The sequence below is a fragment of the Selenomonas sp. AB3002 genome (assembly GCF_000702545.1).
GTDB classification, from domain to species: Bacteria; Bacillota; Negativicutes; order Selenomonadales; family Selenomonadaceae; genus Selenomonas_B; species Selenomonas_B ruminantium_A.
Genome location: NZ_JNIO01000007.1, coordinates 1 through 115,343, shown reverse-complemented (window position 1 = coordinate 115,343; position 115,343 = coordinate 1). Strand labels below are relative to the sequence as shown.

The 115,343-nt window shown below is 53.5% G+C and carries 94 protein-coding genes, 2 tRNA genes and 1 pseudogene (1 of these 97 running past the window's edge); 61 read left to right on the top strand and 36 right to left on the bottom strand.

The features are described from left to right. The 3 genes in view from hydF to P159_RS0106305 are tightly spaced (each overlapping or abutting the next) and all read right to left on the bottom strand, a layout consistent with a single transcriptional unit that may run on beyond the window. Positions 1 to 756, bottom strand: partial view of a [FeFe] hydrogenase H-cluster maturation GTPase HydF gene (hydF, locus tag P159_RS0106315; protein ID WP_029542494.1) — the 5' portion only. 450 nt of this gene lie to the left of the window's left edge; the window shows 756 of its 1,206 coding nt (coding positions 1–756); its start codon is at positions 754 to 756; the stop codon falls past the left edge of the window. Further along, the gene (locus P159_RS0106310) at positions 740 to 1,057 is read right to left on the bottom strand and encodes a hypothetical protein (protein ID WP_029542493.1); all 318 of its coding nucleotides are present in this window, start codon (positions 1,055 to 1,057) and stop codon (positions 740 to 742) included. Before P159_RS0106310 ends, hydF begins: the two co-directional genes overlap by 17 nt. Beyond that, entirely contained in the window at positions 1,051 to 1,848 is a 798-nt protein-coding gene (locus P159_RS0106305; protein WP_029542490.1) for a GHKL domain-containing protein, read from the bottom strand. Before P159_RS0106305 ends, P159_RS0106310 begins: the two co-directional genes overlap by 7 nt. Positions 1,849 to 1,991: 143 nt before the next feature. On the opposite strand from P159_RS0106305, the gene P159_RS0106300 reads away from it, so the two are divergent. Together P159_RS0106300 and P159_RS0106290 are read left to right on the top strand one after the other, a co-directional pair. Beyond that, positions 1,992 to 2,720, top strand: coding sequence for a LytTR family DNA-binding domain-containing protein (locus P159_RS0106300; RefSeq protein ID WP_029542488.1), 729 nt, complete (start codon positions 1,992 to 1,994; stop codon positions 2,718 to 2,720). A gap of 162 nt (positions 2,721 to 2,882) precedes the next feature. Continuing rightward, positions 2,883 to 3,338 carry a hypothetical protein gene (locus P159_RS0106290; RefSeq protein WP_185753648.1) on the top strand — a complete coding sequence of 152 codons (456 nt, stop codon included), beginning with the start codon at positions 2,883 to 2,885 and terminating at the stop codon, positions 3,336 to 3,338. A 150-nt stretch (positions 3,339 to 3,488) separates the two neighbouring features. Here the strand turns inward: P159_RS0106290 and P159_RS0106285 are convergent, their stop codons facing one another. Then, positions 3,489 to 4,001, bottom strand: coding sequence for a hypothetical protein (locus P159_RS0106285; protein WP_029542485.1), 513 nt, complete (start codon positions 3,999 to 4,001; stop codon positions 3,489 to 3,491). 169 nt (positions 4,002 to 4,170) lie between these two features. On the opposite strand from P159_RS0106285, the gene P159_RS0106280 reads away from it, so the two are divergent. Further along, the gene (locus P159_RS0106280) at positions 4,171 to 5,262 is read left to right on the top strand and encodes a BMP family ABC transporter substrate-binding protein (protein WP_051650198.1); all 1,092 of its coding nucleotides are present in this window, start codon (positions 4,171 to 4,173) and stop codon (positions 5,260 to 5,262) included. A gap of 205 nt (positions 5,263 to 5,467) precedes the next feature. Here the strand turns inward: P159_RS0106280 and P159_RS0106275 are convergent, their stop codons facing one another. Beyond that, the gene (locus P159_RS0106275; RefSeq protein ID WP_029542481.1) at positions 5,468 to 5,893 is read right to left on the bottom strand and encodes a hypothetical protein; all 426 of its coding nucleotides are present in this window, start codon (positions 5,891 to 5,893) and stop codon (positions 5,468 to 5,470) included. Positions 5,894 to 6,417: 524 nt separating this feature from the next. Here P159_RS0106275 and P159_RS0106270 point away from each other — a divergent pair. Together P159_RS0106270 and P159_RS0106265 are read left to right on the top strand one after the other, a co-directional pair. After that, positions 6,418 to 6,494: transfer RNA gene (locus P159_RS0106270), tRNA-Val, on the top strand. A 3-nt stretch (positions 6,495 to 6,497) separates the two neighbouring features. After that, positions 6,498 to 6,574: transfer RNA gene (locus tag P159_RS0106265), tRNA-Val, on the top strand. Between the two features lie 42 nt (positions 6,575 to 6,616). Here P159_RS0106265 and P159_RS0106260 read toward each other — a convergent pair. Further along, positions 6,617 to 8,740 carry a PAS domain-containing hybrid sensor histidine kinase/response regulator gene (locus P159_RS0106260; RefSeq protein WP_051650197.1) on the bottom strand — a complete coding sequence of 708 codons (2,124 nt, stop codon included), beginning with the start codon at positions 8,738 to 8,740 and terminating at the stop codon, positions 6,617 to 6,619. A 301-nt stretch (positions 8,741 to 9,041) separates the two neighbouring features. On the opposite strand from P159_RS0106260, the gene P159_RS0106255 reads away from it, so the two are divergent. Together P159_RS0106255 and P159_RS0106250 are read left to right on the top strand one after the other, a co-directional pair. Then, positions 9,042 to 9,806, top strand: coding sequence for a response regulator (locus tag P159_RS0106255; RefSeq protein ID WP_029542477.1), 765 nt, complete (start codon positions 9,042 to 9,044; stop codon positions 9,804 to 9,806). Continuing rightward, a complete protein-coding gene (locus P159_RS0106250) occupies positions 9,803 to 11,071 on the top strand; it encodes a histidine-type phosphatase (protein ID WP_051650196.1) in 1,269 nt (422 codons plus the stop codon). The genes P159_RS0106255 and P159_RS0106250 overlap by 4 nt, the downstream gene beginning before the upstream one ends. A 59-nt stretch (positions 11,072 to 11,130) precedes the next feature. Here P159_RS0106250 and P159_RS0106245 read toward each other — a convergent pair whose 3' ends face one another. After that, positions 11,131 to 11,418 carry a hypothetical protein gene (locus P159_RS0106245; protein ID WP_029542473.1) on the bottom strand — a complete coding sequence of 96 codons (288 nt, stop codon included), beginning with the start codon at positions 11,416 to 11,418 and terminating at the stop codon, positions 11,131 to 11,133. Beyond that, positions 11,345 to 12,655, bottom strand: coding sequence for an RNA-binding domain-containing protein (locus tag P159_RS0106240; RefSeq protein ID WP_029542470.1), 1,311 nt, complete (start codon positions 12,653 to 12,655; stop codon positions 11,345 to 11,347). The genes P159_RS0106245 and P159_RS0106240 overlap by 74 nt, the downstream gene beginning before the upstream one ends. A gap of 592 nt (positions 12,656 to 13,247) precedes the next feature. Between P159_RS0106240 and P159_RS0106235 the strand changes: the two genes are divergently transcribed. Next, positions 13,248 to 13,943: a 4Fe-4S double cluster binding domain-containing protein gene (locus tag P159_RS0106235; protein ID WP_029542468.1), complete on the top strand. Its 696-nt coding sequence runs from the start codon at positions 13,248 to 13,250 to the stop codon at positions 13,941 to 13,943. A 103-nt stretch (positions 13,944 to 14,046) separates the two neighbouring features. On the opposite strand, the gene P159_RS0106230 is transcribed toward P159_RS0106235, so the two are convergent. Genes P159_RS0106230 through P159_RS0106210 form a run of 5 tightly spaced genes read right to left on the bottom strand, consistent with a single transcriptional unit; the run spans position 14,047 to position 21,301 of the window. Then, complete coding sequence (locus tag P159_RS0106230) at positions 14,047 to 16,632, bottom strand: GH3 auxin-responsive promoter family protein (RefSeq protein ID WP_029542467.1); 2,586 nt, start codon at positions 16,630 to 16,632, stop codon at positions 14,047 to 14,049. An 18-nt stretch (positions 16,633 to 16,650) separates the two neighbouring features. Further along, positions 16,651 to 17,943, bottom strand: coding sequence for a hypothetical protein (locus tag P159_RS18495; protein ID WP_185753647.1), 1,293 nt, complete (start codon positions 17,941 to 17,943; stop codon positions 16,651 to 16,653). An 8-nt stretch (positions 17,944 to 17,951) separates the two neighbouring features. Further along, on the bottom strand, positions 17,952 to 18,566 hold the full coding sequence (locus P159_RS0106220) for a hypothetical protein (protein WP_029542465.1): 615 nt from the start codon (positions 18,564 to 18,566) through the stop codon (positions 17,952 to 17,954). Positions 18,567 to 18,584: 18 nt separating this feature from the next. Then, positions 18,585 to 20,339, bottom strand: coding sequence for an MATE family efflux transporter (locus P159_RS0106215; protein ID WP_029542463.1), 1,755 nt, complete (start codon positions 20,337 to 20,339; stop codon positions 18,585 to 18,587). Beyond that, positions 20,336 to 21,301, bottom strand: coding sequence for a phosphotransferase (locus P159_RS0106210; protein ID WP_029542461.1), 966 nt, complete (start codon positions 21,299 to 21,301; stop codon positions 20,336 to 20,338). Before P159_RS0106210 ends, P159_RS0106215 begins: the two co-directional genes overlap by 4 nt. A gap of 15 nt (positions 21,302 to 21,316) precedes the next feature. Here P159_RS0106210 and P159_RS19275 point away from each other — a divergent pair, with 15 nt between their 5' ends. Beyond that, complete coding sequence (locus P159_RS19275) at positions 21,317 to 21,640, top strand: PD-(D/E)XK nuclease domain-containing protein (protein ID WP_051650195.1); 324 nt, start codon at positions 21,317 to 21,319, stop codon at positions 21,638 to 21,640. Positions 21,641 to 21,700: 60 nt separating this feature from the next. Here the strand turns inward: P159_RS19275 and P159_RS0106200 are convergent, their stop codons facing one another. The 3 genes from P159_RS0106200 to P159_RS0106190 are packed head-to-tail and all read right to left on the bottom strand — an operon-like array spanning position 21,701 to position 24,232. Further along, on the bottom strand, positions 21,701 to 22,525 hold the full coding sequence (locus tag P159_RS0106200) for a MetQ/NlpA family ABC transporter substrate-binding protein (RefSeq protein WP_029542457.1): 825 nt from the start codon (positions 22,523 to 22,525) through the stop codon (positions 21,701 to 21,703). A gap of 23 nt (positions 22,526 to 22,548) precedes the next feature. Then, the gene (locus P159_RS0106195) at positions 22,549 to 23,202 is read right to left on the bottom strand and encodes a methionine ABC transporter permease (RefSeq protein ID WP_029542839.1); all 654 of its coding nucleotides are present in this window, start codon (positions 23,200 to 23,202) and stop codon (positions 22,549 to 22,551) included. After that, complete coding sequence (locus P159_RS0106190; RefSeq protein ID WP_029542455.1) at positions 23,171 to 24,232, bottom strand: methionine ABC transporter ATP-binding protein; 1,062 nt, start codon at positions 24,230 to 24,232, stop codon at positions 23,171 to 23,173. The genes P159_RS0106195 and P159_RS0106190 overlap by 32 nt, the downstream gene beginning before the upstream one ends. Positions 24,233 to 24,484: 252 nt before the next feature. On the opposite strand from P159_RS0106190, the gene P159_RS0106185 reads away from it, so the two are divergent. From P159_RS0106185 to P159_RS0106170, 4 genes are all read left to right on the top strand, one after another. Continuing rightward, on the top strand, positions 24,485 to 25,411 hold the full coding sequence (locus P159_RS0106185; RefSeq protein WP_029542452.1) for an NAD-dependent epimerase/dehydratase family protein: 927 nt from the start codon (positions 24,485 to 24,487) through the stop codon (positions 25,409 to 25,411). An 8-nt stretch (positions 25,412 to 25,419) separates the two neighbouring features. Further along, a complete protein-coding gene (locus P159_RS0106180; protein WP_318253521.1) occupies positions 25,420 to 27,480 on the top strand; it encodes a SpoIVB peptidase S55 domain-containing protein in 2,061 nt (686 codons plus the stop codon). A 126-nt stretch (positions 27,481 to 27,606) separates the two neighbouring features. Continuing rightward, the gene (gene murA / locus P159_RS0106175) at positions 27,607 to 28,872 is read left to right on the top strand and encodes a UDP-N-acetylglucosamine 1-carboxyvinyltransferase (protein ID WP_029542448.1); all 1,266 of its coding nucleotides are present in this window, start codon (positions 27,607 to 27,609) and stop codon (positions 28,870 to 28,872) included. 190 nt (positions 28,873 to 29,062) lie between these two features. Then, complete coding sequence (locus P159_RS0106170; RefSeq protein WP_029542446.1) at positions 29,063 to 30,262, top strand: glycoside hydrolase family 3 protein; 1,200 nt, start codon at positions 29,063 to 29,065, stop codon at positions 30,260 to 30,262. Positions 30,263 to 30,293: 31 nt separating this feature from the next. Here the strand turns inward: P159_RS0106170 and fliB are convergent, their stop codons facing one another. Next, complete coding sequence (gene fliB / locus P159_RS0106165) at positions 30,294 to 31,328, bottom strand: flagellin lysine-N-methylase (RefSeq protein ID WP_029542444.1); 1,035 nt, start codon at positions 31,326 to 31,328, stop codon at positions 30,294 to 30,296. 178 nt (positions 31,329 to 31,506) lie between these two features. Here fliB and P159_RS0106160 point away from each other — a divergent pair, with 178 nt between their 5' ends. The 3 genes from P159_RS0106160 to P159_RS0106150 all read left to right on the top strand — a co-directional run bounded on the left by P159_RS0106160 (position 31,507) and on the right by P159_RS0106150 (position 36,628). Beyond that, complete coding sequence (locus P159_RS0106160; protein ID WP_051650194.1) at positions 31,507 to 32,700, top strand: AAA family ATPase; 1,194 nt, start codon at positions 31,507 to 31,509, stop codon at positions 32,698 to 32,700. Positions 32,701 to 32,710: 10 nt separating this feature from the next. After that, positions 32,711 to 33,361 carry a hypothetical protein gene (locus P159_RS0106155; RefSeq protein WP_029542440.1) on the top strand — a complete coding sequence of 217 codons (651 nt, stop codon included), beginning with the start codon at positions 32,711 to 32,713 and terminating at the stop codon, positions 33,359 to 33,361. 87 nt (positions 33,362 to 33,448) lie between these two features. Next, positions 33,449 to 36,628, top strand: a complete 3,180-nt coding sequence (locus tag P159_RS0106150; protein ID WP_185753646.1) for a calcium-binding protein — start codon at positions 33,449 to 33,451, stop codon at positions 36,626 to 36,628. A gap of 88 nt (positions 36,629 to 36,716) precedes the next feature. Here P159_RS0106150 and P159_RS0106145 read toward each other — a convergent pair whose 3' ends face one another. Continuing rightward, positions 36,717 to 37,634, bottom strand: a complete 918-nt coding sequence (locus P159_RS0106145) for a YhjD/YihY/BrkB family envelope integrity protein (RefSeq protein WP_029542435.1) — start codon at positions 37,632 to 37,634, stop codon at positions 36,717 to 36,719. A 114-nt stretch (positions 37,635 to 37,748) separates the two neighbouring features. Between P159_RS0106145 and P159_RS0106140 the strand changes: the two genes are divergently transcribed. The 3 genes from P159_RS0106140 to P159_RS0106130 all read left to right on the top strand — a co-directional run bounded on the left by P159_RS0106140 (position 37,749) and on the right by P159_RS0106130 (position 40,150). Continuing rightward, positions 37,749 to 38,465 carry a metallophosphoesterase gene (locus P159_RS0106140; RefSeq protein WP_029542433.1) on the top strand — a complete coding sequence of 239 codons (717 nt, stop codon included), beginning with the start codon at positions 37,749 to 37,751 and terminating at the stop codon, positions 38,463 to 38,465. Between the two features lie 128 nt (positions 38,466 to 38,593). After that, positions 38,594 to 39,649 carry a serine hydrolase gene (locus tag P159_RS19270; protein ID WP_185753645.1) on the top strand — a complete coding sequence of 352 codons (1,056 nt, stop codon included), beginning with the start codon at positions 38,594 to 38,596 and terminating at the stop codon, positions 39,647 to 39,649. Positions 39,650 to 39,709: 60 nt separating this feature from the next. Then, positions 39,710 to 40,150 (top strand): hypothetical protein, encoded by a 441-nt coding sequence (locus P159_RS0106130; RefSeq protein ID WP_029542429.1) that lies wholly within the window; start codon positions 39,710 to 39,712, stop codon positions 40,148 to 40,150. 98 nt (positions 40,151 to 40,248) lie between these two features. Here P159_RS0106130 and P159_RS20565 read toward each other — a convergent pair whose 3' ends face one another. Beyond that, a complete protein-coding gene (locus P159_RS20565; RefSeq protein ID WP_185753644.1) occupies positions 40,249 to 40,500 on the bottom strand; it encodes a hypothetical protein in 252 nt (83 codons plus the stop codon). A 2,707-nt stretch (positions 40,501 to 43,207) separates the two neighbouring features. Between P159_RS20565 and P159_RS0106105 the strand changes: the two genes are divergently transcribed. Next, positions 43,208 to 55,690 (top strand): hypothetical protein, encoded by a 12,483-nt coding sequence (locus P159_RS0106105; RefSeq protein ID WP_185753643.1) that lies wholly within the window; start codon positions 43,208 to 43,210, stop codon positions 55,688 to 55,690. A gap of 155 nt (positions 55,691 to 55,845) precedes the next feature. Here the strand turns inward: P159_RS0106105 and P159_RS0106100 are convergent, their stop codons facing one another. Further along, positions 55,846 to 56,208, bottom strand: coding sequence for a hypothetical protein (locus P159_RS0106100; RefSeq protein WP_029542418.1), 363 nt, complete (start codon positions 56,206 to 56,208; stop codon positions 55,846 to 55,848). 177 nt (positions 56,209 to 56,385) lie between these two features. Between P159_RS0106100 and P159_RS0106095 the strand changes: the two genes are divergently transcribed. Together P159_RS0106095 and P159_RS0106090 are read left to right on the top strand one after the other, a co-directional pair. Continuing rightward, on the top strand, positions 56,386 to 56,625 hold the full coding sequence (locus P159_RS0106095; protein ID WP_029542416.1) for a type II toxin-antitoxin system HicA family toxin: 240 nt from the start codon (positions 56,386 to 56,388) through the stop codon (positions 56,623 to 56,625). A 10-nt stretch (positions 56,626 to 56,635) separates the two neighbouring features. Continuing rightward, on the top strand, positions 56,636 to 57,004 hold the full coding sequence (locus P159_RS0106090) for a type II toxin-antitoxin system HicB family antitoxin (RefSeq protein ID WP_029542414.1): 369 nt from the start codon (positions 56,636 to 56,638) through the stop codon (positions 57,002 to 57,004). Positions 57,005 to 57,347: 343 nt separating this feature from the next. Here the strand turns inward: P159_RS0106090 and P159_RS0106080 are convergent, their stop codons facing one another. From P159_RS0106080 to P159_RS0106065, 5 genes and pseudogenes are all read right to left on the bottom strand, one after another. Beyond that, positions 57,348 to 58,685: an MATE family efflux transporter gene (locus P159_RS0106080; protein WP_037377000.1), complete on the bottom strand. Its 1,338-nt coding sequence runs from the start codon at positions 58,683 to 58,685 to the stop codon at positions 57,348 to 57,350. A 4-nt stretch (positions 58,686 to 58,689) separates the two neighbouring features. Continuing rightward, positions 58,690 to 59,892, bottom strand: a complete 1,203-nt coding sequence (locus P159_RS21200; protein ID WP_318253532.1) for a condensation domain-containing protein — start codon at positions 59,890 to 59,892, stop codon at positions 58,690 to 58,692. 87 nt (positions 59,893 to 59,979) lie between these two features. After that, positions 59,980 to 61,680, bottom strand: a pseudogene (locus P159_RS21195) (amino acid adenylation domain-containing protein); the annotation flags it as partial. A gap of 12 nt (positions 61,681 to 61,692) precedes the next feature. Then, entirely contained in the window at positions 61,693 to 61,815 is a 123-nt protein-coding gene (locus P159_RS21190) for a hypothetical protein (protein WP_318253520.1), read from the bottom strand. Positions 61,816 to 62,029: 214 nt separating this feature from the next. Further along, complete coding sequence (locus P159_RS0106065; protein WP_029542408.1) at positions 62,030 to 62,392, bottom strand: hypothetical protein; 363 nt, start codon at positions 62,390 to 62,392, stop codon at positions 62,030 to 62,032. Between the two features lie 191 nt (positions 62,393 to 62,583). On the opposite strand from P159_RS0106065, the gene P159_RS20980 reads away from it, so the two are divergent. Beyond that, a complete protein-coding gene (locus tag P159_RS20980; RefSeq protein WP_221174071.1) occupies positions 62,584 to 62,733 on the top strand; it encodes a hypothetical protein in 150 nt (49 codons plus the stop codon). Positions 62,734 to 62,895: 162 nt separating this feature from the next. Beyond that, on the top strand, positions 62,896 to 63,300 hold the full coding sequence (locus P159_RS0106055; protein ID WP_029542406.1) for a type II toxin-antitoxin system MqsA family antitoxin: 405 nt from the start codon (positions 62,896 to 62,898) through the stop codon (positions 63,298 to 63,300). A 97-nt stretch (positions 63,301 to 63,397) separates the two neighbouring features. Here the strand turns inward: P159_RS0106055 and P159_RS0106050 are convergent, their stop codons facing one another. Continuing rightward, positions 63,398 to 65,779, bottom strand: a complete 2,382-nt coding sequence (locus P159_RS0106050; RefSeq protein ID WP_029542403.1) for a homocysteine S-methyltransferase family protein — start codon at positions 65,777 to 65,779, stop codon at positions 63,398 to 63,400. 178 nt (positions 65,780 to 65,957) lie between these two features. Here P159_RS0106050 and P159_RS0106045 point away from each other — a divergent pair, with 178 nt between their 5' ends. Further along, a complete protein-coding gene (locus P159_RS0106045) occupies positions 65,958 to 66,563 on the top strand; it encodes a hypothetical protein (RefSeq protein WP_029542401.1) in 606 nt (201 codons plus the stop codon). Positions 66,564 to 66,742: 179 nt separating this feature from the next. On the opposite strand, the gene P159_RS0106040 is transcribed toward P159_RS0106045, so the two are convergent. Further along, on the bottom strand, positions 66,743 to 67,411 hold the full coding sequence (locus tag P159_RS0106040) for a vitamin B12 dependent-methionine synthase activation domain-containing protein (RefSeq protein ID WP_029542398.1): 669 nt from the start codon (positions 67,409 to 67,411) through the stop codon (positions 66,743 to 66,745). A gap of 365 nt (positions 67,412 to 67,776) precedes the next feature. Between P159_RS0106040 and P159_RS0106035 the strand changes: the two genes are divergently transcribed. Further along, positions 67,777 to 68,343 carry a hypothetical protein gene (locus P159_RS0106035; protein WP_029542396.1) on the top strand — a complete coding sequence of 189 codons (567 nt, stop codon included), beginning with the start codon at positions 67,777 to 67,779 and terminating at the stop codon, positions 68,341 to 68,343. A 48-nt stretch (positions 68,344 to 68,391) separates the two neighbouring features. On the opposite strand, the gene P159_RS0106030 is transcribed toward P159_RS0106035, so the two are convergent. Continuing rightward, positions 68,392 to 69,990, bottom strand: a complete 1,599-nt coding sequence (locus tag P159_RS0106030; protein ID WP_051650191.1) for a hypothetical protein — start codon at positions 69,988 to 69,990, stop codon at positions 68,392 to 68,394. A gap of 171 nt (positions 69,991 to 70,161) precedes the next feature. On the opposite strand from P159_RS0106030, the gene P159_RS21185 reads away from it, so the two are divergent. The 8 genes from P159_RS21185 to P159_RS0105980 all read left to right on the top strand — a co-directional run bounded on the left by P159_RS21185 (position 70,162) and on the right by P159_RS0105980 (position 79,314). Continuing rightward, positions 70,162 to 71,565 (top strand): M15 family metallopeptidase, encoded by a 1,404-nt coding sequence (locus P159_RS21185; protein WP_072004124.1) that lies wholly within the window; start codon positions 70,162 to 70,164, stop codon positions 71,563 to 71,565. 157 nt (positions 71,566 to 71,722) lie between these two features. Then, positions 71,723 to 72,106, top strand: a complete 384-nt coding sequence (locus P159_RS0106015) for a C-GCAxxG-C-C family protein (RefSeq protein ID WP_029542389.1) — start codon at positions 71,723 to 71,725, stop codon at positions 72,104 to 72,106. A gap of 181 nt (positions 72,107 to 72,287) precedes the next feature. Further along, positions 72,288 to 72,545: a toxin HicA gene (locus P159_RS0106010; RefSeq protein ID WP_029542387.1), complete on the top strand. Its 258-nt coding sequence runs from the start codon at positions 72,288 to 72,290 to the stop codon at positions 72,543 to 72,545. A 12-nt stretch (positions 72,546 to 72,557) separates the two neighbouring features. Continuing rightward, a complete protein-coding gene (locus P159_RS0106005) occupies positions 72,558 to 72,902 on the top strand; it encodes a type II toxin-antitoxin system HicB family antitoxin (RefSeq protein ID WP_051650190.1) in 345 nt (114 codons plus the stop codon). A gap of 937 nt (positions 72,903 to 73,839) precedes the next feature. Next, entirely contained in the window at positions 73,840 to 75,468 is a 1,629-nt protein-coding gene (locus P159_RS0105995; RefSeq protein WP_029542383.1) for a DUF4127 family protein, read from the top strand. Between the two features lie 288 nt (positions 75,469 to 75,756). Continuing rightward, a complete protein-coding gene (locus tag P159_RS0105990; RefSeq protein WP_029542382.1) occupies positions 75,757 to 76,197 on the top strand; it encodes a nicotinate-nucleotide--dimethylbenzimidazole phosphoribosyltransferase in 441 nt (146 codons plus the stop codon). 140 nt (positions 76,198 to 76,337) lie between these two features. Then, the gene (locus P159_RS0105985) at positions 76,338 to 77,510 is read left to right on the top strand and encodes a hypothetical protein (protein ID WP_185753641.1); all 1,173 of its coding nucleotides are present in this window, start codon (positions 76,338 to 76,340) and stop codon (positions 77,508 to 77,510) included. A 316-nt stretch (positions 77,511 to 77,826) separates the two neighbouring features. Beyond that, positions 77,827 to 79,314, top strand: a complete 1,488-nt coding sequence (locus P159_RS0105980; RefSeq protein WP_318253519.1) for an FAD-dependent oxidoreductase — start codon at positions 77,827 to 77,829, stop codon at positions 79,312 to 79,314. Positions 79,315 to 79,405: 91 nt separating this feature from the next. Here the strand turns inward: P159_RS0105980 and P159_RS21180 are convergent, their stop codons facing one another. Then, positions 79,406 to 79,534: a hypothetical protein gene (locus tag P159_RS21180; protein WP_318253518.1), complete on the bottom strand. Its 129-nt coding sequence runs from the start codon at positions 79,532 to 79,534 to the stop codon at positions 79,406 to 79,408. A gap of 343 nt (positions 79,535 to 79,877) precedes the next feature. Between P159_RS21180 and P159_RS0105970 the strand changes: the two genes are divergently transcribed. From P159_RS0105970 to P159_RS0105940, 6 genes are all read left to right on the top strand, one after another. Beyond that, positions 79,878 to 80,732 (top strand): alpha/beta hydrolase, encoded by an 855-nt coding sequence (locus P159_RS0105970; RefSeq protein ID WP_185753640.1) that lies wholly within the window; start codon positions 79,878 to 79,880, stop codon positions 80,730 to 80,732. Positions 80,733 to 80,926: 194 nt separating this feature from the next. Next, complete coding sequence (locus P159_RS0105965; protein ID WP_051650187.1) at positions 80,927 to 82,459, top strand: FAD-dependent oxidoreductase; 1,533 nt, start codon at positions 80,927 to 80,929, stop codon at positions 82,457 to 82,459. Between the two features lie 27 nt (positions 82,460 to 82,486). Further along, entirely contained in the window at positions 82,487 to 83,158 is a 672-nt protein-coding gene (locus tag P159_RS0105960) for a hypothetical protein (protein ID WP_029542372.1), read from the top strand. Between the two features lie 281 nt (positions 83,159 to 83,439). After that, positions 83,440 to 84,186, top strand: a complete 747-nt coding sequence (locus tag P159_RS0105950; RefSeq protein ID WP_051650186.1) for an alpha/beta fold hydrolase — start codon at positions 83,440 to 83,442, stop codon at positions 84,184 to 84,186. A gap of 80 nt (positions 84,187 to 84,266) precedes the next feature. Then, on the top strand, positions 84,267 to 85,118 hold the full coding sequence (locus tag P159_RS0105945) for a formate/nitrite transporter family protein (protein ID WP_029542368.1): 852 nt from the start codon (positions 84,267 to 84,269) through the stop codon (positions 85,116 to 85,118). Then, positions 85,090 to 85,386, top strand: a complete 297-nt coding sequence (locus P159_RS0105940; protein WP_185753663.1) for a hypothetical protein — start codon at positions 85,090 to 85,092, stop codon at positions 85,384 to 85,386. Before P159_RS0105945 ends, P159_RS0105940 begins: the two co-directional genes overlap by 29 nt. Positions 85,387 to 85,482: 96 nt before the next feature. On the opposite strand, the gene P159_RS0105935 is transcribed toward P159_RS0105940, so the two are convergent. Further along, complete coding sequence (locus P159_RS0105935) at positions 85,483 to 86,874, bottom strand: protein O-GlcNAcase (RefSeq protein WP_051650185.1); 1,392 nt, start codon at positions 86,872 to 86,874, stop codon at positions 85,483 to 85,485. A 55-nt stretch (positions 86,875 to 86,929) separates the two neighbouring features. Then, positions 86,930 to 87,391 (bottom strand): C-GCAxxG-C-C family protein, encoded by a 462-nt coding sequence (locus P159_RS0105930; protein WP_029542361.1) that lies wholly within the window; start codon positions 87,389 to 87,391, stop codon positions 86,930 to 86,932. A gap of 466 nt (positions 87,392 to 87,857) precedes the next feature. Here P159_RS0105930 and P159_RS0105925 point away from each other — a divergent pair, with 466 nt between their 5' ends. After that, the gene (locus tag P159_RS0105925; protein WP_051650184.1) at positions 87,858 to 88,781 is read left to right on the top strand and encodes an alpha/beta hydrolase; all 924 of its coding nucleotides are present in this window, start codon (positions 87,858 to 87,860) and stop codon (positions 88,779 to 88,781) included. 165 nt (positions 88,782 to 88,946) lie between these two features. Next, positions 88,947 to 89,525 carry a sugar O-acetyltransferase gene (locus tag P159_RS0105920; protein WP_217634598.1) on the top strand — a complete coding sequence of 193 codons (579 nt, stop codon included), beginning with the start codon at positions 88,947 to 88,949 and terminating at the stop codon, positions 89,523 to 89,525. Positions 89,526 to 89,885: 360 nt separating this feature from the next. Here P159_RS0105920 and crcB read toward each other — a convergent pair whose 3' ends face one another. Together crcB and P159_RS0105905 are read right to left on the bottom strand one after the other, a co-directional pair. Continuing rightward, positions 89,886 to 90,278, bottom strand: coding sequence for a fluoride efflux transporter CrcB (crcB, locus tag P159_RS0105910; RefSeq protein WP_037376999.1), 393 nt, complete (start codon positions 90,276 to 90,278; stop codon positions 89,886 to 89,888). A 560-nt stretch (positions 90,279 to 90,838) separates the two neighbouring features. Beyond that, positions 90,839 to 91,528, bottom strand: a complete 690-nt coding sequence (locus P159_RS0105905; protein WP_029542352.1) for a hypothetical protein — start codon at positions 91,526 to 91,528, stop codon at positions 90,839 to 90,841. Positions 91,529 to 91,728: 200 nt separating this feature from the next. Here P159_RS0105905 and P159_RS0105900 point away from each other — a divergent pair, with 200 nt between their 5' ends. Both P159_RS0105900 and P159_RS0105895 read left to right on the top strand, forming a co-directional pair. After that, the gene (locus tag P159_RS0105900; RefSeq protein WP_029542349.1) at positions 91,729 to 92,655 is read left to right on the top strand and encodes a hypothetical protein; all 927 of its coding nucleotides are present in this window, start codon (positions 91,729 to 91,731) and stop codon (positions 92,653 to 92,655) included. A gap of 39 nt (positions 92,656 to 92,694) precedes the next feature. Further along, positions 92,695 to 93,813 (top strand): HAD family hydrolase, encoded by a 1,119-nt coding sequence (locus P159_RS0105895; protein ID WP_051650183.1) that lies wholly within the window; start codon positions 92,695 to 92,697, stop codon positions 93,811 to 93,813. A 91-nt stretch (positions 93,814 to 93,904) separates the two neighbouring features. On the opposite strand, the gene P159_RS0105890 is transcribed toward P159_RS0105895, so the two are convergent. Then, positions 93,905 to 94,147, bottom strand: coding sequence for a hypothetical protein (locus P159_RS0105890; RefSeq protein ID WP_029542346.1), 243 nt, complete (start codon positions 94,145 to 94,147; stop codon positions 93,905 to 93,907). Positions 94,148 to 94,353: 206 nt separating this feature from the next. Here P159_RS0105890 and budA point away from each other — a divergent pair, with 206 nt between their 5' ends. From budA to P159_RS0105850, 8 genes are all read left to right on the top strand, one after another. Beyond that, on the top strand, positions 94,354 to 95,181 hold the full coding sequence (budA, locus tag P159_RS0105885) for an acetolactate decarboxylase (protein ID WP_029542344.1): 828 nt from the start codon (positions 94,354 to 94,356) through the stop codon (positions 95,179 to 95,181). Positions 95,182 to 95,331: 150 nt separating this feature from the next. After that, complete coding sequence (gene preA, locus P159_RS0105880; RefSeq protein ID WP_318253517.1) at positions 95,332 to 96,813, top strand: NAD-dependent dihydropyrimidine dehydrogenase subunit PreA; 1,482 nt, start codon at positions 95,332 to 95,334, stop codon at positions 96,811 to 96,813. Then, the gene (locus P159_RS0105875; protein ID WP_029542340.1) at positions 96,810 to 97,307 is read left to right on the top strand and encodes a hypothetical protein; all 498 of its coding nucleotides are present in this window, start codon (positions 96,810 to 96,812) and stop codon (positions 97,305 to 97,307) included. The genes preA and P159_RS0105875 overlap by 4 nt, the downstream gene beginning before the upstream one ends. A gap of 225 nt (positions 97,308 to 97,532) precedes the next feature. Then, entirely contained in the window at positions 97,533 to 97,832 is a 300-nt protein-coding gene (locus P159_RS0105870; protein ID WP_029542338.1) for a hypothetical protein, read from the top strand. Between the two features lie 131 nt (positions 97,833 to 97,963). After that, complete coding sequence (locus tag P159_RS0105865) at positions 97,964 to 98,734, top strand: ParA family protein (RefSeq protein ID WP_029542336.1); 771 nt, start codon at positions 97,964 to 97,966, stop codon at positions 98,732 to 98,734. After that, a complete protein-coding gene (locus tag P159_RS0105860; protein WP_318253516.1) occupies positions 98,715 to 99,704 on the top strand; it encodes a ParB/RepB/Spo0J family partition protein in 990 nt (329 codons plus the stop codon). Before P159_RS0105865 ends, P159_RS0105860 begins: the two co-directional genes overlap by 20 nt. A gap of 62 nt (positions 99,705 to 99,766) precedes the next feature. Then, positions 99,767 to 100,273, top strand: a complete 507-nt coding sequence (locus P159_RS0105855; RefSeq protein WP_029542332.1) for a DUF4446 family protein — start codon at positions 99,767 to 99,769, stop codon at positions 100,271 to 100,273. Between the two features lie 64 nt (positions 100,274 to 100,337). Further along, positions 100,338 to 101,267 carry a M23 family metallopeptidase gene (locus tag P159_RS0105850; protein ID WP_029542329.1) on the top strand — a complete coding sequence of 310 codons (930 nt, stop codon included), beginning with the start codon at positions 100,338 to 100,340 and terminating at the stop codon, positions 101,265 to 101,267. Positions 101,268 to 101,330: 63 nt separating this feature from the next. On the opposite strand, the gene P159_RS0105845 is transcribed toward P159_RS0105850, so the two are convergent. Then, positions 101,331 to 101,552 carry a hypothetical protein gene (locus tag P159_RS0105845; RefSeq protein ID WP_029542327.1) on the bottom strand — a complete coding sequence of 74 codons (222 nt, stop codon included), beginning with the start codon at positions 101,550 to 101,552 and terminating at the stop codon, positions 101,331 to 101,333. Positions 101,553 to 101,659: 107 nt separating this feature from the next. Here P159_RS0105845 and P159_RS0105840 point away from each other — a divergent pair, with 107 nt between their 5' ends. The 9 genes from P159_RS0105840 to P159_RS19255 all read left to right on the top strand — a co-directional run bounded on the left by P159_RS0105840 (position 101,660) and on the right by P159_RS19255 (position 114,222). Continuing rightward, positions 101,660 to 102,232: a sigma-70 family RNA polymerase sigma factor gene (locus P159_RS0105840; RefSeq protein WP_029542325.1), complete on the top strand. Its 573-nt coding sequence runs from the start codon at positions 101,660 to 101,662 to the stop codon at positions 102,230 to 102,232. A 46-nt stretch (positions 102,233 to 102,278) separates the two neighbouring features. After that, positions 102,279 to 102,665, top strand: coding sequence for a hypothetical protein (locus P159_RS20555; protein ID WP_185753639.1), 387 nt, complete (start codon positions 102,279 to 102,281; stop codon positions 102,663 to 102,665). Between the two features lie 340 nt (positions 102,666 to 103,005). After that, positions 103,006 to 105,177: a SpoIIE family protein phosphatase gene (locus tag P159_RS19265; protein ID WP_080705936.1), complete on the top strand. Its 2,172-nt coding sequence runs from the start codon at positions 103,006 to 103,008 to the stop codon at positions 105,175 to 105,177. A gap of 164 nt (positions 105,178 to 105,341) precedes the next feature. Beyond that, a complete protein-coding gene (locus tag P159_RS0105830) occupies positions 105,342 to 106,511 on the top strand; it encodes an efflux RND transporter periplasmic adaptor subunit (RefSeq protein ID WP_029542321.1) in 1,170 nt (389 codons plus the stop codon). Beyond that, entirely contained in the window at positions 106,511 to 107,512 is a 1,002-nt protein-coding gene (locus P159_RS0105825; RefSeq protein WP_029542319.1) for an HlyD family efflux transporter periplasmic adaptor subunit, read from the top strand. The genes P159_RS0105830 and P159_RS0105825 overlap by 1 nt, the downstream gene beginning before the upstream one ends. A gap of 4 nt (positions 107,513 to 107,516) precedes the next feature. After that, positions 107,517 to 109,751 (top strand): NHLP family bacteriocin export ABC transporter peptidase/permease/ATPase subunit, encoded by a 2,235-nt coding sequence (locus P159_RS0105820; protein WP_051650182.1) that lies wholly within the window; start codon positions 107,517 to 107,519, stop codon positions 109,749 to 109,751. A 3-nt stretch (positions 109,752 to 109,754) separates the two neighbouring features. Further along, the gene (locus tag P159_RS0105815) at positions 109,755 to 112,550 is read left to right on the top strand and encodes an NHLP bacteriocin export ABC transporter permease/ATPase subunit (RefSeq protein WP_051650181.1); all 2,796 of its coding nucleotides are present in this window, start codon (positions 109,755 to 109,757) and stop codon (positions 112,548 to 112,550) included. 284 nt (positions 112,551 to 112,834) lie between these two features. Then, complete coding sequence (locus tag P159_RS20550) at positions 112,835 to 113,086, top strand: hypothetical protein (RefSeq protein WP_185753638.1); 252 nt, start codon at positions 112,835 to 112,837, stop codon at positions 113,084 to 113,086. Positions 113,087 to 113,316: 230 nt separating this feature from the next. Then, on the top strand, positions 113,317 to 114,222 hold the full coding sequence (locus tag P159_RS19255) for a TolC family protein (protein ID WP_051650180.1): 906 nt from the start codon (positions 113,317 to 113,319) through the stop codon (positions 114,220 to 114,222). Between the two features lie 198 nt (positions 114,223 to 114,420). Here the strand turns inward: P159_RS19255 and P159_RS18480 are convergent. Continuing rightward, positions 114,421 to 115,343: AAA family ATPase (locus P159_RS18480; protein ID WP_185753637.1), on the bottom strand; the 923-nt coding region annotated here is incomplete at its 5' end.

Here is a 115,343-nt window from a genome sequence, read left to right as displayed (position 1 = left end):
CTGTGAATCTGTAATCACCAAATCCGGCGGTGCCTTCATGGAAGAGAGCATGGCCTTCATTTCCCCGGTCTTGCAGCAGTTCACCAGACACCCTTTGTCCAGCAGATGCCTGATGGTCTGCACCTGGGGCAGTATCAGCCTGCCCTTGGGGGCCTCTATATCCTGGGGCATGATGAGGAGTACCTTATCCCCGGCTTTGGCCAAGTTTCCCGTGATATCATCCAGGTCGTAGTTCTCCGGCCGCAGCTCATTGATTTGCTCAATCAGCTCCGAGAGACCGTTCTTTTCCTGGGCGCTGACCAAGACAGGCCTTAGGCCCGTGAGCCTCTGCCAGCTTTTGGCCTGCCAGGTGAGGGGGGCGTCAAGGTCGGTCTTGCTTAGTACCAGGATGACTGGGGTGCCACGCTTGCGGAAGATTTTCAGCCAGCGCATTTCCGGGGTGCCATCACCGGGCTTTTCCTCTGCGCTCACCACCAGCAGGGCCATATCTGCCTCCCGGGCGGCATCCTTGGTCTTGTCCAGCCTCAGGGAGCCCAGCTCTCCTTCATCTTCGAAGCCTGCGGTGTCGATGAGGAGGCAGGGGCCGATTCCTCTCAGCTCCACCGCCTTCTTCACCGGGTCCGTAGTAGTCCCCGGCACCTCCGAAACCACGGCCAGGTCCTGCCCTGTGAGGGCGTTTATCAAAGAAGACTTGCCGCTGTTCACCCGGCCGAAGATGCCGATGTGCAGGCGGCTGCCTTTAGGTGTTTCCAGCATTGCCTTTCATCCTTTCCAGTTCCTGGCGCTGCATATCAATATGCTCCAGCGCTTTATCCTTTTCCCCTTGACTAAGCAAAGTATACATCAGCAGGTAGTGATGGCGCAAATCGTGTCTGAGTATCTTGGTGGCCTGTATGCTCTCTTTGGTGTGCTCAGTCTCCCTTTTCAATGCTTCCAGCTGGAGCCGCAGCAGGTCATTGATGTGTTCCTGCTGGCTTTTCTTCCTGGCCTCTCTGGTGAAGATGAGCCAGGCGGCCAGAATCTGGCTCAGGGTCAGCAGGATGGCGAAAGTCAGCATGGCGTGTCCTCCCAGTACAGTGATACGCAGACCGTGCCCCTTTCCTGGGTGAAGTCGGCGTAGCCGTGGTATCTTTTCAGGAAATTGCGCAGGGACATCATGCCCAGGCCGTGGCCTTTCCTGGTGGTTTTGGGCAGGCCGTCCTTGTCCAGGCGCAGGACAGTGCAGCAGGGATTGGTTATCTCCAGTACGCACTGGTCATCAATATGCTGGAGGATGAAGGAAAGTTCCCCGCCCCTGCCTGTCTCTGCCGCCGCTTTCAGAGCGTTTTCCAGCAGGTTGGAGATGAGCACCGCCAGCTCGTCCTCGGAGGTATGTAGTTCCTTGGGCAGGTTCACCTTGGCGGCTACGGTGAGGCCCATGACCTCCGCCCGCCGTAGGTAAATGGAAATGGCGGCGTTGAGGATGGGGGAGTCGGTGTAGGGACGCACAGCAGAGGAGGCCAGGATTTTTTCCTGTTGGGAAATCAGGGCCAGGGCATCACTGATGCGGTCCCCTTCGATGTATTCTTGCAGCTTCTCATAGGTATGCAGGAGATTTTCCTGCTGCTGCTGTGCCTGCTGACGGCTGTCGGCCACCCGCTGCTGTTCCTCCTGCAGCCAGGCAATTTCCCGCTGCTGCAGCTCCGAGCGGCGGCGGATATTCTCATTATTGTACAGCAGGCGGCTGGTGCCCAGGATATAGTGATAGGAAAGGAAGAAAGCCACGGGCAGCAGCAGCCTGCCAATTCGCTCTTCCCAGGAATGCCAGAGGGCGGCATCGGCAATGAGGGTTACGAAGCCGGCCACCATCACCGTGGGCAGCAGGGCTGTATAAATTCTGAGGAGCTTGTTTTCAATTTGACTTGACTTATGTTATTTTGTTGATGTGAGAATAAGAGCAATAAACAGAAATTTTGGCTTAATTAAGAGACGATTAAGAGGAGGGGGCACAGATGCATATTGCCATTGCCGATGACAGAGTAGAGGATCTGCAGATGGCAGAGGATTACCTGCTGCGGTATCTTTCTTCCCGTCATCCTGAGGTCATGAACGACCTGTCTATTGCCACCTTCAAGAACGCAGAGGAACTTCTTTCGGTATTTGACCCGGGGCGCTTTGACCTGCTGCTGCTGGACATCTACATGGACAAGATGACCGGCATGGAAGCAGCGGAGGCTGTGCGGATGAAGGATGAGCGCGTACCCATTGTCTTTCTCACCACCAGCCAGGACCACCTGTTGGAGGGGTATCGGGTCTTTGCCTCGGGTTATCTCATGAAGCCTTTGGCAGAGAACAGTGGTGACTTCAACCACACCCTTGACCATGTGTTCCGGGGGATGATGACCAGCGAGCGCACCGTGACCATACCCGTTGAGGGCAGGGATATAGCCATTCCCCTGCGGAAAATCGTCTATGTGGAGGTAGGTGCTTCCCATACCCTTTCCTTCCATCTGGTGGATGAGACAGTGCAGGCGCGCCTGACCTATGCCCGTGTCCTGGACCTCCTGTCCGGGGACAGCAGGTTCATCGAGTGCCACCACCGCATCATCATCAATATGGAACAGGTGCGGCGCATGGATGATGATGAGTTCATCATGAAGGACGGCAGCCGCGTTCCCATCAGCGTAAGGCGCAAGAAAGAGACTAAGACCGCCTACGTTCATTATATGGCTCACAGATGAAAAAAGATGATGCATATAGACTGGAACATCTCTGACACGAGGGGCAATTTTGAGATGTGTCTATGCAAAGGAGTGCAATACTCCCAAATTTAACAATTCTACGCCACCGGGAAAGCCTCCTGCCGGAGGGACTGAATTTCCTTCGCCAGCACGGTGGCAAATGTGATTTTAGTCTCCACGCTCTCTTCCTTCAATATCTGTCCAAGAACCTCTGGGGTGGGGCGGAAGCTATATGCTCCTGTTACAGGGCTAAAAGATTTACGGTCCTACAGCGAGTGCAGGAGCATATCTCCAACAGGCGCCTCATCGGGAATGCCGCACGGGGAAAAAGCGGTCATTCATGGGGGGAAGGATGATGAAGGAAGGCTCCGGGCTTATTTCGAGCTGGCGGCAGACGAACCTTATGTATACCTCACACCCGGAGGGGAGGTTCGCCTGCCAGGCTCCATAGATAACCATTATTATTTCGTATTCTGGAGCAATTATGAGGATGTCAAGGCCCTCCTGGAGAGGGCAGTAATGAAAGAATTCACACACTTCGTAGACGGCACCTTATTGATGCCGGAGCGTACAGTTGATATTTTCCCGGACGAAAGGAATATCGTCTGGAAAATATAATAATTCCCTACCATTATGCACAAACCTTTTCTGGAGGGAGGCTGCAAAAAAGCCTTCCCCTCTGGGAAGGGGGACCATCGGAGTTGGAGAAGGATAGAAGCATAAAAATATGGGGACAGGCCGCAAAAGCCTGTCCCCTTTATTTTTTTATTAAAATACGCTCTCAGGCAGTACCTCTTTCTGCACATCAAGAGGGCTGCTGATGACCCGGGTGAGTCTCTCCTCATCGGTGTCGGCTTTCAGCTCCTCGAAGATCACGTCCATGCCCTTGAGGGTGGTGCCGTTGTTCTCACCGAAGAAAGTCCAGCTCTCATGCTTGTCTGCCAGGCTCTGACCGTCCTTGCTCCGCATGGTGAACAGGGAGAAGTATTCTGCCACATTGGTATTCTCCGCGCCGTTCTTGTTGATATTGATGCAGTTCAGAGTGATGAAATGGTCTAGTTTTGACTCGTTTACAGGCACGTTCTTGCACCAGAAGTAAATGCTCTGGATATCTCCGTCCTTGTAGAGAAAACGCACCGTTTCCTTGTCAAAGAACCTGTTGAACCGCGCCTGCTCCCCGTTGGTATTTTCCGGTGCAGGCCAGGGAATCCACTGGGCTGCCTGAGCAGGGGCTGCAGAGAGCAGCAACAGGAGCGCCAGGGACAAAAACATTCTTTTCATCAGACTATTCCTCCTCCGAACAATATGCGTAGATTGCAACGAGAAGATTATATCATCTGTGGACATGAGTGGCTATGAAAAATTTGGAGGAAAAGAAGGATTCTTCAGGGGGGAGGGGCGAATGTTATGGGTGTAGTCGGTTTACAGCTGGGCGGAAAAGGGATGCGCTATGAAAAAGTTATTTTTGATTGCACTCATCTTCTTATTGGTGGCCGTGGGAGGGATTCTGACCATTCAAAGGTCCCAGACGGATAAGGATGTGATGGCCAGGACTACCAAAATCGGCGTGTTTATCAGCGGGGAGTGCCAGGACAGGAGCTGGTGCCAATCCCATTATGAGGCCCTGGAGTCCCTGAAGGATGAACTGAACCTGGAAATGATCTACAAGGAGAATGCTCCTGGGGATTGCTATGATGACATCAAGGAGCTGATTGAAAAAGAGGGATGCCGGATCATCATCGGCTGCAGCTTTGACTATGGCAAGGCTATGAAAATGGCTGCTGATGAATACCCGCAAATTTATTTCCTGCACGCAGGGGGCACTTATCATCAGGACAATTATTCCTCGTTCTTTGGGCGCATGTATCAGGCAAGATATTTGTCAGGCATTGTGGCGGGGAAGCAGACCAAGACCGGGGAACTGGGCTATATTGCAGCTTTCCCTAATTCGCAGGTGATTCGCGGCATCAATGCCTTCACCCTGGGGGTCAGGCGGGTACGACCGGATGCTGTGGTGCACGTGAGCTATTGCAAGTCATGGACGGCTGATGCACCGGCCCTGGAGTCCTGCCGGAAACTGCTGGACGCTTTCCCCATTGATGTGGTGACAGTCCACACCAATTCCATGGCCCCCCATCAGGAGGCAGATGCCAGGGGTATATGGTCCATCGGCTATCACACGGACAATCGGGAACTGTTTCCCAATACATATCTGGTGGCCTGTGAATGGGACTGGCGCCATTATTACCGTGAGCAGATAATGGACTGCCTGCAGGGCAAGTTCCACGGCAGGCAGGTCTGGACTTACAAGGATGAAGGGATGGTCAAGCTGTCTCCCCTTTCTCCCCAGGTGTCTGCGGACACCGCTGCGCTGGTGCGGGACGTCACCGATAAATTCAGCAAACGTGGCTTTGATGTATTTTACGGGCCCATCAAGGACAATAAGGGCAGCCTTCGCATCACCGAAGGAGCCTCCATGTCGGATGATGAGATGCTGAATGCCTTCGACTGGTACGTGGAGGGCGTCAGCGTCTATGAGTGAGATTGTCTGACATAGGCGTGCATGGAGACACGAAAATAGCCTCCCGGTTAACGACTCCGGGAGGCTTCTTTATGCAATATCCTAATATCCTTTGCATATTTGGATTGTAATATTTATCTGTTAGAAAAATAATATAACCATGACGTGATATTATAAGCAAGTGTGTGAAACCTGAGGAACAGATGTCAGGTAGAAGTTGATATGCTCAAAAACGCAAGTTTATCTCTGTTTCATAATCTTCTAGCCACGCCTTCCTTTTCTTGGCCAGATATTTCGCCCTATGCGATTGCTCCTTCTGTTTCCTCCGTTCACTGCTCTCAGCCTTTACTCTGCGGTGCTTTTCCGCCCCTGTCCTGTCTGCTTCCGGAATCAGGTTTGCTGGCAGACGGTAGACCGTCACCAGACGTTGGTCTTTGGTGAAGATATGCATAGCTTGGGCATATATCACACACTCGTGCCTTGGGCCGTTTTGTAACTTCTTGGCACTGAGGAAGCCGGCCAGGTCTCCTTCTACATCTTCCTCACGGAGGCCATATTTCAAGACCCGTTGCAGATATTCTTTATCGCTGGGCATGCTGGTGGAGATGCGCCGTCTCAGGCGTCTGGCACCGTGCTTGGTAAGGTCGGCCATACTATCACCTCATCAGCCATGGAAATTCTTGATTGTCAGCGAAGTAATATTTTAGTACAATAGTTCTAAGCTACAAAAACGGTAGGCGGTTAGTCCTCTCATCAAAGCTGGCGTTCAAAGCGCGTGGTCGATCGGCAGATGGGAGGTGATGGTATGGACAACATGACGCTTCAGTTGTTACTGATTCTTCTGATTATCCTTGCCGTCAACAACAGAAAGAAATAACCGCCCGTAGTCTCGCAAACTCTGGCGGTTAATCTTTGGATTATACAAAAGAGTTGAGGGCTGACCGTTTACCAGTAGCCCGCCTCCTGTTCGCAGCAGGAGGCTTCTTTTGTTTACATTATAACACTTGTTGACATAAGTGGCAACGAGTCATATAATTAGGGCATAAAGTCTAGTAACGAGATGGTGTAGGCCGTGGGGAGTAGTTAACCCTGCGGCTTTTCGCTTTTTAGGAAAATGAAAATTTTTTCTTGACATTGCCATCGAAACCGTGTATTATATTTCTTGTGTTCAGCAATGGGGTTATAGCTCAGTTGGTTAGAGTGTCTCGTTGACATCGAGGAGGTCACAAGTTCGAATCTTGTTAACCCCACCATTTGCTCGCCTAGCTCAGTTGGCTAGAGCATCTCCGTCACATGGAGGGGGTCGGGGGTTCGAATCCCTCGGCGAGCACCATTTGTAAATACAGGAGGCCGCAAGGCCTCCTTTTTCGTATCCTTATTTATCTTCCCACGCCTCCACAATCTCTTCCAAAGGCTCCTGCAGGCTTCTGTACATTTCCAGCAGCCCGGGGGTCTTTTCTGCTATAAGGCTGTTGTTTGCTTCCTTGCCTGCCATTTCCAGTTGGAAGGCAAGGTCTGAGAGGGATTTGGCGCCTACGATGCGGGAGGTGCTTTTCAGGGAGTGGACCAGGATGGTGTAGTTCTTGAGGTCCTGCTCCTGCCAGGCTTTTTCGATTTTCTTGGACTTGGAGCCGATGGAGGCGGAGAAGATGGAGAGAGTTTCCATGTAGTCTTCCTCGCTGCCGCAGTATTCGATGCCGGACACGGGGTCGATGGCTTCCAGCTCGAAAAGGGCAGTGGGCAGGATATCCGAAGTTTCCTCTGGGGGCGGTGTTGCTGTCCCTTCCTCTGTCACCAGCTGCACCTTTTCCTTGGGCAGGTAGTGTATCATCATGCGCTCCATGTCCAGGATATTGACGGGCTTGGGCAGATAGTCGTCAAAGCCTGCTTTCAGCATACGCTCCCTGTCACCGGCGATGGCGCTGGCGGTGAGGCAGACGATGGGGGTGGCTTTGGCTTTTTCCGGGTAAAGCTCGTAGAGCTTTTTCAGGGTCTCGATGCCGTCCATTTCCGGCATGCGGTAGTCCAGGAAGATGATGTCGTAGTCCGTAGCGCCGAATTTCTCGATGCACTCCCGGCCGCTGGCAGCTGTCTCTGTGAGGAGCTGGGTCTTTTTCAGGAGCCCCACTATCACCTTCAGGTTCAGGGGGGTGTCGTCTACCAGCAGCACCCGGGCCGTGGGGGCCAGGAAGCTGAGATGCTTCTTGACTGTCTCGCCGATGATGGGAGTGCTGCCAAGGTCGAATTCGCCTATCTCTGTGCTGTCCACTATCTGCTGGCCCACGGTGAAGGAAAAGACGGAGCCCTGGCCGTAGGTGCTCTGCACCTGCAGGTCGGCCCCCATGAGCTTCAGCATGCGGGAGCTGATGGCCAGGCCCAGCCCGGTGCCCTCGATGCTGCGGGTGCGGATGACATCAAGCCGGTCAAAGGCTGAGAACAGCTTGCCCAGTTCCTCGTCTTTGATGCCGATGCCCGTATCTTTCACCGCCACCTCGATGGATACATCGTGGCCTTTTTTATGGGTCACCTGCATTTTCAGGGTCACGGTGCCCTTTTCTGTGTACTTGGCGGCATTGGTCAGCAGGTTGGTGATGACCTGCTTCAGGCGAAGCTCGTCACCGAAAAGCCGGGTGGGCAGGCTGGGGTCGATTTCCAGCCGGAAAATCAGGCCCTTTTCCTCCAGGCGGAATTTCACCAGATTGGCAAGGTCTGAAATGAAGGTGCGGGTGTCGTACTCTGCCTCGATGAGCTCCATGCGGCCCGCCTCGATCTTGGAGAAATCCAGGATGTCGTTGATGATGCTCAGGAGGCTGGTGCCCGCTGCGCCGATATTGTGGGTGTACTCCAGGATGTTCTTGTCGTGGCTCTCCCGGCGTATCAGCTCGTTCATGCCCAGGATGGCGGTGATGGGGGTGCGTATCTCGTGGCTCATGTTGGAGAGGAAATTCGTCTTGGCGCGGTTGGCTTCCTCTGCCGCCTTGAGGGCCTGGCGGGTGGCCTCGCTCTGCTCCAACAGCCTTTCCTGCAGGGCGATTTTTTCCTCCAGCTGCTGCTGTCTGATGCGGGCCTCGGCTTCCTCTTTGACGCGCTCTCTTTTTTCCGTGATGTCTGATATGAAGACGAAATAGACGCCGCCGTGGGTCTTTGTATTGGAAAAATGGCCGTAGTCGTCTACCAAGCGAACCTTGCCGTCCCGGCGGATAATGCGGTACTCCACATAGTCCATGCCCTCGCTGCTCTTTTCTATTTGCTCATCGATGGAGCTGGAGATTGCTTTATAGTCATCGGGGTGTACCATGCCCTTGAAGGTATAGCCCGTCAGTTCCTGGAATTCCGCAAGGTCCTGGCAGCCGAAGATTTCAAAGACTGTCTTGTTGGCATAGAGGATCTCTTCGGGTTGCTCAGCCTTGTAGATGAAGAAGCCCCCGGGCATGTGCCGCCCGATTTCCTCCACCACCTTGAAAGCCTCGCTGCCCAGCTCATAGTTGCCGTTGAACATGGGTAGTACCTCCCTCGTGTTTAGTTTGATTTATGTCGTTAATATAATTATAAGGCAATTGTTCCAGCTTTGTCGATAGACAAAGCTTCTTCTTGGCCTTTCAACGAGGCGGGAGATATGCAATCCAGCCTGTTATGATATTCGCCAACTCCACTTATACAGGTGGGGGACATCTTATTCCGAGTTATAAAGCCATTGTGCAAATTTTTCTACAGGCAAAATATTCAGCCAGGTGCAGGATTTGGGTGGGCTTTGGCGAAGTGTGCAAAGAGATAATCTGCCCTTCGGGAGGAGTGGGACTATGGAGAAAGTCATATACATAGAGAAGAAGCAGTACCTGGTGGACCGGGCAGTGGAAAACAATCTGCGGGAGGCTGGCTTCCAGGTGCTGAAGGTGGCCGAAGACCTGGAGGAAGTGAACCGCTGCCGCCATGAGGCGGAGATTTTCGTCTATAACCCGGCTGAGGACAGCAGCGAAGCCAGGAAGCTGGTGCCATACCTGGCCAGTCTCTGCCGGGACAGCAAGAAATCCCTGTGCCTTTTGGGCAGCAAGGATTTCCTGGAGGAAATGAAGGCCCTGCCCGAGGGGGCGGGCATCACCCGCACCTACATCGCGCCGGTGGATATGAAGAAGCTGGCGGCAGATGTGGTGATACTGGCCAAAAGGCAGCAGGAATACAGGCGGCGCAAGCAAGTGCTTATCGTAGATGATGATGAGGATTTCCTGGCCATCATGACCCGCTGGCTTAAGAACGCCTATGATGTAGAGGGACTGCAGTCCGGGGAGGAGGCCCTGGACTATCTGGCTGTTGAGCAGCCGGACCTGGTACTGCTGGACTATGAGATGCCGGAGATGGATGGCTATGAGGTGATGGAGCGCATCCAGAAAAATCCCGTCACCGCCAGGATTCCCATCATCTTTCTGACGGGCATCAACGACCGGGAAAGCGTCATGCGCATCATCAAGCAGCGCCCTGACGGCTACATACTGAAATCCACCAAGAAAGCAGAGCTGCTGGACACCCTGGCAAACTTCTTCTATGAGAGGAGCATGGGGAAAGGGTGAAACATGGCCGCAGGAAGGAGTATTTCATGAATTTCCGCAAGATATTTTTACTGCTCATAACTCTGCTCTGCTTCGCAGCCTTGCCCCTGGCGGAAGCGCGGGGGCTGCAGGAAAATTATGACCTGGTGCAGGTCCTGGTGCTGTCCCGGCACAATATCCGGGCGCCTTTGGTGGACAGCGGCACCCTCTCTGGGATAACGCCCCACCAGTGGCATGATTTCGGGGTGCCCAGCGGAGAGCTGACTGTGCATGGGGGGCAGCTGGAAGAGAGCATGGGAGCGTACGCCCGCAGCTGCCTGCAGCAGGAAGGCCTGCTGCCCGCAGGCTGCCAGCCGGGGGAGGGGGAAATCCTCTTTTATGCCAATGCTCTCCAGCGCACCCTGGGCACCGCCCGTCATTTTGCAGATGGGATGTTCCCCGGTGAGAAGATGCCTGTGAAATACGAAGGCCAAGTGGGGGAGCCTGACCCTTTGTTTTGGGGAGATCTTTCTGGGCACTCGGCTGCTTTTGACAGGGAGCTGAAGAAGGAGCTGGCTGCCCTGGGGGGGAGTGAGGCCCTGACCAGGAGAGTAGCCCCCGGTATTGAGGCGGCGGCGATAGCGCTGGATAACCCGGCGGTGGAAAATGACGAGTTGCAGGTGACAGTGAAGGAGGGACTGCATCTGGGCGGCTCTATCCGTCCCCTGATGACGGCCTGTGATGCCCTCTCCCTGCAGTATTATGAACTGGGAGACAGCAGGGCGAGTTTTGGCCATGAGCTGAGTTTCAGGCAGTGGCAGGACATCGCGGCCGTGAAGGAGGCGGGAATCCACGTCTACCGCCGGATGCCCACTTTTGCAAGAGCCCTGGCGCGGCCTTTGCTGGAAGTCTTCCTGCAGGAACTGAATGCCCCTGGAAGAAAGTTCACCTTCCTCTGCGGCCATGATACGAATGTGGCCACGGTGATGGGGGCTTTGGGGGTCAGGGAAAACAGCCTGCCGGAATCCATCGAGCAGGAAGTCCCCATCGGCGGCAAGCTGGTGGTGGAGAGATGGCAGGACAGGGCAGGAGAGAGCTTCCTGGCGTTGAAGCTGGTCTATCCTTCCGTCTATCAGCTGTGCAGCGAGCTGCCCATAGATATGAGGCACCCTCCCCAGTCCCTGCCTCTGCACTTGCAGGGCATGGAGCCCAATGAGGAAGACCTCATACCTCTGCAGGCTTTCCGCCAGAGGCTCACTGAGGCTATAGAGAGCGATGAAGAACTGATGGACGTAGATGGAAAATAATATGCAAAATGCAGGCTCGCCTTGAGGGCGGGCCTGCATCTTTTGCTGGCAATTTGTTTTCATTCGTACTTTTGCAGCCTCTTCCTGCTGTCTCCCGTTTGGTAGTTTATATCCACTCCCGGCTGGACGTTATGGCAGAAGACGTGGAAGTAGAGGCCGGCGCCGCCGTCCTCTACGGACAGGGCTTCCAGCTTTATGCCGTGGGCTATCAGCTCCCTGGGCAGGAAAACGGGGGTGGTGCGGTAGAGGACGTGATTGCCGGTATCTCTTGTATCAGTGTTGCGGGCCAGAAAACTGATATTTGGTATTTTTCCCTCTGCCTGTCCGCTGGATTTTCCCTTGCTCAATGAGTGCATGCAAGGTGCGGGTGGCGGTAGACAAGCTGACTTCCAAGAAATCTTCAGCTTCTTGACGGCTGATGGATTTTTTCTTTTGGACAAATTCAAGCAGACGGCTTTCGGATGATTGGTCGGGGGGGTCTTTGAGCAAGAAAGGCTGCTGGTCAAGATGTGGCAGGATGACCTTGAAAGCGTTGGTACTGGTGATGAATTCCGGCTGTGAGAAGCTGCTCTTATAGGCGCTTTGTATTTTCAGCAGGCCGGTGCCGTAGGCTTCGATGAGTTCCAGCCGGTAGAAGATGTTCGCTAGCTTTGGGTTGCGGCAGACAGAAATACCAAGCATTATATCGTCCTTGTGGATGCCGGGCAGCAGGCCGCCAATGGAAGTGAACTCCATGCGGTCAGAGTAGATGCCCACTATGTTGCTGGCGCTGAAGGAATAGTCCCGGTGGACAAGGCTGTTCAACAGGGCTTCACGCAAGGCCTCTTCTGGATAGCTTTTGGAATCCTGTCTGTAGAGTCCGTGGAACTCTGCAGAGGTCTGATTGTTTAGCTGCATATAGGCATAGCAGTCCTCCAGCTGAGAGAGCAGCGGCCCGGTGAACTCCCGCCTGTCCTTGAACTGGCTTTGGTCATTGCCCTGGAAGACAGCGGCTTTGATGGAAAAGGGGTACTGGTCGGAAAGAAGCAGTCCAAGATTGGTGAAAAGTCCGTCCCTGTTTGTGAGGCCCAGGGAAATGAACTGGGCTTCCTGGAATTTCATACCTTTGTTCTGGAAGACAGAGGCAGTCTTTTGGAAGGTCAGGTTTTGGTCGAGAGAAAGGGAATCCTCGAAAACATCACCATCAGCATACTTGATCATCTGTCGGATTTGCTCGGCGGATGCCTGGACGGAGGCGCTCCCCTGCCGGACATATACACCGGAAGGTTTTAGTCCGTTTTTTATGAGGTAGTATGGTTTATTGGAGCCGGCAGAAATATAGAGGTGTATGATGTCTTTGCCCTCAATCTCCTCACTGCGAATAGCAACGAACATCATCACATCAGGATGAATAGAATCCCGCAGCATACTGGCTATGTGGAGCATAGTCTGGTCTATATCCTGTACGCCAACTACTGTTCCGTCATTGTCGACGCCAATATAGATTGACCCGCCGTGGGCATTGACAAAGGCCAGAACTTCCTTTTTTAGGCCGTCAGTCAATTCGCGCTTGTATTCTGTGTATTCGTTTTCCTTGTGAAGCATGGCGATCACCTCTTTCTAGTCATATTATAGTTATTCTAGTCATTGTAGTCAATGTGGGTGATTTCGTTTAGGATACAAAATTATCAGTTTTTGGCAAACAGCAAGTATAGTAAACAATTATAATCAAACTATTCAAAAATGTTAAAACAATGCTATAATAGATGTGACGAACCTACGAAGACTGAACTTTAGAAAGGTTGAACCGAGAAAAGAGCCTCGTTCTTTAGCGGAATGACGGAGACATCATCTTTCGGCTCGTAAAAATGTACAAAGTTGGCGCAGGGAATCTCGCTCAGCGGCAAAAGCCGCCTATTTGAAATCAGAAAAAAGACTTAAAGTATTCCCAAATAGCGAATAGCCTATGGGATAGAGGGTGTAGTGCTACATCCATCTGTAGTAGCTATTGTGATGACCGCTTGCTTGGTGAGGGCTTATCCCTACTCGGCTTGCCGCGAGCAATTAGTGAGCAGCAAAGTTTATTAAAAACTTTAACATTGTTTTGTTGAGTTTGGTTATAAAAATAGCATAGAGCGTGCTGAAGTATGTATTGATATTTTTCAGTATGTCCTAAGCAGATAGGGGGATAAACACTATGTTGCAGGATAATCTCATGACCCTGTTGAAAGCTAAAGGTGCAAAACTGATTGGTGTAGCCGATATGGATGGATTTGCAGTAGACGGAATGAATCGCGGGGTGGCTGTAGCTATTCCTGTTCCTGCGTACATAGTTGAAAACATAAGAACGGTGCCAACCATGGAATACTATCAAATGTACCATACACTAAATGAGCAACTGGATAATATGGTTGAAGCAGGTGCAGAGTATCTGCGCGAACAGGGTTACAATGCGCGTGCTTACACAAAGAAATGTCTTTATGTAAATGATGATTTACGCACTGCGTTTCCATACAAAACAGTGGCAACTAAAGCAGGATTAGGATGGATTGGAAAGAGCTGCCTACTGGTCACGGAAAAATATGGCAGTGCAGTACGGTTATCGGGACTGCTGACGGATGCGCCTCTTGTACCATCAAAGCCTGTTACCCAAAGCCGCTGTGGTAACTGTCAGCTTTGTGTGAAGGCGTGCCCAGGAAATGCAATTATTGGAACAAATTGGACAGCCGGAATGCTGCGCGAGGAAATACTCCGCGCACATGTATGTAAGGAAACACAGATTGCTAGAATGAAGCAAATTCTCGGTTTCTATGAGGGTGAACGGGTATGTGGTCGATGTTTTGCCGTTTGCGCCTATACACAAAAATATCTACGACAAAGTTCTAGGTTGTGAGGGGGGCCTCGGAGGTTTGAACGAACGTATAAACGGTCTTGCTACTTCATAATGGATCATTAGCAAAAAAGAAAGAGGCGCTGCATCAATGCGCCTCTTTTATTTATCTCTCTACCTGCCCCATGAAGAACCGTATTTTTTCCCGGGTGCCCAGGAAGTGGGCGGGCTTGATCTGGTCGGGGGCTGTCTTGTGCTTGAAGCGCTGGATGTCCCGATAGAGCAGGTGGCTTTCGGGGGAGAGGTAGAGCGCCTGGCAGGCGGGCTGGCCATTCTGCCGGGCTTTGGCATAGGCGGGGCATTCCTCGCAGAGAGCCTCGTCCAGAGTGGCGGCCAGAGCTTCTGCGGGGGCTTTTGCTCCTGGGATCTCCAGCATGAGGGTGAGGGTGTTTTCTTCGTTCAGGAAATAGGAAAAATCTGTGGGTGCAAGGGAGAGTGCTTTGGCGCCTTTTTTGATGGCTTCATAGACATCCCTTTCCCAGAGAAGTCCGCCGGGCAGGGGCAGGGCTTCGGATTTCCTGCCTGCGAAGGCAAAGTGCAGGCGGCCTTCGGTGAGGCTCCTGACTTCGAGGATGTCCTCGGTGGCGTAGCGGTAGAGCCCCGCCCTGTTGGTGAGGATGAGCTCGTACTGCTTTCCCTCCTGCACCTGGCTGAGCAGGAGCGGGTGATCGTGGTTGTCCGGTTTTTCCGGGAAGGGGCGGAACTCGTAAAAATTCTTCCCCGTCACTAGCTCGTATTCATCCGTACCCGGCACGCTCTTGCCCAGCAGGGCCTCCGAAGAGGCGAAGAAACCATTGTCCCAGGGGAGGTCGCCGATGTATCTTCTGAGGGCATCACGATAGATGGCCTGGCTGCCGGTGCCGATGGCGATGATTTTTTTGAGCTTCGGCCAGATCAGGGTGGCCACGGGACGGTGGAAGCCCTCTGCGAAAACCTCCCTGAGGGCCTCTGCCCGCTCCGGGTCGGGGATGAGGCACCTTTCCAGCTGCTGGCGGTAGTCTTTGGGCAGGTCGAGGTTACTGGAAATGGTGCCCTCGGTCAGGTCTTTGACCAGTTCCTGCCAGTGGCTTTCCAGGAAGGAGAAGGCCTCCAGCACGCCCCAGGCAAAGGGGGCGAAAAGCTGCTCTGCCCGCTGCTCGCTCAGGGCGAAGTACAGCCGCAGGTAAAGGGTGTCCATGGCCTTGGGAGGGAAGAGCAGTTCCCTGGGGGCGGTGAAGCCTGCATGGCTGACCCCCAGCCGCTGCTGGTCGCGGTAGCAGAAATCTTCGATGAGCCTGCCGAAAATGGTGTTCAGGGCGGCCTGGTCGTTGTAGCGCCTTTCCTGGGGCAGGCTCTCTCCCAGCAGGATGGTTATCTTGCCCCGCAGGAGCTGGGCGAATTCCTCCTCATAGCGGGCCAGGTGCTCACGGGTGGCGGGCAGGAGCTTCGGGGCGCCTGAATTGCCGGAGGTGAGCAGGTAGCAGGGGATGGCATCAGAGACGAAGATACCGCTCTCGCCAATCTGGGTCTGGAGCCGCACCAGGGGCCCGTAGGTGTCATAGCTGCTCACAGGCACTCTGGTCTGATACCCTTTGGCGCTGCGGAGGCTGGCGAAGTTGTAGCGGCGCCCGTAGTCCGTGTCCTTGTTCCGGGAGAGGATTTCCTGCAGGATGCCCTGGCCGTCCATGATTTCCTTGATGGCACCGCCCTGGTCGAAGTTCTCCGGGTGCAGGATGACTTCCCTGGGCAGGGTGTAGCACTTCCGGGCCTCTTCGGCAGAAATCAGCTTGGTGGCGGGCAGCAGGCGTATCTCGTGGACGTATGGCTCCAGGATTTCCTTGATTTCACGGCGGTGGACGAGAGTCAGCTGCTTGGAATTGAGCATGACCATGGAGAAGGTGGAGAGCAAGAGGGCCATGAGCTCGTCTATATAGATGCCGTTGTTGTAGGCGGCGTCGAAGATTTTCTTGAAGCCTGCCGCGTAGGACACCAAGGTCTCTCCGTCTTTTTCTGTCATGCTCTGCACCAGGGACTTGCTGTTGATGAAGTAGTGGTAGCCTATGAGCTGGGGCAGGTAGCAGACGCGGCCCGCCTTGCCGTAAACTTCGATGAGAAAGAGCACATCCTCGGTGAAGGGCACGGTCTCGTCAAAGGTGAAATTGTGTCGGGTCAAAAAATCCCGCTTATAGAGCCGCGAGGTCACCATGCCCCAGAAAAGGCCGCCGAACATCTTCTTGTCGTCCCATTGCTCCCTGTCCATGACAATCTCCGCCTGGGTCTGGTCCCAGAGGACGATTTCCGTGGCAGGCATGAGCCCCTCGGTTTCCATTTCGTATTCCCGGCGGAAGACCACCAGGTCTGACTGGGTTCTCTGCAGGTGCAAGAGGGCTGTCTGGAGACATTCAGGCGTGTAGCCGTCGTCTGCATCCAAGAAGCCCAAAAAGGGAGCCGTGGCCAGCTTCATGCCGAAATTCCGGGGGCTGGAGGGGGTGTGCAGGTCATTGTCCAGTTCTGTGATGATGATATTCTCATGGCCGTCCAGCATTTCATGTACGGCGGCCTTGAGGCTGCTCTCGGTATTGTGCAGCACCACGATCCACTGGATGCAGGAAAAGTCCAGGGTCTGCTTCTGCAGTGATTCGTAAGCGTAGCGGAACAGCTTGGGGTCTACGTTATGAAAGGGTGTCACGATGGAAACAAGGTAATTGGCCATGGTGTTCTCCTTAACTTTTTAAATGTGCAGCAGCTTCTCCGGAACCATCTGATTGCCCCGGTAATCCGGCAGTTGGCTGAAGTCCGCCTCTAGGCCTGCTTGCTCAAGTTCCTTTTGCATGGCCTTGAGGATGGCTGGGGAGTCGAACCTCTGGCAGGAGCGGATATACATGGTGTCGCCGCAGGTGGAGGCAGCCAGGCCAAAATCACCAAATCTCCTGATGCAGATCAGGCGGGTGACTTCCTGCAGCAGGGGCTTGAAGGCGGGGCCGGGGTCAAGGCTGCCGGGATAGGTGAGGGAGAAGGTGACGGCGGCAGGCTCTTTGGGCGCCGTGGCAAAGCGATGGTTCCACTGGCAGATATCCAGGCCGGAGCTGGTGAAGCCGTCTACCATAGCTGCCTTCCCTGCTATGAGGGGAGCAAAGTGTTCCCTGTTCAGCTGTGCTTTCAGCTGGGCCTTGAGGGCTGCTCCCTGCTGGTCCGGCGGCAGTTCCCTCAGGGTCTTGTCATAGCGCAGGGCAAGGGCATCGGAAAAATTCACGGCGGTGCTGGTCTGGTAGTATGGGTGCATGCCTGCGGAAAGCATGATGGCAATGTCCTTGTCTCCCACTTCATAGACAGAGGACAAAGCTCTGGCGGCGGTCAGGGCGATGAAAGCCGACACGGAGGTCTGATGAGCCTTGGCAGCGGAGAGGAAATCCCCCAGAGGGCAGCGCAGCTCATAGCCTGTGCAGTAATCTGTCTCAGGGGGATAGCCCTTCTCCGGAATCTCAAAGGCGGCAGGGGCGGCAGAGGGTTCCGGGCTTATTTCCTCCCGGAACCTCCGGTAAGGGTCCAGCCGCTCAAGTTCGTCGGCGGGATAGTCCGGCGCCAGTCTCATGCCCTCTCCTGCCTCCACCGGCAGCCCTCTGCCCCGGGCGTAGTGATACAGCAGGGTGCGCAGGAAGCCCCAGATGCCGTGGAAGTCTGCCAGCCCGTGGAAGTAGGAGAAGGAGAAGCCCCGCTCCTCTGTGCGGAAGACAAAGGGATAGCCGTCAGTTTCTTCTGTGCCGTACAGGAGAGGGGCTCCGCCCTCGGGGGCAAAGGGCAGGGGAGCATGATTTTCTATGGCCCAGACGGTGCCCTGGTGGAGCACCGGGCGGATGGCGAACTCCGGGAAGTTCGTCAGTGCCTGGGCGGCAGAGGCTTTGAGCAGTTCCGCATCAAGCTCCTCCTGCAAGGCGAAGCGGAAGCAGATGTCAAAGGCCGCCTGCTCCCCGCCCCACATGTAGTAGAAAAGGCGGTTGGATACGCCTATGGGTTGGAGTTTCATATTTTCCCTCATTTCTTGATGGCCTGGAAGAATTTCTTGTAGTCACCTACATCCCGCCTGATTACCACTTCATAGGGATAGTAGTCCCTCACAATGGGCATGCGGGCGTCGTACTCATTGTATTCCACAGTGACGGCATAGGTGTCAGAGAGGAACCAGGTGCCATTGGTAGTTCCTTTCTTCACATTGGGGCGGCCAAAGTTGTAGGAGAAATTCTTTTCTGCCCGCATATACATCTCATCGGCCAGTTCCTGTGTCTTGGCGTAGATTCTGATGCGGTAGCTGCCTACCTTGCTCGGGGCGCCTTTGTCGGGATGGAGGGCGATGGTCAGGTAATAGTCGACTTTTTTCTTGATATAGAAGACAGTATCTTCGTTCTGTACCCGTTTCCAGCCTTCCTTTTGGAGAAGGGCAACAGAGTCTGCTATGGACTTGCCGATGGAGATATTGAAAGCCTCCTCATCGTCCCAGGCGGCTTTGTCTATATCGTCCTGCCATTCCGGAGCTTCGGCGGCCTGGGCGACGGGAACCCAGGGGGCGGGGGCAGGCCCCGTCCAGCAGGCAGAGCCTGCACAGAGTGCGAGAAGGGCGGCTGTGGTGGCAAAGGTTTTCTTCATATTCATGTAAATACACTCCTTTGATCAGTTCAGTTCTATGAATAAATAGTTCATGCCCAGGGTGCGGGAGTAGCGGACTTCCCTGGCCAGGCCGCAAATGGTGCGGATGCCGATATTGGCTGTCTTGTCGTCCTCTGCGTGCAGGGCCAGCCAGTTTTTGGGATTGAAGGGAGGGCAGTTGTCACGGATGCGCAGCACCCAGTGCTCACCTTTGGCGGCCCGGATATCTATGCGGTGCTTCTTTCCCTCTGTGAAGCCCCAGCGGATGATGTTGCCGCCTATTTCCTCGATAGCCAGGGCCAGGAGGGTGGCTCTTTCCTCTCTCTCCCCCTGCTGGAGGAGAAACTGGCGGGCTTTCTCTGAGGCGGTGAGGACTTCTTCCATGCTGCCTGCCGACCAGCTGCAGGCGGCAATGTCCCCGGTGAGGGAGGGGGGCAGGCACATGAGGTCAGAGAGGGCTGGAGGCCATTTCTTCCTCTGCCAGCCGATGATGAGGAGCAGGGTCAGGAGGGTGAGCATTTCTGCCAGCAGGAAGGACCACCAGATGCCCAGCGGGCCGAAGGCCCTGCCCAGGACCACCGCCAGCAGGCAGATGTAGAGGAAGTTGTCCAGGGCAGAGGTAAGGTAGGTCATCTTGAGGGACTGGATGCCCAGATAGTATTTCTGCAGGAGATTGTTCAGGCCGTAGAGGGGCAGGTACAGGATGAAAATTCTGAGGGCCGTCACAGCTTCTTCGTAGCCCTCCTGCCCGGGGCTCACAAAGAGAGCTATGAGCAGGGGGGACGCCAGGAAGGCCAGCAGGGCCGTGAGCCCTTCCACCAGCAGTGCTTCCCGCACTGACAGATGCAGGAGCCTGTGGAGTGATTCCCTGTCCTTCTCTCCCGCCAGTACCCCTGCCATGGTGAGGACGGCAGCGCTCACGCCGCTGACGATGGGATTGAAGATGTTGTTCAGGGCGTTGAGGTCTGCAAAGGCGGCAATGGCCGTGGCGGAGCCGGAGAAAACCAGCATGAGGTTGATGATATACATCTGGGCCGTCTTGTAGAACCTGTCTGCTGCTGAGGGCAGGCCAATCCTGAGGATAGGCAGCAGGTGTCTGAGCTTGGCCGCTCCCAGGGAAAAGTTGATGCAGCCCCGCTCCCGGAGTCCCCCTGCGGCCATGACGCTGAAGGAGCCCAGGTAGCAAAGGGACATGACCAACCCCATGCCGAACATGCCGCCCCCTGCCCAGAGGACGTTCACAAGGGCGCCAATCACATTGAGCATGGTCTGCACGGCAATGGCCCACAGGGCGTATCTGGAGAGCCCTTCCAGGAAGAAAACCGCCACCTGCATGGGCAGGAAGACAAGCAGGGCAAGGCCCGGGGCAATGCCCCGCAGATAGTCCGCCGCCTCCTGCCATGCCCCTGCTTCGTCGGCTCCCAGCACCAGGGCCAGGGGGCCTGCATAGTGGGAAATGGCAAGGCCCATAAGGGCCGCCAGGGGCAGGCAGCAGGCGATGGCAGTGGAATAGAAGCCTGAGGCCTCGTCCTGATGACCTGCGCCGATGCTCTTGGCGCAGTTGTTTTGCACCCCCAGGGAAATAATCTGGCTGATGATCATGATGACAAAGACCAGGGGCAGGGTCAGCTGGAAGGCCGCCATGGCCGTGAGGCCCAGATAACGGCTGATGACAATGCCGTTCACAATGGAGCCCATAAAGGCCATGAGGTTGTTGAGCACCATTTTCTTCATGAAGCTGCGGAAAGCTGCCCGCAGCAGGAAAGCGTCTTTGTTCATAGTGTCCTTCCCATGGCTTCCAGCCGGGACCGGAAGCGTTCTATGTGCGCCGGGATATGGGGAAAGAAATTTTCCCGGGCCTCTTCAACAGACTGGCGGCGCATTTCTTCAGACATGGGGGCAAGTTTCAGGAAGGTCAGCCATCTGAGGGGACAGTAGGCCTCCATCAAGGCTTCGATTTCCGCCAGCTCTGAAGGGTCTTCGGTCTGGAAGTAAGTTCTCTTGAAGATATCCCAGGCCTTGCTGATGATTTCCTTTTTCCACCCCACCATTTTCTCAGCCAGGGCGGCAGGATAGTTTTTCACCAGGTGCATGCCCAGCATATAGGTGCCCAGCACATCGTAAAGGGGATGCCCCAGGCTCACATCTGCCACATCGATGAGCATGAGCTGCTTTTCCCGCAGGATGAGATTGCCCCGGTGGAAGTCACCGTGGATAAAGGACTTGCCCTCGGGAATGGAGTCAATCATCCTGTGCAGGAGTCCAATCTCGGCTGCTGAAAGCAGGTCTGCCAGGTCATCTGCCCTCTCATGATATGTTTCGCTCATAGCCGGGAAGGTGCCGGGGGACACAGGCAGGCGGTGGAGCCTGCGCAGCAGCTGGGCCCCTTGGGCAACCAGCTGAGTCAAGCGCTCAGGTTCTTTGGCGATAGCTTCCCGCAGGCTGGTTCCCTGCACCAGTTCAAATATCAGGCCCAAGCAGCCATCTGCCTGCACTGCTTCAAATACTTTGGGCGTAGGCACGCCCCGGGCGCAGGCTGCCTGAGCATTGCGCTGCTCCTGTACCATGGCGTCGCGGGCATGGGGGGCAGGCTTGTATAGCTTTAAGATGCGTTCTTCATCAAGCTGGTAAACCGTGCTGTTCTGCCCCTTTCCCAGGCAGGAACATCCCTTCAGGGAGATTTCCCGCAGGGAGAGATTTTGTTCTGCCGGAATGGGGGCGTTCGTTTCTGCTGATTTCATAGGCAATTCACCCCTTTGCCTTACTTTTCTCCCTGCTCCAGTTCATTTCCTGCCGTATGCTCTGAGAAAATAAAAGATGCAGGTCCGCTTCAGGGCGGGCCTGCATCTTTTGCTGGCAATTTGTTTTCATTCGTACTTTTGCAGCCTCTTCCTGCTGTCTCCCGTTTGGTAGTTTATATCTTCGAGTTCAAGGTAGATAAATCAGCCAAAGAAGCCCTGGACCAGATAGAGGAAAAAGGTTATGCTGCGCCCTTTGCTGCAGATGAGAGAAAGCTTTTCAAGATTGGTGTGAGCTTTGATTCTAAGGAACGAAGCCTTGCTCAGTGGGAAAGTGAATAGTATGGTATGACAAACAGCCCCGCTTCGTGGAAGCGGGGCTGTTTGTCATGTTCTTGTTTCTTAGAACGCCGGTACTACGGCACCCTTGTACTTATCCTCGATGAATTTCTTCACATCGTCGGACTTCAGAGCCTTGATGAGGGACTGAATCTCCGGACGGTTCTCGTCGCCTTCACGGACGGCGAGGATGTTCACATAGGGGGAGGTGCTGTCCTCCATGAAGAGGGTGTCCTTGGTGGGGTTCAGGTTCACCTGCATAGCGAAGTTGCTGTTGATGATGGCAGCGTCAACATCTTCCAGAGTGCGGGGCACCTGGGCAGCTTCTACTTCCTGGAACTTCAGGTTCTTGGGGTTCTCGGCTACATCCTGCACGGTAGCCTTTTCGCCTACGCCAGCCTTGAGCTTCAGGAGGCCAGCCTTCTCAAGAAGCAGCAGGGCACGGCCACCGTTGGTGGGGTCATTGGGGATGGAGATGGAAGCGCCATCCTTAAGCTCCTTCAGGTCTTTGACCTTCTTGGAGTAGATGCCCATGGGCTCGATGTGGACGCCGAAGGCGCTGGCGAGCTTCACATCCTTATGCTCTTCCATGAAGTTGTCCAGGTAGGGCTTATGCTGGAAGAAGTTGGCATCCAATTCCTTGTCGTTGAGGGCCAGGTTCGGCTGCACATAGTCGTTGAATTCCACGATTTCCAGCTTCACGCCGTCCTTTTCCAGGACAGGCTTCACAGCCTCCAGGATCTCTGCATGGGGCACAGCCGTAGCGCCCACCTTCAGGGTCTTGGCAGCAGAGCTGCTGCTGTTGCCTGCAGTATCCCCGCCGCAGCCCGTAAAGGCCAAAGCAGCCACAGACAAAGCTGCCAGCATAGAAAGAACTTTTTTCTTCATAACAGAAACCTCCCATTCTCTCTTTAACGCTTATCTAATTTCTTAGCCAGTGTACCTCCCAAGAGCTGCACTAACTGGACTAACACAATAAGAATGACCACCGTGGCCAGCATGACTTCCGGGCGGAAGCGCTGATAACCATAGCGGATAGCCAGGTCACCCAATCCGCCGCCGCCGATGGCGCCTGCCATGGCAGATTCGCCCACCAGGGCGATGATGACGGTAGTAAGCTGTGCCACGATGGAGGGCAAAGACTCAGGTATCAGCACCTTCCAGATGATCTGCATGGGGCTTGCCCCCATGGACTGGGCCGCCTCAATGAGGCCGAAGGGCACTTCCTTCAGGCTGGTCTCCACCTGCCTCCCGATGAAGGGAATGCTGGCAATCACCAGAGGGACCATGGCCGCGGTGGTGCCGATGGCAGAACCCACAATCAGACGGGTAAGAGGTATGATTGCTACCATCAAGATGATGAAGGGGATGGAGCGGACGGCATTGACCACTGAGCCAATGACTTTGTTCAGGGCCGGTGCGGAAAGGATGCCGCCTTTTTCCGTGGTGTGCAAGAGCACTCCCAAGGGGACGCCCAAGATCGTGGCAATCACCATGGACACGGCTACCATGTAGACTGTCTCGCCCAAAGCCTTAAAGAGCAGCATGATCATGTCTTCTGACATAACCGATCACCTCCTCTTTCAGGTCTTTGGCGGCCAGGTATTCCATAGCTGCCTGGATGCGTTCTTTCCGGCCTGTGAGGCCGATGATCATGCGTCCGAAGGGCTGGCCGGAAATCTGGTCCAGGTCCCCGAAGAGCATGGTGCATTCTACCTCGGGGAACTGGCGGATCATGCCTGCCAGCACCGGGTCATCGGCAGATTCGCCGATAAAGGTCAGCCGCAGCAGGAGGTAAGAATCCTCGCTGTATTCCTGCTCTATGGCGCCTCCCCGGAAAGCCACGGGCAGCTCATTGGACAGCAGTACGGAGATGAACTCCTTGGTGATGGGCTCTTTGGGATTCGTAAAGACTTCCAGCACCGTACCTTCCTCGGCGATGATGCCCTTGTCGATGACCGCCACCTTGTCGCAGAGGTCCTTGATGACCTGCATCTCATGGGTGATGACCACCACGGTGAGGTGCAGTTTGTCATTGATGTCCTTGATGAGCTCCAGGATGGAGCGGGTGGTCTGGGGGTCCAGGGCGCTGGTGGCCTCGTCGCAGAGCAGCACTTTCGGGTCAGACGCCAGGGCGCGGGCTATGCCCACCCGCTGCTTCTGGCCGCCGGAAAGCTGGGAGGGATACTGGGAAGCCTTGTTCTCCAGTCCCACCAGTTTCAGGAGAGGTTCTACCTTTTCCCTGATTTTTCCTTCCTCTGTGCCGCTGAGGCGCAGGGGGAAGGCGATGTTGTCATAGACTGTGGCAGAGGACAGCAGGTTGAAGTGCTGGAAAATCATGCCTATGTCCTTCCGGGCCTCCCGCAATTCTGCGGCAGAAAGGGACATCATGTCCTTGCCGTCCACGATTACCTGCCCCGCCGTGGGTCGCTCCAAAAGGTTGATGCAGCGCACAAGGGTAGACTTGCCGGCACCGGACAGGCCGATGATGCCGTAAATTTCTCCCTTGGCGATATGCAGGTCAATCCCCTTCAGCGCCGGAACCGGGCCTGAGGGACTGTCGTAGGTTTTCTCTATATGAGAAAGCTTTATCATGTTACAGCTCCTATTGCATAGTTATTTAGTAGGTTTTAAGATTTTAACATAGAAAGACATCAAGTGTCAATCTGTAAAGAAGATGAAACTTACCAGAGAATATTATACAGCCATACAATGAGTTTTGGCAAAGATAATGTGTGAAAAATCTCTTTCCTCTTTAATTTATGGACTTTAAAGAAGGGATATATTACAATGAGATAGTATTTATATTATCGTAGTTTACTTGCGATAAAAGGAGAGGTAGTTCCCATGAAGGTTTTGGTAACCGGCGGGGCCGGATTTATTGGTTCTCATGTAGTCAGGGCCCTTTTGGCTGAGGGGCATGAGGTGACAGTGCTGGATAACCTTTTCACCGGTTCGTTGGATCATATACCCTTGAGCGAGGTGCACAGCTGGGTCATGGACATCCGGGGGACGCGGGCCAGGCGGGAGATTGAGTTCAGCCGCTTCGATGCCATCGTGCATCTGGCTGGCCAGACCATGGTGGATATGTCCTTGAAAGACCCCTACTATGATGCAGATGAGAATCTTATGGGGACGGTGAATATACTGGAAGCAGCCCGCAAGAGCGGCGTGGGCCGGATAGTGATGGCATCCACGGCGGCAGTCTACGGGGATGTGGCCCAGAGCCGCCTGCCTTTGGTGGAAGAAACGCCTCTGCTGCCCCTGTCTTTCTACGGTTTCACCAAGATGGCAGTGGAGCATTACCTTTCCCTCTATTACAGGAACTACGGCCTTCCCTATGTGGTCCTGCGCTTTGCCAATGTGTACGGCGAGCGTCAGGGAGACAAGGGCGAGGGAGGCGTCATCAGCATCTTTGCCAAGCGCATTGCCAAGGGGCAGGGCATCACCATCTTCGGAGATGGGGAGCAGACCCGGGACTTCATCTATGCCGGGGATGTGGCTGGCGGCATATTGGCAGCCCTGAAAACCGAGAATGTGAATACGGAGTATAATCTGGCCACCCAGACGGAGACTTCTCTCAATCAGCTGATACACCTCTTTGCCGAGGTGGCGGGCAGGGATATTGAGCCTGAGTATGCGGACGCACGCAAGGGGGATATCCGCCGCTCCATGCTGGCCAATGGGAAGGCCAAAGCGGGGTTGGGCTGGGAGCCAAAGGTGAGCCTGAAGGAAGGGCTGGCCAACACTTATGAGTATTTTGCCAGGAAATGAGGCTTATTATGTATAAATCTTTGAAGAAATGTATGGGGCTGAAAAAGTCCGTTTCAGCATTGCTGGCGGCCATGCTGATTTCCCTGCCGGGGGCATCTTCCCTGGCTATGGAATCCATCATGCCCTACAGCGAGGTCTGGGGCGGGGAGACCGGCACGGCTTACACTGTGGTGGACGGCTCCGGAGAGATCCAGCCTTTTCAGGTGGATCTGATCGGCAAGATGGACGGGGGCAAGGGAGGCAGCCGTTCCATCATGGCCCGGGCTTCCGGGGCGCTCATTGAGCAGACTGGCGGCGTGCTGCAGGGCATGAGCGGCAGCCCCATCTATGTGGAGGGACGCCTGGTGGGTGCCCTGGCGGCAGGCATCAAGGACATGGCCCCCTATACCTTCTTCATCACCCCCATCGAGGATATGCTGCCCCTCTGGAGTCTGCCTGACAACAAGAACAAGGGCAGGCTCGCGACCTTCGACCTGAAGAAGTATCAGGAGGACAAGGCCAAGAAGGCAGAGGAAGAAGCAAAGAAAGATGCCAAGGCTGAGGGAGAAAGTGCTGCAGAAGAGAAGCAGGACGCCCCTGAGACGGAAAATGCCGCAGCTGAGGCTGATGAGGCGGGCAAGGCTCCTGCAGCGGCAGAGGCTGCCAGTGAGGAAAAGCCTGAGGCTGAGGCAGCTGAACCTGCCCCCGAAGAAACTGCCGGGGCTGAAAAGTCCGAAGCTGGTGAACCTGTCGCAGAAATGGAGAAGGAGCCAAAGAGCACTCTGTTTTTCTCCGGCTTCAATACCAGCGGCCTTGATTACCTGAAGAAGAAGCTCGATCCCAAAGGGGAGCTTTCCTTCGTGCCCATGGGCATCGAGGCGGGGCAGGGCTTCCTTGCCACCCGTTACAATGCGGAGCTGCAGCCCGGCAGCCCCGTGGGAGTGGCGGTGGTCTGCGGTGATTTCTCCGTGGGTGCCACAGGTACAGTCACGGCCGTGGAAGGCAAGAAGGTGCTGGCTTTCGGCCATTCCTTCCTGCACAAGGGCAATGTGAACTATTTCATGACAGATGCCAGCGTGGTGGGCACCATCAGCGGGCCGGCTGCAGGCATGAAGATTGCCAATATGGGGTCCATCATCGGTCGGGTGAATCAGGACCGCGAGACCGGTGTGGCCGGCATCTTGGGAGAGTTCCCCTCGGTGGTGCCCATGAAGATAAGGGTGGAGGACAAGACCCTGGGCCGCCAGGACAACTACGGGGTGCGCATTGCCTATGACGAGGACTACCTGCCCCAGCTGACGGCAGGGGTGGCCTATGCTGCTGTGGCCAAGACAAGTGACACCACCGCAGGCGCCACGGCCAAGATTGACTTCACTATCCGCACGGACGCCCTGCCCGGGGGCAAGGTCACCCGCAGCAATATGTTCTACGGGGCCGAGGATGTGGGCCAGAATGCTGTGGGGGAGCTGGCGCAGGCCATGAACCTCATCTGCAATAATAAGGATAAGGAAAGCGATATCGTAGATGTGCAGGCAGATATTTCCCTGGAGGAAGGCCGCCATACTGCCAGCCTGGTATCTGCAACGCCGGAGAAGATGACGGCGGCTCCCGGTGAGACGGTGAATTTCAAGACCACCATCAAGCCCTATCGCGGCGAGAAACAGACCCTCACCATTCCCTACACGGTGCCGAAGCTCCAGCAGGAGGGTACACTGCACCTGGATGTGCGGGGAGGCGGCTTCATCCCCGTCACCGCCGCCATGCTGCTGCAGCAGGTGGGCCTTGAGACAGCTGATGAGGAAGGCAAGAACCAGAAGGTGGCAGACAGGCTCCAGAATCTCATGGACACCCCCAGGAACAACGAAATCATCATCGCTCCCGGGGCAGGCCAGCCGCCCACTTCGGAAAAGGAGCAGCGCCGCATGATCCGCGAGGCCGCCAAGGCCGCCAAGGCTCAGGCCGAGGAGGATCAGAAGAATCACAAGGTGGAGTTCCTGAAGGACAAGAAAAAGGACAATCAGACCCGTTTTGAGACAGAGTATATTATAGATAATGTCATCCATGCCACCCTCAAGGTTGAAAGGCCTTAAAAGTATTGCCAGTGCAAGGGGTTAATGGTAATATATGTAGTGTTGCTTTAGAAATACGCAAGTTTTATTGATAGATACCCGCAGCAGCGGGGGGCTTTCCAAGCCTTAGGGGGATTGTAAGCAAGAATGGAAAAACTTATCATACATGGAGGCCGTCCCATGCGGGGACGGGTGAAAATCAGCGGGGCCAAGAATGCAGTGCTGCCTATCATAGCAGCTACCCTGCTGGGGCAGGATAATCCCAGCGTGCTGGACGAGGTGCCGGCCCTGGAAGACGTCTATACCATCACCGAGGTGCTGAAGCAGCTGGGGGTCAGCGCCAGCTTTGATGAAGAGAAGCATCAGCTCACCGTGGACAGCCGGGTTATCGGCAGCTGCGAGGCGCCCTACGACCTGGTGCGGAAGATGCGTGCTTCCTTCCTGATTATGGGGCCGCTTCTGGCACGCTGCGGGCAGGCCAAGATATCGCTTCCCGGAGGCTGTGCCATCGGCACCCGTCCCATTGACCTCCATCTGAAGGGCTTCGAGGCCCTGGGGGCTGAAATCAAGATTGGCCACGGCTACATCGAGGCCAATGCTCCAGAGGGGCTGAAGGGCACGAAGATTTATCTGGACTTCCCCAGCGTGGGGGCCACGGAGAACATCATCATGGCCGCTTCCATGGCTGAGGGCCAGACGGTGCTGGAAAACCCGGCCCAGGAGCCGGAAATCGTGGATCTGGCCAACTACCTCAATGTCATGGGAGCCAAGATTCGCGGAGCTGGCACCAATGTCATCAAGATCGAGGGACAGCCGAAGCTCAGGGGACGGGACTACACCATCATCCCTGACCGTATTGAAGCTGGCACCTACATGGTGGCAGCAGCCATGACCCGTGGGGATGTCTATATCGAAAATGCCATTTCCGAGCATTTGAAGCCCGTCATTGCCAAGCTCAAGGAAGCTGGTGTGACGGTGGAGGAGGATATGAACGGCATCAGAGTGGCCTGCGACAAGCGCACCCGCGCCGTGGACATCAAGACCATGCCTTATCCAGGCTTCCCCACTGATATGCAGGCTCAGTTCATGGCCATGCTGGCTGTATCTGAGGGCACGGGCATGGTGACGGAAACCGTGTTCGAGAACCGCTTCATGCACGTCGATGAACTGAAGCGCATGGGGGCCCAGATCAAGATTGACGGCCGCACTTCCGTGGTGGAAGGCGTGGAAGGGCTCACCGGCTGCCAGGTGAAGGCGACAGATCTGCGCGCTGGCGCGGCTATGGTGCTGGCAGGGCTGGTGGCTGAAGGGGAAACCCAGGTGGGATATATACATCATATTGACCGTGGGTATGACCAGCTGGTTGAGAAGCTGGTGGGGCTCGGGGCAGATATTGCCAGGGTTGACCAGTAAGCAGAAGTTAAAAGGCTCCTCTTTGGGGAGCCTTTTTTGCTAGTTATGTTGCCAAGAGCGTGCTTTTTCTTTCCAGAAAGAAAAAGCACCAAAAAGAAAGTAGCGGGCTGCCTTCCTTCACGGAAGCCAAAGCCCGCCGGGCGCCCATCCTTGGGCGCCAAGGGGTTGGGAGTTTGAGGGGGCTTGTAGCGTGAAACGCAAACTTATTGTGGGAATCTCTGTGGCAATTATCTTCTTGATAGCCATCGTCAGCGGTTCGCTGTATGTCATGAATCATCGTGAGGCGACGGCTCAGACTGCCAGTTCCAAGCAGGAGCAAAAAACAGAAAATAATAAGGAGCAGCAGAAACTCCTCACTACTGACGAGCAGGTGGAAGATATCTTATCCCGTATGTCTTTGACTGAGAAAATTGGGCAGCTGATGATGGTTAGCCTGCCTGGCACGGAGGTGGATGATGAGGCACGTTATGCCTTGCATCAGTTCCACTACGGCGGCATCGTGCTCTTTGACAGGAACTTTGAGAGCAAGGAACAGGTCAAGAACTTCGTTCTGGATGTGCAGTCCGGAGCGGGGGAGAAGGTGCCTCTCTTTGTGGCCATTGATGAGGAAGGAGGGCTGGTGTCCCGGGGCAAGGAGGTCATCCCGCCGCCGCCTTCGGCTGAGGCTGTGGGGAAGGAGAACAAGGAGTTCGCCAGGAAGCTGGCTTCAGCTGTGGCAGGCGACCTCAGGGAAATTGGCGTGAATGTGAACTTCGCGCCGGTGGCTGATTTGGGGCTGGGCCGGGAGCGCTCCTACAGCACGAGTCCTTATGAAGTGCTGAAATTCGTCCAGGCTGTCGGAGAGGGCTATCATGAAAAGGGACTTATCTACACCCTGAAGCATTTCCCTGGCATAGGCAAGGGCACGGTGGATTCCCACGAGGATTTTTCCTCCATCGAAGCCACGGAGCATGAGCTGAGGAAAGAGGACCTGGTGCCCTTCCGGGAGACCATCAACGGCACGGACAAGGGCAGGCCCATGGACTACATGATCATGGTGGGCCATTTCCGCTATCCTGCCTTTGATACCGAGAATCCCGCCAGCCTGTCAGCCAAGATCATCACAGGCCTCCTGCGCAAGGACTTGGGTTACGAAGGCCTTATCATCACTGACGATCTGGGCATGGGAGCCATTATCAAGCAGTACACCTTCGGAGAGGCCGCAGTGAAGGCCTTCCAGGCAGGCTCAGACCTGATACTGGTCTGCCATGACTACGGTCACGCCGAGGAGGCCTATATGGGGATCCTCAATGCAGTAAAAGAAGGGAAAATCAGCGAGAAGCGGGTGGACGAATCTGTGCGCCGCATCATCAAGGCTAAGTTCAGGCATGGCTTGAAGCCAGTGCAGTAAAAAAATCCTCCCTACAATGAGGGAGGATTTTTTATACGTTTTGTGAAAGGGTTTCCTGCCACTCTCTGTCATGTCCCATGAGGGTGGAAATGCGGTTGATGTTGTAAACTATTTCTGAAGCATTCCCCTGGGCCCGTTCAATAGCTTCCCTGTAGAGCAGGGCCAGGGCCAGGAAGGCTCTGCCGTTATGCCTGAGGGTGCCGTCCAAGGTGCAGGGGAAAAGCTCTACGAAATACTCTGATACCAGTATGTTTTCCAGCATGAGTTCCAGGGGGGGCAGAGCTTCCCCTGTCTTTATGGGATGCAGGGCCTTCAGGTGCTGATTCCTGCTCTCGGGCACAGCCAAGGTTTCCCTCAGGCCGGGGAAGTGCTCATCCAGTTCCCAGGAGAGTCCTTCCTCCCGCTCTCCGCCGCCGTGGCTGTAGTCATCGGAGAGTGCAAGGAGCTTTTCGAAGTCTCCGGCCTCCACCGCCTGGTCAGCTTCCCTCAAATAGGCCAGCAGGGCGGAGAGCTTTTCAAGCAGCGGCATTTTCAGCTGCAGGATATTCAGCCCCGTGTCCTGCAGGAGCAGGCAGGAGGCCGCCACACCTTCCTCACCCTTCTGGCAGGCGATTTCCTGCCAGAAGGAGGGGCGGCTTGCGTCACGCTCCCTCCATTTGAACTCGACAGGCGTGTCACGGAAAAGGGCCAGCTCGGCTGCCAGAGGACAGGACAGGGAGAGACTCATCTGGAAGCTGCCGCCGATATCCACGGGCTTCCGGGGATAGATGGCGCAGGTGCTCCCCAGATATTCCTCCCCGTGCTGCCGCTGTATCCCGCAGAGAAAATCCTCTTGCAGGAAGTGGCAGATTTTCTCCTTTCCAAAATCCCAGGCCCAAGGGGCCTGCCCTTCCTCTCCATGCACAAGGCGCTTCAGCATCTCACTGCCCTGCGCCGCAGGCAGCCCCTTGTACTTCTCATAAGTCTCCCCATCCACAAACACCGTCCAAAGCCGGCAGCACTGCGCTCCGCACCGCTGCCCGTCGCAGATGAATTTTTCCAGATAATCAGGCTCAAGGCAAAGCATGTCTAATCCCTCCCCAAATACAAATCATCCCATGGCGATTCCTTCGACCAGCAGGGAGAATATTCCTTCAAAAAAATTATTCATGAATAATCTTTTTAAGGGGAATCTAATTCTAATAATTTATACTGAAACCTGCCGAAAAATTTTATCATATATGTAATAGGAGCCGGGAACTGATATGCCATACTTGATTTTGCTGATACTTTTTTTAGGCCTGCTTTTCGCCCTGGCGGCCTTGGTGGGCTCCCTTTGCCAGCTGGTGCTGGAGGGAGTTAAGACTTATTATGTGAATCTCCTGCTGGCGGCGCTGCCGGCGGGGGTGGCCTACTGGAAGAACAGGAGCTGGAAGGGGTGGTACCTCTACGGTCTGCTGCTCTGGCCCCTGGCCTGCCTCCAGATTCTGCTGGTCCAGCGGGACGTCTATGGCTGGGTAGGGGAGAAGCGCTTCAAGAAGCAGGTGCAGCGGGAGGGGGCCCAGGCCTTCAAGCCGCATAATTTCCTGCGGAAGCGGAAGAACCTTGATGACCTTATGGCAGAGCTGAACGGCCTTACGGGGCTGGGCAGCGTGAAGGAACACCTGGAGCAGCTCTTCAGCCGCCTTAAGGCCGATGAGGAAAGGCGCCGCAGAGGGCTGCCTGTCATGGGGGGCGGCTCCCTGCACATGGTGTTCACCGGCAATCCCGGCACAGGCAAGACCACAGTGGCCCGGCTCATTGCTTCCATCTACAAGGAAATGGGCATTGTGCGGACCGGGGCCTTTGTGGAGGCGGACAGGAGCAGCCTGGTGGCCCAGTATATAGGCGAGACAGCCATCCTCACCAATGAAAAAATCCAGGCGGCCCTGGGTGGCGTCCTCTTTATTGATGAAGCCTATGCCCTTTACAAGGAGGACAATCCCAAGGATTTCGGCCATGAGGCCATCGAGACTTTACTGAAGGCCATGGAGGACAAGCGGGATGATCTGATTGTCATTGTGGCAGGCTATACGGGAGAAATGGAGCGCTTTCTTTCCTCCAATCCCGGCCTGAAATCCCGTTTTACCAATTATATCGAGTTTGAGGACTACCGGCCGGAGGAGCTCCTGGATATTTTCACCAGCCTTTGCCGGAAGGACGGCTATATCCTCGCGGATGAGGCCAAAAGCTTTATGCAGGAACACTTTCTGCAGCTTTACGAGGCAAGGGACAAGGATTTCGGCAACGCCCGCACGGTGCGGAATCTGTACCAGGCGGCATGCTATGCCCAGTCTAACCGCATCAGCGGTACGGCGCTGGAGGCTTTGAGCGACCAGGAGCTGATGACTATCACGGGTGATGATGCAGCTGTGGCAGCCGGCAGACAGCCCCGCCTGCAGATGGAAGGTGCCCTTTAAGGAGATGGCTATGATTATAGATAAACTGCGTAGATTTTTCCCTCCGCGTATTTCCCTGCCCCGCAGGTCAGATTACCCCGGTCTGGGAGACAGGCAGGTCATGGTGCTGGTGCTGGCTGTGGCCGTGATTTCCTTTTTGTTCCGCAGCCTTATTTTTGCTCCCCTGGTAGATTTTGTGGACTATGTTTCGGCCCAAAGGCCTACCAATGAATTCCACGAAAGCTGTGCCAGGGCCGCCCTGCAGGAAATTGCCCGCACCCCCTATGCTGAACTGAAAAATGACCAGTTCATCCTGCAGGTGAAGGACAGGGAGGTGCTCTGCAGGCTTACGGCAGAAAAGGGACAGGAGGTCCATTATTTTATGGGGCTGGTTCCCTATCACAAGGAAGAGGACTCGGCTGGCCCGGTGCTGGACCAGCACCAGAGCCAGGTGGGCAGGAAGGTCATCCTGCGGTTTTCCGCCCACGGGGACAGCAAGTTCAGCGAATTTGTGAAGACCTACCTGGCAGCGCCTAACGGAGATGGCTATCCTGTCTTTGAGCCCTATGAAAGCTATGAGGAAAGGCAGGGACAGCTGAAGGAACGCCAGCAGGAGGCCCTGGAGCAGGCCAAAGAACAGGCAAGGCAGGAAGCAGACAGCAGGATAAGACGCGTAGAGTAGATTAAATCTTTAAAGCAGGAAGGAGAAAATTCCCTTTAGTTGAAATATAGGCATATAATATTTTTTATGTATAAGGGGGAATTTTTCATGGCGACTTTGAATTTAGGTGTGTTTTCCGGTTCGACCGCCAGTGTCATCGGATATTCCACCACGAATGATACCTTTTATTCCTCTACGGACTCGGGAAAAGTTTTGGTAGCGGGGCAAAGTGGTAACACATTGGATTTGTCTCCAGATGCCGCTAATGGTTATGTGACAGATATAAACTATAGCGGCACAGAGGGGTGGACTATCTTTGGTGCCAAGAATGTAACTAACCTTGAACTTGGTGATGGTGCTGACAGGGTAGATTATAACTATGCTACCTCAACTGGTTATACCAACATCAACATGGGCAAAGGTAACGACAGTGTCTTCATGCACAGTGCTCAAGGCAATATCAACATTGTAACTGGCGCAGGCAATGACTATGTTGATGTGAGCCTTGCTTCGGCTGGTCCCACGAACATCGATGTGGGTGATGGTGATGACAGTGTTTTCCTGCATAATAGTGCTGATAAGGAAATTACTGTCAACGCCGGTGCAGGCAATGACTATGTCGATGTGAGCCTCACTTCTGGTAGTGACGTGAATATCGATGTGGGCGATGGCAATGACAGTGTTTTCATACATGGTGCTGTGGGCAAGACCACTATCAGTGCCGGAGATGGCAAAGACTACATTGATATATTGACAGATGTAGGAGACAATCTGTCTGTTGACCTGGGTGCAGGCGCTGATAGTTTATTTGTGCGTGCGGTTAATGGTGACCTGGTCGTTACAGGCAGCGGCACTGCCGCCAATTATGTGGACCTCATGGGTAATGTGGAGGGAACTGTCGCTATCAGGCTTGGTGATGGCAATGACACTCTGCTGACTGATGCAACCCTCACGGGTACCATCGATATGGGCGATGGCAACAATCTTATTAATGAGGGAGCGAAAAAACATAACCCCGATTTCAATGAAGCCGTAGTTACTACTGGGGCTGGCAGGGATTCAGTTTTCGCTACGAAGGTTATAAAGTCTGCTATTAACACTGGTGCTGGGAATGATACTATACACTTTGACGGCGATGTCAAAAACAGCACTATAAACCTGGGTGATGGCAACGATTCCCTGGTGATTTATGATGATGAAGAAGAAGCCGGAGTATTTGAGGACAATATTATTTATGGCGGCAACGGCAATGACATAGTGTCTATCAATATGGCGGGAGATGGCAACCAGTTAGATTTGGGTGAGGGAAATGATTCGTTGTTCATTGGCTCTGTCTTCTCAGGTACTATGACTGTCACTGCTGGCACAGGCAAGGATACTTTGGACTTCACCAGTATGTCTGGTGGCACCGTGACCTTGGCAAATCTTGATATTTACAATGATTTGCTGAGGATAGATATGCCCCTTTCCTATGGTTCTCATAGTTCTGATGGCTCCATCTCTGTTGGCAGTGGTGCTGGTGTTGTAAAGGTGAGTGAAACCAATGGCTTTTATGCAGCCAGGATTGACACAGGGGATGACCTAGCCATTGGCGGATGGGGTAATGAAAACGGCAGCCTGATAGATGCTTCCAGCATTACCGATAAAGTCGTGCTGCTTGGTACTGCCAATGAAAATGCGGTAGATACCTTGATTGGCGGCAGCAAGGGTGATGAAATAGTAGCAGGTGCCGGAGATATTGCCTATGGTGGTGCCGGAAATGATGCCATTCTCCTTAATGCCAGCCTGTCTGCTACAGCTACTGGTACTGATATTGAAGATGTGCTGAAGGGCAGGGCTACAGCGACTGCCCTCAACACCACCGAATACGTGGGCCTGGCCAGTGCCGGCGGCAAGGATACTGTCCTCGCCTTTGAGGCACGTACTTCAAGCTTTGAAGGCGATGTGGTTTATCTCTTTGATAACAATATTAGTGCGCTTGACCTGAGTGTAAGCAACAACACAGATCTGGTAGCCAAGGTAGGCGGTGCTACCCTGACGCTCGCTTCCATTACGGGGGGGGCTGCCGTTACCAGTGATGTGATGGTGAATGTCCGTGATAATACTGGCGTTACCTACGCTGTGGATTATGTTAAGGGCACGGCTTCTGTCGCGGATACGGAAGATATGGCAAATATCTACTACTCAAGTGGTTCTTCTGCGATGGTGGACTTTGGCAAGTTCGATGATGACCTGGTGGTTGACCTGGGCAATACGGGTATTATGAACAATACTGGCGGTGCTTACTATTATGGCAAGTTCGCCAGCGTCAAGGGCGGCAGCAGTGCAAATATCCTTATGGGCAGTGCTGCAGAAAAGGAAACCCTGATAGCAGGTAGTGGCGATACCACGTTGTGGGGTGGTGGCAGCAGTGCTGATGTACTCTATGGCAACAAGAGCAGTGATAGCAATGTAACCTATTATTTCATGGCCGGTGACGGCAAGGATACCATTGATAATGGTGACTGGGGCAGTGCAGATGACGATGATGTGATCAGGCTTGATTTTTCAAGCTTCAGCCATATCAAGAATAACGGTACAGATACTACCATCTATCTCATTGGCTCCGGCGACAAGCTGACTCTTAAGGATTTTGGCAAGTCTAGTACGGACACCGCTGTAAAGTTTACCTTTGATGGCAGCAGTACCACTAAGGTAAAAATTGGTGTGTCTGGCACTTCCAACACTTGGACCTATGATGAAGAGGTGGCTACCTATATGGGCGGCAAGAATAACACCTTGAAAGTGGGTTCTGATGTTGATACTGCTGAGATCTGGCTGGACGGTGGTGGCAATAACTTCTATTACGAAAGTGTCAAGACCGTGGATGCCAGTGCCAACAGTGGTACCCTTATCCTTGCAGGCACCGATGCCAATGAGAGCCTTATGGCCGGTAAGGGCGAGACCAGCCTATGGGGCGGTGCAGGAGCGTCCAATGATACCCTCAAAGGCGCGTCGGGCGGTAGTACCACATTCTTCTTTGGCGTTGGTGACGGAAGTGATGTCATTACCAGCAGCTACAGTGATGACAAGGTTGTACTCTACAATGTCACCATTGATGATGTTATGGCTGGCAAGGTTGGCATCGATACCAGCAAGTCTGGTGCCATGACAATCACGCTGAAGGATGGTGATAATGTCAGCACGTTGAATCTCAACGGCATGAGCAGCAGTTCCGTCAGTACGTTCCAGCTGGGTGATGGTTCCACCTGGCACTATGATTACTCCAAGAAGAGCTGGAGTGATTAAACAGATGCACCTTCTTAAAAGTGTATAGATAGAGGCCCCCGGCTATGAGATTTTCTCATGCCGGGGGCTTTGTAGTGAGTTTATTGATTTATTTCTGCGCCTGCAGCTTTTCGATTTTGTGGCGCAGCTCCATTTCGTTCAGGGCCATCAGGAACTCGATGCCGTAGATGATGAAGCTGACGATGAATTTGAACCAGACAAAGAGGGCGAAGAGGCCGAACAGGGAGCCGTAGGCGATGCCCATGCTGGGAATCAGGGTCATGCACCAGCCATAGACTCCTGTCACCATCAGCCACAGGCAGGTGACCAGGAGGGCTGTGATGAGGGCCTGCCGGAAGGGGGGCGTGTAGGAGTGGGGGGCGAAGATGTAGAAGCAGGTCAGCCATACCACCAGCACCACGAAGGGCAGGAAGATGCGCAGGACATTCCAGAGGGTGAGAAAGACGGTGGAGAAGTGGCTGCTTTCGTTCAGATAATAAACCAGGGAATTGCCGAAGACCGGCAGGCCCAGGGTGAGGAAGATTACCACCATCAGGCCGAAGGTGAAGATGATGCCTTTGGCGTAGACCAGCACATTGTGGCGGTTGTCCCGGGCCATGGAGGCAGTTTGGGCGTAGTCAAGGCTGTCCGTGGCCCGGGTCAGTATCACCAGGCCCTGCACGAAGCTGTAGAGGGAGAAAAGGCCAGTCACCCACATCCAAAGGGTGCTGTGGGCTGCCATGATGCGCTTGATATCCGCCATGAGGGGGCCCGCCATGCGCTCCGGCAGGTAGTGGGCGGCCATGCCGTAGATGGCATCCACCTGTGAGGACATCACAAACAGCATCAGGTTCACCGTGAAGACCAGAAAAGGCAGGAAACCCAGCAGGAAGTAGTAGGCCGTACCCGAGGCCATATCGAACCAGCTGGCAATCTTATGGTAGTCCGTAAAACGTTGATAGAAGAAGTAGAGGGTCTCCCAGACGGGGGAGAATTTTTTTAAAAGGCTTTGCACAAGTTCATCCATAAATGTCCACCTTGCCTATATTTTTCACCTTTATGTGATACTATAATTTACTTGCAAGATTTCCGCCCCTTGCAGGGCTGTGATTCTAGTATAGCACAATGGGGAGGTGCGGCCATGAAAATAGAAAGATTGCTGGTCTTTGGAGATATTCACGGCAAGTGGGATAAATTCCTTTCAGCTTATGAGAAAGTGCATTTCAATCCTGCCAGGGATATGATGATTTTCCTGGGAGATTATCTGGACCGGGGAAAAGATCCCGTACCCGTCATGGAGTGGGTGCTGGGGCACGCCCATGAGGATAACATGGTCTTCCTCAAGGGCAACCATGAGGATATGTTCTACCGGGCAATGAAGCAGTGCAGGGATGGCCTGGGGAGCTGGGATGATGTAGAGCTCACCTGCGAACTGATAAGCTGGCTCCCCAATGGCGGCAATGCAACCTTGAAGCAGCTCATAGCCAGCGGGAAGGGGGAGGACTTGCTGCCCGCCTGGCTGAAATTCATAGAAAAGCTCCCCCTCTATACAGAGGTGCAGACTGAGGGGAAGACCTACTGGTTCATGCACGCCGACTGCAGCCCGGAACTGCCCCTGACGGAGCAGTCGGAGGAAAAACTGCTCTGGCACCGCCATCTGGCCACCCATCCCTGGGATCAGACGGGGGAACAGACCATTGTCTTGGGACACACCCCTGTGCAGAGCATAGGTTACGAGCCGGTACCCCAGATTTTGGAGGAGGGACGTCTGGTGCTCATGGATACGGGCAGCTTCCTGCCCACAGGCAGGGTATCCTGCCTGGATCTTTTGACGGGCATGGTTTACCAATCAGACTAGGGCGTGTTGATTAATTAACTAAGCTCATTTAATCAACACGCCCTGCCGTGTTGGCATCAAGTCGGGGGTATGCTAAAATTAGAGTATGATTTAGACGATGAGAGTTTGGGGAGTTAGGGGTAGAGGTTTTGGGAAAGATAATTCTTCGTTATATGGCAGCCCTTGGCATCCTGTTGATTTTATCTGTGGAAGTGGGCTTTATGCGGCTGGTCTGGGTTGAGTACAGCCCGGAGGATGCGCCGGAAGCATTTTTTTCTGATGTTTTTACTAATACTCTGGCCTTGCAGGAGCCTCTGCAGTACACGCAGGTTCCCCGGGGGGATGACCAGGCCCGTATGCCTGCTGACTTGCAGGTGCTGCTGGAAGAACGGGTGGCTGACTACGCCATCTACTACCTGCGTCCTGACCTGGAGCAGGAACCCTTTGTTCAGAGCTCCCGCCAGCAGCAGCCCGCCAGCATGATCAAGCTCTTTGTCATGGCCAAGGCCATGGAGGACGTGAAGGCAGGCCGCATGAGCCTGGATGAACCGGTAACCCTGCAAAAGGAAGATGTGGTAGGCGGGGCAGGGAAGCTCACCATCTACAATCTGGGAACGCCTGTCACGGTCAGGGAACTCATCACCCTCATGATACAGGCCAGTGACAACACCGCTACCAACGCCCTGATCACCAAGCTGGGCATGGGGGAAATCAATGCCTATCTTGAGCGGGAAGGCTACCATGATACGAAGCTGAACCACAAGATGATGCTGCAAAAGGTGGAAACCCTGGAGAAAAAGGGCAAGCGCACCAGAAAAGTCACCACCACCCTGCCCAGCAACCTGTCCTCTGTGCAGGATGTAGGGACACTGCTCACCCGCATTTACAAACATGAGTGCGTGGGGGAGCAGGAGGACGAGTTCATGGTAGAGACCCTCAAGGGGCAGGAGGACAAAATCTGCTTCAATGCCGCTCTGCCTGACTGGCAGATTGCCCACAAAACCGGTGAATACAGCGGCACCTTCCACGACGGGGGGATCTTCTACGGCCCGGAAGGGGGGTTCGTCCTGGTGATTTTCTGCGAGAAGTACGCAGGCCGGCAGATTGCTATCGAGGATATGCAGGAAATGGTCTGGTACTTTGCCTCACGGCTATCGGATTTGAGAAATAAGTTAAGTGAAGAAAATGGTTTTTCACGCTTGTAATGATTTGGCCTGTCATACGTATATACGATTGAGAAGGTTAAAAGCTGGGAGGAATGTCTTATGAAATGGTGGAAGAAACTGCTCATCGCCGTGGGGATTCTGGCTGTCATAGGCGTAGGGTTGCTGGGATATGGCGCCATGAAGGTGGGAGATATTTACAAAGAGAAGATACTGCCGGATATGCAGGCCTATGTGCAGATGACCGAGGAGGAGCAGGACCAGTATGTGCTGAGCCATATGGAAGACCTGATGAAGTCTATCAGGGCAGAGGATGAAGCAGTGCAGCTGGAACTGGAGGCCATCCAGAATTTCCCGGAGGCCAGGGAAGCCGGCCTCGAAGTGGGCCGCTCCATGTGCGCCGTCTTGCTGAGTGCTTCTGATGAGATCACAGAGACTCTCTCGGCAGCAGAGAAGGCGCAATACGAGAAAGAAGCCAAGGACTTAGATGCCCGCAGCAAGCATTTTGAGAAGATGGTGGAGCAGTACAAGGCATTAAGATAATAGGATTGACAAGGCTGGCGTGTTTCACGTGAAACATGGCCAGCCTTTTTTACTGCTAAAAGAAAAACTCCCACCGAAGCGGGAGTGAGAGATATTCTTTAGCAAGAAAGGGAAATGCCGTTTTCCTTGGCGATGGCGCGAACTTTCTCAACGGTCAGCTCATTGTCCTCGGCAATATCCTCCAGGACTTGGGCATCAATGGGTAGACTCCGGCGGATGTACCTGGAGAGGGTTTTTGTGACCGTGGTTAATTGCCTCTTTTCGCTGCCCTTTTCGATACCCTTTTCGATACCCTTTTCGATACCTTTTTCAATCCCCCTGTTTTCTATAGCATCCAATACTTCACACATATTGCTTCCGCTCCTTTTGACGTAGTTCTGAGCTTCTTCAAATCTGCTGTCATCTGTCACAACGCTCATCAACTGCAATACTTCATGCACGTGATTCATAGTGTCCTTGGAGGGCTGGTAATTTTTATTCTTTCTCATTTGCACGAAGTAGTCAGCCACGATGCGAAGATAGAGCGGGCAGTCTTCGGTGTTATAGTGAATGCAATATATTATGTTGGTTTGCCTCCCCCGTTTACGGGGGAGGCTATTCACCAAATATTATTGCGTTCACTATAGGTCACTTTCCTCGATGAGCCGCTGGCCGTTGAAAAGCAGGACATTGACGATATCGGCAAAGACATCATCGAAGTCCTCAAGGTTCTTCTCGGTCATGTCTTTCTCGGACAAGGGGGGAGCCTCCTTTCGTGAAATATTCTTACAGTTATTCTAGCATATTAGGTGGGTATGTCAAATGGTAATCACCATGAAGGAAGGCTCACCCCTCACACTCAAGAACTACGACAGGAAGACGGGCAACTGGCACCATGCAAGGTAAACAGAGGATTCACACCATATTGTCAGAGGAGAGTAATTGTGATAAAATACAAATATAAGAGGTGTATCTCAGCCATAAATGAGAGATTTACGAAGTGAGCTTCTCTTGGCTCTAAGCAAGAAACTTAACAGCGAGTGTTTCGCCACTCTGAGTGCGAATGCAGCAGGGCGGGCTTTTTAGTCCGCCTTTTCTGTTTAGGAGGAAAAATGGAAACCATAAAATTTTACGAGATAAATGAAGAATATATAATGACGAAAACGAGAGAAATTAGCTAATGAGTTCCATATTGAAATTACTCCGGAACTTGACAAGGTAGTGACTGATATGTACAGGCAGACATTCTTCGGAGTGCCTGCCTTTTCTTGTGGGCATAGGTCCTCAGCTGTGCTATGAGCTGCCCGTATGGAGAAAATATTGAAAATTTAGTTGCTTTCCAATATAATGGTAGCAGAAAAATTCTCCGCGCAGAAAGGAGAGGGCTGATCATGAGGAAGGGATATCCGCTGGACATGAGGTCGGGATTGTCCCCTACGGGGGGGCAATACTTTAGGTTGTCTTTTTTGCGTGGACAAAGCAAGCATATAGAAGTTCATGATGACCCGCAGGGCGGGCTGGTTGGAGTGCATGCTCCCCAGGCCCCTTTGCGGGTCTTTTGGTGTGTCTGAAAGCAGGGGAGGTATTCCAAAAGCCTGGGGACGGTGCTGTGGAAAGTGCAGTCCGGGGCGAAGAGGCGGAGGAAGGTTCTTTTCCTGTGATTCGGAGAAGGACGGTATGAGAAAAGGATTGGAAGATTTTGAGGAGGTTTTGAGAATGCGTTTTGAGGGATTCTCGAGGTTGGATGGGTTTGTTTTTGATTTGCAGAGGTTTGCGGTGATGTTAGATCTCTCTCAAGATGTGACGGAAGCGGCGAAAGTCGAACCTGGCAAACATACCGTATACGTGTTAGGTAACGACGATCTCACGACATTTACCTACTCTACGGAGGATAATGCTTCGGGAAATTCGAATTTAGTTGCAACTCTTACGCTTAAGGCGAATACTGGGGACAACTCTTTTAATGCGGCTGATATAACCGGAGTTGTACTCAATAAACAAGACGCGGCGGGTGTTAAACTGTCAAGTTCCGGAGAGATAGCGGTCTCCGGTATGGATACCACTACTCCTATAACCATAGGGGAGGCCACGATTACGACAGAAACTCCTTTTCATACCGAACCCTACGATGTTACCGAGTTGAGTGTCCCGGAGATTAGTGGGGGTACTATCCATGTGACTCTTGGCAAAGGAAAAGCTGCGATAGTTAACGGTGTTACCTTTAGCAACACGAATACTACTGATACTGATATTAGCGCGGACATTACTGATGCCCGTGCCATTACAAACCTTAGTGTTGGTGGTGCTGTAACTCCGCTTCCCAATGATACAATAAGCATCGATGGTGTTATATACAAGCCCGAAATAAACAAGGATGCAACATTAATATGTGCTACCGATGATAAAGGTGAAAATAAGAAGTACGTGTTCTGCGAGGGAGAGCTTAGAGAGATAGGAAAAGAAGGCGGTACTGTAGGTACTATCGATTATGGTGCTGTGACTAACGGCGTGTACAATATCTTCGGCACATTAAAGGTGACCAATGCTGGGGTTGATGGAATGAGGCTTTTTTTCCCCCCCCATGAATATAACCCCGATGATGAAGTTATTTTATGTGATTTCTCTGCAGGGGAAGCCGCAACTTTCACGATTGATGGTAAGACCTATTCCTATAGTAGAACCGAGGATACAATCCTTGTCACTTGGGACGGGGAGGTATACAAATATCGCATTACCAATTCGCAAGTTGGAGACATTCATGTTAGTGTCCCGACTACGAATGGATTTGAGGGGTATAAAAGAGACGAACCCGATTGCCCCGTAGATGACATTTGTTTCGAAAAAATTGACGTTGTTCAGTTTAACAAAGCTACTAAGACGGCTACCTTTGGTGCTTTTAATACTGGTTCGTCCGTCGATATTTACAGTTCAGATGGAACCCAAATAGGTACGGTCGCCAATGATAATGACGTCTATACTATCTCACTCACGAGTAATGCTGAAGCTAACGGTGTATTCGATTATAGTGCGCTATCCGATAAAAAAATCGTCATTAAAGGTGATGGTACCCATGGTACGGTGGACACGAGCGTATTCAAGTATGGTACGAATCGGTTCACCACGGAAGCTTATTGTTCCTCTGAGGAAAATTTTGTTATCGGTACTGACGGTTCTGTGACGGCACCTGGTGCGGTCACAGTGGTTAGCGGAAATATAACTCTTGCTACGAATCAGAATGCGTCTTTTGCTACAGACGCGGACGATACTGCTTCCGTAACATACGCGGAAAATCTGGATCTATCAACTTCGCCTACGGTCACTTTTAAGAATGGCTCAGTGAAAATCACTGAAGCTGAAGCAGCGAATACCACGGCTACGAAAGTAACGAAGGCGGGGGTTGTCTCCGGCCTCGATGTCGGTGGTACTGCGGAGTTTGCTGACCTTGCTAACACAACCTATAAAGCTGCGGTAAATGGCACAGTAATAGACTACAACAACGGCAATGCGAAACTCATCGCGGGCGCAATCATCCTCGCCACGGGCGAAAGCTTCGAAATGGCTGGCAAGGGCATCGTCACGAACAACGGCACCGCAGCTATCGCAGTGGATAAAGACGGCAACATCACCTGGACTGCAACTGATGATGTTTCCTTCACTACCAAAGACAGCAGCGAAGATACTGCCAAGCTGCATACCTATAAGGTAAAGAACGGCAATCTCTTTGTGTACAACGCAGACAGCACCGACTTTAAGATTTACAGTGCCGGGGCTTCTGTAACCATGGCGACAAATGAGCAGGACTACTATGGCGAAGTGGTGAACGGAACCACCGCGACCGGCGGTGATATCCATGTCGCTCCGACGGCAACGACAACGGCGGGCGCCCACTATTTCAACGCGGATGGCATCGAACTGCCGGATGATAATGGCTTTGCCATCTGGATTTGGTATACAAAGGTTGGCGCGAACACACTGGCAACAATTCCTGTTGGGCGTCCGCTCACAGTCAAGGTCAACCTGACTGGTGCTGAGACAATAGATAACCGTGATGAGAATAAGTACGCCACCTATACCATCAAAGGCAGCGACTTCAAAGGCAGCGGCGTCAACACACTTGTTGACGGAGAGAAGACCATTATCTTGGGTGAGGTCACGGCGCTTACCGGAAAAGGAACCTATGATTTGGCAGATAGTCCAAGCAATTCGATTACCTTCGCTGGGAAAGGGAAAACGGATGCCACGCTTCCAACCGGTGCTACCATCAATTTGGTTATGGGCGACGGTAAATATGTGCCCGTTGTAGTCACAGAGGCCTCGGCGGATGCGGATGTCAACGATACTGTCATCAGAGGCGATGGAATCGTTAGGGGGCTGGATACAGGCGCTACGGTGGCCGCTAACAAAATCACCGCCACAGCCGGAGCTGACAATCTTTCCCTCAGCGTAATGAATAACGGATTAGTGACAGAGGACGAAAAAATCGCATTCACGACTGAGTCCGGCGGCTCCTTCACCTTCACAAGCGCAACCTCGGCTACGAACCTCAAGGGTGTCACCGCCACTATGAGCGAAGGGACTAGCGTAGTGGGCGCAAGGGGAGAAACTGAATCCGTCACGGCTTTATCCGAAACCGGCGGTGAAGTCAAAGCTGATGCCAACGGCGACCTGACCATCACCAAAGCCGGACAATATACTGCCTTGGAAAATGGTGAAATCGCAGTCGCTGCCGAAGGCAAGGTAGAGTTCCGGACTGGCGACAATGCTGTCCTCTTTGCTGGTGACAGCGGTAACAAAGTAACCGGCACCTACAAGGGAAGTGGTACTGCAGCCAAAGTAGAAGCTACCCTGACCAGCACCAATGCAGCTGCTTCCCTTACTGCCACCAAAGCGGGGGCAAAGCTCACGGTTCACGGGACGGAGTATATAGCGACGGCAGATAATACCACGGTTTGCTATGGGACGAACACGGCTGAACTCACCGCAGGAGCAGTCACCCTCGCCAAGGACAACGGCATCGAAGTCGCTGGCAAGGGCCTGGTAACGAACAACGGCACCGCAGACATCACGGTGGATAAAGACGGCAACATCACCTGGACTGCAACTGATGATGTTTCCTTCACCACCAAGGACAACAGCGAAGATACTGCCAACCTGCATACCTATAAGGTAAAGAACGGCAATCTCTTTGTGTACAACGCAGACAGCACTGACTTCAAGATTTACAGTGCCGGGGCTTCTGTAACCATGGCGACAAATGAGCAGGACTACTATGGCGAAGTGGTGAACGGAACCCTCGCGACCGGCGGTGATATCCATGTCGCTCCAACGGCAACGACAACGGCGGGCATCCACTATTTCAACGCGGATGGCATCGAACTGCCGGATGATAATGGCTTTGCCATCCAGATTTGGTATGCAGAGGATGGCGCGAACACACCGGCAACAATTCATGTTGAGCGTCCGCTCACAGTCAAGGTCAATCTGACGGGTGCTACGACACTAGGTAACAAGGATGATGAAAATAAGTACGCCACCTATACCATCAATGGCAGCGACTTCAAAAGCAGCAGCTTCAGCACATTTGTTGAAGGAGAGAAGACCCTTATCTCGGGTGAGGTCACGGCGCTTACCGGAAACGGAACCTATGATTTGGAAGATAGTCCAAGCAATTCGATTACCTTCGCCGGGAAGGGGAAAACGGATGCCACGCTTCCAGAGGGCGCTACTATCAATTTGCAAAATGGAAATGGTAAATATGTGCCCGTTGTAGTCACAGAGGCCTCGGCGGATGCGGATATCAACGATACTGTCATCATAGGCAATGGAATCGTTAGGGGGCTGGATACAGGCGCTACGGTGACCGCTAACAAAATCACCGCCACAGCCGGAGCTGACAACCTTTTCCTCTTCGTAATGAACAACAAATTAGTGACAGAGGACGTAAAAATCGCATTCACGACTGAGTCCGGCGGCTCCTTCACCTTCACAAGCGCAACCTCGGCTACGAACCTCAAGGGCGTCACTGCCACTATGACGGCAGGAACCACCGTGGTGGGCGCCAGGGGAGAAAGCGAATCCGTCACGGCTTTATCCGAAACCGGCGGTGAAGTCAAAGCTGATGCCAACGGCGACCTGACCATCACCAAAGCCGGACAATATACTGCCTTGGAAAATGGTGAAATCGCAGTCGCTGCCGAAGGCAAGGTAGAGTTCCGGACTGGCGACAATGCTGTCCTCTTTGCTGGTGACAGCGGTAACGAAGTAACCGGCACCTACAAAGGAAGCAATACCGCAGCCAACGTAGAAGCTACCCTGACCAGCACCAATGCAGCTGCTTCCCTCACTGCCACCAAAGCGGGGGCAAAGCTCACGGTTCACGGGACGGAGTATATAGCGACGGCAGATAATACCACGGTTTGCTATGGGACGAACACGGCTGAACTCACCGCAGGAACAGTCCTTCTCGACCAGGGAGAGGTTATTGCAGCGGGAAGTGCAAGCTACAAAGCAGCAGCAGGTGGAGCCACAATCGATGCCACAAGCGGATTTGTGGGAGGAGCAGTCACCCTTGATACTGGTGAAACAGTTACGGTAGGAGGAACAACCTATACGGCAACGGCAAATGGCACAGTAATAGACTACAACAACGGCACCGCAAAACTCACCGCAGGTGCAATCACCCTCGCCAAGGACAACGGCATCGAAGTCGCTGGCAAGGGCCTGGTAACGAACAACGGCACCGCAGACATCGCGGTGGATAAAGACGGCAACATCACCTGGACTGCAACTGATGGCGTTTCCTTCACCACCAAGGACAGCAGCGAAGATACTGCCAACCTGCATACCTATAAGGTAAAGAACGGCAATCTCTTTGTGTACAACGCAGACAGCACCGACCTCAAGATTTACAGTGCATGGGATTCTGTAACCATGGCGACAAATGAGCAGGACTACTATGGCGAAGTGGTGAACGGAACCCCCGCGACCGGCGGTGACATCCATGTCGCTCCGACGGCAACGACAAAGGCGGGTGAACACTATTTCAACGCGGATGGCATCGAACTGCCGGATGATAATGGCTTTGCCATCCAGATTTGGTATGCAGAGGATGGCGCGAACACATCGGCAACAATTCATGTTGAGCGTCCGCTCACAGTCAAGGTCAACCTGACTGGTGTTAAGACAATAAGTAACGCGGATCAAAATAAGTACGCCACCTATACCATCAAAGGCAGCGACTTCAAATGCAGCGGCTTCCACACATTTGTTGAAGGAGCGAAGACCCTTATCTCGGGGGAGGTCACGGCGCTTACCGGAAACGGAACCTATGATTTGGCAGATGGGCCAATCAATTCGATTACCTTCGCTGGGAAAGGGAAAACGGATGCCACGCTTCCAGAGGGCGCTACTATCAATTTGCAAAATGGAAATGGTAAATATGTGCCCGTTGTAGTCACAGAGGCCTCGGCGGATGCGGATATCAACGATACTGTCATCATAGGCAATGGAATCGTTAGGGGGCTGGATACAGGCGCTGCGGTGACCGCCAATAACATCACCGCCACAGCCGGAGCTGACAACCTTTTCCTCAGCATAATGAACAACGGATTAGTGACAGAGGACGTAAAAATCGCATTCACGACTGAGTCCGGCGGCTCCTTCACCTTCACAAGCGCAACCTCGGCTACGAACCTCAAGGGTGTCACCGCCACTATGAGCGAAGGGACTAGCGTAGTGGGCGCAAGGGGAGAAACTGAATCCGTCACGGCTTTATCCGAAACCGGCGGTGAAGTCAAAGCTGATGCCAACGGCGACCTGACCATCACCAAAGCCGGACAATATACTGCCTTGGAAAATGGTGAAATCGCAGTCGCTGCCGAAGGCAAGGCAGAGCTCCGGACTGGCGATAATGCTGTCCTCTTTGCTGGTGACAGCGGTAACAAAGTAACCGGCACCTACAAGGGAAGTGGTACTGCAGCCAAAGTAGAAGCTACCCTGACCAGCACCAATGCAGCTGCTTCCCTAACTGCCACCAAAGCGGGGGCAAAGCTCACGGTTCACGGGACGGAGTATATAGCGACGGCAGATAATACCACGGTTTGCTATGGGACGAACACGGCTGAACTCACCGCAGGAACAGTCCTTCTCGACCAGGGAGAGGTTATTGCAGCGGGAAGTGCAAGCTACAAGGCGGCAGCAGGTGGAGCCACAATCGATGCCACAAGCGGATTTGTGGGAGGAGCAGTCACCCTTGATACCGGTGAAACAGTTACGGTAGGAGGAACAACCTATACGGCAGCGGTAAATGCCACCGTAGTAGACCACAATAACGGCAACGCAAAACTCACCGCCGGAGCAGTGGCGCTTGACGGCAATGAAGCTATCCTTGTGGGAGAAACAACCTACACAGCAGGAAGCAACGGAGCCACTATCGACTATAACAGCGGCAAGGCAAAACTCACCGCCGGGGCAGTTCTTCTCGACCATGGAGAAGCTGTTGAAGTAGGAGATGCAACTTACACAGCAACAGAGAGTGGAGCCACCCTGGACTATAACAGCGGCAAGGCAAACCTGACCGCAGGAGAAGTCTCCTTCACTTCGGGCAAAACTCTGAAGGTAGGGGAAACAACCTACACGGCAGGAAGCAACGGAGCCACCCTGGACTATAACAGTGGCAATGCAAAACTCATCACAGGAACAGTTCTTCTCGACCAGGGAGAGGTTATTGCAGCGGGAAGTGCAAGCTACAAAGCAGCAGCAGGTGGAGCCACAATCGATGCCACAAGCGGATTTGTGGGAGGAGCAGTCACCCTTGATACTGGTGAAACAGTTACGGTAGGAGGAACAACCTATACGGCAGCGGCAAATGCCACCGTAATAGATTACAATAACAGCAACGCAAAACTCACCGCAGGAGCAGTGGCGCTTGATGGCAATGAAGCTATTCTTGTGGGAGAAACAACCTACACGGCGGGAAGTAACGGAGCTACTATCGACCATAACAGCGGCAAGGCAAAACTGACCGCAGGAGCAGTGGCGCTTGATGTCAATGAAGCTATCCTTGTGGGAGAAACAACCTACACGGCGGGAAGCAACGGAGCTACTATCGACCATAACAGCGGCAAGGCAAAACTGACCGCAGGAGCAGTGGCGCTTGATGTCAATGAAGCTATCCTTGTGGGAGAAACAACCTACACGGCGGGAAGCAACGGAGCTACTATCGACTATAACAGCGGCAAGGCAAAACTGACCGCCGGAGCAGTGGCACTTGATGTCAATGAAGCTATCCTTGTGGGAGAAACAACCTACACGGCGGGAAGCAAAGGAGCTACTATCGACTATAACAGCGGCAAGGCAAAACTGACCGCAGGAGCAGTGGCGCTTGATGGCAATGAAGCTATCCTTGTGGGAGAAACAACCTACACGGCGGGAAGCAACGGAGCTACTATCGACCATAACAGCGGCAAGGCAAAACTGACCGCAGGAACAGTTCTTCTCGATCAGGGAGAGGCTATTGCAGCGGGAAGTGCAAGCTACAAAGCGGCAGCAGGTGGAGCCACAATCGATGCCACAAAGGGATTTGTGGGAGGAGCAGTCACCCTCGATACTGACGAAACAGTTACGGTAGGAGGAACAACCTATACGGCAGTGGCAAATGCCACCGTAGTAGACCACAATAACGGCAACGCAAAACTCACCGCCGGAGCAGTGGCGCTTGATGGCAATGAAGCTATCCTTGTGGGAGAAACAACCTACACGGCGGGAAGCAACGGAGCTACTATCGACCATAACAGCGGCAAGGCAAACCTGACCGCAGGTTCAGTCTCCTTCAATTCGGGCAAAACTCTGAAGGTAGGGGAAACAACCTACACGGCAGGAAGCAACGGAGCCACCCTGGACTATAACAGTGGCAAAGCAAAACTCACCGCCGGAGCAGTCATCCTTAACCGTGGAGAAGCTGTTGAAGTAGGAGATGCAACTTACATAGCAACAGAGAGTGGAGCCACTCTGGACTATAACAGCGGCAACGCAAACCTGACCGCAGGAGAAGTCTCCTTCACTTCGGGCAAAACTCTGAAGGTAGGGGAAACAACCTACACGGCGGGAACTGATGGAGCCACCCTGGACTATAACAGTGGCAAGGCAAAACTCACCGCCGGAACAGTCCTTCTCGGCCAGGGAGAGGTTATTGCAGCGGGAAGTGCAAGCTACAAGGCGGCAGCAGGTGGAGCCACAATCGATGCCACAAACGGATTTGTGGGAGGAGCAGTCACCCTCGATACTGACGAAACAGTTACGGTAGGAGAAACAACCTATACGGCAGCGGCAAATGCCACCGTAGTAGACCACAATAATGGCAAAGCAAAACTCACCGCCGGGGCAGTTCTTCTCGACCGTGGAGAAGCTGTTGAAGTAGGAGATGCAACTTACACAGCAACAGAGAGTGGAGCCACCTTGGACTATAACAGTGGCAAGGCAAACCTGACCGCAGGAGAAGTCTCTTTCACTTCGGGCAAAACTCTGAAGGTAGGGGAAACAACCTATACAGCGGGAAGCAACGGAGCCACCCTGGACTACAACAGTGGCAAGGCAAAACTCACCGCCGGAACAGTCCTTCTCGGCCAGGGCGAGGTTATTGCAGCGGGAAGTGCAAGCTACAAAGCGGCAGCAGGTGGAGCCACAATCGATGCCACAAACGGATTTGTGGGAGGAGCAGTCACCCTTGATACCGGCGAAACAGTTACGGTAGGAGAAACAACCTATACGGCAGCGGCAAATGCCACCGTAATAGATTACAATAACAGCAACGCAAAACTCACCGCAGGAGCAGTGGCGCTTGATGGCAATGAAGCTATCCTTGTGGGAGAAACAACCTACACGGCGGGAAGCAACGGAGCTACTATCGACCATAACAGCGGCAAGGCAAACCTGACCGCAGGTTCAGTCTCCTTCAATTCGGGCAAAACTCTGAAGGTAGGGGAAACAACCTACACGGCAGGAAGCAACGGAGCCACCCTGGACTATAACAGTGGCAAAGCAAAACTCACCGCCGGAGCAGTCATCCTTAACCGTGGAGAAGCTGTTGAAGTAGGAGATGCAACTTACATAGCAACAGAGAGTGGAGCCACCTTGGACTATAACAGTGGCAATGCAAACCTGACCGCAGGAGAAGTCTCCTTCAATTTGGGCAAAACTCTGAAGGTAGGGGAAACAACCTACACGGCAGGAAGCAACGGAGCCACCCTGGACTACAACAGTGGCAAGGCAAAACTCACCGCCGGAGCAGTCATCCTTGACCGTGGAGAAGCTGTTGAAGTAGGAGATGCAACTTACACAGCAACAGAGAGTGGAGCCACTCTGGACTATAACAGCGGCAACGCAAACATGACCGCAGGAGAGGTCTCCTTCACTTCGGGCAAAACTCTGAAGGTAGGGGAAACAACCTACACGGCAGGAAGCAACGGAGCCACCCTGGACTATAACAGTGGCAAGGCAAAACTCACCGCCGGAGAAGTAATCCTTGACCGTGGAGAAGCTGTTGAAGTAGGAGATGCAACTTACACAGCAACAGAGAGTGGAGCCACCTTGGACTATAACAGTGGCAATGCAAACCTGACCGCAGGAGAAGTCTCCTTCAATTTGGGCAAAACTCTGAAGGTAGGGGAAACAACCTACACGGCAGGAAGCAACGGAGCCACCCTGGACTACAACAGTGGCAATGCAAAACTCATCACAGGAACAGTTCTTCTCGACCAGGGAGAGGCTATTGCAGCGGGAAATGCAACCTACAAAGCGGCAGTAGGTGGAGCCACAATCGATGCCACAAGCGGATTTGTGGGAGGAGCAGTCACCCTTGATACTGGTGAAACAGTTACGGTAGGAGGAACAACCTATACGGCAGCGGCAAATGCCACTGTAGTAGACCACAATAATGGCAAAGCAAAACTCACCGCCGGAGCAGTCATCCTTGACCGGAATGAAGCCATTGAGGTAAGCGGCCTTGGTACGCTCACCAACAACGGCAGCATACCCATCTCCGTCGGGGAGGAGGGCAGCATCCTCGCGGCAGACGGAAGCGCTCTGCCGGCAGGGGCATCCTTCACCACCGGTGACAATACCTGCACTGTGACATACAAACTCAGCTCCGATGCAGCCAAGATCACAGTCATCCAGACTCAGGATGGAGCGACAACCAAACGCATCTACAAACGTGACGGGGACACCCCCATCAGCGTCACGATGCAGCCGGCTGCGGGAGGCTTTGACCCGGCAGACGAATCGGAAAGCCCGGCAAGCGGCGCAGAACTCAGCGGCGTAAAGGGTTTTACCTCCAGCGAAATAGATCCTGTCAAGGACATCCAAGAAAAGGAATACTATGACGGGGAAGGCCGGCGGGTCGAAGCTGACCGGGCGGTCATCACCATCGACGGCAGCGCAACACCCAAAAAAGTAACCGTAACGGGTGAAGTGGAGCCGGACATCAGCATCGACCTGACGGAGGCCGAAGCAACCATCACGGACACAACGGGGACAGCAGTCTTTACCTTGAATGAAAGCAGCTTTTCGGGCAAGGCTTTCTCCGTGCAGGACAATATTGTCACGGAAACAGGGAACTTGCTGAAGGTCTTGGAAGGCAGTGTCACCACCTCGGATAGCAACGGCAACTTCAGCACAGCCGCAGGAAGCTCTGTCACCACCACCGGCAATGGCACCCTCACCCTCAACGGGGCGAAAGTCACCCTCACCGGCAGCGGAAACGGCGTGACCTACACGGCAGACGACACCAGCCCCAACAAAATCTCAACCATCACGGGACTGGAATCCGGCGAAGCCGTGACCTTCGAATCCACCTTCACAGGCAGCGAAGTTACCGTGGATGGCACAGAATTCACCGCCATCACCTCCAGGAACGGCATCACCTTCCGGAATCAGGACGGCGCCGTCGAAGTCAGCCTCGACCAAAAGGGCGAGACTGTGACTGTGGACGGCTTCACCTTCGCCGTGGCAAGCACTTCCCATAGTGGCCTCACCGTCTATAAAGACGCCCAGGGCAGCCAGGTGGCAGGCCTCCGGAACGGCGACAAGGTGACGGTCACCAAGGGCGACCTCACCACTACCTACACTGCAGAAGACGGAAAGCTGGTCATCGGCTATACCGACGGCGATGCCAAGGCCACCACCAAATCCTACACCCTGGGCAGTGAGAAAAGCTTCACTGCCACCTGGGACGGAAGCGCTGCCAACGCTCCTGTCAGCACAGGCGATGCAGGCGTGAGCCTGGAGCCCGGCAGTGCCACCGTAGGCGGCACAGACCTGAACTCCGTGGTGGACGGCACGCAGCTTGACTCACACGGCAACGTCACCACCGATGCTGGCAAGGCCGTGGCCACCATCGAGACCACCGACAGTTCCCTGACCTACAGGGCAAAGTCCGACTCCGGCAGGCATGAACTGGACATTGCCGACACCAACGGCGTGGACTGGAACATCGACACCAGCGAGGCAAGAGGGCGCACCCAGGTAGGCACGGGAACCTCTGAGACTCCTGTGAATAATGCTGTGAACGTCACCGCAGGCTCCGGCAGCAGTGAAGTGGCCGTCTACAGCAATGCCGACTCCCGCATCACAGGAGGCGACGGCAACCTCACCGCCACCGTGGGCGGCAGCGGCGACCACCACGTCACCGCAGGCTCCGGCAGCAAAAACGAGCTCAAAGACTTCGGCACAGGAGAGAACGTCCTCACAGGCGGCTCTGGCAAGAACACCTTTGAGTCCAGCAACGAAAATGGCAAGCTGGTGGCAGGTACAGGCAAGAACACTTTCAAGACCACGGCAGGCTTCACCAATAAAGTAGAAGGCTTCACCTACGGCAAGGACGAAGTAGCTATCGGTGCCGCCGTCACCGACTACTCCGACTTCCACGTGGGCGAAGGCACCATAAATTACGGCGGCAAAGACTCCGGCGGCGAAGTGGACGTATCCTCCGGCACAGGCACAGGCAGCGCATACGCCGTGACCATCCTGGACAGCAAGGGCAAGAAAACCAACGTGGGCTGGACAGGCGAAGACGGCGGCACCCTGGACGCCTCCTCGGAGACAAAGCCCCTGGTCCTCATCGGCAGCCAGAACGGCGACGCGAAAGACCTCCTCATGGGAGGAGCGGGCAGGGATGTCATTTTCGCAGGAGAAGGGGACAGCGTGACAGGCGGTGCCGGCCAGAATGAGCTTCACCTCAGCGGCAGCAGCATCGCCGTGGGCTTCGGCACCGCAGGAGCCAGGGACGAAGTCACAGGCTTCAAGGCAGGCTTTGACGAAAGCGAAGCTGACAGCATCCTCCTGATGGATACTGCAGTGGCAGAAAATCTGACCCTAAGCTATGACGGAAAGGAGGCAGTGCTGAAGAGTGGAGGCAGCAGGATGACCCTGGGCTCCATAGCAAAGAACAACAATACCAACGCGGCAGAGCTCCTTATCGGAGAAGCGAAAGTAGCGGCCATCGAAAAGGGGCAGACTGCCAACATCAAAGAAGCAGACTATGCAGACGTATACTACGGCACAGGCTCCGCAGGGCTGAACTTCAAGGAAGTAGGGGACGACCTCATCGTTGACCTCTCGGATACCTTCAAGTTCAGAAACATAGCCAGCGTCACCGGGGGAGCCGGCAACACCATCCTCATGGGCGGCAGCGGCAAGACCACCCTGGTCTCAGGCGGTGGCGACACCAGCCTCTGGGGCGGCACAGGCAACGCCCTGCTAGTCGGTGCCAAAGACGCCAGAGATGAATTCTTCTTCTTCGGCGAAAGCGGCAGGGACACCATAGCAGGCTTTGCCGCAGGTACCGAAGACAATAGCGACGTGCTGAACCTCTTTGGCTCCGCCATCACGGATATAAGGGGCACCAATAATGGTGTAGAAATATCCACCACGGAGAACTCCAGGGTGCTGCTCCAGGGACTGAAGCCCAACGACAAAATCCAGTGGGTAAGCGGTGAAGCCAAGGGCGTAGCCAAGATAGGCTCCGGCAGCCAGGCCAACACCTTCACCTACGACGAGGAAGTGACCAACTACTTCGGCGGCGACAAGACGGACACCCTCAAAGTATCCGGCGAAGACCACAGCGTCTGGCTGGAAAACCTGGGCAGCAGCATCGAGATCATAGACGCCTCCGGTTCGACAGGAGACAACATCCTGGCAGGAGGCCGCGAAGCCGAAACCATCAAAGGCGGCAAGGGCAGCACCTCCCTCTGGGGCGGCGCAGGCGGCAACGATGTCCTCGAAGGAGGAAGCGGCTACAACGAGTTATACTTCGGCAAAGGCGAGGGCACCGACCTTATCACCAAATCCAACGACGGTGACAAAGTCATGCTTTACAACGTAAAGCTGGAAGACCTGAACCCACAGGCCACCGGCCTGAAAGACGGAAGCATGGTCATCGCCCTGAAAGACGGCTCAACCCTCACCCTCCAGAACTACGACAGCCACGGCGCCACCACCTTCCAGCTGGCAGATGGAACATTCAGCTACGACAGGAAGACGGGCAGCTGGCAGGAAATGAAATAAAATTTCAGACAGGAGCCATGAAAAAAGGTACTGCAGGAGAAATGTTTCTTCTGTGGTGCCTTTTTATGTATGCAAAATATTCCCAGCGTTGTTTTTTATGCTAAAAACGGCGGTAAATGTTTCACGTGAAACATTTACCGCCGTTTCTATGTCAGTCATGCCACTTTGGCTGCATCAATCATCTTGAGCACATCTGCATGGGAGATGCTCTTGCCCTTGTAGGAATACTTGTTGTCCTTGGACATGAAGCCGGTGCCGAGCACGCCTACGCTCAGGTCATGGGAGATGCCAAGCTGGTTCAGGCCCTTGCCTACAGCCTCCCGCAGCAGGATGTTGACCGGACCGGCCACGCCACTCTTGCTGCTCAAGGCGCTGTGGATCTCTGCCACGACTTCTCCGAAGGTGCCGCCCTTCTTGGCGAAAGCGTCTGCCAGCTGATTGACTTCTGTAAGAGTCCCACCGGCTACGAAATCCAGTTCAAAATCGTTCAGCTTCTTGTTGGTCATTGCGTTCTTCATTTTCATCTACTCCCTTCGGTGGTTGTCTGTGTTTTGTTTTTCTGTCTATACATACGCACCGAGGGGTGAAGTATTACACATTACCTTAAAAGTTTTTTGATATGGGTGGCAGTCTGCATCTTGGCTGTTGAAATAGTGATACTAGATATGATATCATAATTTCGAGGGAGGTGTGGTATGTCTACATTGGAGAAGAAATTGCTTGCTCTTGCCCAGGGGAAGGATTTGCCGTGGAATAAAATAGTTTCCCTGTTGGCTGGTTATGGGGTAGAGGTTAGGCCTCCCCGGGGAGGGGGCAGTCATCATAAACTGATCTGTCCTGGCTATGATACCATCATAGTACCTGTCCACGATGGCAGGGTAAAGAAGATTTATGCCCGCAAGATTGCGGAGCTGTTGCAGGATTTGGATAAATGAGGTGAAAGACATGGCAAAGGAACTGGCATATTACATGGACCTTGATTACCCTGTGGAAGTGAAGAGAATAAAGGAAGAAGAGGGAGGAGGATTTTTTGTATCAATCCCTCTTCTGCCTGGCTGCATGAGCGACGGAGAAAGTTTGGACGAGGCTTATGCCAATATTCAGGAGGCCAAGGAAGAATGGCTTTCCAGTATGCTGGAGAGGGGCATGAAGATTCCCGAGCCTGTCGAGCAGGAAGAATATAGTGGCAAATTCATAATTAGGCTGCCCAAGACCCTCCACAGGGCACTGGCGCAGGTTTCCAAACGGGAAGGTGTAAGCCTGAATCAGTATGTGACAAATGCCCTGGCTTTTACCTTGGGGCAAAAGAGTTAATTGTCCGTACTATCTTTTACAATGAAACCCAGGAGAGCAGTTCCTTGGGGCGCAGATAAAAAAACGGCGGTAAATGTTTCACGTGAAACATTTACCGCCGTTTCTATGTCAGTCATGCCACTTTGGCTGCATCAATCATCTTGAGCACATCTGCATGGGAGATGCTCTTGCCCTTGTAGGAATACTTGTTGTCCTTGGACATGAAGCCGGTGCCAAGAACCCTCACGCTCAAATCGCCCTAGCTTTGCCGAACTTTACAGCCAGCGTATGGAGGGCATGCCCTCCAAGACCAACAGGCCAATCAACAGCCAAGTAAGCAGAACCCTGGTTGGCCGGGAAAACATCAGTTTTTCTCACCGAGGTAGTCCTGCCTATAGATATACAGCAGGGCAATAGACACTCCTGCTGAAACGACCTCCGCTACCGCCTGGCATACCCATAAGCTCTTGGCGCCAAAGATCAGCGGCAGGCCAAAAATTGCCAGGGTCTGAAAGAGAAAGGTACGGCAAATGGCAATGACGGCCGAGATCTTACCGTTGTTCAGCCCGGTGAAATATGCCGCAGCATAGATATTGAAGCCCTGCAGGATAAAGGCCAGAGAAAAGGCTTTCAGAGCTTCCTCGGCCAAGGCACAGACTGACGGATCATAGCCCACATAAACTTCTGCTATCCAGCCGGCAGTTATCTGTGCCAGGACAAACATCAGTATGCCAAAGCCTAAATTGAGGACGATGCCCTTTTTTAGCAGGCTTCTCAATTCCAGGTGGTTTTGTGCGCCGAAGTGGTAGCCTACAATGGAATTAGCTTCCAGGCATAAGGCGGCGAATATGGCAGTGAAGATACCCTCGACGAACACCACCACACCAAAGGCGGCCACTCCGTCTTCGCCCATGAAGCGCAGCAGCTGTATGTTGTAAAAGACGAAAACGACGGAGATGGCCATGTCATCCACCATTTCCGACAAACCGTTGGAGCAGGTAGCAAACAGGGCTTTGCCATCGAACTTGTAGGAGGTGAAGTGCAGGCAGCTGCTGTTGGGGCGGGAGAAGTAGTAGAGGGGGATGAGCCCGTTGATGCAGGCACCGATGCCCGTAGCAACTGCAGCGCCCACCATTTCCCATTGAAATACCACGATGAAGAGATAGTCAAAGATGATGTTGCTGAACATGTTGGCAATGGAAAGATAAAATCCCAATTGGGGTTTCTCGGCAGTTATCAGTATGCTTTGGAAAGCATAGCCTACAATCATAACGGGCAGGAAGAGGAAAAGGGTTCGCCCGTAGGGCAGGCCATATTCCATGATGCTGGGGGTAGCACCGATCAGCTCGCCTATCTCCGGCAGGAAGATGAAACCCAAAACTGCCAAAGCGACACCGATGGTGAAAGCTGTCTTGATGAGCATGGTGAAAATCTGCCGGGCCCGTTCCTCTTTGCCGCGTCCCAGCTCCGAAGCTATGAGAGCGCTGCCGCCTGTGCCAAACATATAGCCGATGACGGAAAGCATGAGCTGGAAGGGGTAGATGATATTGACTGCTGCGAAAGCTGTCTTGCCGATATAGTTTGACACGAAGAAGCCATCGATAATATCGTAGGTTATGGCAATCAGTACAGTGCCAATGGTAGGAGCGGCAAAAAGCAGCATTTTTTTGTAGGTAAAGTGATCAGATAATTTTATATCCATTTTCTCACCCCAAGATAAATTTCACAAAAGTTTCCATATACAGATTGTGGAATCTTACCATGCGGTTCCGGGAGAAGATATTGCCTGCCCACTCAAATTCTGATTCAAGGTAGCCTGAGTTGTCATTGTTCTCCAGGAATTCCAGCTCCAGCAGTGTTCCCGGAGCACGGTATTCGTTGGGCAGCGGCAGATAGAAGGGCTGCAGCTCATCAAGCTCATCGGCGTTGATGTTGAGCTGATAGTTCACCTCCATGGGGGCAACCTGGTAGGCTTTGTAATTGGCAAAGAAGTAGTCGTAGCTGGAATGGGTGATTCCCTCTGTTACCTGTTGCTTTACTTCGGCCAGCAGGGCTTCCATGCTGTCTATCTGCTCCATGTGTACCCCCACAGGCAGATTCTTTATCAGCATGCCTACGGAATTGGCTGCATATCCTCCCAGACGATTGTTGAAAATCCAGTTGGTCATGATGTGCTTTTGGCCGGAAAATTCGTAGAGGGCCTGAATGGCTGAGGCTATGGCTATGACACTTCTGGAAGCGTGCAGGCGCTCTTCTGCCTCGGCCAGGTCAGTCTCGTCAAAGGGCAGCTTGATCTGCCGCGAATCTGCTTCCAGGTTCAGGTCAGACGTGTTGCCCTTGTCAGGCTCGGGGATGCTGCACCAGTCATAGCCGCCGTAGGTTGAGAGGAAATATGATTTGTCTTCCTCATACTGAGGGGATGCGCGCAGCTTTTCTTCCTTGGCCAGATAAGTGCAGTAGTAATCACGGGGCAGGGGCTCCCCGCGATAAGCTCTGATGATGTCCGACATGAGGAGGCCCAGGGAGGAGCCATCCATGGCCAGGTGATGCACATCAAAGAACATGTAAATATAGCGGGGTGATTTGAAAAGCCTCACTCTGACCAGAGGTTCTTTGAAGATATTGAAGGGGCGGATCAGATCCCTTGAGAGTCTGATGATTTCCAGGTCGCTCATATATTCATAGCTGATTTCCTGGAGAAGTTCCGGGGTATAAGTCTGCACCAGTTCCCCTGCATCATTGAAGCTTATCTTCATAGCCAGGGCCGGGTGATTGCGAAGGGCCTCATTGACGGCTTTTTGCAATTTATCCGGGTCTGTTTTCCTGGAAAAGCGGAAGAAGTAGGACATATTGTTGAACATGGTGGATTGGAGCTTGGCAAATTGATTGTCCACCATCTCTATCTGCATGGGAGATAATCTATGGGGCTTTTTCCGCTCCTTGTCCTCACGCTCGTCCAGGGATTCATCATAACCTCGTTCTGCCAAAAGGGCTGCCAGGCGTTCTACTGTGCGCAGCGAAAATACATCAGCGCTGGAAATGCCCTTGTCCATCAGCTTTGAGACCAGCACCATGCTGGAGAGAGAGTCGCCTCCCAGCTGGAAGAAATCATCCTCGATGCTCACGGCCTCCGGGGCCAGATGCAGTACCTCTGCGAAGGTGTGGCAGATATAGCGCTCGGTGTCATTGCGGGGAGGGACATATTTGCTCTCACCATGGGCAGGTTCAATCTGGGGCAGCTGCTTGCGGTCGATTTTGCCGTTCACAGTTTGGGGCATCGTTTCCAGCTGCAGCATGGCGGTGGGAATCATGTAATCAGGCAGTCGCGTCTTCATGAAGGCAAGGAGTTCCTCTGTGACAGGAGCTCCTTCGGCAGAGGCTGTGAAGTAGCCTGCCAGATAATCAGACTTGCCTGCCCGCTGCAGGACCTTCACCGCGCAGGAGTCTATGGCAGGGTGTTCACCCATGACTTTTTCTATTTCATCCAGCTCTATGCGGAACCCGCGCAGTTTGATTTGATTGTCGATGCGCCCATGGATCCTTATCTTGCCATCCCTGGTCCAGGAGGCCAGATCACCGCTGTGATATGCCCTGTGCCCGTTGCAGGTGAAAAAGGCCTTGGCGGTGCGTTCAGGCATATTGATATAGCCCCGGCCCACACAAGCCCCGCAGATAATGAGCTCGCCTTTTTCCTCCAGGGGCAGGAAGTCTCCCTGCTGGTCCACCACATAAAACTTCGTATTCACCATGGGGCCGCCTACGACGATTTCTCCCTCTGCTTCCATGAGGGCAGAGGAGCAGCCCATGGTACATTCAGTGGGGCCGTAGACATTCATGATGACACTGTCAGGGCACAGCGCCCGCAGCCTGCTGAAAAGCCCGGCAGGGAAGGCCTCTGCTCCCACATCGTAAAAGGTCACCTGTTTCAAAGCTTCCCGGCATTCAGGTATGTTCAGGATGCTGAGAAGGAAAGTGGGGGTGCAGGTTATGCCATTGACCCCTGCGGACTGTATGAGCTTTGACAGGAGAAATGGGTCGTGTATCTCATCTTCAGTGGCTATGCATACAGTGCAGCCATTGGAGAGAGGGACAAATTCTTCCACAATGGAAACGTCAAAGGAAAAGGCGGCCATGGCCAGGGATACCCGTCCCTCTTGGACGAAGTGCATGATTTCTATGGATTTTTCATCCCGTTCCATGTAGTTGGCAAAACTGTGCTGCTCAATCATAACCCCCTTGGGCTTGCCGGTGGAGCCGGAGGTATAGATCACATAAGCCAGATCATGGGGGCCAATCTCTGTAGACAGCGGCGTGGTATCGGCAGAGGCCAGGATTTCCTCTATGGTGAGGAGTTCAAACTTCCCCTTTAGGTCAGTGCGGGCAGCTTTTATCCTGGCAGAGGTGATGAGCAAAGGCGCCCCGGCATCTTCCAGGCAGAAAGATATCCTTTCGTCAGGGTAGGAAGTGACGAAGGGCAGAAAAGCTGCCCCGGCCTTCAGGATGCCCTGCTCGGCAACATAAGCCCAAACTGTGCGCTCCAGCAATACCCCTATGACGATATCACGGCAAGGGTTGCCACCATGCTGCTCCTTCCCGGCAGCCAGTTTCCTTTGCAGGAAATTGGCCACGATGTTGCTCTGGGCATCTAACTCACTGTAAGTCATTTCCTGGTTGGGGGCATAAATTACAGCTGTCTTATGGGGATGCTTTTATGCCTGTGCCTGAATCCGCTGGGAAACAGAGACAAAGGGAAAGTCATTTTCGGTTTGATTGAATTTATCCTGCTCCAGCAGCGCAAGCCTGCTGGCTTCATTTTTTTCCGGTCTGTCCATGAGTATCACACCATCTTTCTCCGGTATCGCTTTTATGTATTCTGCTCGTGGCAGAGAGTTAGTAATATGTTATATTCGCTTGTCATAGGTGTTTTACCTGCAAAAGCTCCTCTGAGCTGTTTTCCATGCTAAAAACGGCGGTAAATGTTTCACGTGAAACATTTACTGCCGTTTCTCAGTCATGTATCAAAGACGCATCTTATATGTAAAAATCTCAAGCAACTTTTGCAGCTTCAATCATCTTGAGGACATCTGCATGGGAGATGCTCTTGCCATTGTAAGAATACTTGTTGTCCTTGGACATGAAGCCGGTGCCAAGCACGCCTACGCTCAGGTCATGGGAGATGCCAAGCTGGCTCAGGCCCTTGCCTACAGCCTCCCGCAGCAGGATGTTGACCGGACCGGCCACGCCGCTCTTGCTGCTCAAGGCGCTGTGGATCTCTGCCACGACTTCTCCGAAGGTGCCGCCCTTCTTGGCGAAAGCGTCTGCCAGCTGATTGACTTCTGTAAGAGTCCCACCGGCTACGAAATCCAGTTCAAAATCATTCAGCTTCTTGTTGATCATTGCGTTCTTCATTTTCATCTACTCCCTTCGGTGGTTGTCTTGTTTGTTGTTTTTTGTTTTCTGTCTATACATACGCACCGGCGGGGAAAGTATTACAGAATATCTTAAAAGTTTTTTGAAATGTTTCCGATAGGTAGGCATCAGCATTCTTGTTATTGAAACAATACACCATTATGGTTTATAATAGGGGTGAGGTGGAGAGTATGCCAAATGTCTTGGATAAATACAAGCCTACATATGATCTGAATTCTTTCAAGCATTCTGATTACGGCATAAAGCAGTCTGCCTTGTCTGGGGCTGCTGCTATGGGCTTTGAACGCAGGGATATCTTGCAGGCGGTAGAATCCATGTAGCCGAAGCATTTCTATAAGTCGAAGACTTCCTATAACAATCATAGGATATGGCAGGATGTTTATCATGTTCCATATAAAGGATACATGGTGTATATAAAGTTTACTCAGGGAATACTTACCGAGTTTGACTTGTTGTCCTTTAAGGAGAAATGAGGTGCTGTCATGGAAGATGTGATGTATGACGTTGAGACAGGAGCAGAACTTAGGAGGGATATTCGTCCCTTTACCATAACCTACCAGGGGAGGAGCAGGACTTTCAATATGCCAGGCTGGTATCCTGCAGGGGAAGAGTGTGAGGCTACTTTTACGCAGGAGGATTTGAAGGTCTACGACAAAGAAATCAAGGTGCTCAAAGCTGAGGCGGAGCATTTGCTTCTGCCGGAGGAAATTCGTTCTATCCGCAAGCGCTTGAAACTGACCCAGGTTCAAGCTGGAATTATCCTGGGTGGTGGCAAGAGGGCTTTTCAGAAATACGAGAACGGCGATGTGCTGCCCAGTAGGGCGATATCAAACCTTTTACGGTTGCTGTCCGTAAATCCGGCTTTGCTAGGTACATTGCCGCAGTAAGGTGGCTGCGATATATTGCATTATAAAAACGGCGGTAGATGTTTCACGTGAAACATTTACCGCCGTTTTCGATTCGTCAGGCAACTTTTGCTGTCTTTTATTTCTCTATGAGTTTTTCTGCCAGCTTAACCGCTGCCACGCCATCTTTGGCATAGGCATCGGCTCCGGCGCTGTCGGCGTAGTCCTGGGTGAGGCAGGCGCCGCCTACCATGACCTTGGCCTTGGAGCCGGCCTCCCTGAGGTCGGCGATGACCTTGTCAATCTGCACCATGGTGGTGGTCATGAGGGCGCAGAGGCCTACGATATCAGCTTGTTTTTCAATGGCGGCCTTCACAATCTCCTCGCTGTCTACATCACGGCCCAGGTCGATGAGCTCGAAGCCGGAGTTCTTGAGGAGTGCTCCCACGATATTCTTGCCCAGGTCGTGGACGTCGCCTTTGACGGTGGCAAGCACCACGGTACCCTTCTTCACGGTTTCTGTCTCCGGGGCGGCTTCCTGCAAATGGTTGAAGGCTTCCCTCATGGTCTCTGCAGAGAGCAGCACCTGGGGCAGGAACATGCGGCCTGCGCCGAAGTCCTCGCCGATGTCCGTCATGGCAGCGGTGAGGGCTTTTTCCGTGATGGTGTTGGGGTCATGTCCTTCGGCCAGTGCCTTGTCGATGAGGGGCACCACTTCGTCCTTCTCACCGGAAATAACCGTCTGCTTCAGAGCTTCCAGTACAGGCAGGTCGGTGGTTTTCATGGCAGCTGCCGCCTTGGGCACGGCCAGATTTGCCTCGTTCTGGCTGTACTTCAGGCCGCAGGGGTCTTTGCCCAGGAGGGCTGCGGCGGCAGAGAGGGCCTCCTGCATCTTCTCATCATAGGGATTCATGATGGGGGCCGTAAGGCCGGCGGCCAGGCACATGGAGAAGAAAGTGGCGTTGATAAGGGGCCGGTTGGGCAGGCCGAAGGAAATATTGGAAAGGCCCATGGTGGTGGGCAGTCCCTGGGCCGTCACCTGACGCAGGGTTTCAAAGACGGAGCGGGCGGCCTTTTCGTCAGCGGAAAGAGTCATGACCAGGGCATCAACCAGGAAGTCTCCCTCCGTCAGGCCAGCCTCTTTTGCCTTGGTGATGATGGTATGGACGTGGGCCAGCCTTTCCTCCACACTCTTGGGCAGGCCTCCGTCGGTGAGGGGCAGGCAGAGGATGGCGGCGCCGTATTTCTTCGCCAGGGGCAGGAATTTCTCCAGTCGTTCTTTCTCTGCGGAAACAGAGTTGATCAGGGCTCTGCCCGGGTAGGCGCGCAGCCCTGCCTCAAGAGCCTCCGGGTCGCTGGTGTCGATGGCCAGGGGGGCATCGGTGAGTTGGGCGATTTCCGTCACGGCTTTCTTCATGGCGGCGGTCTGGTCTATGCCGCCCACCCCCATGTTCACATCCAGCACCTGGGCCCCGGCTTTAACCTGACACAGAGCTTCTTTCTTCACGGACAGGAAGGAGCCTTCCTTGATCTCTGCCGCCAGCTTCTTGCGGCCTGTGGGGTTGATGCGCTCGCCAATGAGCACCGTAGGCAGGCTGCTGTCGATGCAGACTGCCTTGCTGCGGCTGGTGAGCCAGAGTTTTCTGGGGGAGGTGTCCCTGGCAGGTTCTTCCTTATCCTTCACAGCCTCAGCCAGCGCTCTGATATGCTCCGGGGTGGTGCCGCAGCAGCCCCCGAGATAAGTGGCGCCCGCTGCTAAGAGCTTCGGTCCCCAGGTGCCGAAGTCCTTGGGCCCCATGGGGAACTTGGTCTCCCCGTTTTCCAGATAGGGCATGCCTGCGTTGGGCTGGACGCTGATGGGCACCCGGCAGTTGGCTGCCAGAGTTTTAACCACAGGCAGGAGCTGCTCAGGGCCCAGGGAGCAGTTGACACCGATGACATCCGCTCCCAGCGCTTCCAGCAAGATGGCGGCGCTCTGAGGGTCGGTGCCTGTCACGGTGCGCCCGTCCTCGCTGTAGGAGAACTGGCAGATTTTAGTCAGGGCAGGGGCCGCTTCATGGGCAGCCAAAAGAGCTGCCCGCATTTCCTGCAAGTCGATGCAGGTCTCGATAATCAGGGCATCTGCGCCACCCTCGGCCAGAGCTTTGGCCTGAGCAAGATAGTTCTGATATGCTTCTTCGAAGTCCAGATCTCCCAGAGGGGCGATAAAGCGGCCAATGGGTCCCATGGAGCCAACTACTTTAGCCTGCACGCCAGCTTCTGCAATGGCCTCTTTGGCCACCGCCACGGCAGCCTTGTTCAGCTCAGCCATGCGGTCCGTGAGCCCATAGTGGGCCAGCTTCAAAGGGCTGGCGCCGAAGGTATTTGTCTCGATATGATCAGACCCGGCCTTCAGGTAAGCCAGATGCACGCCTTTCACAACATCAGGGGCCTCCACGTTCATTAGCTCCGGTGCTGCTCCCGGCTTCAGTCCCCCTGCCTGCAGCATGGTGCCCATGGCCCCGTCAAAGATATGTATCATAAATCGTCACTTCCTCTGTCAATAAATGTAAAGGTGTAATTATTGTACTTCATTGAAGGGAAAAAGTACACAAATTTATCTCTGCTCTAAGAGATTTCTCATTTGCTAGTGATATCATGAGGAAGTATTTTTAATATTTATTTGCACTAGGTAAATCTTTTAAAGGGAGAAATGGTTCATGCAGGATTTCAGCAAATTCAATTGTCCCCATTGCGGCAGCGACAACACGGCTTCCATGTCATTGGTATACAGGAGGGGACATGCTACAGGGACGGCAGTGCATACGGAAGTGGTAGGATATGATGTGACCACCACTACTCATACCCGCAGCGATGGCAGCACCTATACAGAGGAATCGCGTTCGCCGTGCTATGGCAATGTGACCCGCGATACTTATACGGAAACGGACCTGGCCAAGGAGATAGCGCCCCCTGAGGAGCCGAAGGAACCGGAGCGGGAGCAGACGGGCTGTTTCATGGTGGGTGTGGGGATAGTGACTGGTCTGGGGGTGGCCGTGGAGGTGGCCCGCTTCGTGGCTAATTGCTTTGATTGGGGCCACGACTTTGAGACCGTGTGCTATGTTGTCCTGACCTGGTGCCTGGCATTTGTACTGTTCTGCATCATGATCGACCCGGTCTGGGATTCCATATCCGGCAAGAATCGAAGATTTGCCAAGGCTATGGCAAAGTATCAGGAGGAAATGGCAGACTATCAGGAACAATATGCTTATTGGCAGCACCTGTATATCTGCATGCGCTGCGGCCATAAATATTATCTGGAGTGAGAAAATGCACAGCAGGAAGCCCACAGCGAGAGGGGGCTTTTCTATTGGAAATGTTTTGCTGTGGCAGGGACGTTTAGTCGTGCATGGATTTGATGGCAGGGGTAGAGGCATGAAAAAGCGGGATCAGCAAGAGCTTGTGCATAACCTCTTGCTGATCCCGTTTTGTTTCACGTGAAACATTACCGTTTCCTGCTGGGGCAGTCCTTTTGGCCGCAACTTTGGCAGCCAGGCTTTCCTGTAGTATCGGCGACTTTTTCCGGCCGGTAGAGGCCAATGATGGCGGTGACGCTTTTGCGGGGGGAGAGCATCATGCTTTCCGTGAGGGTGATGCCTATTTCTGCCGCACAGGTCAGGGGCATGAACTCCTGCTGGGCTTCCAGGGGCCAGTCACCATAGCCGGGTGAGAACCGCCAGCGGCTGGCAAAGCCTTGGGCTTTGATCTTGGGGGAGAGCATTTTCTCCAGGGCATTGGCTGCTTCCTCCACTGCCTCCGTGGCGGCGGCATCCAGCAGCACGGAGTGGGCGTAGCGTCCTTCGTCGAAGTGCTGGGTGATGGCTTCTACTATATCGGGACCGATGGTGGCAGAGATGGCCAGCACTTTTTCGCAGCCGGCCAGATGTTTCTTGATGGACTTGCCCGTGAGGGCAAGTTCATCATCTGCCTTGATAACGCCTCGCTGGCAGTCGTAGTCATAGACGGCATAGGCACTTCTGGGGGAGATGAGCAGCAGGGCTTCCTGGGCTGCTTCCTCTATCATCTTCTCATCGAAATCCGCCCTGGCAAGACCTGCATAGCGGCGCACTTCGGACAGGTCCAGTTCTTTCAGGCTGGCATTGTAGATGGGCATAGGCATCCTCCTTTGCAATTCTGTGGCAGGTTATGTCTCTTAGTATACCACTTCTGCCAGTTGATGATATCGTTCTTTTTAGGCAAGCTTAGGTGAGCCGCCCGCCGTTATAAGGCCATTGTTCCAGTTTTGCCGAAGGCAAAACTTCCTCTTGGCCTTTCAACGAGGCGGGAGATATTAACTCGCCGCCTGTTAGTAAGTTACCGCCCCCACTTATAGAAGTGGGGGACATCTTGTACTCGTTATAGATTTTATTACCCGCTCCTTTCCTAAGTCAGGCCTCATTATCTTCTTGGCAGGAAAAAACACACTGCAAGGCGAAGATAACTGAAGAATAAATCATTCTGGAAAGGAAGGGGATTGCTATGAAACGCCTTATTATCCTGCTGACTCTTTTGACCTGGTGTCTGGGTACCGTTATTGCATCTGCCTCAGCCAATATCATAGGCAGTGTCTATCCTGCGCGCTTTGAGGATGGCAGTCAGTTGCGCGTGGCCAGGGGGGAAGGCAGCGGTGGTCTGATGTGGGATGTCAGCGCCCCCAAGCACGGCAAGAAATCTGCCGCGCCAGAGATTTGGCTGATTCGGAGCGACATAAATTTTGACGCCATTCCCTATGCTGCCGTTCAGAGATGGTATCAGGAAGGAATCATTCCTGAAAACCAACCCCTCTACTACACTAAGGCCGATGAAAAAGGTCATTTCGCCTTTGAGAATATCCCCCCGGCTGTCTATTATGTCCTGATTCTTGATCCCAAAGGGAAAGAAGCTTCACAGACACTGGCCGAGAGAAGCAACCGGGAAGAGTTGTGGGCAAAACTGCCAAATGTGACTGAATTTGAGTTTTTCACAGTGGGCACCAAGACCTGCCTGGTGGAAAAAGTCACCCTGCAAGAGGGACACACCGTCAAAATACGCCCAGGGATTATTTGAAAAATGATTAAACGGGGGAATGTTTCACGTGAAACATTCCCCCGTTTTTTACTCTGGTATCAGGATGGCTGCTATGGTTCCCACCAACATGAAGAAGGAGACCCCGAGGATGAAGAGGATGGGGCCACAGGCTGCCAGTTCCTTGAATTCCTTGAGGCGGGTGAAGAAGGAGACGTTCCTGTCCTGGTCTGATTTTACCCGTTCCAGCCTGCCGTCCGGGAAGACGCGGTGGAGGATGGGGTGGTTGTAGACCCTGATGCGGCCTACAGCCACCCAGAAAATCAGGCTGGCGGGCACGGAGAGAACCAGCCAGACGGCGAGGTAGCTGTAGTCTGCCGTCCCCTCAATGTCCAGCGGAAAGGCCAGGATGGCAGGCAGGAAGTTGAAGACCAGCAGCAGGAGCAAAGTCTTGAAGATGCGCCCCGGGGGGTAGAAGGCAATCTTCACCGGCACTGTCTCGCCGTTCACTGGCTCGGTGAAGACGGCCTGGGTGGTGGTATCTTCTATGGTGTTTTCTCCTTCTGTCACTGTGAGCTTGCTCTGGACGCGCTCGGCCCGGCTCTTTTTTGTCTTGAAGATCACCCGCCGCCATTCTTCGCCCCGTCCATCGCTGAAGGCAGTGAAGAAGATTAGGCCGAAGACCACCATGGACATGAGTCCCACGTATGGCTCCCAAAGGGCCAGCAGGCCTCCTACCAGCAGGGTCAGCAAGGTGGGCTCAATGAGCCAGGACAGGACTTTTTCCTCCTTCTCCCTGGAGACAGCCACCCGTCCTGTCTGGCCATTCACCACTGCCAGTACAGGGCCTAAAGAGAGGACATAGACAGGCAGCAGGGCAGGCAGCCGCAGGATATTGCCTGCCTGCATACGCATGATGATGCCTGTGGTCTGCAGCTCTTTCTCTGCTTCGGGACGGAAGCCTGCCTCCACTTCCTCCAGTACCCTCTTCTCCAGGGCTTTGGCACCGATATCCGAGAGCTTCACCCTTTGGCCAGCCAGGAAGGAAAATTCAAAGGGGCGGGAGGCGGTCCATTCAAAGGGCTCCATGGCATCAAGCACCAGATTGTTCAGCTGTTTAGAAGTATTCACGGCGATGCCGTTCAGGAAGCCTCCGCAGTGGTACTTCCTGTCGGAGAAGGTCTCCATGCGCTCTACTTCGGCAGTGACCGGTCCGCGGATCAGCTCGTAGGGGAGGTAGTAGCCCCTGAGTTTATCAATGGCACTGAGCACTGTCCGTGCTTCTTTTTCCTTCTGATTGGCATTGGCCCATTCCTGCAGCCTTTCCCTGGCCTCTTCCTCTGTCAGCACGAAAGGAATGATGACTTCCGGCAGCTCATCTGACTGGGCAAACTCCCGGCGTACAAATTTGCCGCCGCAGAACTCGCAGTTCCCAGTGGCCTCCCCGGCGGGTATCATGACCTCTGCCCCGCAGTTGGAGCAAACGTGCAAGCCCTCGGCAGAGTTTTCTTCCGCGAAAAAGCTCTTCCGATGGGCATCCCGCCACTGTCCCAGCTTTTGTACCGGTTCCCTGATATCTGTCCGGGCCCCGCAATATTTGCAGTGGTAGTCCTGCTTCACAATGTCGTAGACGGCAGGCGCCCCGCAGGAGGTGCAGTAAATGGCTAAGGGATGGTTGTTTTTATGCATGCTTCCATCACTTCCTTACAGAAAAATACAGAAACTTTTCGGCAGGTTTTCTCTTGAACTCACTTCGTCAAAGTTTTGGGGATTCCTGCCTGGCAAGTGAGACCGGGGGAGGAATGGAGGGTTTTATGTAGAATAGAGAAGTGTGACACAATTCTGGAAGGAGGTTTTTTCATGAACAACAGATATATAAAAAAAATGACGGGAGCTGCTTTGGCTGCCAGCCTGCTGGTAGGCGGCGGTGGATTCCTGCCCCAGGGAGTTATGCCTCTGCCTGTCAGCTGTGTGGCGGTGGCAGAGGCTGCGGCGGTGAATCCGGCGGATGCTTCTGGTTTTGTGGTGCTGGCAGACGTGGTGCCGGATGTGATACAGGAAATCCGCTACTACTCCACCTATAATTTCGTAGGGGACAGGATTCGTGGCTATGAGGAGCCGGTGGCCCTGATGACCAAAGAAGCGGCCTTTGCCCTGAAGGATGTGGCAGATGAGCTTAGGGAAAAAGGATATCGCTTGAAGATCTTCGACGCTTACCGTCCCCAGATGGCCGTGGACCATTTCAAAGCCTGGGCGGAAAACCTGAAAGATACCCGCATGAAGGAGTATTTTTATCCTGACCTCAATAAGGATGTGCTCTTTGAGCAGGGCTATATCGCTGCCTACTCCGGCCATAGCCGGGGCAGCACGGTGGACCTGACCCTTTTCGATATGAATACCGAAAAAGAAGTGGATATGGGCGGTACCTTCGACTACTTCGGCGAGCGATCCCACCCGGACTTCAAGGGGGACCTGACTCCCGAGCAGCTGAAGAACCGCCGCATCCTGCAGCAGGCTATGTTCCGTCATGGTTTCAAAGGCCTTGATACGAAATGGTGGCATTTCACCCTGCGCAATGAACCATATCCTGACACCTATTTCACCTTCCCCAGCGGCAAGGCCTCTGTGCAGGGGGCTGTGGAAGCTGTCTACAGCCCTGTCTGGGTGACGAAGCTGCCTGCCGCCTCCACTGCCAAACAGATGGTAGTAGTGGGAGGCGTAGCCCATCAGTCTGCCTGGATTTCCATGCACGAGAAAGACAGTGACGGCAACTGGGTGCAGGTGCTTTCCACTCCCGGTTTCATTGGCAGGGAGGGCCTGGGCAAGACCAAAGAGGGGGATGGCAAGACACCCGTTGGCACTTACCACTTCACCAAGGCTTTTGGCATTGAGAAAGACCCGGGATGCAAGCTGCCCTATACCCAGGTGGATGATAATATCTACTGGTCAGGGGACAGCCGCCCTGGCATGCACTACAACGAGATGGTGGACATCCGCAAGCTGCCCAATCTGAACAAAGAAGACAGCGAGCATATTGTGGACTACAATCCCCACTACCTCTATTGCCTGAATATCAGCTACAATGAGGAAGGAAAGCCTGGTGCAGGCTCTGCCATCTTCATGCACTGCTTCGGCGTGAACAAGCCCTACACAGGCGGCTGTGTATCTCTGCCGGTAGACAAGATGCGGGCCCTTATGCAGAGGGTAGAACCTGGCTGCGCGGTAGTAATCGACACCCTTGAGAATCTGGGTGGGAAGCTCTAAGGCTTTTACTGACGAGCAAAAAGAAAACAGCCCTGCAAATGTTTCACGTGAAACATTTGCAGGGCTGCTGTGCATTTTACTGCTGGTTGTTGCAGATGGGAATAGGTAGTAAAATTGTATTTAGCTATATTGTGTATATTATGAAGGAGCGTTTATCATGGAAAATACAACCAAGAGAGCCGAACTGGCAGCGGAATTAAAGAAAAAACACAACTGCGCTCAGGCAGTGATGATGGCCTTCAAGGATGAGATCGGCATGAGCGAGGAGGACCTGCTGTCCCTGGGCTCCGGCTTCGGCAGCGGAATGGGAGGCATGGAGGCCACCTGCGGAGCTCTCTGCGGTGCTGCCATGACCATTGGCTGGCTGAACAAGAGCGGCCAGCCCACCAAGATGCTGACCAGGGAAATGCTCACAGAGTTCAAGGAACAGGCCGGCGCCACCATCTGCAAAGAGCTCAAGGGCGTGGGCACAGGCAAGGTGCTCTGCTCCTGCGATGATTGCGTGAGGATTGCCACTATGGCGGTGGAGAAGCGGATATAAACCGCCATGACCGACAGCTCCACCTGCCTTTTCTAAGACCAGGCCCTTTTGCGCTTCTCCTGGACTAATCAAACATGGTCAGGCAGGCGGTACTTTGTGAGGGTTTTCAACAGGAATTCTTGCAATTAACACTAGATTGTCCTAAAATAGTTACAAGGAAGGCACTAGGGGAGGCTGGATGGTGAGTAGTTTAGAGAAGGCCAAGGCACGTTTGCGGGGGATTCCTAAGGATTATACTTACGATGAAGCCAGAGGCTTGTTGCAGAAGCTGGGGTATGTGGAGTATAACAAAGGAAAGACCTCCGGTTCTCGTGTCTGTTTTGCCAGACAGTCGGATGGCAAGGTGATATTGCTGCATAAGCCACATCCGTCACCAGTTATGTGTGTAGCAGCTGTGAAGGGATTGATGCTCTCTTTGCAGAGGTCAGGAGATATCTGAAGAGGAGGACGTATGATGCAGGTGCTGGAGTATAAGGGCTATCATGCTAAAATCGAGTATGATGCAGATTCAGAAGTCCTTCATGGCATAGTAGCTGGAATAAATGACTATGTTGACTTCCAATGTGATGATGCCAAGGGAGTTGTGAATGAATTCCATCAGGCCGTTGATGATTACCTGGCATTTTGCCAGGAGCTAGGCAAGGTGCCGGATAAGGAATATAAGGGACGATTCAATGTGCGGATTGACCCGCAGATTCATCGCCAGCTGGCTGCCTACGCTCATAAGGCAGGCAAATCCCTGAATGCGGTGGTGGAAGAGGCCGCTGCTAAGTATATCAGCCAGGTTCAGGCATGATGCTGAGTGGGGAAATAAGATAAAATATATCGCTGAGTGGTTGTTCCTGTCGAGCATCAAAGGTAATTTCTATGAACGTATTGCCATTGAACCGAGATTTGGCGATAACATGTAAAAACAGTGAAAAAATAAACCCGCTCCTGGCGTTTGTGCAAGAGCGGGTTTTGCATTGTGGTAGTGATCTTGTTGTTAGGTGGTTTCTCACTGAAGGTCAGGCAGAAGTTTCATAGGAGATTCTTCGTAAACGTCCTGATAAGCAAAGGTGCTACCTTTTCGGTTGAGCTGATAGCGAATAAGCACGATTAATATCCACTCCGGCATCAAGCATTTGCTGAACTGTCCCAAAGTCATTTTCCTCCACAGCCAACATGAACAGCTTTTCTTCGCTGGAAAGGTTCTTATGTGTGTGCTTCTGGTTGGACAGCCCGCCGAAAAGTCCACCGTTGTTCCCGGAGCTGGAGTGGCCGGTGCTATTATTGATGATACCTCCTAAAATAGCACCTGCAGCTGCACCCCATTTTATTTTGGCATGGGCTACGGGAGTAGCTGTTGGTGCGGCGATGACATTTTCTGCAAAAAAAAAGCTGCCACTTGTGTATACCTCTGGTATCTAAGTAGCAGCTTTTAGTAAAATTCAATGCTTCATGTTTAAGATGGGACCATTGTACTACATCTACCCCCCCGCAAGACATTTTTTCTGGATTTGTAAAATTATTTTTCTTAGAGTTTGTCAACTGTAAAGGAGGGGGGGGAGCGCATATATATATTATGTCTGTTCTATATGTGCCTCTTCGTTTGATTTTAGCTCAAATATATAAGTTTTACCGTAGTTCCTCTGCAAAAAGAAACATTCTTTCAGATAATTATGTTATAGTATTAAAGGTGTGTTGGATAAATTTTGTTTCACGTGAAACATTTATGGAAATGGGGTATTGATTTGAATAAAAGATTATTAGGAGCGTTGACGGCTTTTTGCCTGGGGGCTATGACCATGATGCCGGCGGCTTCGGCGGCTGAGGTGAACGTCAAGGGGCCGGGGGCTGGGAAGAAGATTGTCTACATTCCCATCGACAACCGTCCCGTGAATGACAGCCAGACGGTGGAGGTGGCGGAAAAACTTGGGTATAAGGTGCTGGTGCCGCCCAAGGAGATGCTGGGGGGTATCAAGGATTACGGGCACCCGGAAGAGTTGCTGAAATGGCTGGAGGAAAACTCTCCGGGGGCGCAGGCGGCGGTGGTTTCTACTGATGCCATGCTCTATGGCAGCCTGGTTGGCTCCCGCAAGCATGACCTCACCGCAGAGAAAATCATGGAGCGGGCGGAGGCCTTGAAGGCCTTTCATGAGAGCCACAAGCGCCTGCCCCTCTATGCCTTCGGCACCATTATGAGAACTCCCCGGGGAGACGGTTATTCCAGCGAGGACCCGGCTTATTACCAGACCTATGGCAGGCAGATTTATGCATACACCGGCCTGTTGGACAAGGAGGAAATGCAGGGACTTTCACGTCAGGAAAAGAAGCAGCTGGCGCAGCTCAAGGCTGAGATTCCCGCTGAGTACCTGGATGACTGGCTCCAGCGCCGGGCCAAGAATTACGATGCCAATGAGCGCTTCATGACCATGGCTGAGGCTGGTGTGTTCAACTATTTCCTGCTGGGCTGCGATGACAGCGCCGTGCCCTCCCAAACCCATCGTGAGAGTCGTCATCTGGAAGAATTGGGGGAGACCTTGGGCAAGACACGCTCCGTGGTCACCTCTGGGGCAGATGAGCTGGGCATGCTGATGGTATCCCGGGCTATCCATGATAATCTCCGGGATGTGCCCTTTGTCTATGCGGAGTATGCCAAGGGCAAGGGGGCTGAGACTATCCCTACCTACACCAATGAGAAAATCGGCGATTCTGTGGAAAAGGCCATTGCGGCCCTGGGGGGCATACCCGTAAATGATCCCAAACGGGCCGACCTGGTACTGCTGGTCAGCACCAATCCAGACGGCAAGACCTCAGAGGCAAACTTTCCTGTGAATACGACGAAATTCCGCAAGGGGACCAAAGACTTTGTCAAAAAGGTAAATGACTATGTGCAGAAGGGGTATCCCGTGGCCGTGGCAGATATTGCCTATGGCAATGGCGCTGATAATGCCCTGCTGGAAGGCCTCAGGAAGGACGGCCTGCAGTTCCGGCTGCAGGGCTATGGCGGCTGGAACACCGCCACCAACAGCAGCGGCTTCCTTCTGGGAGCTGCCTCCCTGGCGAATAAGATGAGCAAGGAAGATATAGCTGACCTGCTCTTTACCCGTTATGTGGATGACTGGGCTTACCAGGCTAATGTCCGCCAGCAGGTGGCCAATATGCTGGGCGGCTGGCCGGGTGAAGGGGGCTATGGCAAGCTGGATGCGAAACTGGAACCTGCCCGGGAAAAGACTGCTGCCCTGCTGAAGGATTTCCTGCAGAGAAACCTCTGCTTCCCCTGGGGGCTGAAGGTGCAGGAAGTGCAGGTGGATTTCCCCTGGAACCGCATGTTCGAGTGCGATGCCAAAGTGGTGCTGAAGGATGAGGATAAGCGCTGAGAAGGCAAGCGTGTTCCTCAGCTGAAGCAGATGTTCAGGAAAGTATACAGTATTTCATTAAAAACGGCTTGACTTAGACTGTTTTTGTATAGTATCATAGCAACATAATTTCCGGCACAAGCAAAGGCGCTTGACGGGGAGCCAAAGGAGGCTCTCTGTCAGCGCCTTTTTTGGGCCGTGATATACATATAGACGCGGCAAAGGAGCCGACGGACAGGGGAGATTCCCTGCCTGTCGGCTCCTTTTGCCTAAATGACTGGATGACTGAATGAAATGGGAGGGGTTATTATGAGTGCGAATCATGCAGGGGCAATTACGGCGAAGGCGCCGGAAGCCCGGGAAGAAAATCTGACACGGGTGCTGAAACCAATTCATCTATGGGCGCTGGCTGCGCCGCATTTTGAAATGGCCCGGGTCATGGCCGGTCCCATGCTGCCCAACGGCTGGGACGGGGTCATGGCGGCAGTGCCCTTTGCCTGTGCGGCGAAGAACAATCCCCAGGTCAGCCAGGTGGCCCTCTCCTCCCACCTCTCCCGGGAACCAGGCATGAAATATGCGCTGGAACTGGGAGGCCTCAAGGCAGAGGATGTCCCCCTGCAGGCTGGCCTGGCTTTGGGAGAAGGCATAGGTGCTGTCCTGGGACTGACCCTCCTGAAGACCATTCTCTACACCGCCCGCCACATGGGCAGGATGGAGGAAATCATGGGGAAGATGGCGCAAAGCTGCTAAGGAGCTGCTATAAAAGGAAGTCCTGCAAATGTTTCACGTGAAACATCTGCAGGACTTTTCTTGTGCCCACCTATATAGAAGGAAAAAACAACCCTTCGGAGAATATCTCTAGCAGGATGAATTGCAGGGGAGGTGAGGACGTGAAGAAGTGGAATCAGTTCAAGCTGCTGGGGGACGGGGACTTCCTGCGGGCGTATGCCAGGGAGCATGACCGCTTTATCTGTCCCTATGACCTGCTGACGGGCTCGGATATAGGCTTGTTTGAGAATCTGGAAGCAGCGCGGAAGGAAGAGCAGTATCTTATCTGCGCCATGAAGGATGTGAAGCTGGGCTCCTCCAAGGGGGAGAAGCTTTACAAGATTGCGCCCCAGGGCTTGTACAAGAATGTCTTTGCCTGCAGCGCCGCCACCTATGAAGAAGCCCTTGAGCTCTGGAACAGGAAGATGCAGCAGACGGCGAAAAACTTGCTGAAGCCTATTCCCCGGCGCTTCCTGGCCATGGAAATGGAAGGCATCTTCATCAATGTGCTGGGCTGGGGGCTGTTCGTCCTCATGCTGGGGTTTATTCCCTTTGTATATGAGTTCCTGAAGGAAAATGTCCTGCTGATCATCTTCATCCTGCTCTGCAGCAATCTGGAGCACCTCTTCATGAGGTCCTACGGGGAGGAAATACCCCGCCGAACACTGGACTTATGGGCTCATCCTCCCAAAGATAAATTTTCCGAAGGAGTCTACGGGCAGATGCTGGGTGAGTGGGAAGACCTGAAGGAGCGCCACGCCAGAGCCCTGCCCTATTACCTGCTGTGGAAGCGGGGGCAGCTGCGCGGGGCAGTAGAAGAGGAGGCCGCTGAGCCGGAGCCTGTACCAGTACAGTCAGAGCCTGACTACCGGGATTACTGCCGTGAAATCAGGACCAGGCTGAAAGAACAGCTCAAGGCCATAGAGGAGCAGAGGTCGAAAATCTCCGACAGGAGCGTGAGGCGCTATGTGGAGGATATATTGAAGGTTCTGAAGGAGATACAGTGCGCCGTTTCCCTTGGGGCATCGGATTCCCAGGTCATAGGTGCCAGAAAAGTAGTGACCTACTGGAACGAAGAAACCCTTTCCCTGCTGGAAAACTACTTGCTGCTCTCCGGCAATTCCTCCCAGGATGCCCAGGACACCCAAAGCAGCATTGCCGGCCTGCTCCATGAGATGACCTCAGTCTACCGCCAGGAACTAGGACGCCTTACCGCTGGACGTACGTTGGAGATAAAGGCATCCATGGCGGTGTTGCAGAAGGAGATAGAGGAGACTCTGCACATGGGGAAGTGAAACATGCGCAATTGAAAGTAATGTATAGTTGATGAAATTTACTGCGAATGATAATACTCCTTACGAAGCAGCAGGCTGCTTTTGCAAGTCTTGAAAAAAACTTCGAAGTAGCCTTTTGGCGGGCCATGAGCCTGCGCTTTCCGGCAATGGTCCGCCTGTCAATCTTGTTGCAGGGGCCAAGAACCTTTTCATCATCGTTCGAGGCCAAAAGGGAATAGTTGATGGGCAGGAATGTACACCCATCCGTCCATCCAAGAACTGGAGGTAGTGTATTATGGGTAACTCATTTGCAATCCCGATGTCCAGACGCAGTTTTATGAAACTGATGGGTCTGGCAGCGGCCGGGACTGTTCTGGGAGTCAAGGGGGATGCCGCAAAAGCAGAGGCTGCTTCGCCAACGATATCTACGATGGATTTCGATAATGCGGAGCTTCCCGTACTCTTTGATGCCGATGTCTGCGTGGTTGGTGGTGGCGTAGCGGGGACTGCGGCTGCTGTTACCGCTGCGCGAAAAGGAGCGAAGGTTGTTCTTGTGGAGCGAGGCATTTCCCTGGGGGGGCTGGCCACCTTGGGCTGTGTTTTCCCATGTATGGCTACTTATTGCTATGACAGCGATACGCCCTACATCACGGATCTGAACAAACGCATGGAAAAACAGGGGGTGCCGCCGCTCCTTGGAGTGGATACTGACTCCTATTTCGGTGGTGGCAGAGGACAATATGTGCCTGAATATCTTTCTTTTGTCTATGATGAAATGTGTGAAGAGGCGGGGGTAGATATCCTTTACAACACTTCATTGGTGGGGGCGGTGACTGATGGAGGAAAGATTGTCTCCTGTGTTGTCCAGACCATTGAGGGATTGGCAAAGATACAGGCAAAGACCTTTGTCGATGGCACGGGAGACGCATTGCTTTCACGGTTTGCGGGTATTCCTGTGGAAAAAGGCTCAGAAAAGACAGGACGCAACCAGCCCATGAGCCTGCGTTTTGAAATGGGCGGCATTGATATGGGCAAGCTCTATCATCAGTTCATTATAAAGGGGGTAAAAGAGAGAGGTCCTTTCGACAAACTGGCAGAAGACACTCTGAGGAAGAAAGGCCGGCCATTCCTTCAGTTCTGGAAGTGGAAACAGAACGAGAAATTCTTTCAGGACGGTGTTGCCCGGGGTGAACTGACCGAGGATGATATTGTGTATATTCAGGCGTTTACGATTACCGGCAAACCCACCGTATTATCCATGAACTGTCCTGAGATGCCGGCACTGAACTTCAGTGCCACGGATACCGTCTCATACAGCAGGGCTGTGACCTTCGGCCGGAAGATGATGCACCGTCTGGCAGGATTCTTCATCAAGAACGTCCCCGGTTTTGAGAAGGCCTATATCAGCCGCGAAGCAAGTATGGTGGGAGTTCGGGAATCATGGCGCATCCGTGGTAAGTATTACATGACAGATAAGGAATATATCGATGCCAGGCATTTCCACGATGCAGTGGCTCGGACGGCGTATCCCATCGATATCCATGATGTGAATCTGGACCTCAGCAAAAAGCTGAAAAAGGGCGAGTATTATGAGATTCCCTATCGTGCCTTGGTGACCAACGAGATTTCCAATCTGCTTGTGGTGGGACGCTGTGCAAGTGGCAGCTTCGCCGCTCAGGCTTCCTTCCGTATCCAGCCTACCTGCATGAGCATGGGCGAAGCCGCAGGCATTGCAGCGGCTTGGGGACTTTCCAGGGGAATCCCGGTGAATGAAGTCAAATGGGAAGAGATTCCTGAGGAAACGCGCAGTTATGTAAGTAAATAATCGCTAAACTTGAACAGCTGCAACTTGGTGAAAAAAGCAGGTGTCCCATTCCTTGCATAAGGATGGAATACCTGCCCTTTTTCAATACGTCCTACCTGCCATTTGTCTTGCGTGTGCCGGTTTCCACATAGCCTATAGCTTCCACCAGAAAATCCCTGGCGGTGCCGTCGGAAATGCGGGCGGTCTTTTGATGGGCAGTGAATTCCAGGGGATATCGCAAAGATTAGCTCCACGTGGTGTTTGTCTGCCGTTCGTGCCAGTTCTGCCATTTTTTTCTGCTGGTTTTTGGGGTAGGGTTCCCGCCAGCGGTCCTTGTGATAAGGGTCATTTTTAGGGGCGTAGATATAGGCATTGAGGCCCTGGTCCCCACAAAATAATCTACAGATAACAAAAGTGCTTGAACATAATGGATATCAGGTTTTTTTGCCACAACGAGACGGGATAGAAGCTGCGTTTTTAGAGGAGTGAGAAAAATTAACAGGAGCAAAAAAATCTTTTGGAGTCTGTGTATCATACTTCTGCTATTGTTGGTGGGAGCAGGTTATTTTATAGGCAGCGGTTTCGTGGACTATGCTCTGCTACGTGACAATCCAGGGGATCCCACGGCTATACCTGAAGCGGCAGCAGCGATTGTGGAGCCGGGTTTGGAGGCTCCAGCTAAACCACAGGCAGAAAATGAACAATGGACGATAACCTCCCAGGATGGCCTAAAGCTTGTGGCAACCCATTTTTCACCAGATAAGCCCAGCAGGCTTTGGGCCATCCTGGTGCACGGATATGGACGCAATCAGAGCTATGTCTGGGATTATGCAGCTGAGTACATAAAGCGAGGCTACCATGTACTGACGCCGGATTTGCGTGCTGCCGGATTAAGTGAAGGGAAATATCTTACCATGGGGGTAAAAGAGAGCAATGATATCGTCCTTTGGGCAAAAGAGATTGTCCAGAAGGATGAAAATGCGCAGATTGCCCTGCATGGGATTTCCATGGGTGCAGCCACGGTGATGATGACTACGGCCAAACATCCGCAAAATGTAGTGGTAGCCGTTGAAGACTGCGGCTATACCAGTGCCTATGATATGTTTACGGTGCAGCTTGACAAACTGTTTGGTCTGCCGGAGTTTCCCGTGATGAACTGTGTGGATATAGTCAGCCGCATGAAGACAGGGGCCGCCATTTCGGATGCAGCGCCTTTGCGCAGTGTTGTCCATACCGAGGTGCCCATGCTGTTCATACATGGCGATGCCGATAAACTGGTGCCCTGTGAAATGATGGAGAAGCTATACGCCGCCTCATCAGCCCCTGCCAAGGAGAAATTCATCGTGGCTGGAGCAGGACATGCCGATGCCAAAAAGACTGTACCCCAGGAGTATTTCCAAAGGGTATTTGACTTTTTGGAAACATATATGAGGCCATAGCCACAGAGAGGGCGATAACTTCATCGCAAGTGGACGATGAAGTTATCGCCCTGTTGTTTTGATTTACGACAGCAGAAAAATGGAGAGAAAAAAGCTGCATAGTAAAACAAGGGCAGGCAGGAAAAATGAACATGTAGATAGAATATTATCTGCGTATTGATGTAGTGTGATAGAGGTGCAGCGGAGGTAGGTTTATGGAGAAATCATTTGCAATCCCAATATCCAGGCGCAATTTCATGAAGCTGATGGGCCTGGCCGCAGCTGGAACGGTGCTGGGGCTCAATGATAATGGGGCAAAAGCAGCGGCTGCTTCTTCCATGATACAGACGATGGATTTCAGCAATGCAGAGCTTCCCGTGCTTTTCAATGCGGATGTCTGCGTAGTCGGCGGCGGTGCGGCTGGCACGGCGGCTGCTGTCAGCGCCGCCCGCAAAGGGGTGAAAGTTGTCCTGGTGGAGCGTGGCATTTCCTTGGGCGGACTGGCCACCCAGGGCTGTGTCTTCCCTTGCATGCCTACCTTTGTGGATGGCAGTGATACGCCCTATATCACGGATTTGAACCAGCGCATGGAAAAACAGGGGGCCTCGACCTCCCTTGGCATAACTACTAATACCTATTATGGCGGCGGCAGGTCACAATATGTGCCGGAATATCTTTCCTATGTCTACGATGAAATGTGCGAAGAGGCTGGGGTAGAGATCCTCTACAATGCTTCCTTGGCAGGCACCGTGACCAGCGGGGGGAAGATTGTCTCTTGTGTAGTCCAGACCCCGGAGGGGCTGGCCAGCATACAGGCAAGGACATTCATAGATGGCACGGGAGATGCCTTGCTTTCACGGTTCGCGGGGGTTCCTGCGGAAAAAGGCTCAGAAACGACGGGACGGAATCAGCCAATGAGCCTGCGTTTTGAAATGGGCGGTATTGATGTGGACAAGGTTCACAAATTCTTTACTAAAGCTTTGAAGGATGACTATTCAAAGGATCTGAAGGAGATTTTCGATAAGGCCTTGAAGGAGAAAAGAGCACCATTCTTTGAGTTTGCGAAGTGGAAAAAGAATGAGACATTCTTCAAGGATGGTGTGGCCCGGGGCGAGTTGACAGATGATGATATCCTGTACATCCAGGCTTTTGCGATTCCGGGCAAGCCCACTGTAATGTCCATGAACTGCCCGGAGATGCCACCGCTGAGCTTCAGCTCTACAGATGCAATATCCTACAGCAAGTCTGTGACCTTCGGCCGGAAGATGATGCGCCGCCTGGCCGGATTCTTCATCAAGAACATCCCCGGCTTTGAGAAAGCCTATATCAGCCGCGAAGCAAGCATGGTGGGTGTACGGGAGTCCTGGCGTATTCATGGTAAATACTATATGGATGCTGAGGATTACTTGAAGGCACATCATTTCCCCGATGCTGTCTGCCGTACGGCATATCCCATTGATATCCATGATGTGAAGCTGGATCTCTTCAAGAAGCTGGAAAAGGGACAGTATTACGAAATCCCCTACCGTGCCTTGGTGACCAACGAAATCTCCAACCTGCTGGTGGTGGGGCGCTGTGCCAGCGGCAGCTTCGCTGCCCAGGCTTCCTTCCGCATCCAGCCCACCTGCATGAGCATGGGCGAGGCAGCAGGCATTGCTGCCGCCTGGGGGCTTTCCAAAGGGATTCCGGTGAGTGAAATCAAGTGGGAAGAGATGCCCGAGGAAATGCGCAGTTATGTGAGCAAATAAAAGGAAAAGACTAGGGAGGTCATTATCATGCAAAAGAAAAAAATCGTGACGGCTTTTGCCATTGCTGCATTCAGCTTCGGCTTTGGCTTTGGTTCCATGGCCCATGCGGAGTTCCGTCCTGCCAGCCCAGAGGCCCTGGAGACCCATACCGGTACGCCGGTGGGGCCTGGCCAGGATTCGGCAGAGGATAAGCTGCCTGCTTCCCAGCGTTTTGTAAGCTCGGAAGCCATTCAGTCGAAACTGTCATATCAGCTTTGTCTGCCGCGCTGGTATGATTCCAGCAAGTCTTACCCCCTGATTGTGGTAATCAATGATGTGAACGGCGAGACGGATGGCAAGGCCCTGCTGAAGCAGCCGGACGGTGTCAGCGCCTGGGTGGACGAACTGGAGAAAAACCAGCAGTATGTAATCGTGCTGACTATTCAGTCCACGAAAGATAGCGAGGCACAGATTGGGCGCCTGTCCAGTCCGACTGGCATGGAGGTCCTTCGGGGACTCTTGAAGGATGTCCGCAATAACTATGGCGTCAACAAGGATGCCATTTACGGCATAGGCGAGAATAAAGGCGCCTGGGCTGTCCAGCTCATTGACGAAGAACTGCCCAGCTATTTCAAGGCAACTTACCTTGACGAGAATACAGCAGATGGTCAGGCAGATAACAAAGCCATTCACGATTGGCTGATGAAGCAGTTGTCGTAACGTTCGACGATTCCAAAGACATGGTATCTAAATCATTGAACCCCCATTTGAAATGGGGGTTCGTTGACTTTTACTGGTCGCGATGACAAAATCTACAGCATCCCGCCCTAGATATTCCCATGCCGTACCTAAACTGTGCATCATACTAAAGACTCGCGGCTGGAGATTATACCCGGGGCAGCTCATGCCATGCTTATGGAGCTCCCGTACTATAAGCTGTTTCGTGAGAAAGTTACGGAGTTTTTGGTAGGGGAAGAAATGAATATGGAGGTAGTAACTTGATGATTAAAGGAGCAGAATCATTCTTTCTCCCCGGAGATGGCAAAAAGAAAGCCGTGCTTTTGGTGCAGGGGTTTGCTGGCAATACCGCCGAGCTTTGGCCAATGGGGAAATTTCTGGCAGCCAAAGGATATGCAGTGCTTGCGCCAAGACTTCCCGGGCATGGCACAAAGGTAGAAGACCTTCTCCGCACCAATGCTGATGATTGGCTGAATGCTGTACGGGATGGTTATAATGTCCTGTGTGGCCTGGATAGAGATATTGTAGTAATCGGCGCCTCCATGGGAGGAAGCCTGGGGCTTATTTTGGCAGCGGAAAAACAGGTAAAAGGGGTGGTCACATTAGCGGCTCCTATTTTCATTGCCCAGGAACAGGGCATTTCTGCCCTGCCCCCCAAGGAAATGCTGACATCTTCAGATTTCACCCCTGAGAATAAACGGAACCTGGTGAATGTTCCCCCGGCCGCCAATTTGATTTATGATAAAATTCCCCTTCTTTCTGTTTATGATCTTCTTGAAGTTATAGAGCGCAGCAAAAATTGCCTGCCCAAAATTACAGCTCCGTCCTTAATCATTCATGGGAAAGCCGATACCATGGCATCAGTTGAAAGTGCCCCCTATATCGGCGAGCATATTGGCAGCAGCCGGAAGGAAGTGGCTTTACTTGATGGAGCAGAGCATCTGCTTCCATTGATGGAAGGTCGGGAGGCTGTTTTTGAGAAAATAAGCAATTTCTTAGATACGCTTTGATTATGAACTTTAGACGTGGTGGTAACTGTTCAGTCTTCCAAGAGGGGGGACTGAACAGTTACAATGGAAGGAGCATATAGATGGAAAAGAAAGACTTTGTCAGTGAATTGCCAAGAAATGAACAGGTGGTGCTTCACGAACATGCGCCACTGCCGCCGCGTTTGATTTATAATATCATCAGGGAAGAAGGGGAGGCAGAACTGGCTCGTCCTCTTCAGGCCTTGGCTTTTTCGGGATTGGCTGCCGGCATTTTGGTTTCTTTTTCCTTTTTGTTTCGCTCCATTTTTCATATGCACATGGGAGCCTCTCCCATGGAACCGCTGGTGTCCTGTTTGGGATATACCGTAGGATTCATCATCGTCATTCTGGGACGTATGCAGCTGTTTACGGAAAATCCCATTACTACCATAATTCCGCTTTTAAGCGAATGGTCATGGACACGCTTTGGTGAGGTAGTCCGCTTATGGGCCACAGTATTTTTCTTCAACATTGTAGGTACGGCCATAGCTGCTGCCTTTTATTCCAGTCCCTATACCCTGTCACCTGAAATCGAAGCAGCAATGCATGATGTAGCCGTGAATGTGATGAAACTGAACCCCATAGAAAATATTTTGCGCGGTATTCCGGCAGGGATTCTTATTGCTGCCATAGTGTGGATTTCTCCCCAGACGAAATATTTTAGGTTTGTCATGATTATGTTCCTGGTCTACTTTATCGCATTGGGAGATTTTGCCCATGTAGTGGTGGGTTCCTGCGAAATGGCCTATGTAGTTATGGCAGAGGAAGCGGAGTTCTTCGATTACTTATTCCGCTTCCTTATTCCCTGCGGTTTTGGCAATATTATTGGCGGCACAGGTATTTTTACGTTGTTGGTTTACTATCAGGTAGCCAAGGAACTGAAGGTTGAGAAAAAAAGAAGAACTCGCAAGTGATAGCAGGATAAAAATAATATCTCCCGCCTCGTTGAAAGGCCAAGAGGAGGTTTTGCCTACGGCAAAACTGGAACAATGGCCTTATAAGGGCTTTCGCCTGGTATCCCGGGCAGAGTTGAAAAAACAATACCCAACGCTATCAGAGGAGGTTTGGAAATGCCTTAAATATTCTTTTGAGAAACATCCTGGGGGTTATTTATATGCCCCAGCTGAGCCCTTCAGCCCCAACGACCATCGTCTGAAGACTATGTCTACCCTAATTTTGTAAAGCAGTTTCAACGGGGATTGAGATGCCTGAACAAAACAAAAGAACTCGTCTCAGCCATGAAAATTTGGCTGGGACGAGTTTTTTGAGTGTCTTTCGTCAGTGCAGGGCTGCTTCTATTTCTGTCAGTAGGGCACGGGCACTTTTCTCTGAGATGATAGCTTCCTGTTCGTGGCTTTTTACTTCTGCCAGGGTCTGAGAGAATTTTTCGGCTTTCTCCTGTTCTCCTGCCAGGAGGGAGAGCCCCAGCAGGTCTGCCCGGACGATGCGTCGCAGCTGCTCAAGTTGCGGGCGGCACTGGTCAAGTTTTTCCGGCGGCAGAGAGGCCAGAAGATTTTCCAAAGAGACATCCAGCTGTTGCAGCTCCTTGCTTAGCTTCTTCTGGGCCTTGGCTATTTTGCGTTGATTCCCATTCTGACGGGCCTGCCAGTAGGCATCAGCAAGGGTGCGCAGTTTTTTCCCATCTTCCGGGCCTATTTCAGCCCAGCTGACTTTCATGTGCTGGGAGTGGTCGGCGAATCTGGTCATGTCAGGGGCAAGAGTGCCATATCCCTTTTTGATGGACTGCTTCCAGGCTCTTTGTGACCTGTAGCTGTGGGGATGTCTGGCATACTTGGCTCCCGTGGTGAGGCTGATTTTCGAGAGCTCTGCATATTTCATGGGATTGAAAAAGATGGCCGGCAGGGTTTTCCTATGGGGCAGTTTTTCAATGGGCCCTAGGGCCAGCTTGGCCTCCAGATAATCGCTGACGGGATAATTCCACCAAAGGCCCAGCTTGCGTCCGTAGAGGGCATTGGCCTTTTGGTAATCCTCGTCCTTCAGGCCGTCAGGCACCACTTTTTCACCTGTGTAGAGCACCAGGATGTCTTTGTCAAGCTCTGTGGAAAAATCATGGGTATAGGGCTTGGTCTGACCTTTTTCTGTCATATCCTCCCGGAAATATTCGGTGGGGACGGTGATGAGAGGAGCTATATCCGCATGTTTTTTGACGAAATTATCTTCCAGCCAGTTCAGGAAAGCTGCCTGGCCTTTGGCGTCCTTGTTTTCTATATCGTCAAAGAAAATGGCGAAGTCCCGTACCCCCAGATCATAAATGGCGGTGAGCTTTTCCTGCATGGCAAGACGGTCTTTGTTGCCAGCTTCTCCCCAAAATCTTATATCCAATCCGGGGGAAACGGCAAAGATGAACTTTACCTGCTGTTTATGTGCTTCGTCTATGAGGGCCTTGAGCTCTGCCAGCTTTTCCTGGGGATATGATTCCCGCCATTTGGCCCTGTGGTATGGGTCATCCTTAGGAGCATAGATGTAGGCGTTCAACCCTTCCTGATGGCAGAATCTCATCATGTCCAGCCTATCTGCCTGTGACCAGGGAGTGCCGTAAAAGCCCTCGACAATACCGCGAAGGGGAATGGGCGCAGCCATAGTCTGGGTCATGCTGGCCGTAATCATAAGTCCTGTCAAAGCCATGGTGTGAAAAAGTTTCTTTTTCATAACGCTCCTCCTTGAAGACCGCTCAGATGTATTTTATGCTCAGTATAGCTTATTTCTACAGATAATTCTTTTCAAAAATCGCAGCTGCTGTTGCACAAAAATCTGCGCAAGGGCGTTCTGCGTAATATTCCTTTGTACGCTTAGATGGTGTGGGATGGTCATGCTTCTGTTCTAAGCCCAATAGCTCCCGGCAGATTATAGAGCCATGGGATTCTTGAAATTGAAGGACGAGCTCTTGTACTTTGCTGTACAGAGCCTTTTTCTTTTCATCGTCAGGCGTGTAATAGCCGTCTGTTAAACCAATCAATAAGCAAAGTGCTGAGACGGCACCGCATACTTCGCGGAGGCGGCTGATTCCTCCTCCCATTGGCGATGCCATACGCAATACAGTCTTGGGGTCCAATCCCTTTTCCTGCAGATAGTCTTCATAAGCCAGCAGCACAGACTGTGAACAGTTGTAGCCGGAATTGAAGTTGTCTTTAGCCTGTTGGGCACGAATAGATTGTTCAGTATTCATGGTTGGTCTCCCCGTAATTTTTGCTGCTTAAATTTACAGTTGTATGTTCTGTTTAAAGAATTCAACGAATGGCTTGAATTTCCTGCTCGGTTGTATTGTAAAGAAGGGGTTGCAGGAAAAAGGAAAGTGTAGATAGAATAACGCCTGTGTATGGATGTGGTGTGATGGAGGATGACAGAAATGAAATTTGACATCAAAAAGAAACTTATTGTAGCCTCTTTGGTCGGTGCAGTTCAAGAACCGCATGATTCTGCGTGAGGCAATGCTCAGGCATGGTTTTTAGCCCCTGGACACGGAATGGTGGCATTTTACCTTGAAGAATGAGCCATATCCTGACACTTATTTCACCTTCCCAATTCAGAAGCTGATGTAAAGAATTCATATCATGCAAAATAGGGGCTGCGCTATCACAGCCCCTTTCTGCTAGTCCTGAGGAGTGAGAAATATTAACAGGAGCAAAAAAATCTTGGGGAGCCTGTGCATCATACTTCTGTTATTGTTGGGAGGAACAGGCTATTTTATAGGCAGTGGCTTTGTAGACTATGCCCTGCTGCGGGGCAATCCTGAAGATCCCACGGCTATACCAGAAGCGGCAGCAGCAATTGTGGAGCCGGGCTTGGATGCTCCGGCTAAACCGCAAGCTGAGAATGAACAATGGATGATAACCTCCCAGGATGGCTTAAAACTGGTGGCAACTCATTTCGCACCAGAGGAACCCAGCAGGCGTTGGGCCATCCTGGTGCATGGTTATGGGCGCAATCAGCGCTTTGTCTGGGATTACGCTGCCGAGTACATAAAGCGCGGCTACCATGTGCTGACGCCGGATTTGCGCGCTGCCGGCTTGAGTGAGGGAAAATATCTTACCATGGGGGTAAAGGAGAGCGATGATATCGCCCTTTGGGCAAAAGAGATTGCCCAGAAGGATGAAACCGCGCAGATTGCCCTGCATGGGATTTCCATGGGGGCAGCTACAGTGATGATGACTACGGCCAAACATCCGCAAAATGTAGTGGCAGCCGTTGAAGACTGTGGCTACACCAGCGCCTATGATATGTTTACGGTGCAGCTGGACAAACTGTTTGGCCTGCCGGAATTTCCCGTGATGAACTGTGTGGATATTGTCAGTCCCATGAAGACGGGGGCAGCTATTTCGGATGCAGCACCCTTGCGCAGTATTGTCCATACCGAGGTGCCCATGCTGTTTATACATGGCGATGCCGATAAACTGGTACCCTGCGAAATGATGGAGAAACTATACGAAGCCTCATCAGCGCCTGCCAAGGAGAAATACATTGTGGCCGGAGCAGGACATGCTGATTCCAAAAAGACAGATCCCCAGAAGTATTTTGAGCGGGTATTTGCCTTTTTGGGAACATATATGAAGCAATAATCTTTCCTGTTGCTTGGATTTGCTGAAGCAGGAAATGGATGATGGTATAAGTGCAACTTTCAAAGAGCTTTGGAACTGTGGCCACCATCATGCCGTTGTCCAAAACCATGGACACCTTCGATGTGCTATTTTTTTACTGGAATCAATGGATTAGGAGGGATTTTTGTGACAGAAGCGGAAAAACTGGATGCGGGGCTTGAATACGATTTCACGGAGCCGGAAGTGCGCGGACGAAAGTTCCGTGCTGTAAAGGGGTGCCAGAAGCTCAATGGCATAGACATGACAGAAACGGCGGTAAGGGAGGCTGCAATTCGGGAACTTTTCGGAAGTGCGGGAAAAAGCCCGGTGGTTCTTCCCACCTTTCATTGCGACAATGGAGGGAACATCCATGTCGGAGATAATTTCTTTGCCAATTATAATGTGACCATTCTCGACAATAGAGAAGTACGAATCGGAGATAATGTGATGATAGGACCGCATACGCTTATTGCTACAGTGGGGCACCCGTTGTCCCCGGCAAAGCGTCGTGCGCATTGTGCCATAGCAAAGCCTATCATCATTGGAAATGATGTGTGGATTGGCGGTAATGTGACGATTATGCCAGGGCTTACTATTGGGAATAACGTGGTTATTGCGGCTGGTGCTGTCGTTACTAAAGATGTGCCGGATAATTCATTGGTGGCTGGAGTACCAGCCAAAAAAGTCCGTGATTTGGAAAATGATGTTCTCAAACTTCCCACATAGAAAATACTAACGGCTCCTTGAAAACCGTATATCTCAAGAGATAAAATCCTCAGACCGCTTGCAATAGGCGCTGCATGGACTCCGGCAACTTGGACATAAACTTCTCATAGAAAGCTTCTAACTGGGCATCAGCAATATAATATAGGCAAGGGTAGAGATTCTTTGAGGTGGACAATTTCGTGGCATCCACACGCCGATGGTTAGACAGGGGAAACCCGAGAGATGCAGGAGTACGCCACGCCTGCCAAGAAATCTCTACAGTTGAGGAAAGCGCTTGCGAAGATGCAGGCGCTTTTTTTAGCAAATACCAAAGGGGAATGTTTCACGTGAAACATTCCCCTTTGTGCAATATACAGTTCCTTATTTCTGCATAAGTGCGGCTGCCTGCCAGCCAAGGTATACTGTCCCCAGGGCCACGGCCATGGTGGCTATGATATTCAGCCCGGCCAGCAGGTGGCTGCCGCCGCGGAAGAGGGTCAGGGTTTCCATGCCGAAGGAGGAGAGAGTGGAGAATCCACCCAGAAAGCCTACCGTCAGGAGCAGGCGCAGCTGCTCCGGCAACAGGTGGAGGCGTTGGGCCAGGGGCAGCAAGAGGCCCATGATGAAGCCCATCAGGAAGCAGCTCACGGCGTTCACTGCCAGGGTGCAGATGGGGAAGTGAACGCCGAAGCGCATGCCTACGGCGGTGGTGACTATGTAGCGGCAGACGGCACCAAGGCCGCCGCCGATAAAGACGAAAAAATAATTGCTCATAATCCTTTTGTTTGATCCCTCTTGTGATATGCTTGCTGACGAGCATCGTTTGGCGGTAAAATTCGCTCCGGAAAGGGGCGTTGCAATATGAATGACTCAATCATTATACTCTTACTGGTACTATTGATTCTTGTCGTTGCAAAGAAATAACCGCCTCTAGCTGACAACTTCTGGGCGGTTGCTCTTTTATGTAGTTAACTCGTCTTGGGGCGACCGCTAGGCGGTGCTCTCTTTACATGTATTATACTACTATGGCCTTTGTTTTGCCATAGCTTTTTTTATTGAAGAAGTCCTTGTCGTACCAGATTCCCGGCGTTTTCCTGCTATCTTCGCTAAGTATGTGCAGGCTCTTCCACTGGAGACGGCAGGCTGCAGCTTAAGGTCTCTTCCCATACAGCAGGGGCAGGCAAGAGGGAAAAGAATTTAGGAACATTGTTCCGGCAGCCTCCGTAACTGTAATTAAATGATAAGGGAGAGCTCCTGAAGTAGCAGGCATCTTGCACTTGCATAGTTAAAGGGGATGTTTCACGTGAAACATCCCCTTGATGGTGCGTATGATCTTATGCTTCGGCAGAGGGTGCCATGGCGGGAAGCATATTCTTGTAATGGAAGAACATATAAAGCAGGGTGAGAATATAGAGGGCGTAGAAGATGGTGTAGGCTGTCACAGCCAGGGGGATATCAATGATGTGGAAGAAGGTCTGATAAAGCCAGAGGGTGCAGCAGGAAAGAATGGCATAGAGGACGACAATCACCCAGCTCCAGGTGCGGAAGCTGCTTCTGAGACCTGCCTGGGTGAAGGGGGGATGCAGGGAAGCGATGGTGGTGCTGCCTGCTCTTTTAGCCCATCTGTCATGGAGCATCCAGCAGAGGGACAGCACACCTGCCGTAGAAGGCAGCCAGAAACTCATGAGCATGAATAATTTCGTCATCAGAGGGAAATCCTGAAGGATGTTGAACACACCTCCCTGCACCAGATAGAGGGCTGCGGCGATGCAGAGGATAGTGCCCAGCTTGAGAATCAGCAGGCAGTTGTAATAGCAGGTGGAAAGGAAGGAAAACTCCTCAGGCCATTCGATGGCAGCACTGCGCCAGCCATTTTTCCTGCGGCCTTCCAGATAGAAGCCTGCGCCAAAGCCGAGAATCAAAAGCTCAGGGGTGAAGGGCGGCTGCAGGAAGATCAGCCCCATCATCAGGGCCATATAGACGTAGAAATAGATTGATGTCATGAAACTCGTTTCTTCGTTCATAGTTTAACCTCCGTTTGCTGCTGTATATATGACTGCGGTTCGTGCTGGCACTGGCTGCCAGCGACATGAGCATCATACCACCGCATCATTAGAAAGCGCTTAGAGGTGAGGTGGAGATTCATTGATTTTGAAGGAGAAAATTTTCCTTTGTAGAATATCTCACATATATGAGCGTGGATTAGAGGGAAAGGATGAGGAGGATGAAATACAGGAAGCTGACAGCTGCTGTTTTTGCAGCTTGTGCGTTGAGCTTTTCCTGGAGCGGCTGCGAGGCAGCAGAGCTGGACCTGGTGGAGGCGTCCCATCAGGAGGTGCAGCAGGGGGCAGTCTTTTATGAAAATGACGGCCTGCGTCTGAGAATCCCCAAGGTTTATGACCAGCTGGTCATGACGAGCACCACCCCTGAGGAGGCTGGCAGGATATTTTCCGTGTCGGAGAAGGCCTCTGTGGAGGCCGCCCAAAAGATGGGGTATGGCAGTTACGGGCCAGGCTGGCTCTTTGCCATAGGCAAGGTCAGCGAAGCAGAGCTTCACGATATCCTCTGCGGGGAGATGTCCGGCAGGGAGCTTTTTGCCCAGGATGGCAGGGGCAATTACTACATCTATTATCACCCTACGGATGTACGCTATATGCGCGAGACGCCGGCAGCCATGGAGCGGGACCAGAACCAGTGGCACACCCTTTGCGCCTGGTCCACCTACTCTGTGCGTCCGGATTTCCTGAAGGATAATCCCGGCCTTACGGCTATTACGGCTGACAACAGCAACATTGGCATCTATCTGGCCAATCTCAGCTACCGCCCAGTGAAGTATTCCCTGGCCAAAAGGGAGACGGCGCCTTTGCCTGGCGCGGGAGTGGCAGCACAGCCCTTTGCCGAAAAGCTGCTGTACGGCAATACCTTTGAGATGGTACAAGAAAAGGTGAAGCACAGGGGAGATTCTGTGAAGCTGAGCCTGCCAGATGAGAAGGTGGAATTATTTTTCTTCCAGCGCAAGGGCGAGACGTATGTGCTTGAGAAAAGGGACGGCACAGAGATAGCCACCTACAAGGCTATCCCCGTGGAGGAGCATGCTGAGGCCCTGGGCGTCATGAAAGACTGGTATGCGGCGCTGGAAGCACAAAATTAAGAGTTTGATGTTTGATATGGAAAGAAGAAGGTTTTAATGATGTATAAGAAAAAAATCGCTGCCTGTGTCCTGGCGGCTGCCCTTGGTTTCGGTTTCATGGCGGAGCTGCCTGTTTCTCAGGCAGCCACCCGGGCGGAGCTGGCCCAGATTTCTGTGAACAAGAAGGGAACGAACTTCAAATATTGGAACAAAGAGGGTGTACCATACCAGCAGCTTACCAGCTTCGTGAAGGATGTTACCAATCCCAAGAGCAAGAATTTTATTCCCCAGAAAGACCGCATTGCCGTCTTTGATCTGGATGGGACGCTGATCTGCGAGACTGCTCCTTCTTATTTTGAGTGGATGATGTATCTGGACAGGGCCCTGAATGATTCCACCTTCAAGCCTAAAGCCGAGGATAAGGCTTATGCAGAGGAAGTGAAGAAGGCTATTGAAACCGTCGGCATCCCAAATCCCAAGCCTGATGCCAAGAGCAAGATGCCTAGCGGCATGGACAGGCAGCAGGCTGTTTCCCAGAATTCGGTATTTGCCGGCATGACCCAGCCGGAGTATGAGGCTTACGTGAAGAAATTCATGGAGACTCCCACGGAGGGATTGACGAATCTTAAGTGGGGGGAGGCCTTTTATCTGCCAATGGTGGAGGTGATATCCTACCTCACCGCCAATGATTTCAAAGTATTTATCGTCTCCGGCACTGACCGTCAGATTCTGCGCATACTGTCAGATGGGGTGCTGCCGATTCCCAAGGATCGTATCGTCGGCACGGATATCACCTGGCTGGCCTCCCATCAGCAGGGGAAAGACGGCCTTGAATATGTCTATCAGAAAAATGATGAAGTGTTGCGAGGTGAGTTCATTCTGAAGAATATCAAGATGAACAAGGTGGACAACATCGCCCGTGACATCGGTCAGCAGCCAGTGCTGGCTTTCGGCAATTCCTCTGGTGACTCCAGCATGTTCAATTACACCATCACGGGGAACAAATACAAGTCCCTGGCCTTCGCCCTTTGCTGTGATGATCTTGACCGTGAGCTGGGCAGCCAGTCCAAGGCTGACAAGATGCGGGCTGACTGTGAGAAATACGGCTGGATTCCCGTGTCCATGAAGGATGACTTCAAGACCATCTACGGGGATAACGTAAAGCGGGCAGATAAATAAACTAAAAGACAAGGACAAAGATACAGCAAGGGGGATGTTTCACGTGAAACATCCCCCTTGTCCTTCCGCTGTTTCTGGGCGAATGGTTGTCTTAGAGATACTCTTCATATCTTCCTTCGCCGAAGTCACAGGCAGCGGTGATGAAGTTGCAGTCTACCAGCAGACACTCAATCTTCTCCTGGTACTGCCTGGCCTTGTGCAGCCTGGCCAGCTCCTTGATATCCTCATCAGTGAAGCCCCAGCCGATGTCCATGGACAGTTCCTCACCTTCCTCCACAGAGGCCAGGGCTGCTGACCAGTCGCTGCGGATTTCTGCATCGCGGTTGTTCTGCATAAATAACACCTCATTTTCTGAAATCAAAGATAAAATACGACTGGTTTATGGTACCATATAAGCATTAAGATGCTATTAGAAGTATCAGAAAAAATGCTCCTGTTTTTGCGCCAGCGGCAGGGATTTTAGAAGGGGAAAAAACTGTTTTTGACGAATACATTCCTATAGATTATGCACGGAGATAGTATGCGGAAAGGAAAGTGTTTATGAAGACAGAACTTAAAAAGAAGCTTGCTCTGGCTATGATGGCTGGCCTTATGTTCGGCAGCGTTGGTTATGCCTCACCGGCTGTGGCAGAGCGTGAGAGCCTGAATCAGGTGGCGCTTTTGCAGTCTTTGGCACAGGGATACTTTGGCGGCACGGTCAAGGTGCGGGATATGCGCTCTCTGGGTGATGTCGGCATCGGCACCTTTGAAGGGCTGAATGGGGAAATGATCATGCTGGACGGCACGGTCTATCAGGCCCTGGGAGATGGCCGGGTGGTAGTGGCTGACGACAAAGAAGCTGTTCCCTATGCTACCGTGACATATTTTGACAATGATATTTCTGTCCGGCTGTCAGAGGTGAAGGACAAGGCGGCTTTCGAAAAAATCCTGAACGACGAGGTGAAGAAGTGCGGGGAAAACAGCTTCTACATGATAAAGCTCCACACGGAATTTTCCTATGTGCTCTTCCGCAGCGAGTACGGCAGCCAGAAGCCCTATCCTACTCTGGTGGAAGCTCTCAAGGGAAAGCAGACGGAGTTCACTGCTAAAAATATCAAGGGGACTCTTGTAGGCCTTTACTGTCCCAATTATATGGGCGGGCTGAACAGTACCGGTTGGCATTTCCATTTCATTTCCGACGACAGGAAGCAGGGGGGACATATTCTGGAGCTTTCCCTGAAGCAGGGAATCGTAGAATTTGACAAGACGGATAAATTCACCATGATACTCCATGATGATAAAGAGTTCCATGAAATGAATTTGGCCAAGGATATGAGCAAAGACATAAGAAGTGCCGAGCAGGACACACAGTCAGATATGAATAAATAAAATTTTGTAATCAGTTGATAAGCAAACTGGAAAAACGCCCTTGCGGGCGGCCTCATAGCTGCCTTTCTGGAATAACCATTTTATATAATTGTGTGATTTGGGAGAGGGATCAGTATCATGAAGTTTAAAAATATACTGGGACGCAGAGAAATGTTAAATTGCGTCCTGTGCAATGATGCTCCTTGTGACAAAGCCTGTCCACTGAAGCTTGAGCCGTCCAGACAGCTGCGCTCTATTTGGTTTGCCAATGATGGGGGAGCGGCTCTGCGTTTGGCGGCAGAATGCAGTTGTGCAGAATGTCTGGCTCCCTGCGAGGACGCCTGTCTGCGATCTGGTTTGGTGCCCATCAAAAAGTTGTTATCACGGCTGACTATGGAGGTGTTTCCTAAGCTCCCCCTGGAGCGGATGCCTGAGGAAAACATTCTATGCACAGAACTTTGCGGTGTGCCTTTGGAAAATCCTTTTCTGTTGTCATCCTCGGTGGTAGCCAGCAACTATGATATGTGCGCCAGGGCATTTGAAGCGGGCTGGGCAGGGGCCGCCTTCAAGACAATCTGTACCCTGGACATTCACGAAGCCTCTCCCCGCTTTTCTGCCATTAAAGGGGCAGGGGGAACCTTTATGGGCTTCAAGAACATAGAACAGCTCTCTGACCACAGTGTGCCAGAGAATATGGAAGTGTTCCGCCGCCTGAAGAAGGAATATCCCACGAAATTCATCCTGGCTTCCATAATGGGGCAGAATGAGAAGGAGTGGGAGGAGCTCTCCCGTACCTGTGAGGAGAATGGTGCTGATGCCATTGAGCTGAATTTCTCCTGTCCCAATATGATGGAAGGGGGGCTGGGCTCGGATATTGGTCAAGTGCCGGATTTGGTAGAAAGATTCACCGCCGCTGCCAGAAAAGGTACAAAACTTCCCATACTGGCTAAGCTCACTCCCAACGTGGCCGAGATGAGCCCTGCAGCGGAGGCAGCCAAAAGGGGAGGAGCAGATGGTCTGGCGGCCATCAATACCATCAAGAGCGTCATGGAGATAGATCTTGACACCTACGTTTCCAGTCCCAATGTCCATGGCAAGTCCGCTGTAGGCGGCTATAGTGGCAGGGCAGTAAAGCCCATCGCCCTGCGTTTCATCGCAGAACTAGCTCAGAATCCGAAGCTCTCCGGCATGCACATCAGCGGTATGGGGGGGATAGAGACATGGCGAGATGCTTTGGAATTCATGCTGCTGGGGGCTGGCTCTGTCCAGGTGACCACCTCAGTCATGCAGTATGGCTATCGCATCATAGAGGATCTGAAGTCTGGGTTGGCCTGCTTCCTGACGGAAAAGGGCTGCCAGCACGTGGAAGATATCAGGGGCCGGGCGCTGGCCAACGTAAGCTATACTACTGACAGCCTGGAGCGGGATAGCATAGTTTATCCCAAGTTTGACCGCAAGAAATGCATGGGTTGCGGTCGCTGCGAAATATCCTGCGCCGATGGCGGCCACCAGGCTATCCATCTGAATGCAATGCGACAGCCTGTGCTGGATGGCAAGAGGTGTGTAGGATGCCACCTTTGCGTGCTTGTATGCCCCGAAGGGGCCATCTGGGGCACGGGGAAGAGGATCAAATTGGATGGGGGTATAAAATGAAACGTGGGAAAATAGCCTTGTCGGTATGCTTGGCTGTGGTGCTGGCTGGTTCCTGGGGAGGCTTTGGAGGAGTTGGGCAGGAGTTTTATGCGTCAGTGGCGGAAGCGGGCAAGGCCCAGACCAGTTCCTGGGATGAGTTTCTTGGATTCTGGGAGGAAAATGTAGAGGGCGAAGCGCGTTTTACCGTTACCAAGGGGGATGGGGACTGGTATGGTATAGAGGCAAGCTGGCCTCATGGCGCCAATCAGGTGGAGTTCTGGACTATGTCTGCCTATCCGGCAGGGGAGCACGTGCTGCGCTATACGGACTGCATACATTACCTTCTGACCTTCAACGGCACAGTGGTGGAACGGGAAGAAATCCTGTATGAAAATGGTAGCGGGACAGTGGTCATGGAAGGGCCTAAGCGGGTTAAGTGGTTCGACGATCAGGACCACAAGGCCGATGATGTCTTGTATGTGCCACTGCGCTCACCACTGGGCGGAGGGCTTTGATAAGGAAGTGCACAGGGATGTTTCATGTGAAACATCCCTTATCTTTTTGGAAAAAAGATAAAAAATATTGTAATGAAACCGGAAGTCAGCCGTAAGTATAGATGTAAGCTGAAAAACACATTGCACACTATAATTCCAGACGATGCACCAGGAAAAGAGGAGAATCCATCATTTTGTCGAATCAGCAAAGTGAAGACTTGATTGTTAAGGAAAGGACGGATTATCATGGCTGTGGACAAGAACAAGAAATTGAATCTTGAGGAACTGGACGGAGTAGCAGGCGGCACTATAATAGAAACTATTTCTGATAGCGCACAGCTCTATAAGCGTGGCCTGCTGGACAAGGAATACGAAAGCTGCGCCGCTGTCCGCGACAAGCTGCACGGCATGGGGTATTCCGGCTATCAGGACAAGGGCGGCCTGTTGAATGAGAATGTCTACACGGACAAGCAGGGCAATGCCATCTCCCGTGAACAGTTCTGGAAAAACTTCGACAAGGAAAACGGCACTAAAGTCATCAGATAATCAGTGACACAAAATCAAAAAGCTTTTTGCAAAGAAATGGAATGTTTCACGTGAAACATTCCATTTTTTTCTAGGAAAAATTCATTTTCCGCTGTATAATATAGGATAGTTTTTGAGAAAGGGTGACGGCTGTGGCCAAGATTATCGCGATAGCCAATCAGAAAGGCGGCGTGGGCAAGACTACCACGGCGGTTGATCTGGCGGCTTGTTTGGCGGCTAAGAAAAAGAAGACCATGCTGGTGGACTGCGACCCTCAGGGGAATGCTTCCAGCGGTCTGGGCATAGATAAATCTGCCTTGGAGAAAACCATCTACCATGTACTTATGGGCGGGGTGGATGCGAAGGATGCTCTGGTGCAGACGGAGTTCAAGGTTGATGTGCTGCCTGCCAATATCAATCTGGCAGGGGCAGAGGTGGAGCTGGTAGCGGCTATTTCACGTGAAACACGCTTGAAAAAGGCACTGGATGCAGTGCGGGATGATTATGACTACATCATCCTGGACTGCCCTCCCTCCTTGGGGCTTCTGACCCTGAATGCACTGGCGGCGGCTGACTCTGTGCTGATGCCTATCCAGTGCGAGTTCTACGCCCTGGAGGGTGTGGTGCAGCTGCTGAATACCATCGGACTGGTGAAGAACAACCTCAACGCCAATCTGGAGGTAGAGGGCGTGCTCATGACCATGTACGATTCCCGCACCCGCCTTTCGGAGCAGGTGGTGGCAGAGGTCAGGGAGAACTTCGGGGACAAGATGTATAAGACCATCATTCCCCGTACGGTGAGACTGTCTGAGGCTCCCTCCTATGGGCAGCCCATTATCGCCTACGACAAGAAATCCAGAGGTTCGGAAGTCTATATGGATCTGGCAAAGGAGGTCATTGCCCGTGACAAGCAGCAAGCCTAAAGGTGGTTTGGGTACCAGCATGAAGGCCATGGGCGGCCAGGGCCTTGGCGCCCTGTTCGGCAATACCGGCGTGACAGCTCCTGCCCCGGAGAATGTGCGTGACAAGGTGCAGGAAATAGCCGTGGAGGAGATTGTTCCCAACCGCTATCAGCCCCGCGAGGAATTTGATGAGGCGGCTCTCTCCGAGCTTACTGAGTCTGTGAACCGCTACGGCGTCCTGCAGCCAGTGCTCTTGAGGAAGCTGCCGGATGCAGGCTATGAGTTGATTGCCGGGGAGCGCCGCCTGCGGGCAGCCAAGGCGGCAGGCCTTGAGAAAATTCCCGCCCTGGTGCGGGAGTTCGGCGACGCCGAGGTCAGTGAGATAGCCCTGATTGAGAACCTGCAGCGGGAAGACCTTTCTGTCATGGAAGAGGCCAGGGCCTATCAGCGGCTCATCAAGGATTTCGGGCTGAAGCAGGAGGAACTTTCCTCCCGTCTGGGCCGCAGCCGCTCTCATATCGCCAACACCATGCGCCTGCTGAATCTGCCCGGTGAGGTCCAGGCACTCCTCATGAGCGGCGTGCTCACTGCCGGACAGGCCAGGCCCCTGCTGGCCATTGGCGACCAGGAGCTGCAGATGAAGGCTGCAGACTACATCCAGGAGCACGAGCTTTCGGCCCGCCAGTGCGAGGAACTGGCGAAAAGGCTGGCAGAAGAGCCCGGAGAGATTCAGGAGGAAGCTGAATCAAAGCCAGCAAAGCCTGAGCCGGACATCTTCCTCCAGGAGGCGGCAGAAAAGCTGAAGACCTTGTTGGGCACCCAGGTGCAGATCAAGACTGGCAGGAAAAAGAGCAAGGTGGAAATAGAATTCTACTCGGAAGAGGATCTGGAGCGCATCCTGGGCCTGATCGGGCAGCACAGGGCAGCCAGCAATCAGGACAAGATCGAGAAGCTCCGGCAGTTCTCCCAGACGGGAAGATTCACTGTGTAAGGAAGGGGAGACTTTTCCTAAGGGAAGGCTAAAATGAGAGAAAGAGAGAGAAGTAAGTTTCGATGGATATTCAGGTAATAAGCAACTTTGTGCTAAATAATCTCATGTTCATTGTGGCAGGGCTGGGGATACTGGTAATTCTCATGTATGTGGTCATCTTGAACCTGTACTTCGACCTGCGCCGCATGAAGAAGCGTTATAAGAAGATGATGACAGGTGTGGAGAGCGGCAATCTGGAACGCATGCTCATCGGCCATATCGACGAAGTGCAGCGGGTGAAGGAGCAGAACACGGCTTTGGAGGTGGAAAACCAGAAGCTGGACAACCTCCTGCAGCAGGCTCTGACCCGGGTGGGCATGGTGCGCTATCGTGCCTTCGAGGATATGGGAGGCGACCTCAGTTACGCCGTAGCCATGCTGGATGCCCACAATAACGGTGTGATCCTCTCCAGCGTGTTTGGCCGGGAGGGTTCCCAGGCTTACGCCAAACCCATCGAGAACGGCAGCTCCAGCTACAAGCTGACGGAAGAAGAACAGCAGGCTCTGCGGGAGGCCATGGCACACGCATGAAAAAGACTTCCCCTCTGGGGAAGGCTGCTTGGTTTTGAAAGTTGCACTATGGAGGTTTGTTTCCTTGGACACTAATAAGGAATCTAATTCCTATACGATCAAAGTAATCCCCTCCGGGGAGGGGAAGGTCAAGTCTGTGAGGCTGCCTGTGACGCTGCTCAAGTACGGTTTGGGCTCTCTGGCGGTGTTGGGATTGCTCTTTGTGGGAGCCCTGAGTTTTGCGGTCTACGCCAGCTTCACGGCCAAAAGCGGCTCGGCAGAGATAAATGACCTGCGTTCTGTGAACAGCATCCAGCAGGAACAGCTGCTGCAGCTCTCCAAAAAGGCCAATGCCCTGCAGGATGAGATGGATCAGCTTACTTCCCTGGAGGCAGACCTGCGCCGCCAGTCCGGCATGGCACCTGCCAGTGATGAGGGCAGCGGCGGGGATGGCACCCACGATGGCCAGGGCGGCCCTTATACAGAGCCGGATTTAGGCAATGTGCGAGAGGCTCTTTCCCAGGTGGAGCGCAAAATCGCTGTGCGGAAGGAATCCCTGCAGTCCCTGCAGAAGGAAATCAAGGCCCGTCAGGAGGCCATGGGCACAGTGGTGGCAGGTGGCTTTACCATCCAGTCCATCACTGTGCCTTCCATCTGGCCCTGCAAGGGTGATGTGAGCTCACCCTACGGCCTGCGCTGGGGCGGCTCTGACTTCCACCCGGGCATCGACATCGCCAACGACATGGGCACCCCCATTGTAGCCACCGCTGATGGCGTGGTAGAAGTGGCCGGCTGGAACTCCGGCGGCTACGGCAACATGGTGGACATCGACCACGGCAACGGCCTCATGACCCGCTACGGCCATGCCTCCCAGGTGGTGGTCACCGCCGGCCAGCATGTGAAGCGCGGCCAGATCATCGCCTACATGGGCAGCACGGGCTTCTCCACGGGCCCGCATTGCCACTATGAGGTGCATGTGAACGGCCAGGTGGTGAACCCGGCAACATATCTCTGATAAAAGCAAAATCCCCCCGTTTTGGGGGGATTTTTTGCTTTTATGGCGAATATACATATAGTGTCAGACTTTGATTTCAGGCTTTTCCGTCAGAGAATCCCTGTCCCGGGGCGGCATAGGCGTGCCGGCGGCAGCTACGTAATCAAGGTCTTCCAGGGAAAGTTTCCTGCTGTCCCTGTGTGTGGGAGCCTGGCAGCGGATATCGTGCAGCTTGGTACGGAGGCTTTCTTTTATTTTGCTGAATCGGGAAAAATCTAAGTCTCTGTATTCTCGCTCAATACTCATGTTGATTTCTCCTTTATATTAATAGGTATAATTATCTTATCGCTTATACATACGATTGTAAATCCCGGATATTACAAGAAAATGAGAATCTGGAAGGAAAATTTATTATGGAAACTATTGGATTGGTACCGGCAAGCCGATGGAATAACTTGGCTAAGGAGGCTCTGTATGACGAGGCTGCCTTCGACGAGCTTTATGACCATTTCTTTCCCATCATTTACAATGTTATCTATGTCAGAGTGAAGAACAGTGCTGTAGCTGACGATATTGTGGGCGACACCTTCATGAAGATGACCCAGAGCCTGGGCTCCTTTGACCCGGAAAAGGCTTCCTTTGCCACTTGGCTCTCCCGCATTGCCATGCGGACCCTGACTGACTATTACCGCTGGCAGAGCCACAGGCAGAATGTGGAGTGGGATGATGTATTCTCTCCCGCGGTGGAGGAAAAGGACAGGCCTGAGGGGCACCTTTTGGAAAAGGAGGGCAGGAGCGAGCTGCTGCTGGCCTTGGACAAGCTCTCCGAACGAGAACAGCATATCATCCACCTGAAGTTCTGGGGGGAGATGTCCAACAAGGAAATAGCTGAGACCATGGATATGACCCCCTCAAATGTAGGCGTGGTGCTCCATAGGGCCATGGGACAGCTGAAGAAGATACTGGGAGAAAGGCGTCTTCTATGATGAATTCCAGGGTGAGTGGCCCCGGCTGTGCGGTCATGTGATACCCATGTATCTGGATGAGTCTTATCCGGATTACTATATCTTCGGCTCTACTATCCTGCTGAATGGCAAGAAGCACTATCTTACTTCCGTCTCAAGGCTACCCATAATGAACCTGTACTCACCGAAGGCGTGGAGTTCCAGGTGGACGAGGCCGCCAAGGCAGCTTGAATCAACTGACATTACCGCCCTGCTGCAGATTTTGCGGCAGGGAGATTTTTATTGCAAACCTTATACCGGCTTATCACATTATATGCGTCCTGCCTGGTATTTATTACAAATGAGTGATATAATCAACCTCATTAACAACACATCCGGCACTATTTCCGACCTCCATATAACCTGTCCCGGCTCCAACATCGCTGTCGCTTTTCCCGCAGCCACGATGTCCTGACTGGCTTGTTATGACATTATTTACGATAAACAGGACTAAAGTCGCATAGCGATGCAGCTTGGGCCAAGGGGGAATGTCAGCATGCAGGCGGCGTTATGTCCTTCAGGAACACCCAAAAGGAGTGAAAATTCCATGAAGTCAGCCACAGGACCGGATGCCTGGGCATCAGCCGAGTGTTTGGGAAAAGCAGAGCAGATTTCGCATCAGGTATAGTGTGGCAACAGCCGCCTTTTGGCTGTCAGGAGTCAGCTTTTTTCCCCTGGGGGCAGGATGCTGGCTTTGGACGACGAATAATAATATGTAGTTATTCTGTAAAAATTACGCAGAGGGGGCAGGACAGGTGCTGGAAAAGTTGAAGCTAAGAAAAATAAATATTCGGGAGCGCGTCCTCCTCATGCTTCTGGTGTGTTCTTTGATTGCGTTTTTGGGACTAGGGGCTCTGTCGCTTCACACCCTTTGGCATGTGGAGAATTCGGTGTTGGAGCAGGAGCAAAGTATGGGGGCCAGGCTCTCTGAGAAGGTAGAGGAGTTTTCTGAGGGGAATATCAAGAGCCGCCTGAAGGAATCGGCGGAGATGAAGGCGCTGGCCATCGACAAGGAGCTCACTGCCACCGCCAGGAACGTGGGAATTCTGGCGGACACCATGAGCCTTATCCTGCAGCACCCGGAGAACTACAGCCCGCGGAGCCTGCCCAATACCAGGGAGCAGGATGACATCAAATCCGAGGTGCCTTACGTCCACTACAGCCCCAAGCTCTTCAAGCAGGGGGCGGGAGGCTTGGCGGGAGAAATAGGGCTGGCTGGCAATATAGCAGACCTGCTGCGCTCCATGAGCAAGTCATATGGCAGGAACCGCACTTCCCTTTACGTGGGCTCCGGGCATGGGTACCTCGTTTGTTTGGATATCGTGCCGGATGGGGGCAGTATTTATCCTTCGCAGGAGTACAAGGAAAGCTTTATAAGTACATATGACCCTGTAGAGCGTTCCTGGTACAAGCTGGGGGCAGGGGTGGACAAGCCTGTCTATACGGATGTCTACATCGGTGCAGATGGCTATCTCAATGTCACTTGTGTCATGCCATATTATGACAAGTTGGGGCTGGCAGGAGTGGCTGGCATCAGCTACTCCATCGAGGATATGTATCATCAGGTGGCAGATGCCGCCATCGGGCGCACAGGGGTGAACTTTGCCCTGGACCGGGAGGGCAGGGTGATCTTTTCCGGGCTCACTCAGGGGCTGCTGGCTGCCGGCGGCAGCCAGGATCTCAGAGAGGTCGACAATAAAAGCCTGGCTGCGGCGGTCGCCCACATGACTGCAGGGGGCAGGGGAGTCACTTCCGTGAGCCTCTACGGCCAGGAGTACTTCCTGGCCTACGCGCCCATGGAGAGCACGGGCTGGAGCTTTGGCAGTCTCATTGCCCGGGAGGAAGTCACGGCACCTACCAGAGAAATCGTGGCAAATACGGAAGTAGCCATGGAAAGCTTCCGGGAAAGGCTGGGAAGCATCTTTGCCGCCTCGGCTGGGAAAGCCACGGTGCTGGCAGTGCTCATGCTGCTGCTGGTCATTTACATTTCCCGCAAGATGGCTGCCCGCATCACTGAGCCCCTCTACAGGCTCCGGGAAGGGGTCAGGGAAATAGCTGCCGGCAACCTGCAGGAAAAGGTGAAGCTGGAGACCGGGGATGAACTGCAGGAACTGGCGGATTCCTTCAACACCATGACAGATGATCTGACAGAGTATATGAAAAAGGTCACCCAGGCGGCAGAGGATAAGGAGAGGGCTCAGGCAGAATTGCACACGGCCCACTCCATCCAGCAGAGCATGCTGCCGGGCGCTTTGCCTGAGCGCCAGGAATTCTCCCTGAAGGCGGCCATGAAGGCGGCCAGGGATGTAGGCGGAGATTTCTACGACTATTATCTGGTGGATGACGACCATCTGGTGGTCACCATTGCCGATGTGTCAGGCAAGGGTGTGCCTGCAGCCTTGTTCATGGCCAGAGCCATGACGGTGCTGCGAAGCCTGGTGCAGGGACTGAAGGGCGAACCCCTGGCCAGGATCGTTGCCCGGGCCAATGATGAACTCTGCGCCAGCAATGAGGCTATGATGTTCGTCACAGCTTTTGTGGCCATGCTGGATCTCAGGGACGGCCGCCTCAGCTACGTCAATGCAGGCCACAATCCAGTGCTGGTGGGAAGGGCTGGCAGAGGCTTCCAGTTCCTGCCTGTGAAGCGCAACTGCGTGCTGGGGGGCGTAGAGGAAATGGTTTTCGTCCAGCAGGAAGAGGTCCTGGCTTCTGGCGATATGCTTTTCCTCTACACCGACGGCGTGACAGAAGCGCAAAGCGAAAGCAGGGCGTTCTACAGCGAAAATGGACTGCAGGACCTGCTGAACAAAACAGGCCTGGTGAAACCTCAGGCGCTGCTGGAAGCAGTGGGGCAGGACCTGGCACGCCATGTGGGAGTGGCTGAGCAGTCGGATGATATCACCATGCTGGCGCTGAAATACAGGTAAGTGCTTTGGGGCGTGAGCAAAGTTTTCCCTGCAGGAGGAGACTTTGTCTGTCACGCCCCTTTTCCTTGGGTGAATGTTGCTGTAAGATAGGGGAAAATGAAAAATTTCTGTCGAATATATTGCAAGTGAATCAGTTGGTATGCAGAACTTTAAGGAGCCTTGATATGAAAAAAATCTTCAGCCTGGGTATTGTCATTATCCTCCTGCTGGCAGCTGCCATTGTCATCTGGGGGGCGTGGCTCAACTACAGTGATGAGAATCAGATAGCGAAGCGCATGGACAGCCGTGCCGTGGAGCTGACGGCGGCACGGGCGGAGGTGCGGGATTTTGCGCCTACGGTTGAGCTGGATGCCTTGCGCTTTTCCAGCGACAGCATCGCGGATGCAGTGGCCCTTACGGAGGGGCGCATTGTGCAGTGGCATGCAGCCAAGAACGACACTGTGGCCAAGGGGCAGCTGCTGGTATCCATGATGAATGAGAATATCCCCCTGCGCATCCAGCAGGCAGAAAGCGCCATCAGCCGGGCTGAAGCCGCCTTGGCCCAGGCCAACAATGCCTATCAGCGCCAGGGGCGGCTGCTGGCCCGCCGGGCTACTTCCAAGGAGAAGTACGAGGAGGCCGAGGCCCAGTACATGGCGGCCCAGGGTTCCCTGCGGGAGGCCCAGGCCCAGCGCGACCAGTGCCTGGTGCAGCAGGACTGGCTCAATGTGGTTTCGCCTGTGGACGGGCAGGTGCTGATCATCTACCAGCGGGAGGGCTCCTATGTGCAGCCAGGCACTCCTGTGGCTTTGGTGGGCAATTTTGACTGGCTGCGCTTTTCCCTGAGCATGAAGGACATTGAGGCCAACCATCTGGAGCTGGGGGAGGCAGGGTATCTGAAATTCCCCAACAGCAAGCTGGCTGGCAAGGTCTACGATACGGATTATGGCGCTGGGAACAAGGGACAGGGCACGGAAATCAAGGCTGTCCTGAAAGACATCGTGCCCCCCCTGTCGGAGCCGGCGGATATGCGCCGCACGGAGTGGGAGGTGGACAACCGCACGGGGCTCTTGGAAGCCATGGTCTACACGGGCATCACCATGCGCATGGGCAGTACCTACAAGGCACTTACGGTGCCGCTGGCGGCCATGGCTGACAAGGACCATGACGCAGTGTATGTGGTGGACAGCGAGGGCATCATCCACCGGCGGAAGGTGACAGCCGGGGCCGATGACAACAAATACATTGAGATTTACTCCGGCCTGGAGCCGGGCGAGCTGGTAGTGGTAGGCAGTTTTGAAGGCCTGGAAGATGGCATGAAGGTGGAGGCTGATGTGGAAGGGGATGAGAGCTGATGGCTGAGGAAAAGAAAAACGAGGGGGCGGCAGCCCGCTGGGACCGCAAAGGTGACCAGATCTTCAGCAAGGAAGCTCTGGACAAGATGCGCTCCCCGGAGAAGCTGGACACCACCATGACCATCACCACCCCCATCGGCTGGATGGGGCTTATCGCCGTGGCGGTGATGCTGCTGGCGGTGGTGATCTGGTCTGTCTTCGGTTCCTTCACCGTGAAGGCTGACGGCATGGGGCTTATCATGGACCCCTCCGGGGTGGCGAAGATCTCCACCCTTTCCGGGGGCACCCTGGACGAATTGTATGTGCATCCCGGGGACACGGTGGAGAAGGGGGAGCTCATTGCCCATGTGAGCATGGTGCAGGAGGAGGCTGCCACCCGCATGGCCCAGCTGGGTCCGGAGCTGGCCGCTTCTATGCGTGATGCCGCTTCCCGGGTCCGGGAATTCGATTCCCGCCGCTACCAGAAGGAAGCCACGGAGTATGTCTACTCCCCCTATAATGGTACCGTGGATGAAGTCATGGTGGAGGAAGGCAGCGTGGTAAGCAGCGGCACCCCCGTTGCCACTGTGCGCATTGACGGGGGCAGGAGCCACCTGAAGGGGGTGCTCTACATTCCCGTGGCCAAGGGGAAGCGGGTGGAGAAGGGGCAGACCATCCAGCTGGCTCCCAATGGGGTGGACGTGTCCCAGACGGGCAGCCTCCTGGGCACCGTGCGGTCTGTGTCCCAGTACCCTGTCTCTGTGCAGAATATGCAGAAGACCCTGGGCAATGAGCAGCTGGCCCAGTGGATTCTCTCCTCCCAGCAGAGCTCCCTGATGGAGGTAAGTTTTGACCTGGTGAAAGACCCCTCTGACAAATCCGGCTACCTCTGGACTTCCCAGGTGGGGGAGCACAAGCCAATTACCGCCGGCAGCTTCGTCACCGGCTCCATCATCATAGAGCGTCGGCCTCCCATTGAGAAGGTTTTCTACAAGCTGAGCCAGTGGCTGAGGGGCAGGTGAGGTCATGGATTGGCTGGAAAAATTGAAAAACACCTTCGGCTCCAGCAAGAAGCGGGTGAAGGTGCCCACGGTGCTGCAGATGGAAGCCACGGAATGCGGGGCGGCGGCTCTGGGCATGGTGCTGGCTAACCTGGGCCTTTGGGTGCCCCTGGAGAAGCTCAGGGCCGAGTGCGGCGTGAACCGTGACGGTTCCAAGGCCAGTTGCGTCATCCGCGCCGCTCGGAACCGGGGCTGCGAGGCAGACGGATATCGCTGGACAGCTGCTGAACTGCTGGAGGTGTCGGAGGAAGAAGAGGATATCTTTCCCCTGATCATCCATTGGGAATTCAACCATTTCGTGGTGCTGGAGGGCATAGACAAGGGCCGCGCCTATCTCAATGACCCTGCCATGGGGCGGCGCACCGTGCCCTGGGAGGAATTCCGTACCTCTTACACGGGGGTGGCCCTGCAGATATTGCCGGGGCCGGATTTCCAAAAGGCAGGGGCCCGCTACAATGTCTTCAAGGACATGGCGAAAAAACTCCTGCAGGACCGCTGGGCCATGACCTTCATACTCATACTGGAATTATGCGCCATTATTCCCGGCTTGGCGGGGCCGGTCATGAGCCAGATCTTCCTGGACGATATCCTTACCAAGAAGCATCCGGACTGGATGACCAACTTCTGCCTGGCCATGACGGTGTCCTTCGTGCTGTCAGGCATCATGACCTGGCTGCGGGCGGTAGTGCTGACCCAGTGGCAGCGGAAGCTGACCCTGGCGGATTCCTCCAGCTATTTCTGGCACCTCTTAAAGCTGCCCATGCAGTTCTTCCACCAGCGCTATGCCGCTGAGGTGGCAGGGCGCGTGGGCTTCAACCAGTCCATTGCCGGGGTGCTGTCAGGACCTGCGGCTACGGCGGTGCTGGATTTCTTTGTGGCAGTCTTTTATTTGCTGTTATTGCTTCAATACAACGTGACCCTGACCCTTATCGGCGTGGCCTTCAGCTCTGTGGAGATAGCCTTGTTCTTCGCTATGCGGCGTCACCTGACAGACCTGAATATGCGCATCCAGCAGGATGCTGGCAAGGCCTACGGCGTGGCCATGAACGGCCTCCGCATGATAGAGACCATCAAGGCCAGCGGTGACGAGGCGGATTTCTTCACTAAGTGGTCAGGCTATCAGACCAAGGTGCTCATGGCCTCCCAGGAAACAGCTCTCTGGTCCATGTCCGTGAAGCTCCTGCCCACTCTTTTGGCCGGGGTCAACGGTGCCCTCATCATGACCATCGGCGGCTTCTCCATCATGGAAGGGGCCATGACCGCAGGTATGTTCATGGCTTTCCAGAGCCTTATGGGCAGCTTCCAGGCTCCCGTGAATGCGCTGGTGGGGCTGGGTTCTACCCTGCAGACCACAGAAATGCAGATGCAGAGGCTCAACGATGTGCGCTGCTATGAGGTGGACAGCCTGAACTTCCCTGAGAAGGAGGGGCAGAGGGCGATGCCTCTGGACAGGCTGGCCGGGGATTTGGAACTGAAGGATGTGAGCTTCGGCTACAGCCCACTGGAAGCACCTCTGCTGGAGCATTTTGACCTTCACGCCCGCCCGGGACAATGGGTGGCCGTGGTAGGAGCCTCCGGCAGCGGCAAATCGACTCTGGCCAAGATTGTCACAGGCCTCTATGAGGAATGGGACGGGCAGGTGCTCTTTGACGGCAGCCCCCGCAGGCAGATTCCCCGCAAGGTGGTGACAGCTTCCCTGGCCGCCGTGGATCAGGATATCTTCCTGATTTCCGGCACCGTGGCAGAGAACATAGCCCTGTTTGACAAGACTGCCCGCCGCAGCGATATCGTGGAGGCGGCCAAGGATGCCTGCATACACGAGGATATCCTGAAGCTCAACGGCGGCTACGAGGCCAATATTCAGGAAGGCGGCGTGAACTTCTCCGGGGGGCAGCGCCAAAGGCTGGAAATCGCCAGAGCCCTGGCAGTGAATCCCTCCATCCTGGTGCTGGACGAAGCCACCTCCGCCCTGGACCCCATCACGGAAAAACAGGTGCTGGACAATATCCGCCACCGCGGCTGCACCTGCCTGATAGTGGCCCACCGTCTCTCCACCATCAGGGATTGCGATGAGATCATCGTGCTGTCCCAAGGCAAGATCGTGGAGCGCGGCACCCACCGCCAGATGATAGAGCAGGACGGCCCCTATAGCCGTCTTATTGAAGAACGGGAAAATGAAGAGATGGAGCAGATGGAGTAGTCTATGGAATCGAAGAAACTATTCGCCGGTGAGCGCTTCTTGCTTACCGATGATACTGGCTTCTGGCGCGTTGTCTCCGGGCGGGTGGAGATCTATGCCACCACCAGGACAGGTGAGGACATTTCCTTTCACCAGTGCTACCTTATCGACAGGGCACCGGGGGAGGCGGTCTTTCCTGCTTTGGACGAATTCAGGGAAATCCGCATGCAGATTTATGCCCTGGAGGATGCAGAGCTGGAGTTCGTGCCCTGGCAGCAGCCGGAGCTGGGAGAACTGCGCCTGCTGATGGAAGGCTGGTTTGCCTCCCTGATTCGCATCAACTGGCTGCGGCTCCTGGCTGACAAGGGGGACGATGTGCTCCAGTGCTGGCGCAGGAAAAAACTGTTTGGTGAGGCGGGCAGCCATGATGAGCTCATGGAAGCCTTCCGCGCGCATGAGGAAATTCTCTCCATGCTGCTGGGAGTGCGCTTCGGCGCCAGTGACAAGCGGCTGGCCTACCATATCCGCAAAAGGGAAATGGCCAAGGCCGTGCTGGTGGAAAACGGCATCAGGAGCCTGTTGGGGGAGGAGCAGCTTTTCTCCGGCCAAAGCGAGATAGCAAGCGGCAGCAAGCTCACTATGGATGCCACCTTCGCCGTGCGGCAGGTGGCCGAGAAGCTCAGGATGCCCACGGAGGCCATTGCCCTTGAGGCGGAAAGCGCCAGAGGGCTTGATGATGTGGCTCTGTTGCGCCGCCTCATGCAGAAGGGGAATATGCAGATGCGCCTGGTGACCCTGCCTGAGGACTGGTGGCAGAAAGATTCAGGGGTCATGCTGGGCTTCTACACTCCCCCTGGCAGCAATGATAAGGAAATAGCGGCTCTCCTGCCTGTTGACCCAGAGCATTACCGCCTGGTTTCTGCGGAAAGACCAGAGGGGCTGGAGGTCACGGGGGAGACCGTCAAATACATTGCCAAAGATGCTTTCCAATGCTATGCGGGCTTCCCTGCCCGGGCCTTGAAGCTCTGGGACCTTATCAAGTTCATGTTCCGCCAGTGCTGGCTGGCGGATTACCGCACCATTTTGGTGTGCAGCCTCTTTGCGGGGCTTATTCCTCTGGCAACCCCCATCATCACCGAGACCATCTTCCAGGATATCATTCCCATCCTGGACAGGCAGGGCCTTGCTACTGTCACCCAGGCCCTGATGGTCACCAGCTTTACCACGGCGGCCCTGTCCATCGTGCGCTCCTTTGCGGTGATGCGCATATCCACCCGCATCGAAGCGGCGGCGGAGGCTGCCATGTGGGGGCGGCTCATGAGCCTGCCCACCAAGTTCTTCCGGCGCTTCACTGTGGGGGAACTGGCCAGCCGCATGGGGGGCATCGGCATTGCCAAGAATCTTGCTTCAGGTGAGTTTGCCACTTCGATCCTCAGTTTTATCTTCTCCTTTTGGAGCATCTTCCTCATGTGCTACTACAGCTTCAAGCTTACAGCGGCGGCCATTGCCGTCTGGGCTGTGTACTCCGTCTTCGTGGCCCTGGTGCTCAGGCGGGTGCTGTTCTTCCAGCGCAAGATCATCGAGGCGGGGAACAAATCGGCGGGCACTGTGCAGCAGATTTTCGCAGGGCTGGCCAAGTTCCGGGTACAGGGGGCGGAGGAACAGGCTTTCAGCCTCTGGACCCAGGCCTTCGGTGAGCACTGGAACTGGAGCCTGAAGCTGCGGTGGCAGGACAACTATACTTCCATCATTGCCAGCATCCAGCCCTTCATCCTCACCATGATCCTCTACTGGATTGCCGTCTACGGCATGAATGAAGTGGGGCCGGATGGAAAAACGGTGCAGACTGGCATAGGCTATGCCCAGTTCATCGCCTTCAATGCCGCCTACTCCAGCTTCAACGGAGTCATTGGCGGGGCCTTGGGGCTTATCAGCCAGTATTTTGCCATCCAGCCCCAACTGGAGAACCTGCGTCCCATTCTGGAGGCGGTGCCTGAGACTACGGAGGAAAAGCAGGAGGCGGGGAAACTCAGCGGCTCCGTGGAGGTCAGCCATCTCTCCTTTGCCTACACCCATGTGACCCCTGGTCCGAAGGGGGAGGCAGTGGAGACGGAGGGGGACGAGGTGCTGAAGGATGTGAGCTTTTCCATCACCGCCGGGGAAAATGTGGCTATCGTGGGCAAGTCCGGCAGCGGCAAGAGCACACTGGTGCGGCTGCTCCTGGGCTTCGAGACCCCCAAGCGGGGCAGCATCACCTTTGACGGACAGGACCTTTCGGAGCTGGCCCTGCCCTCCGTGCGCTCCCAGATGGGAGTGGTGCTGCAGAATGGGCAGCTGATGACAGGGGATATCTACACCAATATTGTGGGCACCAGGATGCTGACACAGGACGATGCCTGGGCGGCGGCAGAGGCAGCAGGCATTGCCGAGGATATCGCCGCCATGCCCATGGGCATGCAGACCGTCATCAGCGAGGGCAGCAGCAATATCTCCGGGGGCCAGCGGCAGAGAATCCTCATTGCCCGGGCCTTAGTGGGCAGGCCCGCTATCCTCATCTTCGATGAAGCCACCAGCGCTCTGGACAACCGCTCCCAGGCCATAGTCACCCGCAGCCTGGACAAGCTGAAATCCACCCGCATCGTAGTGGCCCACCGGCTGTCCACCATCAGGAAGTGCGACCGCATCATCGTCATGGACGAAGGAAGGGTGGCAGAGATGGGGAGCTTCGACGAATTAGTGGCAAAGGGCGGGCTGTTTGCAGACCTTGTGAAGCGGCAAGTGACTGGCAGAGGGAATCGGTCAGTGGCAATGAAAGGTTAGACGTAGCTTTTCTTAGTATAAGCAATGAACTAGCAGGTTTTACCTGCCCGCTTGCGGGGGCGCGTTAGCGCGGGAGCCCAGTGGGCTCCCTGGCAGGGGACCACCGAAGGTGGTGGAAGGGGGGAATAAATCCTGAACAATGATATTCTAAGCCAGTTGCCCTCCTCGCCCCTTCCACCGGCTACGCCGGTCCCCCTTCCCCGTTTCACGGGGCAGGTAGGGTCTGCATCGCAGTTTGCATTCTATACATACAATCCTCTACACCTCAGGAAGGTGAACATATTATGAATAAATTCGCATTTATAATCGCAGCAATATGCAGTGCAATATCATTTCCTTATCACACAGCCGCAGCTGAGGCCATAGGACTGACCCTCACGGACAGCATCGAAATGGCTCTCCTCACTGATGAGTCCATAGAAGGGGCTGAGGCAGGCCGGGAGGCGGCCTGCATGCCTGGAAGGCTGCCGCAGGAGCAAAGGGCCCACCGTCAGCTGGAACGCCCAGGCCCTGCGCATCGGGGGGCGGGATTATAGGTCTGCCAAGAAGGCACATTCGCTTTATGGGGACCCTCATCCGGCTCAGGTCAAGGTAGGCGATGTCCTGGGTGCGCTGCTGTCTATGCTAATCAGACCGTGGGCTCCTATGCCTATGACAACACCTTTTCCAACAGTTGGAGCCTTTCCGTGCCAATCTACACCGGGGGGCCAGCTGGAAAATCAAATCAAATCGGGGCGATACCAGTTGAATAGGGCGGACCTGGACGGTGGAAAACACCCGCCAGACTGTGCGCTACCAGGCAGCTGAAGCCTATGCCAATCTCCTTCACTACGAGAACCTGGCCCAGGTGGCCAAAGATGCCGTGGACATGGGGCACACCCAGCTGGAGCTCATCCGGGCCCAGTTCGAGGAAGGGGCGGTGGCCGAGGCAGACATGCTCGCCATGAGTGTCAGCATTGCCAACTACAAGCAGAATCTGGTGAATGCCGAGAAGGCCGTGGAGGTGGCCAAGTCCACCCTGGCCAGCATCGTGGGCCTGCCCCAGGACACGAATGTGGAGCCCCTGGATCACTTTTCCTACGAACCCTATGACAAGGACCTGCCTGACTGCGAGGCATACGCCTTGGAGCACCGGCCTGACGGCATTGCTGCCGACTATGACATCAAGGCCGCCCAGGCCCGGAAGGAAGCCGCCAAGGCTGGCTGGCGTCCCAGGGTTACGGGAGTGGGCACCCAGAGCATTGCCGGCAACGCCCCCTTTGCCAGTGAGCGCAGCAACAACTGGCAGGCAGGGCTTTCCGTCAACTGGAATATCTTCGACAACGGCGTGACCTCGGAGAATGTGCGCCAGGCAGCCTCCCTGGTGGACCAGTACGAAGCCGGGGCACGCAAGACCCGCAAGACCATCCAGCTGGAGACCCGCACTGCCTATCTCAATATGAAGGCGGCGGAGCAGAATATCCAGGAGACAGCTGTGGCCGTGAAGCAGGCTGAGGACAGCTATACCATTGCCCAGGTGCGTTACGAGGGAGGGCGTGGATATCCTTCTTTCCGTGACGAATGCCCAGGAAAAGCTGACCCAGGCCAGGTCAAACTACATGACGGCCCTTTACCAGTACAACCTTTCCCGGGCCGCCCTGGAAAAAGCCATGGGAGTGCCCGTGGCCTTTGATGCCTCGGTGTATACCGAAGCCGAGCAGGAAGGCGCATCTGCCGACGAGGCCCTGGCGGCAGCCTGGCTGGGAGAGGAAGAATAAGTGAGGCGCAAAAAGTCGCCGGAAGAGAGTGATATCTTCCCGGCGGCTTTTTGTGTGCCGATATCAAATATTTACCAGCCATTCGGCCAGGCTTCTCTTTTCGGAGTCGAAGCTCACGCCAATCTTGAATACCTGCCGTGGGTCGCGCGGAAGGGCGCGGCGTAGCCTTTGTCCTCAATCTGCTGCAGGGCTTCCTGGGCGGGTTTGTCCACCTTGAACTCGAAGATGTAGACAAACTGCTCAGTCTCAACTATGCAGTCGGCCCGTCCCCGGCTGCTGTGTACCTCGCATTGCACGAACTGGTCCAGCAGGGTGAAGACCATGTATAGCACCGACTGGAAATAATGCTCGAAGGGGGCGTCGTTTGAAGTGTAAGGAATGCTGGCAAAGAGGGCGGTGAGGATTTCCCTCATACCGTCCGTGTCACCAGCCAGGAGGCGGCGCCGCAGGGCGAAGATGTCCTTGCCGTTGCCGGAGCCCGCTTCGGGAGTGTACTCGGGCAGGAGGCTTTCCAAAAAGCCGTATTTGACCTCCTCGTTGGGGAAGCCCAGGGTGTAGAGCCGTGCCTGGGGGTCATAGTCCACAATGGTGAGGTATCCCGTCTGGTACAGAAGCGGCAGGGGATTGGGGTTGTCTGTCCTGTAATCGGAGAGAATCCTGTCGTTGGTTTCCAAGGTTTTTTGGGTGAACTGCCGCACATCGAAGTGCATGGTTTTCAGCCGCCGCACCAGGAAGGTGGGGGTGCCGGTGGCGAACCAATATGCGCCCAGATTCCTTTCATCGAAAGCCTTCAGCAGGCTGAAGGGATTGTAGATGCCTTCTCCCTGAGGATGAAAATGGTAGCCGTCATACATCTTCTTCAGTTTTGCCAGGCAGCTGTCCCGGGAAAGACCAAGCTGATGCGCCAGTTCCTCGATTTCCGGTGCAAAGGCTTTGGCAAGCTCTGCTTCCGTGATGCCGCAGATTCCTGCATATTTTTGATATAGGGAGATATCATTGAGCTGGTTCAGGTCGCTGAAGATGCTGACCTTGCTGA

Bases quoted from the DNA above. Each gene is read 5' to 3' on its own strand.
- P159_RS0106310 (WP_029542493.1), bottom strand. From the start codon at position 1,057: ATGCTGACTTTCGCCATCCTGCTGACCCTGAGCCAGATTCTGGCCGCC.
- P159_RS0106305 (WP_029542490.1), bottom strand. From the start codon at position 1,848: ATGGTGGCCGGCTTCGTAACCCTCATTGCCGATGCCGCCCTCTGGCAT.
- P159_RS0106300 (WP_029542488.1), top strand. From the start codon at position 1,992: ATGCATATTGCCATTGCCGATGACAGAGTAGAGGATCTGCAGATGGCA.
- P159_RS0106285 (WP_029542485.1), bottom strand. From the start codon at position 4,001: ATGAAAAGAATGTTTTTGTCCCTGGCGCTCCTGTTGCTGCTCTCTGCA.
- P159_RS0106280 (WP_051650198.1), top strand. From the start codon at position 4,171: ATGAAAAAGTTATTTTTGATTGCACTCATCTTCTTATTGGTGGCCGTG.
- P159_RS0106275 (WP_029542481.1), bottom strand. From the start codon at position 5,893: ATGGCCGACCTTACCAAGCACGGTGCCAGACGCCTGAGACGGCGCATC.
- P159_RS0106260 (WP_051650197.1), bottom strand. From the start codon at position 8,740: ATGTTCAACGGCAACTATGAGCTGGGCAGCGAGGCTTTCAAGGTGGTG.
- P159_RS0106255 (WP_029542477.1), top strand. From the start codon at position 9,042: ATGGAGAAAGTCATATACATAGAGAAGAAGCAGTACCTGGTGGACCGG.
- P159_RS0106240 (WP_029542470.1), bottom strand. From the start codon at position 12,655: ATGCTTCACAAGGAAAACGAATACACAGAATACAAGCGCGAATTGACT.
- P159_RS0106235 (WP_029542468.1), top strand. From the start codon at position 13,248: ATGTTGCAGGATAATCTCATGACCCTGTTGAAAGCTAAAGGTGCAAAA.
- P159_RS0106230 (WP_029542467.1), bottom strand. From the start codon at position 16,632: ATGGCCAATTACCTTGTTTCCATCGTGACACCCTTTCATAACGTAGAC.
- P159_RS18495 (WP_185753647.1), bottom strand. From the start codon at position 17,943: ATGAAACTCCAACCCATAGGCGTATCCAACCGCCTTTTCTACTACATG.
- P159_RS0106220 (WP_029542465.1), bottom strand. From the start codon at position 18,566: ATGAATATGAAGAAAACCTTTGCCACCACAGCCGCCCTTCTCGCACTC.
- P159_RS0106215 (WP_029542463.1), bottom strand. From the start codon at position 20,339: ATGAACAAAGACGCTTTCCTGCTGCGGGCAGCTTTCCGCAGCTTCATG.
- P159_RS0106210 (WP_029542461.1), bottom strand. From the start codon at position 21,301: ATGAAATCAGCAGAAACGAACGCCCCCATTCCGGCAGAACAAAATCTC.
- P159_RS0106200 (WP_029542457.1), bottom strand. From the start codon at position 22,525: ATGAAGAAAAAAGTTCTTTCTATGCTGGCAGCTTTGTCTGTGGCTGCT.
- P159_RS0106195 (WP_029542839.1), bottom strand. From the start codon at position 23,202: ATGTCAGAAGACATGATCATGCTGCTCTTTAAGGCTTTGGGCGAGACA.
- P159_RS0106190 (WP_029542455.1), bottom strand. From the start codon at position 24,232: ATGATAAAGCTTTCTCATATAGAGAAAACCTACGACAGTCCCTCAGGC.
- P159_RS0106185 (WP_029542452.1), top strand. From the start codon at position 24,485: ATGAAGGTTTTGGTAACCGGCGGGGCCGGATTTATTGGTTCTCATGTA.
- P159_RS0106180 (WP_318253521.1), top strand. From the start codon at position 25,420: ATGTATAAATCTTTGAAGAAATGTATGGGGCTGAAAAAGTCCGTTTCA.
- murA (WP_029542448.1), top strand. From the start codon at position 27,607: ATGGAAAAACTTATCATACATGGAGGCCGTCCCATGCGGGGACGGGTG.
- fliB (WP_029542444.1), bottom strand. From the start codon at position 31,328: ATGCTTTGCCTTGAGCCTGATTATCTGGAAAAATTCATCTGCGACGGG.
- P159_RS0106160 (WP_051650194.1), top strand. From the start codon at position 31,507: ATGCCATACTTGATTTTGCTGATACTTTTTTTAGGCCTGCTTTTCGCC.
- P159_RS0106155 (WP_029542440.1), top strand. From the start codon at position 32,711: ATGATTATAGATAAACTGCGTAGATTTTTCCCTCCGCGTATTTCCCTG.
- P159_RS0106150 (WP_185753646.1), top strand. From the start codon at position 33,449: ATGGCGACTTTGAATTTAGGTGTGTTTTCCGGTTCGACCGCCAGTGTC.
- P159_RS0106145 (WP_029542435.1), bottom strand. From the start codon at position 37,634: ATGGATGAACTTGTGCAAAGCCTTTTAAAAAAATTCTCCCCCGTCTGG.
- P159_RS0106140 (WP_029542433.1), top strand. From the start codon at position 37,749: ATGAAAATAGAAAGATTGCTGGTCTTTGGAGATATTCACGGCAAGTGG.
- P159_RS0106130 (WP_029542429.1), top strand. From the start codon at position 39,710: ATGAAATGGTGGAAGAAACTGCTCATCGCCGTGGGGATTCTGGCTGTC.
- P159_RS20565 (WP_185753644.1), bottom strand. From the start codon at position 40,500: ATGTGTGAAGTATTGGATGCTATAGAAAACAGGGGGATTGAAAAAGGT.
- P159_RS0106100 (WP_029542418.1), bottom strand. From the start codon at position 56,208: ATGAAGAACGCAATGACCAACAAGAAGCTGAACGATTTTGAACTGGAT.
- P159_RS0106095 (WP_029542416.1), top strand. From the start codon at position 56,386: ATGTCTACATTGGAGAAGAAATTGCTTGCTCTTGCCCAGGGGAAGGAT.
- P159_RS0106090 (WP_029542414.1), top strand. From the start codon at position 56,636: ATGGCAAAGGAACTGGCATATTACATGGACCTTGATTACCCTGTGGAA.
- P159_RS0106080 (WP_037377000.1), bottom strand. From the start codon at position 58,685: ATGGATATAAAATTATCTGATCACTTTACCTACAAAAAAATGCTGCTT.
- P159_RS21200 (WP_318253532.1), bottom strand. From the start codon at position 59,892: ATGCAGATAGAGATGGTGGACAATCAATTTGCCAAGCTCCAATCCACC.
- P159_RS21190 (WP_318253520.1), bottom strand. From the start codon at position 61,815: ATGGACAGACCGGAAAAAAATGAAGCCAGCAGGCTTGCGCTGCTGGAG.
- P159_RS0106065 (WP_029542408.1), bottom strand. From the start codon at position 62,392: ATGAAGAACGCAATGATCAACAAGAAGCTGAATGATTTTGAACTGGAT.
- P159_RS20980 (WP_221174071.1), top strand. From the start codon at position 62,584: ATGCCAAATGTCTTGGATAAATACAAGCCTACATATGATCTGAATTCT.
- P159_RS0106055 (WP_029542406.1), top strand. From the start codon at position 62,896: ATGGAAGATGTGATGTATGACGTTGAGACAGGAGCAGAACTTAGGAGG.
- P159_RS0106050 (WP_029542403.1), bottom strand. From the start codon at position 65,779: ATGATACATATCTTTGACGGGGCCATGGGCACCATGCTGCAGGCAGGG.
- P159_RS0106045 (WP_029542401.1), top strand. From the start codon at position 65,958: ATGCAGGATTTCAGCAAATTCAATTGTCCCCATTGCGGCAGCGACAAC.
- P159_RS0106040 (WP_029542398.1), bottom strand. From the start codon at position 67,411: ATGCCCATCTACAATGCCAGCCTGAAAGAACTGGACCTGTCCGAAGTG.
- P159_RS0106035 (WP_029542396.1), top strand. From the start codon at position 67,777: ATGAAACGCCTTATTATCCTGCTGACTCTTTTGACCTGGTGTCTGGGT.
- P159_RS0106030 (WP_051650191.1), bottom strand. From the start codon at position 69,990: ATGCATAAAAACAACCATCCCTTAGCCATTTACTGCACCTCCTGCGGG.
- P159_RS21185 (WP_072004124.1), top strand. From the start codon at position 70,162: ATGAACAACAGATATATAAAAAAAATGACGGGAGCTGCTTTGGCTGCC.
- P159_RS0106015 (WP_029542389.1), top strand. From the start codon at position 71,723: ATGGAAAATACAACCAAGAGAGCCGAACTGGCAGCGGAATTAAAGAAA.
- P159_RS0106005 (WP_051650190.1), top strand. From the start codon at position 72,558: ATGATGCAGGTGCTGGAGTATAAGGGCTATCATGCTAAAATCGAGTAT.
- P159_RS0105990 (WP_029542382.1), top strand. From the start codon at position 75,757: ATGAGTGCGAATCATGCAGGGGCAATTACGGCGAAGGCGCCGGAAGCC.
- P159_RS0105980 (WP_318253519.1), top strand. From the start codon at position 77,827: ATGAAACTGATGGGTCTGGCAGCGGCCGGGACTGTTCTGGGAGTCAAG.
- P159_RS0105965 (WP_051650187.1), top strand. From the start codon at position 80,927: ATGGAGAAATCATTTGCAATCCCAATATCCAGGCGCAATTTCATGAAG.
- P159_RS0105960 (WP_029542372.1), top strand. From the start codon at position 82,487: ATGCAAAAGAAAAAAATCGTGACGGCTTTTGCCATTGCTGCATTCAGC.
- P159_RS0105950 (WP_051650186.1), top strand. From the start codon at position 83,440: ATGATTAAAGGAGCAGAATCATTCTTTCTCCCCGGAGATGGCAAAAAG.
- P159_RS0105945 (WP_029542368.1), top strand. From the start codon at position 84,267: ATGGAAAAGAAAGACTTTGTCAGTGAATTGCCAAGAAATGAACAGGTG.
- P159_RS0105935 (WP_051650185.1), bottom strand. From the start codon at position 86,874: ATGAAAAAGAAACTTTTTCACACCATGGCTTTGACAGGACTTATGATT.
- P159_RS0105930 (WP_029542361.1), bottom strand. From the start codon at position 87,391: ATGAATACTGAACAATCTATTCGTGCCCAACAGGCTAAAGACAACTTC.
- crcB (WP_037376999.1), bottom strand. From the start codon at position 90,278: ATGAGCAATTATTTTTTCGTCTTTATCGGCGGCGGCCTTGGTGCCGTC.
- P159_RS0105905 (WP_029542352.1), bottom strand. From the start codon at position 91,528: ATGAACGAAGAAACGAGTTTCATGACATCAATCTATTTCTACGTCTAT.
- P159_RS0105900 (WP_029542349.1), top strand. From the start codon at position 91,729: ATGAAATACAGGAAGCTGACAGCTGCTGTTTTTGCAGCTTGTGCGTTG.
- P159_RS0105895 (WP_051650183.1), top strand. From the start codon at position 92,695: ATGTATAAGAAAAAAATCGCTGCCTGTGTCCTGGCGGCTGCCCTTGGT.
- P159_RS0105890 (WP_029542346.1), bottom strand. From the start codon at position 94,147: ATGCAGAACAACCGCGATGCAGAAATCCGCAGCGACTGGTCAGCAGCC.
- budA (WP_029542344.1), top strand. From the start codon at position 94,354: ATGAAGACAGAACTTAAAAAGAAGCTTGCTCTGGCTATGATGGCTGGC.
- preA (WP_318253517.1), top strand. From the start codon at position 95,332: ATGTTAAATTGCGTCCTGTGCAATGATGCTCCTTGTGACAAAGCCTGT.
- P159_RS0105875 (WP_029542340.1), top strand. From the start codon at position 96,810: ATGAAACGTGGGAAAATAGCCTTGTCGGTATGCTTGGCTGTGGTGCTG.
- P159_RS0105870 (WP_029542338.1), top strand. From the start codon at position 97,533: ATGGCTGTGGACAAGAACAAGAAATTGAATCTTGAGGAACTGGACGGA.
- P159_RS0105855 (WP_029542332.1), top strand. From the start codon at position 99,767: ATGGATATTCAGGTAATAAGCAACTTTGTGCTAAATAATCTCATGTTC.
- P159_RS0105845 (WP_029542327.1), bottom strand. From the start codon at position 101,552: ATGAGTATTGAGCGAGAATACAGAGACTTAGATTTTTCCCGATTCAGC.
- P159_RS0105840 (WP_029542325.1), top strand. From the start codon at position 101,660: ATGGAAACTATTGGATTGGTACCGGCAAGCCGATGGAATAACTTGGCT.
- P159_RS20555 (WP_185753639.1), top strand. From the start codon at position 102,279: ATGTATCTGGATGAGTCTTATCCGGATTACTATATCTTCGGCTCTACT.
- P159_RS0105830 (WP_029542321.1), top strand. From the start codon at position 105,342: ATGAAAAAAATCTTCAGCCTGGGTATTGTCATTATCCTCCTGCTGGCA.
- P159_RS0105825 (WP_029542319.1), top strand. From the start codon at position 106,511: ATGGCTGAGGAAAAGAAAAACGAGGGGGCGGCAGCCCGCTGGGACCGC.
- P159_RS0105820 (WP_051650182.1), top strand. From the start codon at position 107,517: ATGGATTGGCTGGAAAAATTGAAAAACACCTTCGGCTCCAGCAAGAAG.
- P159_RS0105815 (WP_051650181.1), top strand. From the start codon at position 109,755: ATGGAATCGAAGAAACTATTCGCCGGTGAGCGCTTCTTGCTTACCGAT.
- P159_RS20550 (WP_185753638.1), top strand. From the start codon at position 112,835: ATGAATAAATTCGCATTTATAATCGCAGCAATATGCAGTGCAATATCA.